Source organism: Salinispora pacifica DSM 45544 (assembly GCF_000378845.1).
In the GTDB taxonomy this organism is placed as follows: domain Bacteria; phylum Actinomycetota; class Actinomycetes; order Mycobacteriales; family Micromonosporaceae; genus Micromonospora; species Micromonospora pacifica.
This window is the reverse complement of sequence record NZ_KB905359.1, coordinates 680,829-794,557: the sequence shown is the minus strand read 5'-3', so window position 1 is coordinate 794,557 and position 113,729 is coordinate 680,829. Positions and strand designations below refer to the sequence as shown.

The 113,729-nt window shown below is 69.8% G+C and carries 103 protein-coding genes and 2 pseudogenes (1 of these 105 only partly in view); 53 read left to right on the top strand and 52 right to left on the bottom strand.

The features are described 5' to 3' along the window. Positions 1–112 precede the first annotated feature (112 nt). Complete coding sequence (locus SALPAC3_RS0103655) at positions 113–967, bottom strand: TrmH family RNA methyltransferase (RefSeq protein ID WP_018219915.1); 855 nt, start codon at positions 965–967, stop codon at positions 113–115. 32 nt (positions 968–999) lie between these two features. Between SALPAC3_RS0103655 and SALPAC3_RS0103650 the strand changes: the two genes are divergently transcribed. After that, complete coding sequence (locus SALPAC3_RS0103650; protein ID WP_018219914.1) at positions 1,000–1,278, top strand: DUF6069 family protein; 279 nt, start codon at positions 1,000–1,002, stop codon at positions 1,276–1,278. 21 nt (positions 1,279–1,299) lie between these two features. Here SALPAC3_RS0103650 and SALPAC3_RS0103645 read toward each other — a convergent pair whose 3' ends face one another. Together SALPAC3_RS0103645 and SALPAC3_RS0103640 are read right to left on the bottom strand one after the other, a co-directional pair. After that, positions 1,300–2,778, bottom strand: coding sequence for a glutamate-cysteine ligase family protein (locus SALPAC3_RS0103645; protein ID WP_026185203.1), 1,479 nt, complete (start codon positions 2,776–2,778; stop codon positions 1,300–1,302). 166 nt (positions 2,779–2,944) lie between these two features. Further along, the gene (locus SALPAC3_RS0103640) at positions 2,945–3,493 is read right to left on the bottom strand and encodes a hypothetical protein (RefSeq protein WP_026185202.1); all 549 of its coding nucleotides are present in this window, start codon (positions 3,491–3,493) and stop codon (positions 2,945–2,947) included. Positions 3,494–3,630: 137 nt separating this feature from the next. Here SALPAC3_RS0103640 and SALPAC3_RS0103635 point away from each other — a divergent pair, with 137 nt between their 5' ends. From SALPAC3_RS0103635 to SALPAC3_RS0103625, 3 genes are all read left to right on the top strand, one after another. Continuing rightward, a complete protein-coding gene (locus SALPAC3_RS0103635) occupies positions 3,631–4,755 on the top strand; it encodes a baeRF2 domain-containing protein (protein ID WP_018219911.1) in 1,125 nt (374 codons plus the stop codon). Between the two features lie 131 nt (positions 4,756–4,886). Continuing rightward, positions 4,887–6,281: a hypothetical protein gene (locus SALPAC3_RS0103630; protein WP_018219910.1), complete on the top strand. Its 1,395-nt coding sequence runs from the start codon at positions 4,887–4,889 to the stop codon at positions 6,279–6,281. A 207-nt stretch (positions 6,282–6,488) separates the two neighbouring features. Next, on the top strand, positions 6,489–7,343 hold the full coding sequence (locus tag SALPAC3_RS0103625) for a SigB/SigF/SigG family RNA polymerase sigma factor (protein WP_018219909.1): 855 nt from the start codon (positions 6,489–6,491) through the stop codon (positions 7,341–7,343). Positions 7,344–7,388: 45 nt separating this feature from the next. Here SALPAC3_RS0103625 and ctaD read toward each other — a convergent pair whose 3' ends face one another. Then, positions 7,389–9,386 (bottom strand): aa3-type cytochrome oxidase subunit I, encoded by a 1,998-nt coding sequence (ctaD, locus tag SALPAC3_RS0103620; RefSeq protein ID WP_018219908.1) that lies wholly within the window; start codon positions 9,384–9,386, stop codon positions 7,389–7,391. A 244-nt stretch (positions 9,387–9,630) separates the two neighbouring features. Here ctaD and secA2 point away from each other — a divergent pair, with 244 nt between their 5' ends. Beyond that, positions 9,631–11,922, top strand: coding sequence for an accessory Sec system translocase SecA2 (secA2, locus tag SALPAC3_RS0103615; RefSeq protein WP_018219907.1), 2,292 nt, complete (start codon positions 9,631–9,633; stop codon positions 11,920–11,922). A gap of 167 nt (positions 11,923–12,089) precedes the next feature. After that, entirely contained in the window at positions 12,090–12,830 is a 741-nt protein-coding gene (locus SALPAC3_RS0103610) for a GAF and ANTAR domain-containing protein (RefSeq protein ID WP_018219906.1), read from the top strand. A 59-nt stretch (positions 12,831–12,889) separates the two neighbouring features. On the opposite strand, the gene SALPAC3_RS0103605 is transcribed toward SALPAC3_RS0103610, so the two are convergent. Continuing rightward, positions 12,890–13,837, bottom strand: a complete 948-nt coding sequence (locus SALPAC3_RS0103605) for a DUF3500 domain-containing protein (protein ID WP_018219905.1) — start codon at positions 13,835–13,837, stop codon at positions 12,890–12,892. Positions 13,838–14,231: 394 nt separating this feature from the next. On the opposite strand from SALPAC3_RS0103605, the gene SALPAC3_RS0103600 reads away from it, so the two are divergent. The 4 genes from SALPAC3_RS0103600 (at position 14,232) to SALPAC3_RS0103585 (ending at position 17,262) form a co-directional block, all read left to right on the top strand. Continuing rightward, complete coding sequence (locus SALPAC3_RS0103600; RefSeq protein ID WP_018219904.1) at positions 14,232–14,726, top strand: winged helix-turn-helix domain-containing protein; 495 nt, start codon at positions 14,232–14,234, stop codon at positions 14,724–14,726. A gap of 182 nt (positions 14,727–14,908) precedes the next feature. Continuing rightward, positions 14,909–15,307 carry a TraR/DksA family transcriptional regulator gene (locus SALPAC3_RS0103595; protein WP_018219903.1) on the top strand — a complete coding sequence of 133 codons (399 nt, stop codon included), beginning with the start codon at positions 14,909–14,911 and terminating at the stop codon, positions 15,305–15,307. A gap of 432 nt (positions 15,308–15,739) precedes the next feature. Continuing rightward, entirely contained in the window at positions 15,740–15,919 is a 180-nt protein-coding gene (locus SALPAC3_RS0103590; RefSeq protein WP_018219902.1) for a hypothetical protein, read from the top strand. Between the two features lie 8 nt (positions 15,920–15,927). Beyond that, entirely contained in the window at positions 15,928–17,262 is a 1,335-nt protein-coding gene (locus SALPAC3_RS0103585) for a cupin domain-containing protein (RefSeq protein ID WP_018219901.1), read from the top strand. A gap of 20 nt (positions 17,263–17,282) precedes the next feature. On the opposite strand, the gene SALPAC3_RS0103580 is transcribed toward SALPAC3_RS0103585, so the two are convergent. The 5 genes from SALPAC3_RS0103580 to SALPAC3_RS0103560 form a co-directional block, all read right to left on the bottom strand. Next, positions 17,283–17,948 (bottom strand): hypothetical protein, encoded by a 666-nt coding sequence (locus SALPAC3_RS0103580; RefSeq protein ID WP_018219900.1) that lies wholly within the window; start codon positions 17,946–17,948, stop codon positions 17,283–17,285. Then, a complete protein-coding gene (locus tag SALPAC3_RS0103575) occupies positions 17,945–20,617 on the bottom strand; it encodes an FtsK/SpoIIIE domain-containing protein (RefSeq protein WP_018219899.1) in 2,673 nt (890 codons plus the stop codon). The genes SALPAC3_RS0103580 and SALPAC3_RS0103575 overlap by 4 nt, the downstream gene beginning before the upstream one ends. Next, positions 20,610–21,524 carry a magnesium transporter gene (locus SALPAC3_RS0103570; RefSeq protein ID WP_018219898.1) on the bottom strand — a complete coding sequence of 305 codons (915 nt, stop codon included), beginning with the start codon at positions 21,522–21,524 and terminating at the stop codon, positions 20,610–20,612. The genes SALPAC3_RS0103575 and SALPAC3_RS0103570 overlap by 8 nt, the downstream gene beginning before the upstream one ends. 8 nt (positions 21,525–21,532) lie before the next feature. Further along, positions 21,533–21,793, bottom strand: a complete 261-nt coding sequence (locus tag SALPAC3_RS0103565; RefSeq protein WP_018215298.1) for a hypothetical protein — start codon at positions 21,791–21,793, stop codon at positions 21,533–21,535. A gap of 148 nt (positions 21,794–21,941) precedes the next feature. Beyond that, positions 21,942–22,325 (bottom strand): hypothetical protein, encoded by a 384-nt coding sequence (locus SALPAC3_RS0103560; protein WP_018219897.1) that lies wholly within the window; start codon positions 22,323–22,325, stop codon positions 21,942–21,944. 127 nt (positions 22,326–22,452) lie between these two features. Here SALPAC3_RS0103560 and SALPAC3_RS0103555 point away from each other — a divergent pair, with 127 nt between their 5' ends. The 3 genes from SALPAC3_RS0103555 to SALPAC3_RS0103545 are packed head-to-tail and all read left to right on the top strand — an operon-like array spanning position 22,453 to position 25,530. After that, positions 22,453–24,996 (top strand): ATP-dependent Clp protease ATP-binding subunit, encoded by a 2,544-nt coding sequence (locus SALPAC3_RS0103555; protein ID WP_018219896.1) that lies wholly within the window; start codon positions 22,453–22,455, stop codon positions 24,994–24,996. Positions 24,997–25,012: 16 nt separating this feature from the next. Beyond that, positions 25,013–25,180 (top strand): hypothetical protein, encoded by a 168-nt coding sequence (locus SALPAC3_RS28235; RefSeq protein WP_018219895.1) that lies wholly within the window; start codon positions 25,013–25,015, stop codon positions 25,178–25,180. Beyond that, positions 25,180–25,530 carry a DUF3140 domain-containing protein gene (locus SALPAC3_RS0103545; RefSeq protein WP_018219894.1) on the top strand — a complete coding sequence of 117 codons (351 nt, stop codon included), beginning with the start codon at positions 25,180–25,182 and terminating at the stop codon, positions 25,528–25,530. The genes SALPAC3_RS28235 and SALPAC3_RS0103545 overlap by 1 nt, the downstream gene beginning before the upstream one ends. Before the next feature lie 55 nt (positions 25,531–25,585). On the opposite strand, the gene SALPAC3_RS0103540 is transcribed toward SALPAC3_RS0103545, so the two are convergent. Further along, positions 25,586–25,828 (bottom strand): hypothetical protein, encoded by a 243-nt coding sequence (locus SALPAC3_RS0103540; RefSeq protein ID WP_018219893.1) that lies wholly within the window; start codon positions 25,826–25,828, stop codon positions 25,586–25,588. Between the two features lie 89 nt (positions 25,829–25,917). On the opposite strand from SALPAC3_RS0103540, the gene SALPAC3_RS0103535 reads away from it, so the two are divergent. Both SALPAC3_RS0103535 and SALPAC3_RS0103530 read left to right on the top strand, forming a co-directional pair. Further along, the gene (locus SALPAC3_RS0103535; protein ID WP_018219892.1) at positions 25,918–27,246 is read left to right on the top strand and encodes a M20/M25/M40 family metallo-hydrolase; all 1,329 of its coding nucleotides are present in this window, start codon (positions 25,918–25,920) and stop codon (positions 27,244–27,246) included. 53 nt (positions 27,247–27,299) lie between these two features. Next, on the top strand, positions 27,300–27,956 hold the full coding sequence (locus tag SALPAC3_RS0103530) for a hypothetical protein (protein ID WP_018219891.1): 657 nt from the start codon (positions 27,300–27,302) through the stop codon (positions 27,954–27,956). 63 nt (positions 27,957–28,019) lie between these two features. Here the strand turns inward: SALPAC3_RS0103530 and SALPAC3_RS0103525 are convergent, their stop codons facing one another. Continuing rightward, positions 28,020–28,211, bottom strand: a complete 192-nt coding sequence (locus SALPAC3_RS0103525; RefSeq protein ID WP_018215309.1) for a DUF5703 family protein — start codon at positions 28,209–28,211, stop codon at positions 28,020–28,022. Between the two features lie 97 nt (positions 28,212–28,308). Further along, on the bottom strand, positions 28,309–29,280 hold the full coding sequence (locus SALPAC3_RS0103520; RefSeq protein ID WP_018219890.1) for an aldo/keto reductase: 972 nt from the start codon (positions 29,278–29,280) through the stop codon (positions 28,309–28,311). Positions 29,281–29,464: 184 nt separating this feature from the next. Between SALPAC3_RS0103520 and SALPAC3_RS0103515 the strand changes: the two genes are divergently transcribed. From SALPAC3_RS0103515 to mshC, 6 genes are all read left to right on the top strand, one after another. Next, positions 29,465–30,517, top strand: coding sequence for an LLM class F420-dependent oxidoreductase (locus tag SALPAC3_RS0103515; protein ID WP_018219889.1), 1,053 nt, complete (start codon positions 29,465–29,467; stop codon positions 30,515–30,517). Beyond that, positions 30,514–31,350, top strand: a complete 837-nt coding sequence (locus SALPAC3_RS0103510) for an undecaprenyl-diphosphate phosphatase (protein ID WP_018219888.1) — start codon at positions 30,514–30,516, stop codon at positions 31,348–31,350. Before SALPAC3_RS0103515 ends, SALPAC3_RS0103510 begins: the two co-directional genes overlap by 4 nt. A gap of 76 nt (positions 31,351–31,426) precedes the next feature. Further along, a complete protein-coding gene (locus tag SALPAC3_RS0103505; RefSeq protein ID WP_018219887.1) occupies positions 31,427–32,140 on the top strand; it encodes an MSMEG_4193 family putative phosphomutase in 714 nt (237 codons plus the stop codon). Between the two features lie 151 nt (positions 32,141–32,291). Continuing rightward, a complete protein-coding gene (locus SALPAC3_RS0103500; protein ID WP_018219886.1) occupies positions 32,292–32,879 on the top strand; it encodes a DUF3090 domain-containing protein in 588 nt (195 codons plus the stop codon). After that, positions 32,876–33,715, top strand: coding sequence for an SCO1664 family protein (locus SALPAC3_RS0103495; RefSeq protein ID WP_026185200.1), 840 nt, complete (start codon positions 32,876–32,878; stop codon positions 33,713–33,715). Before SALPAC3_RS0103500 ends, SALPAC3_RS0103495 begins: the two co-directional genes overlap by 4 nt. Before the next feature lie 67 nt (positions 33,716–33,782). Then, positions 33,783–35,021, top strand: coding sequence for a cysteine--1-D-myo-inosityl 2-amino-2-deoxy-alpha-D-glucopyranoside ligase (gene mshC, locus SALPAC3_RS0103490; RefSeq protein ID WP_026185199.1), 1,239 nt, complete (start codon positions 33,783–33,785; stop codon positions 35,019–35,021). 135 nt (positions 35,022–35,156) lie between these two features. On the opposite strand, the gene SALPAC3_RS0103485 is transcribed toward mshC, so the two are convergent. Both SALPAC3_RS0103485 and SALPAC3_RS0103480 read right to left on the bottom strand, forming a co-directional pair. Further along, entirely contained in the window at positions 35,157–35,948 is a 792-nt protein-coding gene (locus tag SALPAC3_RS0103485; protein ID WP_018219883.1) for a GntR family transcriptional regulator, read from the bottom strand. A gap of 136 nt (positions 35,949–36,084) precedes the next feature. Then, entirely contained in the window at positions 36,085–36,954 is an 870-nt protein-coding gene (locus SALPAC3_RS0103480; RefSeq protein WP_018219882.1) for a PAC2 family protein, read from the bottom strand. A gap of 262 nt (positions 36,955–37,216) precedes the next feature. On the opposite strand from SALPAC3_RS0103480, the gene metH reads away from it, so the two are divergent. From metH to SALPAC3_RS0103455, 5 genes are all read left to right on the top strand, one after another. Continuing rightward, a complete protein-coding gene (metH, locus tag SALPAC3_RS0103475) occupies positions 37,217–40,732 on the top strand; it encodes a methionine synthase (RefSeq protein WP_018219881.1) in 3,516 nt (1,171 codons plus the stop codon). 375 nt (positions 40,733–41,107) lie between these two features. Next, positions 41,108–42,448 carry a glutamate decarboxylase gene (locus tag SALPAC3_RS0103470; RefSeq protein ID WP_085981341.1) on the top strand — a complete coding sequence of 447 codons (1,341 nt, stop codon included), beginning with the start codon at positions 41,108–41,110 and terminating at the stop codon, positions 42,446–42,448. 17 nt (positions 42,449–42,465) lie between these two features. After that, a complete protein-coding gene (gene gadC, locus SALPAC3_RS0103465; protein WP_018219879.1) occupies positions 42,466–43,944 on the top strand; it encodes a glutamine/gamma-aminobutyrate antiporter GadC in 1,479 nt (492 codons plus the stop codon). 199 nt (positions 43,945–44,143) lie between these two features. After that, a complete protein-coding gene (locus tag SALPAC3_RS0103460) occupies positions 44,144–45,718 on the top strand; it encodes a DHA2 family efflux MFS transporter permease subunit (RefSeq protein ID WP_018219878.1) in 1,575 nt (524 codons plus the stop codon). A 200-nt stretch (positions 45,719–45,918) separates the two neighbouring features. Then, a complete protein-coding gene (locus SALPAC3_RS0103455; protein WP_018219877.1) occupies positions 45,919–46,404 on the top strand; it encodes a DUF1801 domain-containing protein in 486 nt (161 codons plus the stop codon). Between the two features lie 156 nt (positions 46,405–46,560). Here the strand turns inward: SALPAC3_RS0103455 and SALPAC3_RS0103450 are convergent, their stop codons facing one another. The 5 genes from SALPAC3_RS0103450 to SALPAC3_RS0103430 all read right to left on the bottom strand — a co-directional run bounded on the left by SALPAC3_RS0103450 (position 46,561) and on the right by SALPAC3_RS0103430 (position 50,950). Continuing rightward, positions 46,561–47,391, bottom strand: a complete 831-nt coding sequence (locus SALPAC3_RS0103450) for an ABC transporter permease (protein ID WP_018219876.1) — start codon at positions 47,389–47,391, stop codon at positions 46,561–46,563. Continuing rightward, positions 47,388–48,338: an ABC transporter ATP-binding protein gene (locus SALPAC3_RS0103445; protein ID WP_018219875.1), complete on the bottom strand. Its 951-nt coding sequence runs from the start codon at positions 48,336–48,338 to the stop codon at positions 47,388–47,390. Before SALPAC3_RS0103445 ends, SALPAC3_RS0103450 begins: the two co-directional genes overlap by 4 nt. Next, entirely contained in the window at positions 48,298–48,837 is a 540-nt protein-coding gene (locus SALPAC3_RS0103440; protein WP_018219874.1) for a VOC family protein, read from the bottom strand. The genes SALPAC3_RS0103445 and SALPAC3_RS0103440 overlap by 41 nt, the downstream gene beginning before the upstream one ends. Before the next feature lie 134 nt (positions 48,838–48,971). Further along, a complete protein-coding gene (locus SALPAC3_RS0103435) occupies positions 48,972–49,748 on the bottom strand; it encodes an alpha/beta fold hydrolase (protein ID WP_018219873.1) in 777 nt (258 codons plus the stop codon). 242 nt (positions 49,749–49,990) lie between these two features. After that, entirely contained in the window at positions 49,991–50,950 is a 960-nt protein-coding gene (locus tag SALPAC3_RS0103430; protein WP_456300016.1) for an AfsR/SARP family transcriptional regulator, read from the bottom strand. A 625-nt stretch (positions 50,951–51,575) separates the two neighbouring features. On the opposite strand from SALPAC3_RS0103430, the gene SALPAC3_RS0103425 reads away from it, so the two are divergent. Together SALPAC3_RS0103425 and SALPAC3_RS0103420 are read left to right on the top strand one after the other, a co-directional pair. Beyond that, on the top strand, positions 51,576–52,409 hold the full coding sequence (locus SALPAC3_RS0103425; protein WP_018821037.1) for a helix-turn-helix domain-containing protein: 834 nt from the start codon (positions 51,576–51,578) through the stop codon (positions 52,407–52,409). A gap of 299 nt (positions 52,410–52,708) precedes the next feature. Continuing rightward, positions 52,709–54,103, top strand: a complete 1,395-nt coding sequence (locus SALPAC3_RS0103420) for an NDP-hexose 2,3-dehydratase family protein (RefSeq protein WP_018219870.1) — start codon at positions 52,709–52,711, stop codon at positions 54,101–54,103. 89 nt (positions 54,104–54,192) lie between these two features. On the opposite strand, the gene SALPAC3_RS0103415 is transcribed toward SALPAC3_RS0103420, so the two are convergent. Genes SALPAC3_RS0103415 through SALPAC3_RS0103405 form a run of 3 tightly spaced genes read right to left on the bottom strand, consistent with a single transcriptional unit; the run spans position 54,193 to position 56,115 of the window. Further along, positions 54,193–54,858 carry a sulfotransferase family protein gene (locus SALPAC3_RS0103415; protein ID WP_018219869.1) on the bottom strand — a complete coding sequence of 222 codons (666 nt, stop codon included), beginning with the start codon at positions 54,856–54,858 and terminating at the stop codon, positions 54,193–54,195. Positions 54,859–54,899: 41 nt separating this feature from the next. After that, positions 54,900–55,313 (bottom strand): carboxymuconolactone decarboxylase family protein, encoded by a 414-nt coding sequence (locus SALPAC3_RS0103410; protein WP_018219868.1) that lies wholly within the window; start codon positions 55,311–55,313, stop codon positions 54,900–54,902. Continuing rightward, on the bottom strand, positions 55,276–56,115 hold the full coding sequence (locus SALPAC3_RS0103405; RefSeq protein WP_018219867.1) for a gamma-glutamyl-gamma-aminobutyrate hydrolase family protein: 840 nt from the start codon (positions 56,113–56,115) through the stop codon (positions 55,276–55,278). Before SALPAC3_RS0103405 ends, SALPAC3_RS0103410 begins: the two co-directional genes overlap by 38 nt. 452 nt (positions 56,116–56,567) lie before the next feature. Here SALPAC3_RS0103405 and SALPAC3_RS0103400 point away from each other — a divergent pair, with 452 nt between their 5' ends. After that, positions 56,568–58,340 carry an FAD-dependent monooxygenase gene (locus SALPAC3_RS0103400; RefSeq protein ID WP_018219866.1) on the top strand — a complete coding sequence of 591 codons (1,773 nt, stop codon included), beginning with the start codon at positions 56,568–56,570 and terminating at the stop codon, positions 58,338–58,340. A 167-nt stretch (positions 58,341–58,507) separates the two neighbouring features. Here the strand turns inward: SALPAC3_RS0103400 and hemG are convergent, their stop codons facing one another. The 4 genes from hemG to SALPAC3_RS0103380 all read right to left on the bottom strand — a co-directional run bounded on the left by hemG (position 58,508) and on the right by SALPAC3_RS0103380 (position 64,234). Beyond that, positions 58,508–59,974 carry a protoporphyrinogen oxidase gene (gene hemG / locus SALPAC3_RS0103395; RefSeq protein ID WP_018219865.1) on the bottom strand — a complete coding sequence of 489 codons (1,467 nt, stop codon included), beginning with the start codon at positions 59,972–59,974 and terminating at the stop codon, positions 58,508–58,510. Between the two features lie 121 nt (positions 59,975–60,095). After that, on the bottom strand, positions 60,096–61,202 hold the full coding sequence (locus SALPAC3_RS0103390; protein WP_018219864.1) for a ParB/RepB/Spo0J family partition protein: 1,107 nt from the start codon (positions 61,200–61,202) through the stop codon (positions 60,096–60,098). A gap of 51 nt (positions 61,203–61,253) precedes the next feature. Further along, positions 61,254–62,765, bottom strand: a complete 1,512-nt coding sequence (locus SALPAC3_RS0103385; RefSeq protein WP_018219863.1) for an FAD-dependent monooxygenase — start codon at positions 62,763–62,765, stop codon at positions 61,254–61,256. Next, the gene (locus SALPAC3_RS0103380; protein WP_018219862.1) at positions 62,762–64,234 is read right to left on the bottom strand and encodes an FAD-dependent monooxygenase; all 1,473 of its coding nucleotides are present in this window, start codon (positions 64,232–64,234) and stop codon (positions 62,762–62,764) included. Before SALPAC3_RS0103380 ends, SALPAC3_RS0103385 begins: the two co-directional genes overlap by 4 nt. Positions 64,235–64,450: 216 nt before the next feature. On the opposite strand from SALPAC3_RS0103380, the gene SALPAC3_RS0103375 reads away from it, so the two are divergent. Continuing rightward, the gene (locus tag SALPAC3_RS0103375; RefSeq protein ID WP_018219861.1) at positions 64,451–65,179 is read left to right on the top strand and encodes an SDR family oxidoreductase; all 729 of its coding nucleotides are present in this window, start codon (positions 64,451–64,453) and stop codon (positions 65,177–65,179) included. Positions 65,180–65,263: 84 nt separating this feature from the next. After that, entirely contained in the window at positions 65,264–66,136 is an 873-nt protein-coding gene (locus SALPAC3_RS0103370; RefSeq protein ID WP_018219860.1) for an NmrA/HSCARG family protein, read from the top strand. 58 nt (positions 66,137–66,194) lie between these two features. On the opposite strand, the gene SALPAC3_RS0103365 is transcribed toward SALPAC3_RS0103370, so the two are convergent. The 3 genes from SALPAC3_RS0103365 to SALPAC3_RS0103355 are packed head-to-tail and all read right to left on the bottom strand — an operon-like array spanning position 66,195 to position 67,969. Then, complete coding sequence (locus tag SALPAC3_RS0103365) at positions 66,195–66,812, bottom strand: mycothiol-dependent nitroreductase Rv2466c family protein (protein ID WP_018219859.1); 618 nt, start codon at positions 66,810–66,812, stop codon at positions 66,195–66,197. Positions 66,813–66,825: 13 nt separating this feature from the next. After that, on the bottom strand, positions 66,826–67,155 hold the full coding sequence (locus tag SALPAC3_RS0103360) for a TcmI family type II polyketide cyclase (protein WP_018219858.1): 330 nt from the start codon (positions 67,153–67,155) through the stop codon (positions 66,826–66,828). Between the two features lie 28 nt (positions 67,156–67,183). Beyond that, the gene (locus SALPAC3_RS0103355) at positions 67,184–67,969 is read right to left on the bottom strand and encodes an SDR family NAD(P)-dependent oxidoreductase (protein ID WP_018219857.1); all 786 of its coding nucleotides are present in this window, start codon (positions 67,967–67,969) and stop codon (positions 67,184–67,186) included. A 214-nt stretch (positions 67,970–68,183) separates the two neighbouring features. Between SALPAC3_RS0103355 and SALPAC3_RS0103350 the strand changes: the two genes are divergently transcribed. The 6 genes and pseudogenes from SALPAC3_RS0103350 (at position 68,184) to SALPAC3_RS0103325 (ending at position 75,461) form a co-directional block, all read left to right on the top strand. Beyond that, positions 68,184–69,197: a methyltransferase gene (locus SALPAC3_RS0103350; protein WP_018219856.1), complete on the top strand. Its 1,014-nt coding sequence runs from the start codon at positions 68,184–68,186 to the stop codon at positions 69,195–69,197. 53 nt (positions 69,198–69,250) lie between these two features. Beyond that, complete coding sequence (locus SALPAC3_RS0103345; protein WP_018219855.1) at positions 69,251–70,762, top strand: FAD-dependent monooxygenase; 1,512 nt, start codon at positions 69,251–69,253, stop codon at positions 70,760–70,762. A gap of 21 nt (positions 70,763–70,783) precedes the next feature. Continuing rightward, positions 70,784–71,746 (top strand): aromatase/cyclase, encoded by a 963-nt coding sequence (locus SALPAC3_RS0103340; RefSeq protein ID WP_018219854.1) that lies wholly within the window; start codon positions 70,784–70,786, stop codon positions 71,744–71,746. Further along, positions 71,707–73,182 (top strand): annotated as a pseudogene (locus SALPAC3_RS0103335) (FAD-dependent monooxygenase); the annotation flags it as partial. The gene SALPAC3_RS0103340 and the pseudogene SALPAC3_RS0103335, both read left to right, overlap by 40 nt. Beyond that, positions 73,169–74,647 carry an FAD-dependent monooxygenase gene (locus SALPAC3_RS0103330; protein ID WP_018219852.1) on the top strand — a complete coding sequence of 493 codons (1,479 nt, stop codon included), beginning with the start codon at positions 73,169–73,171 and terminating at the stop codon, positions 74,645–74,647. The pseudogene SALPAC3_RS0103335 and the gene SALPAC3_RS0103330, both read left to right, overlap by 14 nt. A gap of 70 nt (positions 74,648–74,717) precedes the next feature. Beyond that, entirely contained in the window at positions 74,718–75,461 is a 744-nt protein-coding gene (locus SALPAC3_RS0103325) for an antibiotic biosynthesis monooxygenase family protein (RefSeq protein ID WP_018219851.1), read from the top strand. A 64-nt stretch (positions 75,462–75,525) separates the two neighbouring features. Here the strand turns inward: SALPAC3_RS0103325 and SALPAC3_RS0103320 are convergent, their stop codons facing one another. From SALPAC3_RS0103320 to SALPAC3_RS0103300, 5 genes are all read right to left on the bottom strand, one after another. Then, a complete protein-coding gene (locus tag SALPAC3_RS0103320) occupies positions 75,526–77,409 on the bottom strand; it encodes a hypothetical protein (RefSeq protein WP_018219850.1) in 1,884 nt (627 codons plus the stop codon). Beyond that, entirely contained in the window at positions 77,384–77,740 is a 357-nt protein-coding gene (locus tag SALPAC3_RS0103315; RefSeq protein WP_018219849.1) for a 4Fe-4S dicluster-binding protein, read from the bottom strand. Before SALPAC3_RS0103315 ends, SALPAC3_RS0103320 begins: the two co-directional genes overlap by 26 nt. A gap of 68 nt (positions 77,741–77,808) precedes the next feature. Then, entirely contained in the window at positions 77,809–78,603 is a 795-nt protein-coding gene (locus tag SALPAC3_RS0103310; RefSeq protein ID WP_018219848.1) for a DUF3050 domain-containing protein, read from the bottom strand. Positions 78,604–78,652: 49 nt separating this feature from the next. After that, a complete protein-coding gene (locus SALPAC3_RS0103305; RefSeq protein ID WP_033660361.1) occupies positions 78,653–80,155 on the bottom strand; it encodes a type I glutamate--ammonia ligase in 1,503 nt (500 codons plus the stop codon). Beyond that, entirely contained in the window at positions 80,152–81,459 is a 1,308-nt protein-coding gene (locus SALPAC3_RS0103300) for an amidase (RefSeq protein WP_018219846.1), read from the bottom strand. Before SALPAC3_RS0103300 ends, SALPAC3_RS0103305 begins: the two co-directional genes overlap by 4 nt. Positions 81,460–81,810: 351 nt before the next feature. Here SALPAC3_RS0103300 and purB point away from each other — a divergent pair, with 351 nt between their 5' ends. Further along, on the top strand, positions 81,811–83,097 hold the full coding sequence (gene purB / locus SALPAC3_RS0103295) for an adenylosuccinate lyase (RefSeq protein WP_080635244.1): 1,287 nt from the start codon (positions 81,811–81,813) through the stop codon (positions 83,095–83,097). Further along, positions 83,081–83,482 carry a GNAT family N-acetyltransferase gene (locus SALPAC3_RS0103290; RefSeq protein WP_018219844.1) on the top strand — a complete coding sequence of 134 codons (402 nt, stop codon included), beginning with the start codon at positions 83,081–83,083 and terminating at the stop codon, positions 83,480–83,482. Before purB ends, SALPAC3_RS0103290 begins: the two co-directional genes overlap by 17 nt. Positions 83,483–83,612: 130 nt before the next feature. Here SALPAC3_RS0103290 and SALPAC3_RS0103285 read toward each other — a convergent pair whose 3' ends face one another. The 10 genes and pseudogenes from SALPAC3_RS0103285 to SALPAC3_RS0103245 all read right to left on the bottom strand — a co-directional run bounded on the left by SALPAC3_RS0103285 (position 83,613) and on the right by SALPAC3_RS0103245 (position 93,412). Next, complete coding sequence (locus SALPAC3_RS0103285) at positions 83,613–84,815, bottom strand: pyridoxal phosphate-dependent aminotransferase (RefSeq protein ID WP_018219843.1); 1,203 nt, start codon at positions 84,813–84,815, stop codon at positions 83,613–83,615. Next, a complete protein-coding gene (locus SALPAC3_RS0103280; protein WP_018219842.1) occupies positions 84,812–85,966 on the bottom strand; it encodes an SAM-dependent methyltransferase in 1,155 nt (384 codons plus the stop codon). The genes SALPAC3_RS0103285 and SALPAC3_RS0103280 overlap by 4 nt, the downstream gene beginning before the upstream one ends. Further along, entirely contained in the window at positions 85,963–86,988 is a 1,026-nt protein-coding gene (locus SALPAC3_RS0103275; protein ID WP_018219841.1) for an isocitrate/isopropylmalate dehydrogenase family protein, read from the bottom strand. The genes SALPAC3_RS0103280 and SALPAC3_RS0103275 overlap by 4 nt, the downstream gene beginning before the upstream one ends. Beyond that, positions 86,985–87,461, bottom strand: a complete 477-nt coding sequence (locus SALPAC3_RS0103270; RefSeq protein WP_232430452.1) for a hypothetical protein — start codon at positions 87,459–87,461, stop codon at positions 86,985–86,987. The genes SALPAC3_RS0103275 and SALPAC3_RS0103270 overlap by 4 nt, the downstream gene beginning before the upstream one ends. Continuing rightward, entirely contained in the window at positions 87,458–88,072 is a 615-nt protein-coding gene (leuD, locus tag SALPAC3_RS0103265; RefSeq protein ID WP_018219839.1) for a 3-isopropylmalate dehydratase small subunit, read from the bottom strand. Before leuD ends, SALPAC3_RS0103270 begins: the two co-directional genes overlap by 4 nt. 9 nt (positions 88,073–88,081) lie before the next feature. After that, positions 88,082–89,479, bottom strand: a complete 1,398-nt coding sequence (gene leuC, locus SALPAC3_RS0103260; protein WP_018219838.1) for a 3-isopropylmalate dehydratase large subunit — start codon at positions 89,477–89,479, stop codon at positions 88,082–88,084. Then, positions 89,476–90,657 (bottom strand): LeuA family protein, encoded by a 1,182-nt coding sequence (locus tag SALPAC3_RS0103255; protein WP_018219837.1) that lies wholly within the window; start codon positions 90,655–90,657, stop codon positions 89,476–89,478. The genes leuC and SALPAC3_RS0103255 overlap by 4 nt, the downstream gene beginning before the upstream one ends. Before the next feature lie 316 nt (positions 90,658–90,973). Further along, positions 90,974–91,212 (bottom strand): annotated as a pseudogene (locus SALPAC3_RS29480) (IS982 family transposase); the annotation flags it as partial. Between the two features lie 13 nt (positions 91,213–91,225). Beyond that, positions 91,226–92,995, bottom strand: coding sequence for an ABC transporter ATP-binding protein (locus tag SALPAC3_RS0103250; protein ID WP_018219836.1), 1,770 nt, complete (start codon positions 92,993–92,995; stop codon positions 91,226–91,228). A gap of 96 nt (positions 92,996–93,091) precedes the next feature. Continuing rightward, entirely contained in the window at positions 93,092–93,412 is a 321-nt protein-coding gene (locus tag SALPAC3_RS0103245) for a non-heme iron oxygenase ferredoxin subunit (RefSeq protein ID WP_018219835.1), read from the bottom strand. 231 nt (positions 93,413–93,643) lie between these two features. Here SALPAC3_RS0103245 and SALPAC3_RS0103240 point away from each other — a divergent pair, with 231 nt between their 5' ends. After that, positions 93,644–94,054 (top strand): VOC family protein, encoded by a 411-nt coding sequence (locus tag SALPAC3_RS0103240; protein ID WP_018219834.1) that lies wholly within the window; start codon positions 93,644–93,646, stop codon positions 94,052–94,054. A 67-nt stretch (positions 94,055–94,121) separates the two neighbouring features. After that, positions 94,122–94,919 carry a VOC family protein gene (locus SALPAC3_RS0103235; RefSeq protein WP_018219833.1) on the top strand — a complete coding sequence of 266 codons (798 nt, stop codon included), beginning with the start codon at positions 94,122–94,124 and terminating at the stop codon, positions 94,917–94,919. Positions 94,920–95,003: 84 nt separating this feature from the next. Here the strand turns inward: SALPAC3_RS0103235 and SALPAC3_RS0103230 are convergent, their stop codons facing one another. The 3 genes from SALPAC3_RS0103230 to SALPAC3_RS0103220 all read right to left on the bottom strand — a co-directional run bounded on the left by SALPAC3_RS0103230 (position 95,004) and on the right by SALPAC3_RS0103220 (position 98,779). Next, on the bottom strand, positions 95,004–96,566 hold the full coding sequence (locus SALPAC3_RS0103230; RefSeq protein ID WP_018219832.1) for an alpha/beta hydrolase: 1,563 nt from the start codon (positions 96,564–96,566) through the stop codon (positions 95,004–95,006). A gap of 87 nt (positions 96,567–96,653) precedes the next feature. Beyond that, positions 96,654–97,775 (bottom strand): glycosyltransferase, encoded by a 1,122-nt coding sequence (locus SALPAC3_RS0103225; RefSeq protein ID WP_018219831.1) that lies wholly within the window; start codon positions 97,773–97,775, stop codon positions 96,654–96,656. Beyond that, a complete protein-coding gene (locus SALPAC3_RS0103220; protein ID WP_026185197.1) occupies positions 97,772–98,779 on the bottom strand; it encodes a methyltransferase in 1,008 nt (335 codons plus the stop codon). The genes SALPAC3_RS0103225 and SALPAC3_RS0103220 overlap by 4 nt, the downstream gene beginning before the upstream one ends. Positions 98,780–99,070: 291 nt before the next feature. Between SALPAC3_RS0103220 and SALPAC3_RS0103215 the strand changes: the two genes are divergently transcribed. The 4 genes from SALPAC3_RS0103215 (at position 99,071) to SALPAC3_RS0103200 (ending at position 102,741) form a co-directional block, all read left to right on the top strand. Then, complete coding sequence (locus SALPAC3_RS0103215) at positions 99,071–99,997, top strand: putative sugar O-methyltransferase (RefSeq protein WP_018219829.1); 927 nt, start codon at positions 99,071–99,073, stop codon at positions 99,995–99,997. 65 nt (positions 99,998–100,062) lie between these two features. Beyond that, positions 100,063–101,067, top strand: coding sequence for an NAD-dependent epimerase/dehydratase family protein (locus SALPAC3_RS0103210; protein WP_050563720.1), 1,005 nt, complete (start codon positions 100,063–100,065; stop codon positions 101,065–101,067). A 9-nt stretch (positions 101,068–101,076) separates the two neighbouring features. Continuing rightward, on the top strand, positions 101,077–101,688 hold the full coding sequence (locus SALPAC3_RS0103205; RefSeq protein WP_018219827.1) for a dTDP-4-dehydrorhamnose 3,5-epimerase family protein: 612 nt from the start codon (positions 101,077–101,079) through the stop codon (positions 101,686–101,688). Positions 101,689–101,736: 48 nt separating this feature from the next. Continuing rightward, the gene (locus SALPAC3_RS0103200) at positions 101,737–102,741 is read left to right on the top strand and encodes a Gfo/Idh/MocA family protein (protein ID WP_018219826.1); all 1,005 of its coding nucleotides are present in this window, start codon (positions 101,737–101,739) and stop codon (positions 102,739–102,741) included. A 28-nt stretch (positions 102,742–102,769) separates the two neighbouring features. On the opposite strand, the gene SALPAC3_RS0103195 is transcribed toward SALPAC3_RS0103200, so the two are convergent. From SALPAC3_RS0103195 to SALPAC3_RS0103185, 3 genes are all read right to left on the bottom strand, one after another. Continuing rightward, the gene (locus SALPAC3_RS0103195; protein WP_018219825.1) at positions 102,770–103,504 is read right to left on the bottom strand and encodes a YdcF family protein; all 735 of its coding nucleotides are present in this window, start codon (positions 103,502–103,504) and stop codon (positions 102,770–102,772) included. A 115-nt stretch (positions 103,505–103,619) separates the two neighbouring features. Continuing rightward, positions 103,620–104,651, bottom strand: a complete 1,032-nt coding sequence (locus SALPAC3_RS0103190; protein ID WP_018219824.1) for a glycosyltransferase — start codon at positions 104,649–104,651, stop codon at positions 103,620–103,622. Between the two features lie 25 nt (positions 104,652–104,676). Then, entirely contained in the window at positions 104,677–105,888 is a 1,212-nt protein-coding gene (locus SALPAC3_RS0103185; RefSeq protein ID WP_018219823.1) for a DegT/DnrJ/EryC1/StrS family aminotransferase, read from the bottom strand. Positions 105,889–106,063: 175 nt separating this feature from the next. Here SALPAC3_RS0103185 and rfbB point away from each other — a divergent pair, with 175 nt between their 5' ends. The 6 genes from rfbB to SALPAC3_RS0103155 all read left to right on the top strand — a co-directional run bounded on the left by rfbB (position 106,064) and on the right by SALPAC3_RS0103155 (position 111,886). Further along, positions 106,064–107,080: a dTDP-glucose 4,6-dehydratase gene (gene rfbB, locus SALPAC3_RS0103180; RefSeq protein WP_026185195.1), complete on the top strand. Its 1,017-nt coding sequence runs from the start codon at positions 106,064–106,066 to the stop codon at positions 107,078–107,080. After that, the gene (locus SALPAC3_RS0103175; RefSeq protein ID WP_018219821.1) at positions 107,008–108,348 is read left to right on the top strand and encodes a beta-ketoacyl-[acyl-carrier-protein] synthase family protein; all 1,341 of its coding nucleotides are present in this window, start codon (positions 107,008–107,010) and stop codon (positions 108,346–108,348) included. Before rfbB ends, SALPAC3_RS0103175 begins: the two co-directional genes overlap by 73 nt. Continuing rightward, complete coding sequence (locus SALPAC3_RS0103170; protein WP_018219820.1) at positions 108,345–109,673, top strand: ketosynthase chain-length factor; 1,329 nt, start codon at positions 108,345–108,347, stop codon at positions 109,671–109,673. The genes SALPAC3_RS0103175 and SALPAC3_RS0103170 overlap by 4 nt, the downstream gene beginning before the upstream one ends. After that, positions 109,639–109,884, top strand: coding sequence for an acyl carrier protein (locus SALPAC3_RS0103165; RefSeq protein WP_018219819.1), 246 nt, complete (start codon positions 109,639–109,641; stop codon positions 109,882–109,884). Before SALPAC3_RS0103170 ends, SALPAC3_RS0103165 begins: the two co-directional genes overlap by 35 nt. After that, positions 109,866–110,849, top strand: a complete 984-nt coding sequence (locus SALPAC3_RS0103160) for an acyltransferase domain-containing protein (RefSeq protein ID WP_018219818.1) — start codon at positions 109,866–109,868, stop codon at positions 110,847–110,849. The genes SALPAC3_RS0103165 and SALPAC3_RS0103160 overlap by 19 nt, the downstream gene beginning before the upstream one ends. A 62-nt stretch (positions 110,850–110,911) precedes the next feature. Beyond that, positions 110,912–111,886 carry an LnmK family bifunctional acyltransferase/decarboxylase gene (locus SALPAC3_RS0103155; protein ID WP_018219817.1) on the top strand — a complete coding sequence of 325 codons (975 nt, stop codon included), beginning with the start codon at positions 110,912–110,914 and terminating at the stop codon, positions 111,884–111,886. A gap of 18 nt (positions 111,887–111,904) precedes the next feature. On the opposite strand, the gene SALPAC3_RS0103150 is transcribed toward SALPAC3_RS0103155, so the two are convergent. Continuing rightward, positions 111,905–112,228: an acyl carrier protein gene (locus SALPAC3_RS0103150; protein ID WP_018219816.1), complete on the bottom strand. Its 324-nt coding sequence runs from the start codon at positions 112,226–112,228 to the stop codon at positions 111,905–111,907. A 111-nt stretch (positions 112,229–112,339) separates the two neighbouring features. On the opposite strand from SALPAC3_RS0103150, the gene SALPAC3_RS0103145 reads away from it, so the two are divergent. Next, the gene (locus tag SALPAC3_RS0103145) at positions 112,340–112,801 is read left to right on the top strand and encodes a helix-turn-helix domain-containing protein (RefSeq protein WP_018219815.1); all 462 of its coding nucleotides are present in this window, start codon (positions 112,340–112,342) and stop codon (positions 112,799–112,801) included. A gap of 169 nt (positions 112,802–112,970) precedes the next feature. After that, positions 112,971–113,729 carry the 5' portion of a glucose-1-phosphate thymidylyltransferase RfbA gene (gene rfbA / locus SALPAC3_RS0103140; RefSeq protein ID WP_018219814.1) on the top strand. It continues 114 nt past the right edge of the window, so 759 of the gene's 873 nt are visible here — the first part of the coding sequence; it begins with the start codon at positions 112,971–112,973; its stop codon lies off the right edge, out of view.

The following is a 113,729-nucleotide window of genomic DNA, read 5'->3' as shown; positions in this document are numbered from 1 at the left end:
TACCACCCCGCCCCGCAGCGGTGACATCCGCTGGCGGGGCGGGGCGCGGAGCGCGCGATCGCGTCCTTGTGGCAGCACGAGTGCTGCTGGTCGCGTATCTTGTCGCCCGCCGCTACGGGCGTGGTTGAGCCATCCCGCCGGCGGCCGACGCTGATCGTTGCCGTGCGGCCTCGTACAACACGACGGTCGCCGCGGCGGCGGCGTTCAGGGAACTGGCGGCGCCGGTGATCGGGATCTGAAGCGTACGGTCGCAGGACTGCCGCCATGCCGTGCTGAGTCCGCGCGTCTCGTTCCCCACCGCGATGAGCTTTGGGCCGGTGAGGTCGTGCGCGGCGATCTCCACCGCACCGTTTTCGTCGGTGCCGACGATCTCGATGGGGATGCGGGCAGCGCGCAGCGAGTCGGCCCAGTCCAGCACCGCACGATGGCTCGGCACGCGCACCACCGGCACGGTGAACAACGACCCGGTACTCGCGCGCACGGACTTGGGATCGTAGGGGTCGGCCGCATGCCCGGTGATGACCACGCCAGCGGCTCCGAACGCATCCGCGGACCGAACCAGCGAACCAATGTTGCCGGGAGCGGTCGGTCGGTCGAAGGCCATCACCAGCATGTTGGCCGAGTGCGGTATGCGCTGCAGTCGGTCCTCGGGGAGCCCGACCACCGCGAGTAACTCTGGTGGCTCCTCGTCCTTGCCCCCGAGCTCACCCAGCAGCTCCGGCGACACCGCGACCGGGCTGGCCCCGCCGACCCGGTCCAGCAGGTCTCGACTCCATCGGGAGAGGCTCTGCCCGGCGGGATACAGCAGGGCACGGACCTGCCAACCGTGCTCGACGGCGAGGGTGATGGGCCGGACTCCCTGGACCACGAATTCCCCCGCACGCTGGCGTTTGGTGCGATTGGTCAGCAGGGCCTGCCACTGCTGAAAGGTCGCGTTTCGGGTGCTGACCCTGATTGTTCTCGCCATGTGCTCAGTGCCTCCTCGCTGCGCCCATCGTCGTGGAGGCGGTCTCACTCGGCGCCGTCGTCCTCACGTCCCTGTGCGCGTCGCTGGTGGGCTGGGCCCTCCGGGCGGTACTGGAGCGACTCACCCGAGCCGCCCGTACGGCCTGGACGGCGATCGCCCTGAGCGTACTGGTCATCTCCTACGGCGGCCCGCTGCTCGGCACCGGCATCCCCACCGGCTCCCGGATCACCCTGGCGCTGATGCACACCACTGTCGCGGCGGTCCTCATTGCCGTGTTACGCAGCACCTCTCCGAGAGTCGCTGGCCGGTGATCCGAATTCGACCGGGATGGGTCAGGGAATGGGCCACTCGTGGGCCGGTCGGTTGCTGTGCATCAGGTCCACGTAGTGGCGGAGCACCTCGCGCAGCGCCTCGGGCCGGCTCAGGCGGTCGGCGGACTCCAGCCGGTTCAGGGTGGCCACCTGCCAGCTCGCCCCGTTGCGGCTGGTGAGACAGCGCTGCTCGATGATACCGAGCAGCCGATCCCGCTCGGCTGGGTCCATTCCCCAGCGGTCCAGCCCGTGGTGGGCCAGCGGCAGTAACCGGCGGAGCACCAACTCGGTGACGGGTAGGTAGCCGAGGCCCGGCCAGAAGACCTGCGCGTCGATGCCGTGTCGGGCGCAGGTGGTGAAGTTCTCCTCGGCGGCGTTGAATGACATCTGCGACCACAGCGGCCGATCGCTCTCGGCCAGCGCGCGGACGAGGCCGAAGAAGAATGCCCCGTTGGCGATGGTGTCCACCACGGTGGGTCCGGCCGGTAGCACGCGGTTCTCCAGCCGCAGCCGCGGCCGGCCCGCCAGGACGTCATACCTCGGCCGGTTCCACCGGTAGATGGTGCCGTTGTGCAGGCGTAGCTCGCCCAGTTGCGGCACGGCGCCAGCCGCGATCGCCTCGACCGGATCCTCCGGGTCGCAGACCGGCAGCAGCGCGGGGAAGTAGCGGACGTTCTCGTCGAAGAGGTCGAAGACGGTGCTGATCCAGCGTTCCCCGAACCATACTCGGGGACGGACACCCTGTGCCTTGATCTCCTCCGCGCGAGTGTCGGTCGCCTGCTCGAACAGCGGGATCCGCGTCTCCCGCCACAGCTCCCGGCCGAAGAACAGCGGTGCGTTGGCACCCAGGGCCACCTGGACGCCGGCGATCGCCTGCGCCGCGTTCCAGTAGTCGCCGAACTGGGCGGGGCTGACCTGGAGGTGGAACTGAGCGCTGGTGCAGGCCGCCTCTGGAGTGATGGTGTCCGCGGTGGTCGTCAGTCGCTCCACGCCGTTGATGACGATTGGCAGATCTTCGCCCCGAGCGGCGAAGATCTGCTCGTTGAGTAGTTCGAAGCGGGGATTCGCGGAGAGCGCCGCAGAGGTGAGGTGTTCCGACCGTAGCGTCGGCAGGATGCCGATCATGACGAGACGGGCGCCGACGGTACGCGCCCGGGCATCGGCGGCGTTCAGGCGCTCACGCAGCGTCTTCTCGAACTCCAACGCCCCGGTACCGGCGAGCCGCAGTGGAGCTACGTTGATCTCCAGGTTGAACTGACCCAGCTCGGTCTGAAAGTCTGGGTCGGCGACCGCGGCCAGCACCGCGGTGTTGCGCATCGCGGGCCGGGACATGTCGTCGATCAGATTGAGCTCGATCTCCAAACCGGTCGTCGGCCGATCCACATCGAACCGGGAGTCTGGTAGCAGGTCGGCGAAGGCGTGGAGGCAGCGACGGAGCTTTTCGCGATATCGGGCTCGATCCGCACGGTCGAAGGTCCGCACGTCAACGTTCTCGCCCATGGTCACCGCCCTGTCACCGCTGGCCCGTCACCTGACAGTCGCACAGTGTGTCCAACGGCGAAAGACCTGTTGGTTTCTCCCACCCCACCGGTGGGCCGCGACAGGCATCCGTCGATCCAGGCGGCGCCCCTGCGGCCGCGTGGACAGAGCGGGTACCGGGGCCGGTTCAGAGCAGGCTGGCACCGGCGGCCACCGCGGCCAGCAGCAGCAGGCCCAGGCTGGCCTGGAGCAGGAGCGGCGGCCCGAGATGCGACCAGAGCGTCGCCGTACGCGGGGTGAGTGACTGTCCGGTGGTGAGGTTGACGATCCGCTCGATCTTCGGCGGAAGCTCGGAGTCGCGCTGGCGGCGTAGGGTGAGTTGCACGTGGTCGGCCGGGTGCAGGGCACTCTGCGGCAGGTGTCCGTGTAGCTCGACCTCGCACAGCCGTCCGGCGGAGTCCCGCAGCCGGACAGGGGTAACCAGGAACTCCGGCCCGTTCCGAAGCTCCTTGAAGGTGCGCCGACCGCGGCCGGAATCGGCCGCCGAGAGCTGCTGGAGCAGGGCCATCAGCATTCTGACCACGCCGGCTGCCACGAGCACCGCCACCAGCACCGGCTGGCCCACCCGTACCTCACGCGGGTAGCCCTCGAGTAACCGGACGATTCGCCCGGTGACGATGCGCGCCGTCGGATGCGTGATCCGTGGGGTATGTAGGTCGCTGTCCATCGCCACCACCCAGGGTTGATCTGTTCCCCGATGGTATCGGCCGGTGTGGGTGAATGGGGGGAATGAACGTCGATCACGTGTCGTGGGTCAGGTGACAAGTCAGCTGGCACGGGTAACCGCAGGGTCGAGCTGGAAAGGGGTCGCGCATGCAGCTGTCCTTCCTACGCCCGCTCTATGATCGACCGGGCCCGTGGTGTTCGGTTTACCTGGATGCCTCAGCCGACACCGAGGACGCCCACGCCGCGCTGGACCTGCGCTGGCGCGCGCTCCGGGACCGACTTCAGGAGCAGGGGGCCGACCCGGCGTCGATCGAGGCGATCGATCGGGTGGTGCGGGGTCATGATCCGATGCCGGGTGACTACGGCATCGCGGTCTTCGCCAGCCACGGTCGGGTGGCCCTGTCGGAGTACCTGTCCGCCCCGCCGCTGCGGGACATCGCCACATTCGCGTCGCTGCCGCACGTGATGCCGCTGCTGGCCCAGCGGGGCGAGCAGGTGGCCTGGGTGCGGGTGATCGCCGACCGGACCGGAGCGGACGCGATGGCGGTCAGCGCGGGGGGCGTGCCCCGGCACGCCCAGGTTCGGGGCCGGCAGGACTACCAACTGCGTCGCGTGCGGCCGGGCGGCTGGTCCCAGTCCCGCTATCAGCGGGCTGCGGTGGAGGCCTGGCACCGCAACGCGGGGGATATCGCCGCCGCCGCCGCGGAGCTGGCTGAGAAGGTGCGCGCCGACGTGGTGGTGGTGTCCGGAGATGTGCGGGCCACCGGTGTGATCGCCGCGCAGTTGCCGGAGCGCTGGCAGGAGGTGCTGGTCCGTACCGATGCCGGCAAGCGGGCCGACGGCGCCGACCACACCCAGTTGGATGACCTGACCGTGCAGACCATCGCCGAGGTGGCCGACCAGCGGATCAGTACTGCCCTGGACCGTTTCGGCGAGCAGGAGGAGGTCGGTTCCGGGCTGGACGCGGTGGTCTCCGCGCTGCAGCGAGACCAGGTCGAGAACCTGCTTCTCGTGGACGACCCATCGGCGACGGGAGAGTTGTGGGTCGGGTCGGATCCCACCCAGCTCGCCACCGATCCTGAGCAGCTGTCTGCCATGGCGGTGCGGGACCCGGAGCAGGTACGCGTCGATGCCGCCCTGGTGCGGGCGTTGGTGGGGACTGACGCGGAGTTGACCGTCCTCGGCCCCGAGGAGGCGCCGGAGCTGACCGGCGGGGTGGGTGCGGTACTCCGGTACGTCGATGCGGCCACGCCGGGGCGGGACGGCGAGTGAGGTCCCGCCGCCCATCCGCCGGGGTTACCGGGAAATCCCGATGAGTAGGGGATGCCCAGTTTGAACCCCATCGGGGTGGGAAGCCGGGCTGCGTGGTTAGTGAACGAGGAAGGGCCGGGCCGGCGCACGGGGTGCGCGCGGGGCGCGCCGACGGGCTGACCGGCGACCGCGTCGTGGCCGCCGGCAGTGCGGCCCGGACCCTGGTCGCGGCCATCGCCCGGGCCCTGCGCGGCACCGACTGCGCCGACCTGGGGCACCCCAGAGGGATTTCTCGTCTCAGCGGGGCACCCGAACCGATCCGGCGGGCAGCGGCTGCCCGAGCCGCCGGTCGGGTCGCGCTGACCGTGGGGCAAGCCGCCGATGTGGACGCAGATCAGGTGGCCCGTTGGTTCGCCGACCAGTATCCCCGCCGCCGCTATCCCGGGATGCTGCTCGGCTCCCCGCACGGCGCGGCGGCGCACCTCGCGGTCGCGCTCGGCATCCCGTGGCTGCCCACCGGCTTCGAACTCAGTGTGCACTGGCCGCAGGGGGCGGTGGACAGGCCGCCGGCCGCGCTCGATCACGGTGCCGCACTGGCCGCACGATTGCTGGTGGGCAACCCCGAACTCCACGTCCGGCAGGTGCACTGCCCGGCCAGCCGCGGTGCGCTGGCGGGGGCGACCGTCGCGCTGGCCGCTCGCTGGCGCTGGCTGCCCGCGGCCTACCTCCAGTTGCTGGCCGATTGCCTGGAGCCCGGAGCGCCGGTGCTGCTGCTCTGTGACGCGCGTACCTGGCCGGTGGTTGACTCCGCCCCCGGGCACAGCTTCCAGGTCGGCTCGCCGCGTAGTGGGTTTGATCCGGTGGATTTCCACCCGGACAGTCCCGCGTTGCGTCAGGTGCTCCACGCGGCCGGAAGCGACGGCGCGCCGTGGTGCCCGCCGACGGTGGCGGGGGTGCCCCGCCTAGCCGAACACGGGGTGGAACCCGGGTTCGAGCAGTCCGTTCGGGATTGGGGTTCGGTGCACCGGCATCCGTCGCATCAGGTACTCGTGCCCGAGCCGGCGGTGTTGAGCGCGCTGACCGCGGACCTGTACCGCCACTGGTTGCGCGCGGCCGGAAAGACCGGCAACCGGCTGATCGTCGAGTGCGGCCGACTGCTCGACCCGTGGCAGGTGGTTCGGGCCGGCATGGTGCCCTACTGGTGCGAGAACGCCACCCGGCGCAGTGTGGAGGGGGTGGAGTGGTGGCTCGCCGGCAGCGAGCCGTTCAGCTCCGTGGATGTGCTGCCGGAGCCGCCGGGGCTACGGTCACCGGCGGTCGCCGGGCTGCCCCAGTGGCTGGCTGTGGCCGGCTTCGGCCGTCGTCGGCGGGCTCTGGATCGGTCGGCGACCCGGGGTTACCCGGTCACCTCGGTGCCGACGCGTCGGGCCACCGAGGTGCTGCGGGCGCAGTCGTACGACCTGCCGACGCCGTCGCCGATGACCGTTGCGGCAGCCCTTGCGGCACTCCGCGACGGCGGCTTCCCGCAGGGCCTGCTCGTCTCCTGACCCGGACGTGCCGAAACATCCTCGCGAACCCTGGGTCCCGTGATTGAGTACCTACGGAGCGGGAACACCGCTGGCTGCGGCGGCCGGATCCTGCCGGCGCCCACTGGCGTCCCAGCCACGAAACCCACTTCCGACCCGGTGCGTGGGGTCACCACGCGCACGACCGGTTTGCCAAATCCGGGCGGGACCTTCCTGAGGGAGGCGCGGATGTTCGGACAGACCACCACAAGTACTCCGTCACCGACCGAGCGAGGCCTGGAGGACCTCGACGCGGCAGCACTGGCGTACGCGGCCCGGATCGAGGGGTTGCCGCCCCACCGGTGCCAGGAGGCCCGGGACGATCTGGTCCGCTTCGCTCTGCCGTTCGCCGGACGACTGGCCCGTCGGTATCGCGGGCGGGGCGAGCCGCTGGAGGACCTGGAACAGGTCGCGCGGCTCGGGCTGGTGAACGCGGTGGATCGGTACGACCCGGAGCGGGGCTCCTTTACCGCGTATGCGGCGATCACCATCGTCGGCGAGATCAAGCGCCACTTCCGGGACCGTACCTGGGGTGTGCACGTGCCCCGCCGGCTGCGTGACCTCATCCTCGAGGTTGGCCAGGCCACCGCGGCGCTGACCAGCGAGCTGTCTCGGGCGCCAACGGTGGCGGAGTTGGCGGCGCGATTGGAGACGCCGGAGGAGGAGATTCTCGCGGCGCTGGAGTCGGCTGCCGGCTACAGTCCGGCGTCGCTCAACGCCCCGGTTGGTGGCGAGAGCTCGGCCGAGTTCGGCGACCTGGTGGGCGAGTCCGACAACGCGCTGGAGTCGGTGGATGATCGGGTCACCGTGAGCGGTCTGTTGCATCGGCTGCCCTGGCGGGAACGGCGGATCCTCGCCATGCGTTTCTACGGCAACCAGACCCAGGCGGAGATCGCCGCTCGCTTTGGCATCTCCCAGATGCACGTGTCCCGGCTACTGTCCCGGGCGCTGACCTGGCTGCGACAGGCGATGCTCGCCGACGCGCCGCCGCCGTGGCAGAACGGCGTCACCGAGGCGGAGACCGGCCGTCCCCGAGCCCGGTAAGAGCGGGACGGTTGCTGGGCGGCTGTCGGCGGGCGGCGGACCGGCTCAGTTCTCGGTGCTGTCGCCGGGTCCACGGGGATGGCGCCACCGGTCGTTCGGCTCCTGGGGGGTTTCGGGGTCGGTGGTCTCCTCGGGCTCGTCGGTCTCCTCGAAACTCGGTCGACGCACATCCTCCGGCTCCGGCACCTCGACCGGCCGCGCCCCGGACCGCGGCTCGGGGTGGTAGGCCACCGCCTCACGTGCGCCGACGGCGCCCTCGGCGCTGGGTGACTCGGGCAGGTGCGGCTCTCGGTGCAGTTCGTCGCGGAGCTTCTGCGGTGGCCGGGTGGTGCGTTGCGGCAGATCACGGCCGAGGTTGGCGACGAGAGGACCGTACTTGGCGTCGAAGGCCGGGCGCTCCGACCGGATCCGGGGTATCTGGTCGAAGTTGCGTAGCGGCGGTGGACAGGTTGTCGCCCACTCCAGGGAGTTACCGAAGCCCCATGGGTCGTCCACGTTGACCACGGGTCCGTACCGCCAGGACTTCCAGGCGTTCCAGATGAAGAACAGGGTGGAGGCGCCGAGTACGAACGACGAGACGGTGGAGATCGTGTTCAGGGTGGTGAACCCGTCGCCGGGCAGATAGTCGACATACCGTCGGGGCATTCCCTCGTTGCCCAGCCAGTGCTGGACCAGGAAGGTGCCGTGGAAGCTGAGGAACATGGTCCAGAAGTGCGCCTTGCCGAGTCGTTCGTCGAGGAGCCGGCCGGTCATCTTCGGAAACCAGAAGTAGATTCCGCCGAAGAAGGCGAAGACCACCGTACCGAAGAGCACGTAGTGGAAATGCCCTACCACGAAGTAGCTGTCGGTCACGTGGAAGTCCACCGGTGGGCTGGCCAGCAGCACCCCGGTGAGACCGCCGAACAGGAAGGTGACCAGGAAGCCGATGGAGAAGAGCATCGGTGTCTCGAAGGTGAGCTGCCCCTTCCACATGGAGCCGATCCAGTTGAAGAACTTCACCCCGGTCGGTACGGCGATCAGGTAGCTCAGGATGCTGAAGAACGGCAGTAGCACCTGACCGGTGCCGAACATGTGGTGTGCCCAGACGGCCATGGACAGCACGGTGATGGCACCGGTGGCGAACACCAGTCCGGTGTAGCCGAAGACGGGTTTACGGGCGAACACCGGGATGATCTCGGTGATGATCCCGAAGAAGGGCACCGCGATGATGTAGACCTCGGGGTGGCCCCAGAACCAGAACAGGTGTTGCCAGAGCAGTGGTCCACCCGTGACCGGATCGAAGACGTGTGCCCCCAGCAGCCGGTCGGCGAGCAGGGCGAAGAGCGCGGCGGCCAGCAGGGGGAAGACCAGCAGGATCAGGAGGCTGGTGAAGAGCATGTTCCAGGTGAAGATCGGCATTCGGAACATGGTCATGCCGGGGGCGCGGAGAGTGACGATGGTGGTGATCAGGTTGACCGCGGTGAGGATCGTCCCGACACCGCCGAGGGCGAGTCCGACCAGCACCATGTCGGGACCGATGCCGGGGGAGTGTTCGGCCTGGCTCAGTGGCGTGTAGGCGAACCAGCCGAAGTCGGCGGATCCGCCCGGGGTCAGGAAGCTGCCGAAGAGCAGCAGACCGCCGAAGAGGAAGAGCCAGTAGCCGAAGGCGTTCAGGCGGGGGAACGCGACGTCCGGCGCCCCGACCTGGATCGGGACGATGTAGTTGGCCATCCCCAGCGCCGCCGGGGTGGCGAAGAGCAGCAGCATCGCGAGGCCGTGGGTGGTGAACAACTGGTTGTACTGCTCGGGGGAGAGGAACTGGAGCCCGGGTCGGGCCAGCTCGCCGCGGATCAGCATCGCCTCGAAGCCGGCCAGCACGAAGAAGACGAAGGACGTGATCAGGTAGAGCAGGCCGATCTGCTTGTGGTCGGTGGTGGACAGCCATCGGGCCAGCGTGCTGCCGGGTAGCGCCGGGCGTCGCGGGCCCGGGTAGCCGCCAAAGCGCGCCGGCGCCAGGATCGCCGGACCCCGGTCCCGTGGTTCCGTGGTGACCCGCTTGGGCATGGACCCTCACCCCGCTACGACAGATGGGACGGGCGCGGCTACCCGCCCCTCTGACCATGAAACCAGGCGAGAGGGATTATTCCGGCTAGAGCGGTATTTTCGTTCCCCGGGGTGCTGCGGTGTCTTCTCCCGCCCCGGACCGACCGGCCACCGGTGGCGGACCGCCACCGGCGGCGCTCGTGGACGCCGCCAACGGGCCGGGCGGGCCGCTCAAGATCGGTCCGGTCGCGTACCGTTGCCGCTCATGGGTGTGTCGCAACGGTTGAAGAGCAGGTTCCGCCGGTTCCTCCAGCGCCCCGGGACGACAGTCGATCTCGCACCGCTGGAGAAACTCCTGCCCGCCATCGAGACCCGGGGCGAGGAACTACAGGCTCTCGATGATGTCGAGGTGACCGAGGTCGCTGGCCGGGCTGAGGACTACGCGGAGATCTGTGCGGTTGGCCGCGAGGCCGCCCACCGCGGATTGGACCAGCGGCCCTACGCTGTGCAGCTGCTCGGCGCGATGGCGCTGCTCTCCGGCAAGGTCGCCGAGATGGCCACCGGTGAGGGCAAGACCCTGACCGCGGCGGTCGCCGCGTACGGGCATGTCCGCCTCGGCAACGGTCCGGTGCACGTACTGACCGTCAACGACTATCTGGCCCGCCGGGACGCCCAGTGGATGCAGCCGGTCTATGACCTGCTCGGCCTGACCGTCGGCTGGGTCAACGAGGCGTCCACCCCGGAGCAGCGACGCGCCGCGTACGCCTGCGACGTCACGTATGTGTCGGTCAGCGAGGCGGGCTTCGACTACCTGCGCGACCAACTGGTCACCGACATTGAGGACCGGGTCCAGCCGACGCTGCGTACCGCGATCGTGGACGAGGCCGACTCGATCCTGATCGACGAGGCCCGGGTACCGATGGTGCTCGCCGGAGCGGTTCCCGGCGAGCAGGATCCGCTGCACACCGCCGCGGCGTTGATGCGTGGGCTGCGCGAGGGCCGGCACTACACGGTGGCCGAGGACGGTCGCAGCGTCGCCTTCACCACCGACGGCCTCGGCGCCGTCGAGGCCAAGCTCGGCATCGACCTGTATGACGAGGAGCAGGTCGCCCAGCTCTCCGCGGTGAATGTGGCGCTGCACGCGCACGCCCTGCTGCACCGCGATGTGGACTACATCGTGCGGGACGGCACGGTTGAGTTGATCGACGAGATGCGCGGACGGGTGGCGCAGCGTCGCCGTTGGCCGGATGGACTACAGGCGGCGGTCGAGGCCAAGGAAGGGCTCGACGCCACCGCCGAGGGGGAGGTGCTCGGCACGATCGCCGTGCAGGCGTACATCGGGCTCTACCCGACTGTGTGCGGGATGACGGCGACCGCGGTACTGGTCGGCGAGCAGCTACGCGAGTTCTTTGATCTCGAGGTGGCGGTGGTCCCGCCGAACACGCCGTGTGTCCGCGAGGACGAGCCGGACCGGATCTACGCGACCCGGGCGGAGAAGGAGGAGGCGCTGATCGACGAGATCCGGCGCAACCACGAGCGGGGCCGGCCGGTCCTGGTCGGCACCCTCGACGTGAAGGAGTCCGAGAGTCTGGCGGCCGGTCTCGACGCTGCTGACGTCCCCTGCATCGTGCTGAACGCCAAGAACGACGACGAGGAGGCGGCGATCATCGCCGAGGCCGGCGCCTACGGCGCGGTCACGGTCTCGACCCAGATGGCCGGCCGGGGCGTCGACATCCGGCTCGGCGGCAGCGATCAGGCGGACCGGGACCGGGTGGCCGAGCTGGGTGGCCTCTACGTGATCGGCAGCGGCCGGCACGACAGCCGTCGGGTGGACGACCAGCTGCGTGGGCGGGCCGGTCGGCAGGGCGACCCGGGTGGGTCGGTCTTCTTCGTCAGTCTGCAGGACGATCTCGTGGTCCGGCACGCCGGTGACACGGTGCCGTCGTCGCCGCGGATGAACGCCGACGGCCTGGTCACCGACCCGCAGGTGGATTACGCCGTGGAGCACTCCCAGCGGGTCGCGGAGGGGGTCAACCATGAGATCCACCGCAATACCTGGCGCTACAGCGTGGTGGTGGAGCAGCAGCGCAAGGCGCTGGCGGAGCGGCGCGAGCGGCTACTGACCAGCGATGTCGCCGCCCTGATGCTGCTCGACAAGGTCGCGGACCAGGCCGGCGAGATGGACGAGGATCTGCTCGCCCGGGCCGCCCGGTCGATCGCGTTGTTCCACCTGGACCGGCTCTGGGCCGAGCACCTTGCCGAGCTCTCCGAGGTCCGCGAGGGCGTGCACCTGCGGGCGTTGGGCCGGTTGGACCCGCTTGACGAGTTCCACCGTGCCGCGGTGCCCTCCTTCAACGAGCTGGTGCCGGAGATCGAGCGGCGCACCATCGAAACCTTCACCGACACGGAGTTCGACGAGGACTGGGAGCCGGACGAGGCCAAGCTGGTCCGGCCGAGCGCGACGTGGACCTACCTCGTGCATGACAACCCGTTCGGTTCGGAGCTCGACCGGCTGATCGCCTCGGTGGGGCGGCGGCTCAGCTCCGGATCCCGCTGATTCGTCCGGAGTGTTCCGGTATCCTCCGGCTCCGGAGGCCGCCCACTTTGGGTGGTTTCGACCCCTCCCCGTGGGGTAGTAGGCCGGGGCCGCGGAGTCGGTGCGGACGAAACTTCGGCGTCCGGTGGTGGGATGGGCAGCGCATGGAGTGATGGAGGTGGGGTCTGGTGAACCTGGAGATACGGGAGTCGGTCGGGGGGACGCTCGGCGTCCTGGAGACCGCGGGACTGCTCCGGGAGCTGACCGCCGGGCTGATCGGCGCGAGCGACCTTGATGCCGCGCTGACCGTCCTCGTCCGGATCGCCCGGGACGGCGTCGCGGGGGTCAACTGGTGTGGGTTCACCTCCCTGCGCGCGGGGGAGCCGGCCGGTGCGGTGGCCTCCGATCACCGGCTCGCCGAGCTCGACGACCTGCGGCACGGGCCAGACTCGCCGGCCATGGCCGCGATCGGGCGACGGGAGCTGGTGGTCGTGGAGCGACTGAGCGTCGAGACGCGGTGGCCGGACTGGACCTGGCGTGCCCGTCGGCTCGGGGTGTCGGCCGTGATCTCCGCGCCGGTCGATATCGACGAGCAGGTGATCGGCGCGCTCAACCTCTATGCGGGGGCTGGGGAGGTGCTCACCCCCCGGCACCAGCTGACCGCGATGCTGGTGGCCGACCACGCCGGTCTTCTGCTCGCCGCGGTACGGGATCGGGCGCGGGCGGTGACCGAGGCCGGTCAGGTCGACGTGGCGCTGCTCGGCGAGAGCGTTGTCGGGCAGGCGATCGGTGTCGTCATGACCCAGCGGGGGTGCCGGGCGGAGGAGGCCGTGACGGTGCTGCGCAGCGCGGCGTCCTCGCTCGGGATCCCGCTGCGGGAGGTGGCCGAGCGGTTGGTTACCACGGTTTCGCGGCCACGCGAAAACTAGCCGCGCCAGAGCCGGCCACGCGTTGGGTGCGGGCTGTTCCGGCGGACTCGCCGCGGGTTTCAGTGGGCGGCCCAGTGGTGGGCAGCCAGCAGGTCGGTGCCGAAGTCACTGCTCGGTCGGCGAAGCACGGTGTGGGCGTGGTTGCCGTCGTCCGCGGTGTTGTCGTACTCGATCAGCAGGTCGTCGCCCTGCACGCGGTAGTAGTGGCGCTGCCCCGGCCAGCTCGGTCCAGCCCAGGCGAAGTGCATTGGGGACCCGGCGAGCCGACGGGCCTCCCGGGTTGCCAACTCTGGCGGGAGCCGTTCCAGGTAGAGGGCGACGAGTTGGTCCAACAGGGCCCGGCCGGTGGGGTTCAGCCGGTCAGCGGAGACGCCGAGGGGAGCCATCGGGGTGTCCACGTGCGGTCGGGTCGCGCTGATGATGTCGGTGGGGGCCGCCTCGGCGATGATCGCCGCCGTCCGTAGCTGCGGGCTGAGGGTGTCCAGCAACGCCCGGCCCAGGTCCTCCTCGGGGCCGAGCGGGCGGGTGACCGGCCGGCCGGCCCACCGGACGGCGGCCGGGTTCGCCCCGAAGAAGACCGGAGCGGGGGAGATCTGGTCGGCGACGATGGTCATGCTGATCGACAGGTGGTGCCCCTCGACCCGCCACCCCCACGCCTCGTCCTGGATCGGGTCACCGAAAACCGCCACCCAGTAGTCGTCGCTGTGTCGGCCGCGCCGCCACCCCTCGGCTCGGTCGAGCACCTCCTCCAGCCCGATAATCGTTACCGCCTGCGCGTACGCCGACGGGCTGAGGGCGGTCGCCAGTAGCCGATGGGTGGCTTTTCGGGCAGCGCGGGGTAGGTCGGCCAGGCAGACGCCGGGCCGGGGCCGGGGCCGGTATTCGATCCAGCGCCGCGCCCCAAGGTCGTCGAACCGGTGGGTCGCCCGGGTGCTTTCCGGCTCGTTCAGGGCGGCGAGCAGCGCCGCCGCGGCGGCGCGAAACTGCTGGGAGAGCGAGTCCTCCACCCTTCCGTTATACCCCGTCGGAATGTGGCGACACGGTGGTGGGGCAACGGACTGGTGAATGTGAATGCGGTGGGGACCCCCGGATCAGGTCCTCGCAGCGGTTCTGCTGTAATCAGTTGACCTCGTACGCAGAGCGAGCATCCCGCTTCGATGTGTAAGTCGATTGTCACATTCATGCAACGCAACTGCCCCTTGACCGCTGAACGGGTGCCGGGAAGCATCGGTAAAGCGGCGTCCCGGGCCGTTGGGGAGATACCCGGACCAGCCAAGGAGGACCATGTCGGTCAGCCCCGCTTCGTCGCGCGCCGGATGGCATTCGTCCCAACCCGCTGTTCCCGGTCGCCCGCCGGGTGGCCAGCGCCGTCCCACCAACACGGTTCCCCCGGTCCTCACGGTGACCCTGTCGATCCCGTTGGCCAGCGACGAGGCGCTGAATCCAGCGGCCCGGCGGTTACTGGACGCGGCCCGAGAACTGATGGAGGGTGGAGACAGCACGGTCACCATGACCGGCAACGGGTTCTCGGACCGCCGGGCGGAACCGGTCCCGGCTGGCCGGTCGCCAAGCCGGTCGCTCGCCCCCACCATCCCCACCCTGCACATCCTCGCCTCCTCTCGGTCCGTGCTGCGCGACGGCGAGCCGTTGTCGCTGACCCGGCTGGAGTTCGACCTGCTGTTGCACCTGGTTGCCCATCCCCGCCGGGTCTTTACGCGGCTACAACTGCTCAATGCGGTCTGGGGCTACGAGCATGCCGGGGTGCGCACGGTGGACGTGCACGTCCGCCGGCTGCGGGGCAAGGTCGGCGTGGATGTCCCCCTGGTCACCACCGTCTACGGGGTCGGCTACCGGCTCGCCGATGACGCCCGGGTGGCCATCGACCGCAGTGGTTGACGGAGGCCATCACCCGCGCTGGTGTTCTCTGCCTGCCGACGGGCCCGGGTAGCCGGTCGGGCGGCGGTTTGGTCCGTGGCGGTACGGGGTATTCGGTCGGCTCACACACGGGTCGTCAACCCGTGCAGCGACGACCAGCCCCGGTCCGGTGGACCGGAAGGCCCTCAGGAAGGCAGGCAGAAATGCTCGTCCACGACCCGGTCGACACGCCCCGACCCCAGGCGGAAGCCGATCAGATCCGGCAATCCCTGCAGGCCCGCTACGACGAGCTCGCCGCCGAGTATGAGCAGGCTGTGCTGCAGAGTCAGGTGCTGCGCCTGGTCGAGGTCGGGGACACCGCGGGCGATGACCAGGCCGACAGCGGCACGAAGACCGCGGAGCGGGACACCGCGCAGTCCCTGTTGCGCACGATCCTCGACCGCCGGGCACAGTTCGAGCACGCCCTGACCCGGCTGGAAGAGGGCACCTACGGCTTCTGCGAGGGCTGTGGCGCGGCCATTCCGGTAGAGCGGTTGGAGATCTTTCCATCTGCGACGACCTGCGTTACCTGCAAACAAACTCGGGAGCGTCGCGCGGCCTGACGCGCCGTCGTCGCCAGGGTGGCACGGCCGGAGCGGACGGAGGTGGCGGGAAGGTGACGCTGCAGACGAGAACGGAGCGCGGTCGGGGCGTCGTTGTCCACGTCGTCGGGACGCCCGGCGGTTGGCGAGGGGCACCCCGGGGGCCCGGCCGGGTCAGCCCGATACGACAACGCCGCGGCCCGGTGGGTCCCCCGCGGCGAGACGACGATGGCCGGTGGGAGCCCGACGCTCGGGGGTGGAACGACAGCTGAGCAGCCTTGCCCCACCCGTCTGCCTTCCCGGGTGGCAGGGTTCGGACCCGGGCCGTTGACCGGCGAACGCCAACGTGGCAGTCCGGCGACGGCTACCGTGTGGTGGGGAGGGCTGGAGGTGGGGTACACCCGCCGTAGGACGGACCCCGGCGTTCGGACGGGGCACAGTCGAGGAGCACCCATGGCACTCAACGACGACGACATGACGACCTCCGGCGCCGGCCGCGCGGAGGGTCCGGCTGATGGAGGGGCGACCCCGGGTCAGCATGACGGTGGTGCCGACGGTAGCGCGGAGGGTCCGGCTGACGGTGGGGCGACCCCGGGTCAGCATGACGGTGGTGCCGACGGCAGCGCGCGCTGAACGACGCGGTGCCGTACCCCGACTCGCCGGGCGGCCGCGGTCGCCCGGCACTCTCGTTCGCCCCCGAGGAGCCCGAGCGAACCGTGGCGTCGGCGCTGGCCCGGTGCGTCTCCGTCGATCCGGCGAGGTTCGCCGCCGTGCACTGGGGACAGACGCCGCTGCTGTCCCGCGCCGACGAGTTGCCCAACCAGAGCGGCTTCTGCGACCTACTCAGCCCGGCCGACGCGGACGAACTGCTCAGCCGGCGCGGCTTGCGCACCCCGTTCCTGCGGGTGGCGCAGGACGGCGTGTTGGTGCCGGCGACCCGGTACACCGGCGGCGGGGGCGCGGGCGCCGAGATCGCCGACCAGGTTCTCGACGAGAAGGTCCTCGACCTGTACGCCGGCGGCGCCACCCTGGTGTTGCAGGGCCTGCACCGCACCTGGCCGGCACTCATCGACTTCACCCGGGAACTCGGCTGGGCGCTCGGGCAGCCGTTGCAGGTCAACGCCTACCTCACTCCTGCCGGCAGCCAGGGATTCGCCACCCACTACGACACCCATGACGTCTTCGTCCTCCAGGTCGACGGTGCGAAGCACTGGCGAATCCACCCGCCGGTGCTTGCCGATCCGCTGGAGCGGCAGCCGTGGGGCGGCCGGGCCGACGAGGTCTCCGCGACCGCGACAGGGGCCCCCACCCTCGACGTGCTGCTCGCCCCCGGCGACGCGCTGTACCTGCCCCGTGGCTGGTTGCACAGTGCCAAGGCCCAGGAGCGCAGCTCACTTCACCTGACCGTCGGCGTTCGGGCACTGACCCGATACACGCTGGTCGAGGAGCTGCTCGCGCTCGCCGCCGAGGAGCCGCGGCTGCGGGCCACCCTGCCGTTCGGGATGGACATCTCCGACCCGGAGGCGGTGGAGCCCGAGTTGACGGAAACTGTGCAGGCGCTGCAGGACTGGCTGCGCCGAGTCGATCCAGCAGCGCTCGCCGCCCGGCTGCGGCAGCGCGCCTGGCCGGCTGCCCGGCCGGCTCCGCTGCAGCCCCTTGCCCAGACGGCCGCGTTGGACGCGCTCGATCCGGACAGCCGGGTCACTCCCCGCCCGGGCCTGCGGTGGCAGCTCACCCCGGTGGGAGAGCGAGTGACGCTGCGGGTCTTCGACCGCGCCATCACCCTGCCGCAGATGTGTGCCCCGGCCCTGCGCGCGTTCCTCGCCGGGGAGGTCAGCCGGGTTGGGGACCTGCCCGGCCTGGCCGACGACACCGACCGGGTCACCCTCGTGCGCCGCCTGCTCCGGGAGGCGGTCGCCGTACCTGCCCAGGGCCACGGTCCGAACCGGCCCGATGGGGGCGCGGCGGGTGACTGACGCTGCCGCGACTGACCGGCTCAGCGGGCAACGGCCAGCAGGAGCCCCGTCGTCAGCAGCCCGGCGACCACCACCACGGCCACCGGGCGCGGGCCGAGCACCGCGTGTTGCCGGTCAGCGAGAATCTTCGCCGGGATCAGGCCGGCCAGCGGGCCGAGTAAGGTCACTACCAGCGCCAGCACCGGTAGCCCGACCGCCAGGTCGCCGCCGTACCGGTCGCCGGCCGTCCGGGCCACGGTGCCCAGGGCGTACGTGACCAACGCACCGCCGAACCCGCAGATGGCCAGCAGCGGGTTGACGGATCCGGGCAGCTCACCGGGTTGACCGGTACGGGCCAGGAGGTCCCGCACCGCGGCCAGCATCGGCAGGGGATTCCCGGCGACGCCGTTGACCGGGCCGGGCGGCCCGTCCATCTGGCGGCCCGCCGATCTGAATCGCCCGCGTAGCTCCTGCCACAACAGCCGGACCTCCGCCTCGACCCGCTCCTGCAGCCGGCGTGCTGCCGTCACCTCCCGCTCCGCGTGCCGGACCTGGTCCTCGGCATTCGCGACGGCACGCCGCGCGGCCGCACACTGCTGCTCGTACCAGGTGTGTGCCTCGGCCCGCTGCGCCGACACCCGCTCGGTCAGGTCGGCCAGTCGTCGTACCTGCGCCGGGTACGACTCGCTCGGCACCGGCTGGCTCACCGCTGGTGCCCGTACGGGATGATGGTCTGCCCGGTGCGGTGCACCGCCCGGTCGAAGAAGAGGCCTCGCCAGGGGCGGGGGTACCAGTCCGGCCCGCCGGTGCCGGGGTAGAGCGAGGCGCCCAGCTCCCCGCCGTGCGTGTCGAGCGCCACCCACGCGCCGATCTGGTCCGTGCGGGCGGCCGGTCCGCCGAGGTCGGCCCGCATCCGCGCGACTCCCCGCCACCAGGCCAGCACATGCGTCCGCCGCTCCGGCCCGTCATGCAGGACGCGACGTAGCCGCTCCAGCCCGGTCTGGCCGCCAATCCGGGCGGCGAGCGCGCCGGTCGCCGCGTCAACGGCGAACAGCAGTAGGTAGTGGGGGGCACCGACGCCGGGAGCGCCCAGCCCGGCGGTGGTCTCGGCCATCAGCTCGGTTACGGTCTCCTCGTCGTACCAGGCGGCATTGTCGGCGAGGTCGGTGTAGAGGGATCGGGCGGCGGCGTCGGCGTCCGGGTCCAGGCAGGCGATGGAGAACCGCGCCGTCCCGGGACGGTGCTGCCGGGCGAGCGACCGTCCAGCCGCGGCGAGTACGGCGCACGCCTCGTCAACGCGGGTGCCCAGCACGGCTAGGTTGCGCCCCGGTGCGCGCGGCAGCCGAAGCCCCGCCGAGCGGGCCTGTACGTCGATGATCTCGCCGAGTAGCGCCGTCGGGGCTCGGGGTGTCCCGGTCTCCGGTGCACAGAGCGCCTGGTAGTCCGGGGCGTCGGTCAACCGGGGGATCGCGTCACCATCGAAGAGCCGCGCCGGGGCGGCATCTGGCCGGCGCATCCGCCAGAGTCGGTGCTGCAGCTCGCTCCACGTCTCCCAGTCGCTCGCCGACGGTATCCGGGCAACCGCGTTCCCCTCGGCCAGTCCCGACTCGGCGTTGACCACGGCGTGGTGGCGGGGTAGTGACTGCGCGGCGTCGTTGCGCTCGGCGAGGATCCGTAGCGCCTTGGGCAGGGCGATGCGGAGGGTGAACTGGGCGACCAGGGCTGGCCGCCCCCACAGCGCCTCGATTCCCCGAACGTCCTGCGAGGCGAGGACCAGGTGGATGCCCTGCGAACGACCGCGCCGGGCCAGGTCCTCCAGGAGATCGGCGGCCTCCCGGGCCACCGCGTCGCGGCCAGCGAGCAGCATCTGAAACTCGTCAACCACGGCGACGATCCGCGGCCAGCGCCCGGCTGGGTCCACCGCGCGCAGTTCGGCGAGCTTCGTTACCTCGTGCTCCTTTGCCGCGTCAGCGCGCCGGCGCAGCTCTTCGGCGAGGAAGCGAAGCAGGGCCAGACCGAACTCCCGGTCCGTGTTGACGTTGATCCCGACCAGCCGAACGTGCGGCAGCCAACTCGGGTCGCGGCGACCCTGGGCAAACCGGGCGAAAGAGACACCCTCCTTGAAGTCGAGCAGGTAGAGCTCCAACTCGGCCGGGGAGTAGCGGGCGGCGAGCGCACCGATCCAGGCGAAGATCAGGTTTGTCTTGCCGGTGCCCGACGGGCCACCGATCAGTGCGTGCGGCGGATAGTCACCGAGAGTGACCAGTACCGGTTGGCTGTCCGTGCCCTCGCCGATCGGCGCGATCAGGCCGGCCGCCGAGTCCTCCCGCCACATCTGCTCCGGGGGTGGTAGCAGGTCGCTGAAGGGCGTCGGTTCCGGGCCGGCGTTGACCCGGGCCGCGACGCCCCGGCAGGTCTCGGTAACCAGGGTCGCCGGGGGCGCCGGGTCGAGCGTGACCGGCGGTGCGCCGGCGAGCTCGGCCCGGCCCGGCTCGACGCGGATCCGGGCTACGGGGGCGTCCTCCGGCAGCGTCAGGCCGCGTACCACCAGGTGCACGCCGCACGCCGCGCCGGTGCGGACCACCCGATCGAGTTGGCCGCGTACGTGCCGGGACGGCTCCTCCCCACCGAGTAGTACCGCCACCCGCCACGGCTCGGGCCGACGACCGGTGGCGGTGGCCAACTCGCGCAGGGACCGGTGCTCGCCCGCCAGAACGGTGGAGTTGATCCGGTGGATCTCCTCGACGAGGTCGTCGAGGAGTCGGCCCAGCCCGCCCGGTCCGACAAAGGTCAGCAGCCCGGCGGTGCCCAGCGGCGCGAAACCGGCCAAGCCGCCCCCAAGGTGCTCCGGGTCGTACCCGGTCAACCGAACGGCGCCCGGGTCGGCCCGGCCTACCGCCCGCAGCAGTAGCGCGGCCACCACCGCCTCGCCCGCCACCCGGTCGCTGCCGGTCAGCTCGACGTGCCCGGCGTCGAGTAGCGGCACCAGCGCGGGCACCGACTCCCCGCCCATGACGGCGAGCGTGCCGACCCGTAGTGGGCCGGGCGGTTCCTTTCGGCGAGCGGGGGTTGGGTGCCACTGTGGCCAGTCGGTGGTGGCCGCGCCCGGGGCCTCCTGGCGGGCCGCGTCCGCCGCCCGCCGGGACAGCTCGGCGATCCGGGCCGAGTGTTGGGCGTCGATCTCGGCGAGGCGCCGGTCTCGCTCCGCGCCGACCCGTGCGGGCACTGCGGCGGCGGCCTGGCGGACCCGGTCGAGTCGGCCTCGTTCGGCGGCCAGTTCGGTCTGCGCCGCGGCCAACCGGGTCCGCGTCGCGCCGAGGGCCTCGCCGAGGGTTTGCCGGACCCGGGCCGCGAGCTGCGCCCGCCGGTCAGCCATCGGCGTCTCGGCGAGACGAGGGGTGCCCCGGGGTGAACGTCCCGCTCCGGCTCTCGGCCGGGAGCGGGCCACTGCGTAGCTCGCGGCCGAGCCGGTCGAGCAGGACGCCGGTCAGCACCCCGGCGGTGACCGCCGGGTCGGCAGCATGTGGCTGTTCGGCGTCGTCCCGGCGGGGCGGCGGCATCCGGCAGACCCGGGCCAGCAGCGTCTCCACCACCGGCGCGGGCAGGCCCGGCAGCAGGTCGCGGGTCCGGCTGGCCAGGGCTTTGCGGAGCCGCGGCAGGTCCTCGGCCCGGGGCGGGTGCCCAAGGAACTCCCCGGCCAGTTCCCGCAGCAGGGGAGGGGTCAGCGCGGCCAACCCCAACCCCACGTCGGCGTGGGCGCGGCCCAGCTCGACGCGGAGTCGTTCCCGGTCGCCGGCGCGGACCTGGTGGACGACTCGGCGCAGCAGCTCGCTGGAGTCGGCGATCGCCTCATCCGGTGGCTCCGACCCGCTCCTGCCACCGGTCAACTCGGCGACCCGGACCGCCCACCAGCGGGGTGCGGGGGCCGGGCCCGGCGGGACAGTGGCCGTCGCCGGGGGCGTGGCACCACGGGGAGCGTCGTGTGCCGGTTGCTGTTTGGGGATGGTACGCGGGGCGGGTGCATCGCCAGCCGCCAGCCCGATCCTGGCCAGGTACGCCGTCAGCTGCTCCTGGGCGACGCGCAGCGCGTAGCCGGCGGACTCGGCGTGTTCGACGGCGCTGGACAGCTCCGGCACCCCCATCGGGTTAGCGGACTCCTGGCGTACCCAGCGCAGCCGCTCGGTGGCCAGCCCGAACCGTTCAAGCGCCTCGGCGAGTTGGCCGAGGGGCAGGTCATCGCTGGCGGCGCGCACCTGCGCGCCGAGATCTTCGACGATGGACACGGCGGCGCTCAGAGGGTCGCGACGTAAAGCTGGGCCTGCTCGACCGCGACGAGTGTGGCCGCCAAGCACTCCTCCAATTCCTGCCCAGCCTGGGTCAGCGAGGCCTGGGCGGCGTCCACCGTCTCGTGTCCGCTGCCCTCCAACGCGCCGGCCAGCGTCTGTTGCGCCTCGGCCAGCTGCTCACCGGCAGCGTGCACAGCCTTCTGGCCGTCACCGATCTGTTGGAGCGCAACATCGATGGCTGCCTTGAGCTCGGCGACGCTCGCCACGACGGAACCTCCTGGGGCAAGGGGAGGCCTCCATTAGAGCCTATCGGCACCAGGAGAGAACATCCTCCCTGCCAGTATTCAGCCCTCCTGAGTGGTTGTCACCCAGAAGCGCGGGGAGGCCGGCCACCCCGGATGCGTGGGGATGTGCTCAGCGGCCGGTCAACCAGCGCGGCCCACGTACCTCGGCGCCCCGCCGGAGCACGCGTTCTCGCAGCTCACGGTCGGCGGTGATGACGACCCGGCGGCGCTGCGGGTCGGCGGCGGTGACCAGGTCCACCACCGCGTCGTCGCCGGACTGCTGGGCCGCCACCACCCGTACCCCCGGCGCCGACGGCACCCCGCGCGCCGCACCCTCAACCACCAGCACCACCTCGACCGGCGGCGGTAGCTCCGGTGGCACCCCGGAGTCGGGCAGGCCGGTGAGGCTGTCCCGCAGTCGGGTGGCTGCCCCGACCCGGTCCCGCCACCAGCCGTCCGGCCGGGATCCGACCACATTGGCGGCGTCCACGATCAGCAGCGGTGTCCCGTTCATGCCGCCAGCCTGCCACCCGATCCGCCCGCACCCGGGCAACCCTGGTGGCCAGCCGGCGGAGTTTGTCCCGACGACTGCCGGGTAGCCCCTGGCGACCGTGCCGCGCCGAGCAGCGGAGGAGACAGATATGGGACCCGGCGACTTCGGCTCCGACCCATGGGACGAGTTCCTGGCCCGGTACTTCGGCCGGAGCGAGGGTGGGCGCCGGCCCGCGCACCGGGTCGATATCACCCGGCTGATGACCGCCGATGCCCGGGAGATGCTCGCCGACGCAGCACGTCGGGCGGCTGAGCGGCACAGCACGGATCTGGACACCGACCACCTGCTCTGGGCGGCGCTGCAACGACAGTCCCTGCGTGAGCTGGTCAAACGAGCCGGCGCCGAACCCGACACCCTGCTCAACGCGCTTGGTGGGCGGGGCGAGGGGGCGCCCGGGGGCGAGGTCCCGCCGAATCTGTCCCTCACCCCCGCCGCCAAGCGGGCACTGCTCGATGCCCACCAGCTGTCCCGCGCCATGAGCGCCAACTACATCGGGCCGGAGCACATCCTGATGGCATTGCCGCTGAATCCGGAGTCACCCGCCGGCCGGATGCTCGCCGCCGGCCGGATCCAGCCGGAGTCGTTGCAGGCGGCGAGCGCGGACCGAGGCCCGACCGGTGGGTCGCGGCCGGATCGGGGTACCCCCACTCTCGACCAGTACGGGCAGGATCTCACCGAGCTCGCCCAGAACGATCAGATCGACCCGGTCATCGGCCGGGCCGACGAGATCGAGCAGGCAGTCGAGATCCTGTCCCGGCGGACCAAGAACAACCCGGTGCTGATCGGTGAGGCCGGTGTCGGCAAGACCGCCATCGTGGAGGGGCTCGCGGAGCGGGTCTGCGACGGCGACGTGCCGCAGACCCTGCTCGGTAAGCGGGTCATCCAACTGGACCTGGCCAGCCTGGTCGCCGGTACCCGCTACCGGGGTGACTTCGAGGAGCGGCTGAAGAAGGTCATTGAGGAGATCCGGGCCCATCGCGAAAAGCTGATCGTCTTCCTCGACGAGATTCACACCCTGGTCGGGGCGGGTGGGGCCGGCAGCGAGGGCGGAATGGACGCGTCCAGCATGCTCAAGCCGGCGCTGGCCCGCGGTGAGCTGCGCGTGATCGGCGCAACCACGCTGGACGAATATCGCCGGACCATCGAGAAGGACGCCGCGCTGGCCCGCCGGTTCCAGCCGGTCTTCGTGCCCGAGCCGGGGGTCGACGACACGGTGGCCATCCTGCGTGGCCTACGCGACCGCTACGAGGCGCACCACCAGGTGCGCTTCACGGACGAGGCGCTGGTCGTCGCCGCGGAGCTCTCCGATCGCTACGTCACCGACCGTTACCTGCCGGACAAGGCGATCGACCTGATCGACCAGGCCGGCGCACGGGTCCGTTTGCGCACCCGCACCCCGGACTCGGACGTACGCGAGCTGGAGACCCAGCTTGACGAGGTACGCCGCGACAAGGAGCAGGCCGTCGCCGACGAGCAGTACGAGAAGGCCTCCACGTTACGCGACCAGATCGCCGACCTGGAGGCCCAGATCCGCCGGGCACGCGGCGACGAGGGTAGCGCCAACCACGTGCCGCAGGTGGGGCCGCAGGAGATCGCCGAGGTGGTCTCCCGGGCCACCGGTATCCCCGTTGCGCAGCTCACCGAGGAGGAGCGGGATCGGCTACTGCGGCTGGAGGGGCACCTGCACGAGAAGGTCGTCGGTCAGGACGACGCGGTCAACGCGGTCGCCGAGGCGGTGCGCCGTTCGCGGACCGGGTTGGCGGATCCGGACCGGCCGATGGGTAGCTTCCTCTTCCTCGGCCCCACCGGCGTCGGCAAGACCGAGTTGGCCCGGGCGCTTGCCGAGGCGCTGTTCGGCGAGGCCGACCGGATGGTACGGGTCGACATGAGCGAGTTCCAGGAGCGGCACACGGTCAGCCGGTTGGTCGGCGCGCCGCCCGGCTACGTCGGGTACGAGGAGGCCGGGCAGCTCACCGAGGCGGTGCGACGCCGCCCGTACGCGGTGGTGCTGCTGGACGAGATCGAGAAGGCGCACCCGGACGTGTTCAACATCCTGCTCCAGGTGCTCGACGACGGCCGGCTCACCGACAGCCAGGGCCGGACGGTGAATTTCAAGAACACCGTTTTGATCATGACGAGTAACCTCGGCTCGGAGCTGATCACCGGCACCCAGCGGGCGGTCGGCTTCGGCACCGGGGCGGCGGGTGGGGAGAACGACGAGCTCCGCGATCGCTTGTTGCGCCGACTCCAGGAGAACTTCCGTCCAGAGTTCCTGAACCGCATTGATGAGATCATCATCTTCCGACGCCTGGAGGCGGAGCAGTTGCGGCAGATCACCGAGCTGTTGTTGGCGGAGACCCGCCGTCGGTTGCACGCGCAGGACGTTGATGTCGAGATCACCACCGCCGGCATCGACTGGCTCGCCGAGCACGGCTACCAGCCCGAGTTCGGGGCCCGCCCGCTGCGCCGGGTCATTCAGCGCGAGTTGGACAACCAGTTGTCCCGGATGCTGCTGGAGTCCGCGGTGTCGCCGGGCCAACGGGTGGTCGTGGACGCCCGTGACGGCCAGCTCACCATCGATGTCGCCGAGGACGGCGGCTACACCGCGGCTACCACCACGCATCCCCGTTGAACGCCGGGAGGCGGAGATGACCGTACCCGAGGAGAACCAGGACAACACTGAACGGACCGAGCCGATCGTCGCCGCACCGACCGCGAACCCCGCCCGGGTGCAGGTGCCACCAGAGGGCCCGGGGCAGGTCGGGACCGGCGAGCCGGAGCCGGCGGCGACCGACGGACGGCGTGAGGAGGGCTGATGGTACGCGAGCAGCGGCTCGATCCGCAGGTGGAGGAGCTCTGGGAGAGCTTCCACGAACGGGTCAACGTGCCGTCCGAGAAGCTGCGGCAGTGGCTGCTTACCCGGGGCTCCGGCGAGGAGACGTTCGGCCCGAACCCCGACCTCGGCCTGCCCGAGCCGGGCCGGCACATCCTGCGGGTGCTCACCAAACGCAAGGTGGACCTGACCCGGGACGACATCGAGACGATGCGGGACACAATCGACGAGATCGAGAATCTGCTGGCGGCGAAGCCCTCACGCGGCAACGCCGATGACCGGTGGCGGCATGCCCTGCTGGATCTGGGCCACGACGTCCTGGTGGAACGCTGACCGCTTCCGATCGGGTCGCGGCGGCTTCGGGTTCACCGAATTCCACCCCGACGGATCATCCCGCACCGGGTTCCAGGCTGGTGATCGTCAGGCCCGCCGCCTCGGCGGCGGCCTCCCGGTCGGCGCGGGTCTGCCGTTCCCGGGTGAGCAGGTTGGCGTATTCGGTGACGTCCGCCGGAGCGGGAACCGCCGGTAGGCGGCGCAGGAAGAGCTCCACGTCCCGGGTGGCGGCGGTGTGTGCGGTGGCCGCCTGCCGCAGTGTCTCGCGGTCGTCGGCGGCGGGGTAGAGGTCGGTCATGTCCGTCTGTTACCCGACGGCACGGCGTTCGCACCCCGTGGACCAGATCCGGCGTCACCCCCTGGCCACTCTCCTGGTATCAAGGAGCGATGAGGAGCGACGCCGCCTGCGCCCACCCCGCGCCCACCGACGAGGTCATCGGCCTCTGTCAGGATCTGCTGCGCATCGACACCACCAACACCGGTGACAACGACACCAGCGTCGGGGAGCGCCGAGCGGCCGAGTACGTGGCCGAGCAGCTCGCCGAGGTCGGCATCGACTCGGTGCTCTACGAGTCCGCGCCCCGCCGGGCCAACCTGGTCGCCCGGATCCCCGGAACTGACCGGAATCGACCCGGCCTGCTCGTCCACGGCCACCTGGACGTGGTGCCGGCCGACGCTGACGAGTGGTCGGTGCATCCGTTCTCGGGTGAGCTGCGGGACGGCTACCTCTGGGGTCGCGGTGCGATCGATATGAAGGACTTCGACGCGATGACGCTTGCGGTGGTGCGGCACTGGCAGCGCAGCGGGATCCGGCCGCCCCGCGACGTGGTGCTCGCCTTCACCGCCGACGAGGAGGCTGGCAGTGAGTACGGCGCGCACTTCCTGGTGGAGCAGCACCCCGACCTCTTCGCGGGCTGCACCGAAGGCATCGGCGAGGTCGGGGGCTTCTCGTACACGGTGAACGAGAATCAGCGGCTGTATCTGATCGAGACCGCTCAGAAGGGCATTGACTGGCTGCGGCTGCACGCCCGGGGGCGGCCGGGGCACGGCTCGATGGTGCACGACGACAACGCCGTCACCGCCCTCGCCGCGGCGGTCGCCCGGGTCGGCCAGCACCGCTTCCCGGTCGTCGTTACCGACACCGTACGCGCGTTCCTCCTTGAGGTGTCCGAGGCGCTCGGCATTGAGCTGGACCCGGACGACCCGGAGACGGCCATCGGCAAGCTCGGCCCGATCGCCAATCTCATCGGGGCGACCATCCGCAACACGGCCAATCCCACCCGACTCGCCGCGGGCTACAAGGACAACGTCATCCCCGGACGGGCCAGCGCCACCATCGACTGCCGGAGTTTGCCCGGCCAGTCGGAGCTGTTGGAGCGGCAACTGCGCGGGTTGGTCGGCCCGGACATCGAGATCGAGTACCTCCAGCGCCAGCCCGCGCTGGAGACCACCTTCGATGGCGCCCTGGTCGAGGCGATCTCCGCCGCGCTGCGCGCCGAGGACCCGGGGGCCCGGCCGGTGCCGTACATGCTCTCCGGTGGCACCGACGCGAAGGCCTTCACGCAGTTGGGTATCCGTTGCTTCGGCTTCGCGCCGCTGCGCCTCCCCGCCGATCTGAACTTCTCCGCGCTGTTCCACGGCATCGACGAGCGGGTTCCGGTGGACGGACTACAGTTCGGCGTGCGGGTTCTCGACCGGTTCCTCCGCAACTGCTGAGCCGCTTCCGTACTTCGGCGCGGCGCCTTCCGAACACCGAAGGGACGCCTTTCATGATCGACCAGCATGGTGAGCTGGACTCTGCCCTCGAACGCGTCATCGAGGCGGCCCGCCACCACCTGGCCGCCGTGCGCGCCGCGCAGGGCCGCATCGACGACGATGCCGTCTGGCAGGCGTATGTCGCGTTGAACAACGCCTCGTACGCCTACGACGAGCAGCTGATGGAGGCCTTCGGCGAGGTCACTCCCTGGGATGTGCAGGCGATCGACCCGGAGGAGGCCGACGAGCGCTTCACCAGCCCCGACGGCTCGCCGGCCACCGACAGCCACCCACAGGTCATCTCGGTCCGGCAGCGTCGGGACTACCGGGTGCCGAGCGTCTCGGCGCTGATCCGGGCCGCCACGTCGGCCCGGCGGGCGGACACCCCCGATGAGGACGAGCCGGCGCCCGTCGAGGGGGTCGGTGAGGCGGTCCTGGAGCTGTTGCAGAGCGGGGACGGATCGCTCGCCGCGCTGGATGTGCCGGAGCTGGAACCAATGGATGGCGTCGTCATGGTCAGCGAGGTTGACGCCGCGGTCGATCTCGAGGCCTTCGACGATGACGACCCGGTGGGTCCGTTCCAGCCCGCCGCCGAGGACCGGTTGGTCGGTCGGCTCGACGAGCACCCCTTCCTCGAACTGGACGACGAGGAGTACGACCACGCCCGCTAGCCGTCCCCGTGGCGACCTCGCCTCGCGGGCCGGGCGAGTGCAGCCGACTTCGGGCCGCGGCGGCTAGTAGGAGAGGCCGGGCGGTGGCGGGCTGATCCGGCGACGGCGCAGCACGACCTGTCGGGTCCCATCCCGGAACAGCCGGACCCGGGCCAGCTCCCAGCCGGAGAACTCCGCCTGGATGGCGAGCTGCGCCGCCGCGGTCAGCCGGTCAACGTTCGGGGGCAACCGTAGCGGCGCGTATTCGTAGTCCATGGCCCCATGCTGCCCATTCGCCCAGCCCAGCGCCACCCCGGAGGCGCCCCGCCCGGCCCGGTCACCCCAGGCCAGACGGGGCGCCTCCGGGCCGTGCTCAGCCGTCGCGCTCCGGGTAGCCGACCGGGACGGCGGAGACGTCGTCGAGGGCTGTTCTGATCTCCTCCGGCAGGGTCATCTGCTCGACCTGGAGGGCGCCGAGCAGCTGCCCCACCGTGCGCGCGCCGAGGATCGGAGCGACGACCCCGGGCCGGTCGCGGATCCAAGCCAGCGCGACCTCCAGCGGGGAGACGCCGAGACCGCCGGCGGCGGTGGCGACCGCCTCCACGATGCTGGAGCAGCGCGGTTCCAGGTAGGTCGCGACGAACCGCTCGAAGTGCGGTGAGGCCGCCCGAGAGTCCGCTGGTCGGCCGTTTCGGTACTTGCCGGTCAGGACTCCCCGCCCCAGCGGTGACCAGGGCAACACCCCCAGTCCGAGCGCCGCACAGGCCGGTAGCACCTCCCGCTCGATGCCGCGTTCCAGTAGCGAGTACTCCACCTGGGCGGCGACCACCGGCGAGCGGCCGGGCCAGGCCGCCTGCCAGGCGGCGGCACGGGCGGTTTGCCAGCCAGAGAAGTTGGCGACGCCGACGTACCGGACCCGCCCGCTGGCGACCGCGTGGTCCAGCGCCGCGAGGGTCTCCTCCAGCGGCGTGTCCGGGTCATACCCGTGCACCTGGAACAGGTCGACGTGGTCGGTGCCGAGCCGCCGCAGGGACGCGTCCAGGGTGCGTAGTAGGTGCCCACGGGAGCCGTCGCGGCGCCGGCCGTTGCCCGGGCGTAGCCCCGCCTTGGTCGCGATCAGCAGCTCCTCGCGGGGGACCAGGGTGCCGAGCAGCGAGCCGATGACCGACTCGGCGTCACCGTCACCGTAGACATCGGCGGTGTCGACCAGGTTGCCGCCGGCGTCGAGATAACCTTTCAGCTGGGCCGCCGCATCGTCGGCGTCGGTGTCCCGGCCCCAGGTCATGGTGCCGAGCGCGAGCCGCGAAACCGCCAGCCCGCTTCGGCCGAGCGGTCGCTGTTGCATGGTGGAATCTTATTTCCATCACGGGTCGCACCGATATCCTCGCTGCCGTCCAGTCTGCCGCCTGTTCGTCGCAGCGCTCCTACGGGTACCTCCTGGCCGGCGCTGTTTGCGTGAGCCGGTGATCGAGGGCGGCGATGGTATTGCGTAACCTGATGCGACCTGTGGCGTGAATGGGGGAGGACTAGTGCGACTCGGGCTCAGCCTCGGTTACCAGACGGCGTGGAGTACACCTGCCGACCATCTGGCTCTGGCCCAGGAGGCGGACCGGCTCGGCTACACGGTGGTGTGGGCGGCGGAGGCGTACGGCTCCGACTCGCCGAGCATGCTCGCCTGGATGGCCGGCCAGACCAAGCGGATCGAGCTCGGTAGCGCGGTGATGCAGATTCCCGGTCGCACCCCGGCGATGACCGCGATGACCGCCGCGACCATCGACGCTCTCTCCGGTGGCCGGTTCCGGCTTGGCCTGGGGGTGTCCGGTCCGCAGGTCTCCGAGGGCTGGCACGGCGTGCCGTTCGGCCGCCCGCTCGCCCGGACCCGGGAGTTCGTCGACATCGTTCGGCTGGCGGTGGCCCGCAAGGAGGTCACCTACACCGGCGACTTCTACACCCTGCCGCTGCCCGACGGCCCGGGCAAGGCGCTGCGCCTGGGCTTCCACCCGCCCCGGGAGTACATCCCGACCTACCTGGCCGCCGTCGGTCCGAAGAACCTGGAACTCGCTGGCGAGATCGCCGACGGCTGGCTCGCCGTCTTCTACGCGCCGGAGTTCGCCGCGGAGCAGCTCGCTGCGATCCGCGCCGGACGGGCCCGCGCCGGGAAGGAGCTGTCCGGCTTCGATGTGGTTCCCTCGGTGCCGGTGGTGATCGGTGACGATGTCGCCAACTGCGCCGAACTGGTCCGCTGGTACGCCGCGCTCTACATCGGTGGTATGGGCAGCCGGCAGCAGAACTTCTACAACCAGCTCGCCACCCGGATGGGGTACGGCGAGGCTGCGCGCGAGGTGCAGGAGCTGTACCTGGCCAGGCGGCACCGCGACGCGGCCGCTGCGGTGCCGCTGGAGTTGATCGACCGTACCTCGCTGCTGGGTCCGAAGGAGCGCATCGCCGAGCGGATGCGGGAGTTCGCCGCTGCCGGCGTCACCACGCTGTCGGTGACCCTCTTCGTGGCCGACCGGGACAGCGGCGTGCAGACCCTACGGACCGTCGCCGAGGCGCTGGATCTCGCGGGAGTCGGCGAGTGACTTGGGTCGAGGCCATTGTCCTGGGCATCGTGCAGGGCCTGACCGAATTCCTGCCGATCAGCTCGTCCGGCCATCTGCGGATCACCTCAGCGATCTTCTTCGAGCAGGATGCCGGGGCGTCGTTCACCGCCGTCACCCAGCTCGGCACCGAGGCGGCGGTGCTGCTCTACTTCGCCAAGGACATCTGGCGAATCACCCGTACCTGGGTCGTCGGAATCTGGGATCGGTCTGTGCGCAGCAGCCTCGACTACCGGATGGGCTGGTACGTCATCGTCGGCTCGATTCCCATCGGCGTCTTCGGCCTCCTGTTCAAGGACCAGATCCGGGAGACCGCGCGGAACCTGTGGCTGGTCGCCAGCACCCTGATCCTGTTCGCCTTCGTGCTGGCGTTCGCCGAGTACTGGGGCCGGCAGACGCGGACGCTGCAGAACTTCCGGATGCGCGACGGTGTGGTGATGGGTTTCGCGCAGGCGATGGCGCTGATACCCGGCGTGTCCCGATCGGGGGGGACGCTCACCGCCGGCCTGCTGCTCAACCTGACCCGGGAGACCGCGGCCCGATACTCGTTCCTGCTGGCCATTCCCGCGGTGGTGATGTCGGGCGTGCTCAGCCTCGAGGACGTCTTCGCTCCGGCAGCGCCGGGCACCTCGGTGCCGAGCGGGGCGCAGATGATCGTGGCCACGGTGGTCGCCTTCGCCGTGGGTTACGCGGCCATCGCCTGGCTGCTGCGCTACGTGGCGCGCCACACCCTGTACATCTTTGTGCTGTATCGGGTGGCGCTGGGAACGCTGGTGCTCGCCCTGCTGCTGACCGGCACAATCAGCGCCACCTGACCCGCTCGCGCCGACGCGCCCGGCACGAAAGCCGGCCCGGGCGCATCGGTGGGCCCGAGGTGGAGCAGGCTCTAGGGTGGTGACCGTGGCGACGCTACTGCTCTTACGACACGGCCGGACGACCGCGAACGCGGCCGGCGGGCTGGCCGGTCGGCAGCCGGTCGAGCTGGACGAGACCGGCCGTACCCAGGCCACCGCGGTCGGCGAGCGGCTCCGGCTGCTTTCCTGCCCAACCGTGGTGACCAGCCCGTTGGTCCGTTGTCGGCAGACCCTGGACCGGGCGTTGCCCGAGGCCGTGCCGGTGGTGGAGGAGGGGCTGACCGAGTGCGGGTACGGCAGCTGGGAGGGGCAGCCGCTGAAACAGCTCGCGAAGGACGCGCTCTGGCCGGTCGTGCAGCAGCATCCCAGCGCGGCGGTCTTCCCGGGTGGGGAGGCGATGGCGAGCATGGCGGCCCGGGCGGTGGCCGCGGTGCGCACCTGGGATGCTCGGGTGAGCGCGGAGCACGGGCCGGACGCGGTCTGGCTGGCCTGCACCCACGGCGACGTGATCAAAGCGATCGTGGCGGACGCGCTCGGCCTGCACCTGGACCTCTTCCAGCGGCTCATCGTGGATCCGGCCTCGGTCACGGCGATCCGCTACACCCCGCTGCGTCCGTTCCTGGTGCGGCTCAACGACACCGGCGGCGATCTGACCGCGTTGGTCCCGCCCCCGCCGAAGCGGGGTAGGCGGAAGCGCCGTACCGCGGATTCGGACGCCACGATCGGGGGCGGCGCGGGGGCAGGGGCCTGACCCGTTCCGACGATCGCGTCGGCGCTGGCGAGGGGCAACGCGGCCCGGGCGGTCCCGGCGGGACCGAGGGTCGTCGCGGCGCGGCGGCGCCGCACGGCGATTCCGGTCGGTGGGGTGCGCGCCGTGCGGGTGCGCCGGATAGGGTCGAGGTATGACCCACCAGGTGCACGCCTTCGAGCCGCCGGAGCGGTTCGTCGCCGGAACCGTCGGGCCGCCGGGGGATCGTACGTTCTTTCTCCAGGCCCGCGGCGGTGGCCGGCTGGTCAGCGTCGCGCTGGAGAAGGTCCAGGTCTCACTGCTGGCGGAGAAACTTGAGGAGTTGCTCTCCGAGGCGCAACGGCGGTTTGGGGTGAAGCTGCCGGAGACCGGCCCGGTCGGTGGGGACAACGACCCGCTGGACACCCCCGTCGACGAGGAGTTCCGGGTCGGCACCCTGGGGCTGGCCTTTGACGTGGACACCGAGACGGTCGTGATCGAGGCGATCGCGGTCGGCGAGGCCGAGGTCGAGGTTGGGGCCGCCGAGGCTGCCGCTGAGGTCGAGTTGGACGAGTCGGACGACGAGGAGCCAGACGACGACCTGGACCGGCTGCGGGTGCGGTTGACCCCGGAGGCGACCCGCGAGTTCATCGGACGGGCCCGGCGGGTGGTGAACGCGGGCCGGCCGCCGTGTCCGCTCTGCGGCCAGCCCCTCGACCCGGTCGGCCACCTCTGCCCGCGCCACAACGGCTACCACCGGTGACCTCATCTGAGCTGTACCGGAGCCGGGATTGGCACCAGCCGCGCCAGGACAGTGATCAGGTGCTTCGGCTGCTTCGGGAGGGTGCGCTCGAGCTGGAGGGGCGGCTGGTGGACGCCTCGAACACGACGCTACGCGCGGTCCTGACGTTGGACGGGATGACCGCGCGTTGTGTCTACAAGCCGGTGCGGGGTGAGCGGCCCCTGTGGGACTTTCCGGATGGCAATCTCGCCGGACGCGAGGTCGCCGCGTACCTGGTGTCGGCGGCCACCGGATGGGACCTGGTGCCGCCGACGGTGCTGCGCGACGGGCCGCTCGGCCCCGGCTCCTGTCAGCTGTGGATCGACGAGCCGGTGGAGCCGGAGCCACTGGTCGGGTTTGTTCCGACCGACAAACTGCCGCCCCAGTGGTTGGCGGTGGCCGCGGCCCGGGACGAGGAGGGCATCCCGTACGCCCTGGCACACGCCGACGACCCGCGGCTCGCCCGGCTGGCCGTGCTGGACGCGGTTATCAACAACGCCGACCGCAAGGGTGGACATGTCCTGGTCGGCCCGGACGGCCGACTCTACGGCGTGGATCACGGGGTCAGCTTCCACGTGGAGGAGAAGCTGCGCACGGTCTTGTGGGGTTGGGCGGGCCGCGAGCTGCCGGCGGACTCGGCGGAGGTGCTTGCGGCACTCGCCGGCGCGGTCGCCGGGGAGCTGGGCGGTGCTCTCGCCGAGCACCTCACTGTCAGCGAAGTCGTCGAGTTGGCTTCCCGGATCGGGCGGCTGCGGGCCGCCGGACGATTCCCGTTGCCGTCGCGGCAGTGGCCGGCGATGCCGTGGCCACCCATGTGAGCGGCTGTCACCTTAGTCACCTCTCGTGTTCCCCGGAGCCCGCTGGCGGCTGGTTAGGCTGGCGGTCATGGACTCTTGGGCGGGACACGAGGTGCCGCGGCTGCCGGGCCAGGGCGGGCCGTTGATGTTGTTTGACTCGGCCCGGCGGGGCATGGCCGCCAGCGCGCCGACCGGCACCGGCACCATGTACGTCTGCGGCATCACCCCGTATGACGCCACCCACCTCGGGCACGCCGCCACCATGATCACCTTCGACCTGATTCAGCGGGTGTGGCGGGACGCGGGGCGGGACGTGACGTATGTGCAGAACGTGACTGATATCGATGATCCGCTGCTGGAGCGGGCCGCCCGGGACGGCGAGGACTGGAAGGTCCTGGCGATGCGGGAGACCGCGCTGTTCCGGGAGGACATGGCGGCGCTGCGGATCATCCCGCCGGAGCACTACGTCGGTGCGGTGGAGTCGATCCCGGACATCGCCGAGCGGGTTCTGACCCTGGTGAAGGAGGGCGCCGGCTACCGGCTCGAGGACGGCACCGGCGATGTCTACTTCGACATCGCGGCCGCGCCTCGGTTCGGGTACGAGTCCCACCTGAGCCGGGAGCAGATGCTGGAGATCTTCCCCGAGCGCGGTGGTGACCCGGACCGAGCGGGAAAGCGCGACCCGCTCGATCCGCTGTTGTGGCGTGGTGCCCGCGCCGACGAGCCATCGTGGCCCGGCGGGGAGCTGGGCCCCGGCCGCCCTGGCTGGCATATCGAGTGCGCCGTGATCGCGCTGGATCTGCTCGGTACGCAGATCGATGTGCAGGGCGGCGGCAATGATCTGATCTTCCCGCACCATGAGTGCTCGGCCGCCCACGCCGAGCTGCTGACCGGGCAGGCCCCGTTCGCCGGGCACTACGTGCACGCCGGCATGATCGGGCTGGACGGGGAGAAGATGTCCAAGTCCCGCGGCAACCTGGTCTTCGTCTCCCGGTTGCGAGCCGACCAGGTGGATCCGATGGCGGTCCGGCTGGCCCTGATGAGCGGGCACTACCGTAGCGACCGCTCCTGGAGCGACGAGCTGTTGGCGACCGCGCAGGAGCGGCTGGGCCGATGGCGGCGGGCTGCCGCGTTGCCCGGCGGGCCGTCCGCGGAGGCGTTTCTGGCCACGCTTCGGGCGCGCCTCGCCGACGACCTCGACACCCCGGGGGCGCTCGCGCTGGCGGACTCCTGGGCGGAGGCGGCGCTCGTCGGTGCCGGCGACGATCCAGCGGCACCCGCGCTCTTCACCCGGGCCCTGGACGCCCTGCTCGGCGTCCGTCTGTGACCTACCGGGCAGTCCGACGGCCGGCAGGCGGCCCACTCGGCGCGGGTGGCCTCGGGCGCCGTCGCCCTCCGCTCGGGGGCGCTTGGTTGGGCTGCCGTGTCGGCAGCCCGCCACGGAGCTGGGCTGTGCGGGCCATCAGCCCAGGACGAGCCCCGGGCCCGGATCCGGGCCGGTCGCCGGGGCCGGGATCCGGTACGCCTCGGTCAGGGTGGTGACCGGGCCGGGCCAGGTGGCCTGGGCGACCTCGATCGGTTTACGGCGTTCGTCGTAGGCGACGTGCAGCAGGTGTAGCACCGGGGTGTCGGGGCGGATCTGGAGGGTCTCCGCCTCGTCTCGACTGGGCTGCCGGGCACTGATCGTGTCGGTCGCGGTGACGTACCGCCGGCCGGTGGCTTCCTCGGCCTCCTGGTAGAGGGGGCGGCCGAACGCCTCGGCCCGCTCCAGTGCGGTGCCGGCGGTGTCGGTCGGTAGGAACCAGGCGGCTCCGACCTCCACCGGGGAGTCCTCGGCGCGGACCAGGTGCCGACGACAGAGCAGCTCGGTGCCGTCGGACACGCCGAACGCGTCGGCGACCTCGGGCGGTGCGGGGGCGGGCCCGACGGAGACGAGCTGTTGCCGGTACCGGGCGGCGAGGTCGGTGTGGTAGCCACGGAAGCCGCCGTACCGGCCCCGGGAGAGCCGGTTGAGGCGGCGTCGGGTGCCGCGGACGTACGTACCGGAGCCAGGCTTCGTGATCAGGACGCCCTCGACCCGGAGTTGGTCCACGGCGCGTTGCACGGTCTGTTTGGCGACGCCGAACATTTCGGCGACGGCCGGGATGGAGGGTAGCCGCTCCCCGGGACCCCAGTCACCGCGGCGCACCTGTGCCTTGATCTGCGCGGCGATCTGTCGGTGCGGGAACTCGGCCGCGCCCGGGTTGATCTGCATGCCCGCCTCCTCATCATCAACTAGGTTCCTAGGATGCCGTAGCGAGTGGGTTCCCGTCCACAACCGACTCGGGACACAAGAACAGTGGCCCGCCACCGGGTGCGGGTGGCGGGCCACGAGGCTCGGTGCGCTCCGGCTACCAGGAGCCGGCGGTAGGACCGGCGGAGCCGCCGCGCCGGCGCAGGTACTTCTCAAACTCCTGGGCGATCTCGTCCCCGGTCAGCGGGGTGATGCCGGCGTCGCCGACCCGTTCCTCCAACTCGCGGACGTACTCACCGAGCTCGGCGTCCTGCTCGGCGGCGCCCCGGACCCGCTGTTCCCACTCGGCGGCCTCCTCGGCGAGGTCCGCCATCGGCACCGGCAGATCCAGCACCTCCTCGACCCGGTGCAGCAGGGCCAGGGTCGCCTTGGGACAGGGTGGGTTGTTGGCGTAGTGCGGCACATGCACCCAGAACGACACCGCGTTCACCTCGGCCCGTGAGCAGGCGTCGTGCAGGACCCCGACAATGCCGGTGGGCCCGTCGTAACGGGTGGGGGTGAGCTGGAAACGCTGTGCCGCGCCCTTGTCGGAGGCGCTTCCGCTGATCGGTAGCGGTCGGGTGTACGGCACGTCAGCCAAGAGCGCGCCGAGCAGCACCACCCGTTCGACCTCCAGGCTGTGGCAGATTTCCAGCACCTGCTCGCAGAAGGTGCGCCAGCGCATGCTCGGCTCGATGCCGCGGATCAGCACGACATCCCGCTCCGTACCGGCCGGGCTGGCGGTCATGAACCGGGTGGTGGGCCACTCCACCCGTCGGGTCTCGCCCGCCGACATCGCGATCGTGGGGCGGCTGACCTGGAAGTCGTAGAAGTCTTCCGGATCCAGCTCGGTGACCGGCCGGGCCTGCCACACCTGTTCCAGGTGTTCGACGGCGGCCGTCGAGGCATCGGCGGCGTCGTTCCAGCCTTCGAAGGCGGCGATGGCCACGGGGGATCGCAGGACCGGCAGTCCGTCGAACTCGGTCACGCGGTCACCTCGTCCCGCCCGTCGGGGCGGTGCCGGGCAGGTGCCCGATCGGCCGGCCACCATGCGTCGTGGCGTCGCTGTAGTCCCTCACGTCCGTCAGCCTACGTGCCAGGGGTGGGAACCGGACCGTCGGCCGCGCCGATCTATCAATCGACGAAACAATCACCCGGGCGACAAAGGGGCAGCGTGTGCTGGTTACCCCAGGTGGGACCCGGCAGCCGGGGCTAGACCACATTCCGTGTGGTCGCAGTAACCTGAAGCTGTGGTGATCTCTGTGCTCGACGCGCTGACCGACCGGGTCCTCGTCGCCGACGGGGCGATGGGGACCATGTTGCATGCGGCAGATCTGACACTCGATGACTTCGATGGGCTGGAAGGCTGCAACGAGATCCTCAACGTGACCCGGCCGGACGCGGTCCGTGGCGTGCACGAGGCGTACCTGGCCGTGGGCGCAGACTGCGTGGAAACTAACACGTTCGGCGCGAACCTCGCGAACCTGGCCGAGTACGGCATTGAGGGGCGCATCCGTGAGCTTTCCGAGGCTGGCGCCCGGCTGGCCCGCACCGCCGTCGACGCGTACGCGACACCGGAGCAGCCGCGCTTCGTCCTGGGCTCGATCGGGCCGGGCACGAAGCTGCCCACCCTTGGGCACGCCACGTACGCCGCGCTGCGGGACGCGTACCAGGAGAACGCCGTCGGCCTGATCGCCGGCGGATCGGATGCGTTGATCATCGAGACCTGTCAGGACCTGCTTCAGGTGAAGGCGGCGGTGATCGGCTCGAGGCGGGCGATGGCCGAGCTGGGCCGGTCGGTCCCGATCATCTGCCACGTGGCGGTGGAGACCACCGGCACGATGCTGCTGGGTAGCGAGATCGGCGCCGCACTCACCGCGATCGAGCCACTCGGCATCGACCTGATCGGGCTGAACTGCTCCACCGGCCCGGCGGAGATGGGTGAGCACCTGCGCTACCTGTCGCAGCATTCCCAGATCCCGGTGTCGGTGATGCCGAACGCCGGCCTGCCGGTCCTCACCTCCGACGGTGCGTACTTCCCACTGGCGCCGGACGAACTGGGCGATGCCCTGGCGCAGTTCGTCACCGACTACGGTGTGGCGCTGGTCGGCGGCTGCTGCGGGACCACGCCGGAGCACATCCGGGTGCTGGCCGAACGGATGCGTGGCCGACCGCCGGTGGTGCGCGAGCCACGGCCCGAGCCCGGCGCCTCGTCGATCTATCACCATGTCCCCTTCGCGCAGGACGCGAGCGTGCTGATGGTGGGGGAGCGGACCAACGCAAACGGATCCAGGGCGTTCCGTGAGGCCATGCTCGCCGAGGACTGGCAGGCCTGCGTGGAGATCGCCCGTGGCCAGGCGCGGGACGGCTCGCACCTGCTGGACCTCTGCGTGGACTACGTGGGCCGCGACGGCACCCAGGACATGCGCGAGTTGGCCAGCCGGTTCGCCACCGCCTCCACGCTGCCGATCATGCTGGACTCAACCGAGCCGGGCGTGATCGAGGCGGGGCTGGAGACGCTCGGTGGGCGATGCGTGGTCAACTCGGTCAACTTCGAGGACGGCGACGGCCCCGACTCCCGATATGCCCGCCTGATGCCCGTGGTCAAGGAACACGGCGCGGCGGTGGTGGCGCTCCTCATCGACGAGGAGGGGCAGGCGCGTACCAAGGACTGGAAGGTACGCGTGGCCGCCCGGCTGATCGACGATCTGACCGGCCGATGGGGGATGGCCCGGTCGGACATCCTGATTGACGCCCTGACCTTCCCGATCGCCACCGGGCAGGAGGAGACCCGACGGGACGGGATCGAGACCATCGAGGCGATCCGAGAGATCGCCGGCCGCTACCCGGGGGTCAACTTCACCCTGGGTATCTCCAACGTCTCGTTCGGGCTCAATCCGGCGGCCCGGCAGGTGCTCAACTCGGTGTTTCTGCACGAGTGCGTCCAAGCCGGGCTGACCTCGGCGATCGTGCACGCCAGCAAGATCCTGCCGATGTCGAAGATCCCCGATGAGCAGCGGGAGATCGCACTCGATCTGGTCTACGACCGACGACGCGAAGGGTACGACCCGGTCCAGCGCTTCATCGAAGCCTTCGAGGGGGTGGACGCCGCCTCGGCGCGGGCCAGCCGAGCGGAGGAGCTGGCCGCGCTGCCGCTGGAGGAGCGGCTCAAGCGGCGGATCATCGACGGCGAGCGCAACGGCCTTGAGGCCGATCTGGACGCGACCCTCGCCACCGGGTTGGCGGCGATGGTCGTTATCAACGAGATTCTGCTGGACGGGATGAAGGTGGTCGGCGAGTTGTTCGGGGCCGGCCAGATGCAGTTGCCGTTCGTACTCCAGTCCGCCGAGGTGATGAAGTCCGCGGTGGCGTACCTGGAGCCGCACCTGGAGAAGACCGATGACGGCGGCAAGGGACGGATCGTGCTCGCCACCGTGAAGGGCGACGTCCACGACATCGGCAAGAACCTCGTCGACATCATCCTGTCGAACAACGGCTATGAGGTGGTGAACATCGGGATCAAGCAGCCGATCAACGCCATCCTCGACGCCGCCGAGCAAAACCGCGCGGACGCGATCGGCATGTCGGGGCTGTTGGTGAAGAGCACCGTCATCATGAAGGAGAACCTGGCCGAGATGGCCACGCGGGGCGTTGCGGAGCGCTGGCCGGTCCTGCTCGGGGGTGCGGCGCTGACCCGCGCGTATGTCGAGGACGACCTGCGATCGATGTTCCCCGGCCAGGTGCACTACGCCCGGGATGCCTTCGAAGGGCTCTCCCTGATGGATCGGGTGATGGCCGCCAAGCGCGGCGGCGCACAGGTGGTGGACCCGGAGCGGGAGGCGGCGTTGGCCGCACGGCGGGACCGGCGGGCGCGGCAGCGGGCGATCGTCAGCGAGTCGTTGCCGGAGTTGAACGATGCCTCGGTCCGCTCCGACGTGGCCACCGACGTGGAGGTGCCCACCCCACCGTTCTTCGGCACCCGGGTGGTCAAGGGGCTGCCCCTCGCCGACTACGCGGCCCTGCTCGACGAACGGGCGACGTTCCTCGGGCAGTGGGGACTGCGCGGTACCCGCGGCGGTAGCGGACCCACCTACGAGGAACTGGTGGAGACCGAGGGTCGGCCGCGGCTACGCTACTGGCTGGACCGGCTCATCGCCGACCAGGTACTTGAGGCAGCTGTGGTGTACGGCTACTTCCCGGCCTACTCCGACGGCAACGACCTGGTCGTGCTCGACGAGAACGGGCACGCTGAGCGGGCCCGGTTCACCTTCCCCCGGCAGCGCCAGGAGCGGCGGCTCTGCTTGGCCGACTTCTTCCGTCCTCGTGGCGGCGAGTTTGACGTGGTGGCGCTGCAACTGGTCACGGTTGGCCAACCGATCAGCGAATATACGGCGAAGTTGTTCGCCCGTAACGAGTACCGCGACTATCTGGAGGTTCACGGGCTGTCGGTGCAGCTCACCGAGGCCCTTGCCGAGTACTGGCACCAGCGGGTCCGCGCCGAGCTGAGCCTGCCCGACGACCGTACGGTGGCCACCACCGACCCGGCTGACCTGGCCGGGTTGCTGCGTAACGACTACCGGGGCTGCCGGTATGCCTTCGGCTACCCGGCCTGTCCGGACCTGGAGGACCGGGCGAAGCTCGTGGACCTGCTGGGTGCGGAACGGATCGGCGTGCAGCTGTCGGAGGAGTTCCAGCTCGTTCCGGAACAGGCCACCGACGCGATTGTCGTGCACCACCCGGAGGCGGGTTACTTCAACGCCAAGTGACACCAGGTCCGCACGACCAGGTCCCGGTGGGGTGATCCACCTGTTGGTAGCGGGGGAGGGCGGGTGAGACCCACGCCAGCTGCCCGCCGTTCCGCATCGCCTTCGCCCAGGGTCGCGACAACCGATCTGGAGCTGCCGCTGCGGTGACAGCCGGATGGTGAGACAGTGCCGGTGTTGCCGGTCGGGTGAAGCTGTTGCGATTGCCGGAGCGGGGATGTGTAGCGGGCGTAGGGTGGTGCCCGACGAGCCTTTGCCGCCGGGAACGCTGTTTGCCAAACCGTAGCCCCTGGTCGCTGGCAAGCCCTGGGAGGGTAAATGCCGGACATGGAACAAGATTTTGACATGATTTCTTCGGATTCACTTCTGTTGAACCCGATGTTCGCGCGTCCAGGCCAGTCGACGGAGCTTACCCGGTTTTCGATTCCGGACGCCGCCACGCTGCCCGAGACCGCATACCAGATCGTGCACGACGAGGTGGCCCTCGACGGGAACGCCCGACTGAATCTGGCGACATTTGTTGGCACCTGGATGGACGATCATGCCGAGAAACTGTTCGCGGAAACCTTCGACAGGAATCTTATCGACAAGGATGAGTATCAGGCGACCAGCGCAATAGAGAAGCGATGTGTGGTCATGCTGGCAGATCTCTGGCACGCACGGGAGCCGCGGAACACTATCGGCACGTCCACGACCGGTTCCTCGGAAGCCTGCATGCTGGGGGGGTTGGCGCTCAAGCGTCGTTGGCGGGATGCGCGCCGCCGTGCCGGCAAGCCGACCAGTCATCCCAATCTGGTGATGTCGAGCGCGGTGCAGGTGTGTTGGAAGAAGTTTTGCAACTACTGGGATGTGGAGCCCCGTTTGGTTCCAATCTCCCAAGAGCACAAGACCCTGGACGGTCATGAACTCGCCTCATACGTGGACGAGAACACGATCGGGGTCGTCGCGATCCTTGGTGTGACATATACCGGAATCTACGAGCCGGTCCAGCGCATCGCGGCTGCGCTGGACGAAATTCAGGACTCGACCGGACTTGATATAGACATTCATGTAGACGGAGCTACCGGTGCGTTCGTGGCGCCCTTTGTTCAGCCAGACATGGTCTGGGACTTCCGGCTCCGGAGAGTAGCGTCGATCAACGTCTCCGGTCACAAATATGGACTGGTATACCCCGGGCTGGGATGGGTGGTCTGGCGAGACAAGGCAGCGCTGCCCGAGGACATGATCTTCTGGGTAAACTACCTGGGTGGCGAAACGCCGACGCTCGGGCTGAATTTCACCAGACCAGGAGCCCAGGTGCTCTTGCAGTACTATCTCTTCCTGCGTCTGGGTCGAGAGGGCTTTCGGCGGGTGCAGCTCGCCATGCATGATGTTACGCGGTACCTGTCCCAGGAGGTCGCGAAGATACCAAATCTCGAGCTGTGGAGCGATGGTAGCGATATTCCGGTGCTGGCCTGGTGCCTGCGGAGTGGGTACACCAAAAATTGGAACCTGTATCACCTGTCCGATCGCATGCGAATGAGGGGATGGCAGATCCCCACCTACGCGATGCCCGAAGGTCTTACGGACCTTATGGTGCAGCGAATCGTGATTCGCAACGGGCTCAGCCGTGACCTCGCCGAGGTGTTTATCACTGAACTGCGAGGCGAGATAGCGCACCTTGACTCCCTCGACTCTCCCATACCTGCGGTCGGTCAGCGACCTGGGTTCCATCATTAATACTTTGTGAGAGCGCCATGGCTCCGTCAGATAGCCGGCCGGCGGGCAAGAACTCGGCGAAGATCAGTGTCCTTGGGCTGGCGATGCTCAACATCGTCGCGGTGGTCAGCCTGAGTGGCCTACCGGCTGAGGCCGAGTACGGGTTGAGCGCCGCATTCTACTACATCTTCGCTGCGTTCTTCTTCCTCGTGCCGGTCTCGCTGGTCGCGGCTGAACTGGCCACCGGATGGCCGGAGAAGGGGGGCGTGTTCCGTTGGGTTGGCGAGGCGTTCGGAGCCCGTTGGGGATTCGTGGTCATTTTTCTGCTCCTGGCTCAGGTGACGATCTGGTTTCCGGCCCTGCTCACCTTCGGGTCGATCTCGCTCGCTTACACCGGACCGGAGGCGACGCTGGATGAGAAGTTGTCCGGAAACCGGATATACATTCTGCTGACCGTGCTAGCGGTCTTCTGGGTCGCCACCGCGCTCGGCGCCCACGGGATTGCTGCGTTTACCCGTATCGCGAAATGGGGCGGCGTCGTTGGCACTATTCTCCCCGCCTTGCTCCTCGTGATCCTCGGTATCGTCTACCTGAGCTCGGGCGGGCAGTCACAGACTCCGCTGGGTTGGGACGAGGTGGTCCCGGACTTCACGCGGTTCAGTAACCTGGCGCTGGCCGCGAGTATCTTCCTCTTCTACGCCGGCATGGAGATGAATGCGATCCATGTGCGGGACGTGGAGAATCCGTCCCGGCACTATCCGCTGGCGGTGCTGATCGCGGCGGTGGGAGCGATGAGCATTCTGGTGCTGGGCACACTGACGATTTCCTTCGTGGTGCCGCGGTCCGAGATAGACCTGACGCAGTCACTACTGATAACCTTCCTTGATGTTTTTCGCTGGCTCGGCCTCGCCTGGGCGGCGCCGATAGTCGCCGTCGCCTTGGTAATCGGCGTTCTGGCTGGCATCGTAACCTGGGTCGTTGGCCCGTCAACCGCGATGCTGGCGGTGGCAAAGGCCGGCTATCTGCCGCGTTTCTTTCAATCGACGAACAAATACGGGATGCCTACCAAAATTTTGTTGTGGCAGGCGATTTCGGTTAGTGTCCTGGCGGTCCTGTTCATTGTTATGCCATCAGTGGAGGCCGCCTTCCAGGTGCTCAGTCAGCTTGCTGGTCTCCTCTATCTCCTCATCTATCTGGGAATGTTCGCCGCAGCGATCCAGCTACGGTACAGCCAACCTGATCGACGACGGCCGTACCGAGTGCCGGGTGGGCTTCCGGGAATGTGGGTCATCGGTGGCGTCGGCTTCGTCGCCTCGGCGCTCGCACTCGCCTCCAGCCTCACCCCTCCAGATCAGATCGGTGTCGGAAGCCCCGCTCTCTACATCGGACTGCTCGTCGGGCTGGCGGCTGTGATCATCGCGGTGCCGCTGAGCGTGTACGCACTGCGTAAGCCGGACTGGTGTGACCCTGATCGTGATGTCGCACCGTTTAGCTGGGAGACGCCGGGCGATCGCTGACCCGGCCGGTGCGCCAGGGCGACAGTTGACCGGCAGCCGGGTGTCACCGGAACCCGGCGGAAGTATCTCGCCGGTCAGGATGGGGCGCTGTCGCTGTCCCGTCGAGCCCATGGGCCGGGTTCCCGAAACAGAGGGTGCGCTTCAGCGCGAAACCACCCAATAACCCACGGTTCGCCGATGGCCCGCCTACCGTGACCTCGTGAACGCCGGAACGGAAGCTGAGACGGGCGAGGGCCGCTCGTGGACACGGGCCCAGAAGTGGACGATAGTCGCGGCTGGCCTCGGCGTCTTCATCACCCTGCACGACGTGCTGGTGGCGAATGTGGCGCTGCCCCGAATTCAGGCCTTCTATGATTTGGGGGAATCCGGGCTGCAGTGGATCGTCGCCACCTACACGATGGGAATGGCTATTGCCATCATGCCCGCGGCCACCGTGGCTGATCGATTCGGGCGGCGGCGCCTGTACCTGACCGCAGTGGTGGTCTTCATCGTGGCCTCGGTGACGGCCGGACTTACCTCCACCTTCACCGTCATGCTGTTGGCGCGGGGGACGCAGGGAGTGGCTGCGGCCGTCATCACCGTCTCCGCACTGGCTCTGGTCTCGGCGACCTTCCCGCACAAGCGGCAACGCTTCTTCGCCCTCGGGCTCTTTGCCGCGGTCGCGGACATCGGGCTGGCACTCGGCCCGCCGCTGGGTGGGATCCTGACCGAGGCTGCGAGCTGGCGGGTCGTCTTCTTCCTCAATGTTCCGGTCGCCGTGCTGGTGGTCGGGCTCACCCTTCGGTACGTCGCCGAGTCACGTGAGTCCACCCGCCGTGTTGTCGATCTACCCGGGCAGCTGCTGTTTGTGATAACAGTTGGAGCGTTTACTTTTGCCGTTATCGATGGCCACGATCTGGGTTGGGGATCGCCGCTAATTCTGGTAGTGTTCGTCGCCTTCGCCGTTGGCCTCGTTGCCTTCATTGTCCGTGAGCTCCGTACCCGGTCACCGATGATGGATCTGCGGCTGTTCACCAGCCGCGCCTACCGGCTGGGTAACATGGCAATATTTTTCGGTTTTTTCACCGTGTATGGCGCCTTGTTGATCGTCACCCAGTACTTTCAGAACGTCCGGCTCTATTCCCCGGTCGAGGCGGGCCTACTCATCCTGCCGTCCTCCCTCGCGTCGGTGGCGGTTTCCCCGGTCGCTGGCTTCATCGCTGCCCGCCGGGGCGCCCGCCTGCCGGCCCTCGCCGGCCAGGCTCTGCTCGTTGTCGGGCTGGCCATCATGGTGGTCGGGGTGGCGCGGAGTGTCGTCGCCGTCGTGCTGGGCTTCCTGCTCCTGGGCGCCGGTCTCTCTCTGATCATCCCGCCGGTGCAGGGGCTGGCGTTGAATTCGGTACCGGTCGAGCGGGCCGGGATGGCGTCGGGCATCATAGCCACCCAGCGAGGTCTTGGATCAACCGCCGGCTACGCGGTGCTGGGAACGATCGTTTCGGTATGGGTCGCTTCTTTCTTGGACGGCGACCTGTCCAGCACCATTCCCGACCGTGCCGAACGGGCTGCTGTTGTCGAGCAGATCGTTGACGACACCAACCCGAACGCTTTTGAGGCGATAGTCGGGCCGGGTCGGCCAGTTGACCATCCTGAGTCTGACCAGGTGACGGCGATTCGTACGGTCGCCGACCATACCTTTGTCCGGGGTATGCAGCTCGGCCTTGGGCTCGCCGCCCTGGTCGCCCTGATCGTCCTGGTGATCCTCATCCGGAGTTTCCGCGACCCCCAAGATCGATAGGGTGTGGTCTACCTTACGAACCTGCACCTGTGTTCAGAATGATTTACGACGTGAAATGTCTCTGCTTCCGAGCGAGGAGGTTGGGTCGGGGCGCCACGCTGATGATGGATTGGTACGGAATCGAGAAGGTGTTGCCCCCCACAGGTGGTTAGCTGGAGAAACACGTTGACCACCGGACGGACAAGAGGAGCAGTGCGTACGTGAGCGTTACGTCGAAACCGGGTAAGGACAGCAACCAGGCAAAGTCGTCCCAGGAGGAAGGGTTCTCCGAGGTCGAGCGGGCCGCCATCAAGGACCGGGCGGCGGAGTTGAAGTCGGAGGCTCGCCGTAGCAAGAGCGCGAACAAGGCGGCAGCCGAGGAGAGAGACGTCCTCGCGAAGATCAGCAACATGGCGCAGCCGGACCGCGCGTTGGCTGAACGCCTGCACGCCGTCATCACCGAGACCGCCCCTGAGCTGGCACCGAAGCTGTGGTATGGCCAGCCCGCCTGGGCCAGGAGCGGAAAGGTGGTCTGCTTCTTCCGCAGCGGGCAGGGAGACAAGCAGCGTTACTCGACGTTCGGGTTCTCGCCGGAGGCGAAGCTCGACGACGAGCAGGGTCTGTGGGCGACATCGTTCGCCCTGGCCGAGTTGACCGAGAAGGCCGAGGCAACGATCAAGAGGCTACTGCGGACCGCCCTGGGCTGAGGGGCGAGGTCGCGGCCCCGCCCGGGTGTGAATGTGTCGGCTGAGGCGGTTGGTGTTGCGCTCGGACGCCACCGGCCATCGTTTCACCGCTGACCAATCCTTCCGACCCTCGGGCGCTCCCCGGCGATGGGGAGCGCCCGAGGTGACGGGAGTGGATCAGGCGTCGCGGCGGTTCAGGAGGAAGGCCGCGAGCGCCAGCAAAGCAGCGGTCCACAGGCCGAACACCCCGAAGCCCTGCCAGGGCGTGAGGAGACTTCCCTCCTGCTGGGTCGCCTGGCCGATCAGGATTCCGGCCTCGGTCGGCAGGTAGGCATGGGCGTACTCGCCGAACTTGCCGGGCAGTAGCTGCACCAGGGGAGCGAGCACGAGCACGAACATGATCACGCCGGTGATCCCCGCCGCGGTGCGCCGCACAATGGCACCGATAGCGAGGGAGAACAGGCTGAGCATGGCCAGGTAGAGGCCGGTACCCACCACTGCCCGCAGCGCACCGGGGTCGCCGAGGGATGCCTCAACCCTCTCGCTGAGCATCGCCGCGCCGATGAAGAACGAGACGAACGCCGCCACCAGGCTCACTGCCAGGACTACCAGACTCAGCACCAGGCCCTTGGCGGCGAGCATGGACAGCCGGCGGGGCTTCGCCAGCAGGCTGGCCCGGATCATGCCGGTGGAGTACTCCGACGCGATAACCATGACGCCCAGGACACAGATGGCGGGTTGGCTGATCAGAAAGCCGCTGCCGAGGATGACGGTCGTCGGATCACCGACGATCAGCTCGCGGTCGCTCGCAGCAGTGTCGTCCCACGCGGCGATGGTCAAGCCGATAAGCAGTGCGGTGAAGGATGGGTACAGCAACGCGAGTAGTCCGAGCGACCAGCCGGTCGACCGGACCGATCGGAGCTTCGTCCACTCGGAGCGCAGCAGTCCGGCAAAGCTGGCGCGGCTGGCCACCGTGCTGGCGGTGGGGCGGGCGGCGGTCGCGGTCATCGGGCTTCCCCTCCGGACTTGGGGGCGTCGGCATCTTGGGTTGCGCCAGTGCCGGCGTACTCCACGCTCTCCCGGGTCAGCGCCATGAACGCCTCCTCCAGGGTGCCGCGCTGCGGGACCACCTCGTGGAGAACGTGTCCACCGGCCGACGCGATCTCACCGATCCTGGTCGCGTCCATCTCCTCAACGCTCAGCTCGTTGTCGTCGTTGCGGGTCACCGTGCCGCCGGCTCGGGTGATGGCCTCGGCCAACTCCTCGGCATTCGGGCTACGGACGAGCACCGTCTGCTTCTTGCCCCGCTCGATGAACTCCTGGGTTGGGCAGTCGGCGATCAGGCTGCCGCGGCCGATGATGATGAGATGCTCGGCGGTCACTGCCATCTCGTTCATCAGGTGGCTGGAGACGAAGACGGTTCGGCCCTCGGCCGCCAGCTGCCGCATGAAGGTGCGGACCCAGAGGATGCCCTCCGGGTCGAGCCCGTTGACCGGTTCGTCCAGCACCAGCACGGCGGGATCACCGAGCAGGGCGGCGGCGAGCCCAAGCCGTTGCCCCATGCCGAGGGAGAAGCCTCCGGTCCGCTTGTGCGCCACCTCGCGCAGCCCGACCAGGTCGAGTACCTCCGAGACCCGCTTCTTGCCAATGCCCTGCGACTGGGCCAGGCAGAGCAGATGGTTGTAGGCGGTCCGGCCCGGGTGCACCGCCTTGGCCTCCAAGAGCGCGCCGACCGTGGCGAGCGGGGTGGTCAGCTCCCGGTAGCGCTTGCCGTCGATGGTGGCGGTGCCACGATCCGGATGGTCGAGACCGAGCAGCAGGCGCATGGTCGTCGATTTGCCGGCGCCGTTGGGGCCGAGGAACCCGGTTACTCTGCCGGGCCCGACCGTGAAGGAAAGATCCCTCACGGCGACCTTATCGCCGTAGCGCTTGGTCAGGTTCTTGGCTTCGATCATCCGTTCCGTCCTGAAGAGGCCGATGGTTGGGAAAATGGGGATCCCCGGAGCCGCCACCGTCGCCGGTGTCTTTTCTCCGGCGGCGGATCTGGGAGAACCGCAGCATGTTGCCGGCCGGATCGCGGAATGCGCAGTCCCGGACGCCCCAGGGCTGGTCGGTCGGCTCCTGCACCACCGTTGCGCCCCCGGCGCGAAGGTGCTCGAAGGTCGCGTCACAGTCCTCGGTGCGGAACACCAGACCGGGCAGCAGGCCCTTCACCAGCAGCTCCGCCAGGGCATGCTGGTCAGCGGGCGAGGTTTCCGGGTAGACGACCAGGGACTGTAGAACGATGTCGGCATCGGGCTGCCCAGATGTACCGAGGGCAATCCAACGCAATCCCTCGAATGTGTGGTCCTGGCGAACCTCAAGGCCGAGAACATCCCGGTAGAAGGTGAGCGCGCGTTCATGGTCGTCTACGGCGACGAAGCGCTGCGCAACCTTGACTCCCATGTGCTTCATGCTACGAACGGTAGGGTTCCGGGCGCTTCTTGATTCCTGATGGACCTGGGGCGAATTGCGGTTGACCGGTCCGTCAGCCGCCCCCGGTACGCGCGTGCTCATCCGACAGCTCCTTTCGCGGGCCGTGAGAGGTATCAGGTCGTGGCGAACTCGACCAGGACCCGGCCAAGCGCCTCCATCTCGATCCGGTGCCAGGAGCCGGGCAGCTCCCTTCCCCGGGCGTTCGGCAGGGCCGCCGCCGTCGCCTGGGCCGCGGCACGCAGCCAGTCGCTGGTGCCGTCGCTGTTGACGACCAGCGTGGGAGTCCGCAGGGCGGCCAGCCGGTCGGCAGGGAGGGTGTAATCGCCACAAAGAGTGGCGTCATAGGCGAGCGTGTGGGCATTCGCCTCGTTCGTCGCCCAGAGTGGCCCTTGCCGCCACTGGGCGATCGCCGTTGGGGGTAGGTCCATCAGCACGTTCAGGAAGTACTCCGCAGCGGCGCCGCGTTGGCCATCGGCGACCAGCGTGCGTAGCTGGTCGGCGGCGTCGAGGGGCGGCCGCGGGTGGTCACCGACCCGGAAGTACGGTTCGTGCAGGGCCAGCTTGGTGATCGGGGTACCCGCCAGGGCCGCCTCCAGCGCGAGATTCGCGCCGCACGACCCGGCGAACACCACCGCGTGGCCACCCGCCTCCTCGATGACGACGGCGAGGTCCTCAATCTCTCGTTCGATGGCATATCGGGGGGAATCTGCGCTCTGCCCCCGTCCCCGGCGATCGTAGACGTAGGTGGTGCAGTGCGCTGTCAGCTCTGGGACAAGTGCGTCAAAAATTGTGTGATCGCGGAATGCGCCGTTCAGGAGTACGATCGCCGGCCCGGCGCCGGCCCGCTGATAGGCGATCGTGGTGCCGTCCCGCGAAAAAACTTTTCGCATCTAGTTCTCCTCGGTTGCCGCGGCTGTGTTTTGTCAATTTCTTGCCAGTTGGTTGACCTCCCCTCGAGGCTTGGTCGGGCCGCCGAAACTCCTGCGCCCGTGGGCCAGCTTTCGCTGTTTGCGTTTCGGTGCCCATGCGACTGCGGGGGCAGGCGGGTCTGCCCCGGGCTGACCGGCCTGGGATAGATTGTCAGAGGTGAAGCCGCGCGGGTGACAGGGCTGGTCCAGCCGGCAGAACAGGGTTAGGGATGGCGTACTGTGAACCTACTGGGGGGCGATAGCGGTGACGTCTCCTCCAGCCCCGGATCGCCGGCAAGGATGGCGGCTAGGAGTCGCTGTACTCGTGGTCCTGGTTCGACGCCGAGCTCTTCGTTGAGGATGGAACGGAGGCGGTGGTAGGCCTGGAGTGAGCGGCCAACGTGGCCGGCGCGATACATTGCCATCATTCGTAGCGCGCACAGGTTTTCGTTCATCGGGTTCCGTGCCGTGACGAGCGTTAGTTCCGCCAGCAGGTCGGAGTGTCGGCCCAGGGCCAGGTCCGTTTCGATCCGGCGTTCCAGCGCGCAGAGTCGACTTTCCTCCAGTGATGCCGCCTCGATCTCCAAAATCGGGCCCATTCGGACATCTACCAGGGCTGAACCACGCCAGACCTGAAGTGCGTGACCGAACTCCTGCGAGGCTCGGTGCTGGTCGCCCGCCTCGGCGGCGGCGCGACCGGCGAAAAGGTGGCGGTTGTACACCTCGACATCTGTTTCGCACGCGAAACCCTCGAGTAGATAGCCATTGTGGCGGGTGCCGATTATCTGTCGGGCTTCCGGGCTGCCGTACCCGGCCGTGGCGAGTGCGTTTCGCAGCTGCAGAATGTATGTCTGCAGGGTTGTGGCGTGGCTTCGTGGTGGACGGTCTCCCCACAGTTCCTCGATGAGCGTCGGCACGGTGACGACGCGTCCGACGTTCAGGGCGAGCAGGGCGAGCACCTGACGTTGTTTGGGTGCGCTGGTCTCCACCGGCGTGCAACCGTAGTGGAGCGAGAGTGGGCCGAGTAGCCCGAAGTTCAGAAGTGTCTGGTCCCTTTCCACCCGATCTCCTCCGTGTAACGGATTATCAACTTCAAGCCTTTCGTGCTGGCCTGGCGGCAGGCTTGGGTTGACATAGAAGTGGAGCCGAATTGGTTGATGAAGCGAGTTCGGTAGCGCATGCATGCCGGGCTGGAAAAACGATTTTAGGGGTGCCGACAGGTATGCGCGGCCACGCGTTCCATGTTTCTCCCCCCCATCGATCCAGTCCCTGGGTGGCGCGGGTAATTGCGTAATATTGTGCCATGATCCAGCGATCCAGGGAACTGGCGATTAACTCGGTGGTCGCAAGGTAGAAATGTCTGTTCCAGGTGGGAAAAGTATTTGTAGGGTTCGGTGGAGGTTTGCAGCGGTTTCGTCATGGGTTCCTGGGGTAGTTGACCTATCTACTGCCGGCAGGGTTGGTTGTCGTTCTCATGCAGACCAAGGCGGGGAGGCGGTCGCCGGTTTCGGGTCGGCTGGCGTTCTGGGCGCCGGTGTATCGCCGATATAAGTATGTATTTAGCGCCTTGAATCATGCTTTCCCGCTACTTGGGTGTCACGCCTGTCCGGCGCGGCTGATCGCATTGGCGCTGGCCTGTTGGGGCCGTAGGTGTTCTGGTGAAACGGGCCAGCCTGCTGTCGATGACAAATTGTTGCGACCCTTTCGCTGTCGGTGATCGCCGGTTCGGATCCGGTCCCCATTGCTGCTCGAGCTGATCCCGACGGAGGGTGGTCACCATGGTGGTCGCGACGATGCAGCGAGGTGCGCATGGACAGTGCAGTCGAACGGGCGATCGAATATCTCTGGGAGCGTTACGACCGGCCGCTGACGCTGGCCGAGATCGCGGAGAGCGCTGGGTTAAGCCGGTTCTATTTTGCCCGACTTTTTCGCAATATTACCGGAATTACTCCCGGTCGGTTCCTGGCCGCTATTCGGATTCATCAGGCCAAGCGTCTTCTTCTTGAGACCCCGCTGCGGATAACGGATGTCTCCGTGCTGGTGGGATACAGCAGCCTCGGCTCTTTCAGTAATTGTTTCACTTCCAGCGTCGGGGTCTCGCCCGGCCGGTTCCGCCGTCTTCCGCCCACTGGTGCGACTGAGCTACCTGGCCGGTCTTCGGCCACCCGCCTCGGCGCCGGGGCGATCGCTGGGACGATCAGCCTGCCGGAGGGGCACGGCAACGCCCAGGTCTATCTGGGTGCGTTCTCGACCCGGATCGTGCAGCACCGTGCGGTCTCGGCAATGGTCGTTGACGTGCCGGGTGGCCGGCCGTCCTGTTACCACCTGCCGCACGTACCCAACGGCACCTGGTTCGTGCACGCGGTGGCGGTGGCCGATGGTGTCGGCCCCGAAGCCCGCCGTCGCACCGCCCTGATCGGCATGCACCCCCTGGTGACGGTCGTTGCGGACGGTGTGACCAGTGCTGCGGTCCGCCTCCGCCGCCAGCGGATGATCGACCCACCTGTGCTGCTCGCGTTACCGGAACTCACCCCCCGGTCCGTCCCGGCAGCCGGCGGATGCCCGGCCACCACGGCCCGGCAGGCACCCCTCGCGCGCTCCGCGCAGCCACGCCGGACGGCGCTGGCCCGAACACTGCCCTGACCCACGGGCTCGCCGCCGGGCAGCCTGTTCGACTGACGTCACCAAGGCGGTTGAACGATCCCCCTGCCAGCCGGTGGCCCCGAAGCGGCGCCACCCCCGCGTGCCCGCCGCCGGATGAACTGAACAGGTTCGGCGGTGTGACCGTGGCCGGGGCAACGTCGAGGATGCCCGGATGGGCGCTCCCTGAGCACCATGGCGGGACCGGTGCCCGGGGGGCGTTTCGGTGACGCCCACCGAGCGGCGAGTGCCGCCACCGGCGACCCCGCAACGGCTCGCGCGCCAGGAAGTGGTGATCGCCCGTGACCCCAGCCGTACTGCTCCAACCGCGTCGCGGCACCGAACTCACTGAACGGCTCGCCCGCTCGGCAGCGGCCACCGAGGGCGCCGGGATCGCCACCTCCGATGTGTCGGGCTGGCTCGCCGCCGAGCGGGTGGCGTGCGGCACCCGAGTACGGCGGGTCCCATTCGCGGAATTGGACGGCTGGTCGTTCCAGGCGGAAACCGGGAATCTGCGCCACCGTAGTGGACGGTTCTTCACGGTGGAGGGCCTGCGTGTCGTCCGACCGGATGTGGGCGCCGAGTGGCAACAGCCGATCATCGTGCAACGGGAGATCGGCATCCTCGGGATCCTGGCGAAGGAGTTCGACGGCACGCTGCACTTCCTCATGCAGGCGAAGGCGGAGCCGGGCAATCCCAACCTGGTGCAGCTGTCGCCCACCGTGCAGGCCACCCGGAGTAACTACACGAAGGCGCACGGCGGGACGGCGGTGACGTACCTGGAACACTTCCTTGATCCACCTCCGGGCCGAGTGCTCACCGATGTCCTGCAGTCCGAGCACGGCGCCTGGTTCTACCGCAAACGCAATCGCAACATGATCGTCGAGGTGACGGGTGAGGTGCCCGCGGACGAGCGCTTTCGTTGGCTCACGCTGGGTCAGCTGGGTCAGCTCCTCCGACAGGACAATGTGGTCAACATGGACTCGCGGACGGTGCTGGCGAGCGCACCGCTGGCGTACCCCGAGCACGGTGCCATCTGCTCGGACGCCGAGGTGGCTTCCTGGTTCACCGGTCAACGGGCCAGCCACGAGGTGCGGGCCCACCGGATTCCGCTGGCGCGGGTGGCCGGCTGGTGCCGCGACGAGCACCGCATCTACCGTCCGGATCAGCGGCATTTCCGGGTGCTGGCGGTCGCTGTTGAGGGCGCGAACCGAGAGGTTTCCAGTTGGAGTCAGCCGTTGATCGAGCCGGTGGCCCCGGGCGTTGTGGGTTTTGCGTACCGGACCTTCGCCGGGGTGCCGCATGTTCTCGTGCACGCCCGGGTGGAGGGGGGCTTCCTCGACACCGTGGAACTGGCGCCGACCGTGCAGTGTGTCCCGGCGAGTTACTCCCAGCTGCCGGCGGCGCAGCGCCCTCCGTTTCTTGATCTGATGCTGGACCCGCCCCCGGAACGGGTCCGGTATACGACAACGCATTCCGAGGAGGGCGGTCGGTTCCGCAATGCCGAGAGCCGCTACCTGGTGGTCGCCACCGACGAGGCGGCGACGCCGACCGAGGCGCCACCCGGCTACCACTGGATCACCCCGGGCCAGCTCAGCTGGCTGGCCGGGCACAGCCGCTACGTCAACGTCCAGGCCCGGACCCTGCTGGCAATCCTGCAGACCCGGGCCGCCGAGGTCGGCCAGGACTCGTGGTGAACCAGGGTGCGGGCCGCTACCCCGCGGCCCGCACCCTGGTTGGATGGCCCTCGGCCTGGTCCGGCTGCCCGCCGCACTCGGCGACCGGCTCAGTTGGTCGCCACACCAGCGGCCCCGCCGCCCACCTCTCGGATGACCCGACGCATCGCCCCGCCGTCGTTGGCGTGGGGAAAGTCCTCCGTCGGCACCTGGACCCCGAGGAACGCGCACAGTGGCTCCCATCCCTGCTGCACGTCATAGGTGAGCAGGTTGTCGGGGGCGACAGAATCCGCGACCGCCTCGTTGTGCCGGCGAAAGACCCGGATGGCGTGACCCTTGTCGGCGAAGCGTCCGCCGAAGAGACCATCCCAGACCATGGTGTTGACGAATCGGTATATCCGGGCCGGCATGGAGCCAGGTTCCGGTGGATTGTCGCGGTTCCGGACGGCGAACTGGTACAACGTGTCGTGCGTGCTTCGGTACCACTCCTCGCTGTCCCGTACGGTCAGGATCACCTTCGCCTTCGGGAACGCCCCGATGATTTCCTTGTGGTAGACGGCGCTGGGCCCGTCCGCCGCGGAGACGAAGCCGTGGAACAGCGCTTCCCAGTCGGGCCGCTGCCCGTCGCAGACGACCTTTTCCCACTGCTGGAGTCGATCTGAATCGTTGACGATATCGAACATGTGAGAGCAGGGTCCGTAGCCGAGGCGCTCCAGCGCCAGCTTCAGTGACGTGGTGCCAGTCCGGCCCAAGCCGGTGTTGATGAGCCGTAACATGTGAACCCCTTCTGCCGGTGCTGGTCGTCGCGGGACCGGAATCAGCGCCAGTCCCCTGGATCTTGTCGAGTGGATAGGTTTATGCAATTCCATAGGTTGACCAGCCCGACATGCATGATCAATGCGCTGAGTTCCGGCTCGGTATAGTGCCGGACCGCCTCGTCCCAGACCTCGTCCGGCACCGGATCCGCCCGGTCACCGAGGCGGGTGGTGGCCTCGGCGAGCGCCAGCGCCGCCCGCTCGGCATCGGTGAAACAGTCGGCCTCGCGCCAGGAAGCCACGATGGGCAGGCGGTTGTCGATCCGCGCCGCCGCCGCCGGACCGGTCGGCAGGATCCAGACTCGCCCATTGAGCTGGCTGACCCGCATCCGGACCAGATCGAGCGTCCGGACCGGCACGCCGACCTGGTTGATCACCTTACCGAGTTCGAGCAGGGGCGGCAGCGCGTCGGGCACGACCAGAGACGGGTTGTTCATCCGCGATGCCATCAGATTCTCCCGGGGTTGGGGGTCGTTGTCTCGCACGTTCGGCGGCGTCGGCGAGCGCGCGGTGCAGTCGGGCGTCGGAGTCCTGCCCGGCCTCCCACTGCACTCCGAGCACGAACGGGTGCCCGGTCGCCTCGATCGCCTCGACGACCCCGTCCCACGCCCGGGCGGTCACGGTGAGACCCGCACCGACCCGGTCGACACCCTGGTGGTGGTGGCAGGCGACGGTGGGGACCTCGGCGCCGTAGACAGCGGCGGCGAGGCTGCCGGGCTGCAGGTGCAGGTGGTTCCGGCCGAGGGTGAAGGTCGCGGTCTGGGGGCAGTGGCCGTCGTGCTGCACGGCCTCTGGCAGGTGCTGGTGCAGGGTCCCGCCCGACAACACGTTGAGCGCCTGCATCCCGCGGCAGATGGCCAGGACGGGCCGGTCGGCTTCGAGCGCTGCTCGGAGCAGGGCCAGTTCGACGCGGTCCGCGGCGGGGTTGCCGCATCGGGTCCTGGTGTGCTGAGGCTGCCCGTACAGCTCTGGGTCCAGGTCCGGCCCCCCGGGTAGCAGTAGGCCGTCGAGGTGCGGCACCAGGTCCTCGGCACCCGGCAGCAGCGGAACCAACAGGGGGGCGCACCCCGCGGTGGCGAGCATGTCCACGTGGGCCTGCAGCGCCAGGCTGACGGTCGTGTCGAGGCCCTGCACCGTCACCGGAGTCGTTCGTGCGCAGACCCCGATCACCGGCCGTGCCACGTAGTCGTTCCGCACCGAGCTCATGGGCACCACCATTTCGAAGGCTCACCGTCTGGAGCAGCACGCCCCACAGATCGGTGGCAGGACAGTTGAAATGCGGCAAGGGTGGTGTGGTCGATTCGTACGCGCCGGACTATTCGACGACCACGGGGTGAACCTATAACGGTGCTCTGACCAATGGCAACGGTCGGATGCGCAGCAATCGGCTGCTCCCCGGAAAGCGGTCGGCCATATGGCGGATTCGTCGTTCAACCGCCGGTGCAACGCAGTCGAAAACCGGTGACCGTGGCTCGCTGTTTCGGGCCGGCAATAGGGTTGTCGGATCAATCCGTCCTTGACCGGGACTGCAGCGGCTCTCGGCAGACTGCGAGCGGTCCGGCCCGATCGTCGATTCCCGCCACACGGCGGTCGACAGCCGTGGGTCGGCGAGGCCGCGAGCGGGGCCACGTACCCGCCCAGCCGGGCGGTCACCACTCGGAAGGACGACAATGGCAACGATAGAGGTTCCGGTTCTGATCGTGGGCGGCGGTGGATGTGGCCTGGCTGCCTCCGTCTTTCTGTCCGACCACGGTGTACGCCACCTGCTGGTGGAGCGGCACCCGGGTACGTCGAGAATGCCCAAGGCGCACTATCTCAACCAGCGGACGATGGGCATCTTCCGTCAGCACGAGCTCGATGCGGAGGTGGCCCAGCAGGGGGCGTCCCTGGCGGAGTTCGGCAAGCTGCGTTGGCTGACCTCGCTCGGTGGGGAAGGGCCCCTCGACGGTCTGGTCATTCAGGAGATGGACGCGTTCGGCGGCGGCGCGTTGCGGGAGACCTACGAGGCAGCCGGGCCAGTACTTCCGATCAAGCTGCCCCAGGTCCGGTTGGAGCCGATCCTGCGGCAACATGCCGAGCGGCGCGGCCCGGGAGAGATCCGGTTCGGCCATGAACTGGTTACCTTCGCCGAGCAGGGTGACCGGGTGGTAGCCCAGGTCCGAGCGGTCGGCACGGGCGAGGTCACCACGGTGGTGGCCCGCTACCTCATCGCGGCTGACGGCGGCCGTACCGTTGGCGCGGCGCTCGGCGTGCAGATGCTGGGCCTGCCGGGGTTTCTCGAGGTCACCACCGCCTACTTCACCGCGGACCTGTCGCCGTGGTGGCGCGAGGGCACCCTACTCACCCACTTCCTCAATCCGCACGACCCCGATCTGTCCAGTAATCTCATCGAGATGGGCCCCACCTGGGGCAGACACTGTGAGGAGTGGGTCCTGCACTTTCCACCGGGTGACCCGCAGCGCTACCCCGCGGAGAGCATCGTCCCCAAGATCCGTGAGGTCCTCGGGCTGCCCGACCTGGAGCTCACGCTGCGCCAGGTCACGAACTGGTCGGTGGAATCCCTCGTCGCCGAACAGTACCGGGTCGGTCGAGTGCTCCTTGCCGGTGACGCCGCCCACCGGCAGCCCCCCACCGTCGGGCTGGGGCTGAACACCGGTATTCAGGACGCACACAACCTCGCGTGGAAGCTCGCCGCGGTACTCACCGGCCGCGCCCCCGACAGCCTGCTCGACACCTACCAGGCTGAGCGGCATCCGATCGGCCGGCACAACGTCGACTGGGCGGTCTCCGCGGCCCTGCACCACCACGCGATCCTCGAGGCCGTCGGGGTCGGTCAGCACACCGCGCCGCAGCGTCGGGAGCGAGCGTTCGCGGCGTTCGTCGACCCAACCCCGATCGCCGCGGCGGCGCGGGCGCGGGCCGCCGAGCTGTTCGCCACCCACCGGGGTGGATGTCAGGCACACGACGTCGAGCTGGGTTTCGCGTACGAACAGGGTGCGGTCATCCCCGACGGGAGCCCGCCGCCACCGCGGGAGCCGCTGCGGGACGTCTACCACCCCACCACCCGGCCCGGGCATCTGCTGCCGCATGCCTGGATCAACCGCGCCGGCCGGATTCTGTCCACCCACGACCTGACCGGTTCCGCCGGCAGCTTCGTGCTGATCATCGGCCCGAAGGCGGAGCAATGGCGGGTGGCGGCCACGGCGGTGGCGGAGAAACTCTCGGTATCGATCAACACCGTCGCCATCGGGATCGGCGCTGAGTACACGGCGGTCGACGACCGGTGGTCACGCGTCCGGGAAATCGCCGACGAGGGCGCCATTCTGGTCCGCCCGGACAACCACGTGGCGTGGCGCAGCAGGGGCGCCGCCGCGAACCCGACCGGTGAGCTGGCCGGAGCCCTCGAACGCATCCTGGAGAACGCGGGGCCGGTCCGAGCCTGACCCCGGCAACAGCAGAATCACCCGTGTCCGCCCGGCCGGTCAGCCCGGGCGGGCACGGGTATCTGACCGGCGTACCCCCTGGCAGGTGGGCGAGGATGCCGCCGCGGCCGCGGCCGGGCCGCTCGGACGTCGCCGGCGCCACCGACGGCCGGGGCGGGGAGGGCAGCTCAGCCCAAGGTGGCGGGGGTGGTTCTGGGTAGCCCCGTGAGCACCTGGCCGACGGCTTTGTGCGCATCGGCGATGCACGTGCCGACCCCCACTCCCTCGTACGCGGCGCCGCAGACGGCGAGCCCCGGCGAGCCCCCTACCGCCGTCCGGATCCGGTTCACCCGATCCACGTGGCCGACGGTGTACTGGGGCAGCGCGCTCGGCCACCGGGTGACCCGGGTCGCCACCGGGGCACCGACCGCCCCGGTTGCCGCGCCAACCTCGGCGGTCACCAGCCGGACGAGGTCGGCGTCGTCGCGGTGCAGCGCTGCCTCGTCGCCGACCTTCCCGACCGAACAGCGCAGAATCTCCACCTCGCCCGCCAGGTGCGGCCACTTCACCGTGGAGAAGGTCACTTCGTTGACGGCCCGTCCATCCACCGCCGGAACCCGGTAGCCGCAGAACCCGCGGGTGGCGAGCCCACCGGCGAATGCCGTACGGGGGTAGGCCAGCGTGATGATACCGACACCGGCGTACGGGATCTGCGCGAGCTCAGCGGCGGCCGGCGCCACTCCGGGTACGCCGGCCAGTAGTCGGCCGGCAGGCCCGGCGGGGACGGCGACGATGACCGCGTCCGCGGTGAGATGTTCGGTCCCGGCGTCCGCGTTCACGGTCAGCCGCCACCCCTGCCGCTCCGGAGCCAGGCCGGTGACCTCGGCCCCGGTTCGTACCCGCGCGTCGGGCGAGTCGGCGAGAACTGCGTCGACCAACACCTGGGGTAGGTTGCCGAGCCCGCCGGTCAGGGTACCGAGCCCGGTCGGCGGTTCCTGCCCGTCCGGTGGTGGCGGGGGGAGCAGTGAGCCCGCGGCCTGGATCAGCGACGGGTATCGGCGGGCGGCGTTCGCCAGCGGGGCCAGCATGGCCTCGAAGGACAGCTGGTCGGAGCGGCCGGCGCAGACATCGCTGAGGAACGGGTCAACGAGGCGGTCCAACACCTCCTGGCCGAGTCGCTGCGAGACGTAGGCCGCGACGGAGACGTCGCCGTCCCGTTCGGTCGGCGGCAGCCCAAGGTCGCGGCCGGCCGCGACCACCCCGCCCGGCGAGAGGATTCCGGACTCGGCGAGGGCGTCCAGGTCCGCGGGGATGCCCATGAACTGGCTGGCAGGCAGGGGCCGGAGCGCGCCCCTGCTCCAGATCGCGGTCGTGGTGGCGCCGGCCAGGGCGAGCTGATCGCCGAGACCGGCCGCGGTGAGTAACCGGGTGGTCTTGGGCCGCCGGGCATAGAGCCCTTCCGCCCCCTCGTCAACGAGGACGCCCGCCACCTCCGATGCGGACAGCTTCCCACCGAGCCGCGGCGCGGCCTCGAGGAGGGTGATTCGTACTGGCTCGTTCCGGAGGTAGAACGCCGCGGTCACCCCCGTGATGCCGCCCCCGACGATGACCACGTGGGGCGCCGTACCTGCCCGATCCTGTTCGTTGTCCACCATGTCGCCTGCTCTTTCGTGGGCTGCGATGTCGTAGCAGTCTCGCCGCGCTTCCGCGAATTCCGGTCGAGTAAGAGTTGACCCGGGCAGGTGGCGGCGGTCGGCCGGGGCGCGACGGGTGGCGTTACGGTCCGTCCTCCTGCTTGCGCTTGAGTTGTGCGGCGAAGAGGCTCCACTCCTCACTGATGCTGTCCGCGAGTGGGGCGATCACGCTCAGCCAGTGCGGCGGGATCGAGCCGGCGACCTCCCGCCAGCGATGTGGCGCGCCGGCGTGCCAGGCCATCCACCGAATGAACGCCCGGCCGCCTTCGGTGTACCGGATGGACGGATCGGTAGCCAGCTTGTTCGCCACCCCGGCCCAGGTCAGTGGAGCGGCCACGCGCCCCCGGCGCCGTACCGCACCAACGCGGGGGGCCGGCAACGTGGGGGTGGGCGCCGCGGCTCGCCGGGCTGGACCCGCCGGCGGCTCGACCGGGGAAAGGCGGTGCCCGGTGCGCTCCGGACTGATGCCCCGGCGCAGCCGAGCGCTCACATCATGGACGGTGCCCAGTGATACGTCGGCCTCGCGGGCGACCTGCCGCAGCGGGGCGTCCGGGTGGGCGTTGAGGTAGGCGGCGGCGCGGCGTCGGCCCTCCACGGCGGTAACCGGACGACGCCTTCCGTCCCGGCCGATCCGCTTGCCGCCGACCTCTGCCGTCCCCGGCGACCGGGTACGCAACGATGCGATCGTCTTCGCACTCAATCCGGTGATGGCGGCGAGGGCCCGGTCAGACCAGTCCGGATACTCCGACAGCACCCGGTTGGCGCCGGAGAGCCGGTCGGCCCGGGACAGCGGTAGCCCATGGGCGATGTTCGCCTGCATCGCCAGGATGAGCGCCTCGGCGTCGGTGCAGTCCAGGAAGCGTGCGGGGATGACGTGATCGCCGCGGATCCGGGCGGCCTCGAGCCGGTGCAGCCCGTCGATAACCCGCCAGCCCTCCTCCTGGACGAGGAGCGGCGGTAGCTGCGTGGTGCCGCCCGCCTCCACGAGTAACTGGACGTGGGCTCCGCTCGTGCCACCCTGCCGCAGCCGCAGGCTGGGCGACAGGGCGTCCAGGGGAACGTCTCGTGCCGGCAGTCGCTCGAAGTTCTTCAGATCGAATTTGTCGCTGCCCGTCGCTTCGTCGCTGCCCGCTCTGGCGAGCCTGAAGCCTTCCGTGGCCAGCGCAGCTTGCCCGTGGTGACGAGACATCCGGTACGCCCTCCTCGGTCGCCGTTTGGGCTGAGGGTGGCAGGGGTGTCTTTAGCCGTAGTCGAGACGGGGTGGACCGGCGGCCGGTGCCGGTCCGCTCGGTCCGGTTCCGTTCTGGGGGGCGCCGAACCAGCGGGTGAGGGCGTGGGTGAGGTCGTTGGCGCTGCCGGGTGCGGTCCAGGCGAGGTAGCCGTCGGGGCGGATGAGGGCGGTGTGGAGGGTGGGGTGGGGTTGGTGGGTCCAGGTGCCGGTGATGATGTCGATGCGGTCGGTCCAGGGGTGGGCGGTGGGGTGCGCGGTGGTGGTGGTGATGAGGAGGGGGCGGGCGGGGTGGAGTAGGTCGGTGATGCGGGGGGTGTCGCCGTTGGGGAGGGTGAGTTGGTGGTGTGGGGGCATGCGTCGGCCGAGGAGGGGGTGCTCGCCCGGGCCGAGGTCGTAGCGGATGCCGAGCCCGCTGAGCATCCCGGCGAGGTGCTCGGCCGCGTCGGTGTGGGTGATCAGCTCGGCGAGGATGCCGCGGAGCGGGTCCAGCTCGGCGCCGGTGAGTCGCAGCTCGATGGCGGCCCGCGCGTTGCGGGCCAACTGTCGCCCGATCGGGTGGCGTTCGGTGTGGTAGGTGTCGAGCAGGTCGGGTGGTGCCCAGCCGTGCACCGCCGCTGCCAGCTTCCAGCCCAGGTTGACCGCGTCCTGGACGCCCACGCTTAATCCCTGTGCCATCGCCGGCGGTTGTACGTGGGTGGCGTCACCGGCCAGGAAGACCCGACCGCGCCGGTACTCGGAGCTGACCCGGGAGGCGTCGGTGAAGCAGCTGATCCAGCGGCAGCGTCCGTGATGGATGGACTCACCGGTGAGTCGCTGCCAGGAGTCGGCCAGCTCCTGATAGCTCAGCGAGCTCCGGTCTCTCGGCGGCATGCCTCGCTCGTGCACGACGACCCGGGTGACACCGTCCTCCAGATCCATCGCCATGACCATGCTGCCGTCGGGCAGATTCTCGCCGATCCGCCGCCGTCGGGTGTCGATGCCGGTGACGTCGGCGGTGTAGAACCCCCGGGTGGGTTCGGCACCGGTGAAGTCGATCCCGGCCAGCGCGCGGACGGTGCTGCGCCCGCCGTCACAGCCGACCAGAAACCGGGCGGCCGCCCGGCCGGAGCCGGCGGGGCCGTCGACGGTGACGACGACGCGGTCGGGGCCCTCCTCGAAGCCGGTGACCTCGTGGCCGCGGAATACCGGCACCCCCAACTCGGTCACCCAGCCTTCCAACATCCGTTCGGTCCGGTACTGGGAGATGCCCCGGGCACCGGCATGGTCCTCCGGAAGTTGGGCGAGGTTGATCGGCACCCCGCCGAAGTGACTCTCCGCGGGCTCGGTCGGGCCCAGCCGGTCCAACAGCCCGCGCTGCGCGAAGCACTCCGCGGTACGGCGGGTGAAGCTGGCGCCCCGGGACTCGGTCGGTCGGGCCGCCAGTCGTTCGTAGATCGCCACATCGACGCCGCCGAGCCGCAGTTCCCCGGCGAGCATGAGGCCCACCGGGCCGGCGCCGACCACGATCACGTCCCGGGTCATCGTCCGGTTCCGTTCTGGGGGGCGCCGAACCAGCGGGTGAGGGCGTGGGTGAGGTCGTTGGTGCTGCCGGGTGCGGTCCAGGCGAGGTAGCCGTCGGGGCGGATGAGGGCGGTGTGGAGGGTGGGGTGGGGTTGGTGGGTCCAGGTGCCGGTGATGATGTCGATGCGGTCGGTCCAGGGGTGGGCGGTGGGGTGCGCGGTGGTGGTGGTGATGAGGAGGGGGCGGGCGGGGTGGAGTAGGTCGGTGATGCGGGGGGTGTCGCCGTTGGGGAGGGTGAGTTGGTGGTGTGGGGGCATGCGTCGGCCGAGGAGGGGGTGCTCGCCCGGGCCGAGGTCGTAGCGGATGCCGAGCCCGCTACCGCGCCCGGCGAGGTGCTCGGCCGCGTCGGTGTGGGTGACCAGCTCCGCCAGCACGCTGCGGATCGGTTCCATCGTCTCGTCCCCGAGGTACAGCGACGAGGCGGCCTGCGCGTCGGCGATCAGCTGCCGTCCGATCGGGTGGCGTTCGGTGTGGTAGGTGTCGAGCAGGTCGGGTGGTGCCCAGCCGTGCACCGCCGCCGCCAGCTTCCAGCCCAGGTTAACCGCGTCCTGCAGGCCGGCGCTGAGGCCCCACGCCGCCAGCGGCGGCATCTCGTGTGCGGCGTCGCCGGCCAGGAAGATCCGGCCGCGCCGGTACTGCTCGGCCACCGCGGCCGCGTTGCCGCAGGCCCACAGCCACTGTGCCGACCCGTGGTGCAGGGACTCGCCGGTGAGGCGTTGCCACGCGTCGGCGACCTCGGCGAACGTCAGTGCGTCCGGATCCGGGTTCGGCGGTAGTCCCCGGTCGTGCAGCACGATGCGGTAGCGACCGTCTCCCACCGGTGTGCACACCACCATGCTGCCGCCGGGCCGCCGTTCGCCGATCGGACGAGGGCGTAACTCGACTCCGGTGATCTCCGCGGTGTACATGCCCCGGGTGGCTGCGGGGCCGGAGGCCTTGATCCCGGCCAGCGCCCGGACGGTGCTCCGGGCGCCATCACAGCCGACCAGGTAGTGGGCCCGCACCTCGGTGCCTCCGCCGGGCTCGGCGAAGGCGGCGACGACACCGTTGCCCGCTTCCCGCACGCCGGTGAGCTCGTGTCGCCGGATCACCGGAACGCCCTGGGCGGCCAGCCAGTCCGTGAGCATCTGCTCGGTGCGGGCCTGCGGCAGGCCCAGGATGCCACTGTGGTCGTCGTCGAGCCGGCTGAGGTCGATGCGTACGCCGCCGAAGTGTCCCATCGGGCCCCAGCGGATGCCCGCCAACCGTGCGAGCAGGCCGCGCTGGTCCAGCGATTCGGCGGCACGCCGGTTGAAGCCGAGCGCACGGGACTCGCCGGTGGCTGCGGCGAGGCGGTCGTAGACCCGTACCCGCGCGCCGCCGAGGTGCAGTTCAACGGCGAGCATCAGGCCGACCGGTCCCGCACCCACCACGATCACATCGGTATCCATTTCCCGGACCTTTCCGCCTCGCGGCCGGATAATCGCGAGGCCAAAGTATCCGCGGACGCTCATCGGTTCAATATCGGTTGATGCTTGGGGGTAATTGTTCGACTGCGGATTTCGGCTCGGTTGAACCCGCACTATTGCGTGGCAATTTCAGAGGTGCCGGATTCCGGTCGGCCGTTCAGCATGGACGCGACAGGGCGACGGAAAGGAATTGCGGACGTGCCGGTCGAGAAGATCGCGCTGATCACAGGTGCGAACAAGGGAATCGGGTACGAGATCGCGCGCCAGTTGGGGGAGCGAGGGCACATCGTCCTCGTCGGGTCCCGGGACGAGAACCGGGGCAAGCAGGCGGTGGACTCCCTGGCGGCCCAGGGCATCAGGGCGGTCCCGGTGCGCCTGGACGTGACGGATCCGGCCTCGATCTCGGCGGCTGCGGCGGAGGTCGAGCAGCGCTTCGGCCGCCTGGACATCCTGGTCAACAACGCCGGCATCGCTGGTGCCGCCACCGGTGCGCCCAGCACGGTGCGCGCCGATGACCTTCGCCAGGTATACGAGACCAACGTCCTCGGGGTGGTGTCGGTGACCAACGCCGTGCTTCCGCTGCTGCTTCGGGCGGCGACCGGGCGGGTGGTCAACGTCTCCAGCCACCTGGGCTCCCTGACACTGAACTCGCAGCCGGACTCGCCGCTGGCCGGGATTAACCTGCTGGCGTACCAGTCCTCCAAGACCGCCCTGAACGCGATCACCGTCGGGTACGCCAAGGAACTGCGTGACACGCCGATCAAGGTGAACGCGGTGAGCCCCGGAATGGTGGCCACGGACCTCAACGGCCACCGGGGAAACCGGACTCCCGCGGAAGGCGCGGCGATAGCGGTCCGGCTGGCGTTGCTGGACGAGGCGGGGCCCTCCGGCTACTGCCTCTCCGCGGACGGCGTCGTGCCCTGGTGACCGGACTTCCTCGCGGACACCGCCCCTGGTGACCGCGCTTCCTCGCGGACACCGCGGGTGTGCGCGCTGCACGAAGGAGCAAACGTGCCGACAGATGCGGCGATTCTGGTGCTGGGCGGTACCGGCCGACAGGGTGGGGCGACGGCCCGCGAACTACTACGTCGAGGGTGGACGGTGCACGTCCTGGTCCGGGATCCGGACAAGCCCGCGGCCCGGGCACTGGCGGCCGCCGGCGCCGTGCTGGTCCCCGGAGATCTCGACGACGAGGCGTCGTTGGCGGCGGCGATGACCGGTCTGCACGGGGTGTTCAGCGTCCAGACGTTCCGGACCCCGGGTGGTGTGGTCACCGAGGAACGGCAGGGTAAGGCGGTCGCCGACGCCGCGGCCCGCACCGGCGTGGACCACCTGGTCTACAGCTCCGTCGGGGGCGCGGAGCGGGCCAACGGCGTTGACCATTTCGCGAGCAAGTGGCAGGTCGAGCAGCACATCCAGCAGTTGGGCATCCCGGCGACGGTACTGCGGCCCACCATGTTTCACGAGGTTCTTCACGACACCGGTCCGCGGCTGGCCGATGGGGGGCTGGTCCTCGGTCTGTGGCTGCACCCCGAGGTGCCGTTACAGCTGATCGCGACCAGCGACATCGGCGCCTTCGCGGCGGACGCCTTCGACGATCCGGACAACTGGCTGGGGCGGCAGGTGGAGCTCGCCGGGGACGAACTCACCGGACCCGAGATGGCGGCGGCGTTCGGGCGGGTCGCTGGCCTACCGGCGCGCTACGAGCAGTTGCCGATCGGTCAGCTCCGCGCCGCCCGTCCGGATCTGGCGGCCATGTTCGACTTCTTCAACGACGGGGGATACCGCGCTGACCTGCCGGCGTTGCGCCGGATTCGGCCGGACCTGGTCAGCTTGGAGGCGTTCCTCCGGTCCACCTGGACGGCGCCGCAGCCGGGCCGGTGACCGACGGCAGGCGGGCCGCCGGCACCCGTCCCGGTGCCGGCGCCCGCCGTGGTCGCGGTCAGTTGACGACCGGCCCCTGGGTACGACTGCGCTTGAGCTCGAAGAACCCCTCGGTCGTGGCCAGCGCCAGCAGGCCGTCCCAGAGCCGGAGTGCGGCGGCGCCCCGTGGCGCCGGCGACACCACCGGACCGAAGAACGCCACGTCCCGCACCGCGATCACCGGCGTGCCGACATCGGCGCCGACGCGACCGACACCGTCGTCGTGAGTGGCGCGGAGCGCCTCGTCGTACTCGGTGGAATTCGCTGCCACGACCAGCCCGGGATCCAGGTTCGCGGCGACCAGCGCCGCCGCATAGGTGGAGCGCTGCCGGGGGGCGTTCTCGAGGTGGAACCGGGTGCCCAGCTCGGTGTACAGCCGGCCCAACGCAGGGGCACCGTACTTCTGCTCGGCGGCGACGCAGACCCGCACCGCCTCCAAGGCGCCCTGCATCCCGCTCCGGTAGCGCGCTGGCAGGTCGTCGCGTCCTTCGTTGAGCAGCGTCAGGCTCATGACGTGCCAGCATGGCGTGATCGGCCGCTGCCGGGCGACCTCGAGCAGCCACCGGGAGGTGATCCAGGCCCAGGGACAGGTCGGGTCGAACCAGAAATCTACGGGGGTGCGGACCTCGTCCGACATCGCCGGCCTCCTTTCAACCGTTCGCGGCCCAGTGATAGAACCGGGTGGCCAGGGCGTCCGTGGGGGAACGCCAGGTCGCGGGGTCGTAGGGCTGGATAAGGGGCTTCAGATCGTCGCTGATCTGCAGAAAACGGGGGTCGGTGCGGGCCTGCGCGATCCGCTCGCCGCCGTCTTCGCCGTCGAAATCCTGCAGGTGAAAGTAGAGCCCTCGGTAATGGAACAGCTCGCGGCGTCGGGTGCCCATGCGGTGCGGCATCTCGGTTCCGTCGAATACGCCGAAGAGCTCGGCGACCTCCGCCGACCACTGCGGACGCATTCGACCTACGATCAGGGTGCTGTACATTGTCGCGTCACCGCCCTCAGCTGCGAGATCAGTAGTTTCCGAGGCCACCACAGACGTTGATCGCCTGTGCGGTGACCGGAGCGGCCGCATCGCTGACCAGGTAACCGACGAGGCCGGCGACCTCCGCGGGGGTGGAGTAGCGGCCCAACGGGATCTTCGCCTGGAATCGCTCCAGGATTTCCGCCTCGGTCGTCGCGAAATGCGCGGCGTACCCCTGCCGGACCCGCTGCGCCATCGGCGTCTCGACGTAGCCGGGGCAGACGGCGTTGACCGTGACCCCGGTCTTGGCGAGTTCCAGCCCCAGCGCCTTGGTGAAGCCGATCACCCCGTGCTTGGACGCGGAGTAGGGCGCACCGAGCACCACCCCCTGCTTACCCCCGGTGGACGCGATGCTGATGATCCGGCCCCAGCCGCGCTCCAGCGGCTGTCCTGACCGGAGTACCTCGCGGGTGACCCGGAAGACGCTGTTCAGGTTGGTCTCGATGACGTCCGTCCAGAGCTCGTCCTCGATGGTGGCGGTCACCCCGCCGCCGCTGCGCCCGGCGTTGTTCACCAGGACATCAACGTGTCCGTACTGCGCGACGGCAGCGCCCACGAGGCGCTCGACGTCGGCCTGGCGCCGGACATCCGCGCCGACGCCGGCGGCCTGGTGACCGTCGGCCCGCAGCTTGCCGACGGTCTCCTCGACGGCCGCCGGAGTTCGCGCACAGAGGAAGACCCTGAGGCCGCGGCGGGCGAGCGTCTCCGCGACCGCCAAGCCGATTCCACTGGTTCCACCGGTGATCAGCGCTACTCGCTGTTCGTGCTCTGCCATGGGGCCGCCCTTCCCGAATACGGTGTCGCGGCAGTGTGTCAACGAGTTGCGAAATATCGCTCGAGTCTCGGTGGAAAACGCTGTTCCAACCGCGTCGACTCGTCAGTTGAACAACCTGGTTGGGCTTGCCACCAGAAAACAGCCCGGCCTATCGTCTGGCATCTCACTATTGCCTCGGAGGAAAAGGATTATGTCCGCATTTCCTGCCGCTCCCGTGGTGCGGGACAATTCCGCTGCCTACCAGTTACTCGACCTGATTCAGGGCTCGGTGATCACGCAGGCGATCTCGGCCGCGGCCACGCTTGGCATCGCCGACGTTCTGGCCGCCGGCCCGTTGCCGGCGGAGGAGATCGCCAAACGCGTGGGCTCCGATCCGGAGGCGACCTATCGGCTGCTGCGTACGCTCTCCGGCTGCTCGGTGTTCACGTTGCGACCGGATGGCAGCTTCGCGCTCACCCCGATGGGCGAGGCGCTGCGCGACGACGCGCCGGATTCCATGCGCGGCATAGCGATGCTCATGGGGCATCCGCTGCTCTGGGAGGAGTGGGGGCACCTGATCGAGTCGGTGCGTACCGGTGCGGCCAACCTACCGAAACTGCGAGGCATGGGCGCCTTTGAATTCCTGATGGCGAACCCGGCGTACGCGGCCGAGTTCTTCCAGGGTATGGGAAGCCTCTCCGGCGCGGAGACCGCCCCGGTGCTCGCCGCGTACGACTTCTCGCGGTTCCGTACCGTGGTGGATGTCGTTGGCGGGCGCGGCACGCTGCTGGCCGGAATCCTCGCCCAGACCGGGGGTGCCAACGGCATCCTGTTCGACAACGAGGTCGCCACCGCGGACGCACCGGCGGTCTTCGCCTCGGCCGGTGTCGGTGACCGGGTGACAATCGAGCATGGCGGCCAGTTCGACACCCTGCCGGCCGGTGCCGACGCCTATGTGCTCAAGCACGTCCTGCACGACTTCCCGGAGCCCGCCTGCCGGCAGCTACTGCACAACGTGCGGGAGGCGATCGCCCCGGACGGGACCATGCTCGTGATCGAGTATGTGCTCGAGGAGCAGAACGAACCCCACATTGGCAAGATCATTGATCTGTGGCTCCTGCTGCTGCTCGGCGCCAAGGAGCGCACCCGGCCGCAGTACACCGAGCTGTTCGCCGAGGCCGGCCTGAAGGTTACCCGGGTCATCCCGACCGCCTCACCGGTCTCGATCATCGAGGCGGTTCCGGTATGAGACTCGCCGTACCGCCGCTCCCACCGCCGCCACTGAGGAGCTGAGGTCAGCAGATGGATACGGACGTGATCGTCATCGGCGCCGGACCCACCGGACTGATGCTCGCGGCCGAGCTCCGGCTCGGCGGCGCGAGCGTCACCGTTGTCGAACGGCGTAGCGAGCGGAGCTGGGAGTCCCGCGGCATCGGATTCACGGCGCGCGCGGCGGAGGTCTTCGCGCAGCGAGGCCTGCTGGAGCGGCTGGAGAACGCCGAGATCACCCGGCAGGGGCACTTCGGTGGCATTCCGCTCGACTTCGGGGTGCTCGAGGACTCGCACTTCGGAGTCCGCGGCGCGCCGCAGTTCACCGTCGAGGAGATGCTGGAGAACCGAGCGTTGGAGCTCGGGGTGGTCCTGTGCCGGGGGCAGGAGCTGATCGAGCTGAGTGATACCGGCGACCACGTCACGGCGACCGTGCAGGGACCGGACGGCCGGATCGAGTACTCGGCGCACTACCTGGTGGGTTGCGACGGCGGCCGAAGCACCGTACGCAAGCTCTCCGGTTTTGACTTCCCCGGCCGGGACGCGACCTGCGAGATGTACCTGGCGGACGTGACCGGCTGTGATATCCGGCCGCGGATGATCGGCGAGCTGCTGCCGAACGGCATGGTCATGGCGGGGGCGCTCGGCGAGGGCTACTCCCGCATCATCGTCTGTGAGACCGGCACCCCACCGGATCGGGACCGACAGGTCACCTTCGCCGACGTGGCGGACGCCTGGCAGCGGCTGACCGGCGAGTCCATCCAGCACGGCACGGCGCGCTGGGTGAGCCGGTTCACCGACGCCACCCGCCAGGTAACCGAGTACCGGCGGGGGCGGGTGCTGCTGGCCGGGGACGCCGCCCACATTCACCTGCCCGCCGGTGGGCAGGGAATGAGCATTGGCGTGCAGGACGCGGTGAACCTCGGTTGGAAGCTGGCGGCCACGGTCCGGGGCACAGCGGACGCCGGGCTACTCGACACCTATCACCGCGAGCGCCATCCGGTGGGGGCTCGGGTCCTGCGCAATACCCGTGCCCAGGGAATTCTCAACCTCAGCGGGAACTCGGTCGAGCCGCTGCGTGCCGTGGTGGCCGAGCTCATCGCGCTACCGGTGGTGGCGCGGCACCTCTCCGGCATGGTGAGCGGACTCGATATTCGACACGACCCGGACCCGGAGGCCGCACCGCTGGTCGGCGCGCGGATTCCGGACCGCGAACTGGAGCTGGTCGGGGGCGGCCGGGACCGGATCGCCCGGCTGCTGCAGTCGGCGCGGGGTGTCCTGATCACCGCTGCGGACTCCGCGGCGACGGAGCGGTCGGCCGCCGCCTGGTCCGACCGGGTCGACCTGGTACGGGTGCGAAGTATGCCCGCCAACCTGGGCGTAGCCGGCCCGCCCCCGGAATCGGTGCTGGTCCGCCCGGACGGCTACCTCGCCTGGGTCGCGCCGGGCGGGGGCGAGCTGGTTGACGCCCTGCGGCGTTGGTTCGGTGCGGCCCGATCGACCGGTGAGTCCACCGACCCGGACCGCCTCGCGCGCGCCCACTAGACAGCCGTACCCAGGGGAGGGGTGAACGTGACCACCGATACGGTGCACGAGACGGAGCATCAGGTCGTCGTCGACGCGCCCGCCGAGCGGGTGTACGCGTTGATCGAGGAGGTCGGCCGCTGGCCGGAGGTGTTCCCACCGACGGTCCACGCCGAGTGTCTCGAACGTGACGGCGAGGCCGAGCTGATCCGGATCTGGGCGACCGCCAACGGCGCCGCCAAGACGTGGACCTCGCGGCGGCGGCACGACCGGGAGCGGTGGACCGTCTCTTTCCGGCAGGAGCGCTCGCAGCATCCGGTCGGCGGCATGGGCGGAGCGTGGGTGATCGAGCCGATCTCCGCCGGCGCCTGCCGGGTGCGGCTGCTGCACGACTTCTTCGCGGCCAGCGAGGACCCCGCCGATCTGGCCTGGATCCGGCGAGCGGTGAACCGCAACAGCACTTCGGAGCTGGCGGCGCTCAAGACGGCTGCCGAGCTCGTCGCCGACCAGCGCTTCTCCTTCGATGACACCGTGCCGGTCGCCGGTAGTGCCGCGGAGGTCTACGACTTTCTCAACGACGCCCGGCGCTGGCCACTGCGGCTCCCGCACGTCGCTCGGGTGGTGCTGGGGGAGGAGACACCGGGGCTTCAGGTGCTGGAGATGGATACCCGCACCAAGGACGGGCCGGTGCACACGACGCGCTCGGTCCGGGTCTGCGAGCCGCACCGCGGCATCGTCTACAAGCAGATCGTCCCGCCCGCCCTGCTGACGCTGCACCTCGGTCGCTGGTTGATCGAGGAGCAGGGCCCGGGGCGGGTGCTGGTCACCTCCCGGCATACGGTGCGGATCAATACCGCGCGGATCGCCGAGGTCCTCGGGCCGGGGGCCGACCTGCCGGCCGCGCGGGAGTTCGTCCGAAACGCCCTCAGTGCGAACAGTCTGACGACCCTGCGGGCCGCGAAGGCGTATGCCGAGGGCGCCGGCGGGGGACGGGTAGTGCCGTGACGGTCACCCCGGTCGTCATCGTCGGCGCCGGCCCGGTCGGGCTCCTGCTCGCCGGCGAGCTGGGTCGGGCCGGGGTGCCGGTCGTCGTCGTGGAGCGGCTGGCCGAGGCGATGACCGAGTCACGGGCGAGTCAGCTCTCCACGCTCACCGCCGAGCTGCTGCACGAGCGGGGCATCGATGCACTGCTCGCCGAGGCCGGGCACGAGTCGCGGGCCCACTTCGCCGGCCTGGGATTTGAGCTGTCCGAGCTGGACAGTGCGTACCCGGGTAACTGGAAGGTGCCGCAGTACCGGACCGAGGCTGTGCTCGCTGAGTACGCCCGGCGTTGGGGCGCGACGGTGCTGCGGGGGCACGAACTGACCGGGCTCACCGCCGGGTCGGGCCATGTGGTCTGCCAGCTCCGGGGGCCCGCGGGACGGCAGCGCCTCGATGCGGGTTTCGTGGTCGGCTGTGACGGGTCGGACAGCGCCGTGCGCCGGCTGTGGGATTTCCCGGTGTCGGCGGCGGCGGCGACGAGGGAGCTGTTGCGGGCGGACGTTACCGGGCTTCGGATCCGGGACCGTAGGTTCGAGCGGTGGCCCGGCGGGCTTGCGGTGGCGGCGACCCGAGCCGGTGTCACCCGGGTGATGGTGCATGTGGCCGGCCAGCCGGTGCCCGCCCGGGTGGGGCGGCCGGAGTTCGGTGCGGTCGTCCGGGCCTGGGCGGCGGTGACCGGCGAGGACCTCTCCGGTGGGACTCCGGTCTGGCTGGATGCCTTCGACAATTCCCGGGGGCAGGTCGGTGCGTATCGACGGGGTCGGGTGTTGCTGGCCGGGGACGCCGCCCACTGGCACCTTCCGATCGGTGGCCAGGCGCTCAACGTCGGACTCCAGGACGCGGTGAACCTGGGCTGGAAGCTGGCGGCGACGGTGCGCGGCTGGGCCGCACCCGGGCTCCTGGACAGCTACCACGACGAGCGGCACCCGGTCGCGGCGCGGGTGCTGGAGCACGTCACCGCGCAGGAGACGCTGCTGCTGGGCGGAGCGGAGGTCGAGCCGCTCCGGGCGATCCTGGCGGAGCTCGTCGGCCTGCGGCCGGTCCGCGATCATTTGGCCGAGACCGCCGCCAACCTGAGGGACCGGTCTGGCCCACCTGGCCCGTCGCCGATCGGGCGGCGGGCTACGAAGCTACGGTTGCGAACCGACTCGGGGCCGCTTCCGTTGGCTGACTCCGAGCCCGTCATTGTCCGGCTCAAACCCGGTACGGACGGTCCGCACCGTGCTGCGGTCCGGACCGTGCGCGCCCGTTGTGACGGTGGTCCTCCCCTGGACGCCACCGCCCTCCTTTTGCGCCCAGACGGCTACATCGCCTGGGCCGGCGACGACGAGGAGGGCCTGGAACAGGCAATCGAGAAGCTGCTGTGGGTGGAAGGTAGGAAGGAAAATGCCAGACTTTGACGCAGACGTCATCATTGTTGGGGCCGGCCCCACCGGGCTCATGCTCGCCGGCGAACTGCGCCTCGCCGGGGTCGAGGCTCTCGTCCTGGACCGGCTCACCGAGCCGACGAAGCAGTCTCGCGCGCTCGGCTTCTCGGCCCGGACGATCGAGGAGTTCGACCAGCGTGGACTACTGCCCCGCTTCGGCGAGCTACAGACCATCCCCTTCGGCCACTTCGGTGGGCTGCCGCTGAACTTTCAGGTGGTACCCGGCGGCTCGTACGGGGCCCGGGGTAAGCCGCAGTCACTCACCGAGGGGATCCTGACCGGCTGGGCCACCGAACAGGGCGCCGAACTCCGCCGGGGCCACGAGGTGACCGGGCTGCGGGAGATCGACGGGGGCGTCGAGCTGGATGTCGACACCCCGACGGGCTCCACGCGTCTGCGGGCCCGGTACGTGGCCGGCTGCGACGGTGGCCGCAGCACCGTACGGAAGTCGGTCGGAGTGGACTTCCCCGGCACCGATGCCACAATCGAGATGTGGTTTGCCGACGTGGCGGGCTGTGCGCTGCGGCCCCGATTCTCCGGCGAGCGGGTACCCGGTGGAATGGTCATGGTGCTTCCGCTGGGCCCCGAGGTCAACCGGGTGGTGGTTTACGAACGCGGCATGACCCGGCGTGGCGAGGGGGCGCCGAGCTTCGAGATGATCGCCGCCGCCTGGAATCGGTTGACCGGTGAGGACATCAGCGGCGGGAACCCGCTGTGGACCAGTTGGACCACCGACGCCAGCCGGCAGGCGGCGGAGTACCGGCGTGGCCGGGTGTTCCTGCTCGGCGACGCGGCGCACATCCACCTGCCGGTCGGCGCGCAGGGGATGAGCGCGGGCATCGGCGACGCCGTCAACCTCGGCTGGAAGCTCGGCGCGGCGATCAAGGGTCATGTTCCGGACGGTTTGCTGGACACCTACCACACCGAACGGCACCCGGTCGCCGCCCGGATCCTGACCAACACCCTCGCACAGCGCATTCTGTATCTGGGCGGCGACGAACTGGACCCGATGCGGGCGGTGATGACCGAGCTGCTCGCCTACGAGGAGGCCCAGCAGCTGCTGGTCGGCATGGTCACCGGGCTGGACATCCGCTACGAGGTCGGAGCGGACGACCAAACGCTGCTCGGCCGGCGGCTGCCCGACACCGAGCTCACCGGTGACTTCGGGCCGGTCGGCACCGCCCGGGCCTTCAGCTTCCTGCACAGCGGCCGAAGCGTCCTCCTCGACCTGGCCGGCGATGCCGAGCTGCGCGCGGTGGCGGCGCCGTGGAAGGACCGGGTTGACGTGGTCACTGCGACCGCGCCGCCCGCCGGTGCGTTGGCGGAGGTCAACGCTGTGCTGGTGCGGCCGGACGGCTACGTCGCGTGGCTCGGCTCGAAAGCTGCGGACAGCACCGGCCTGTCGGAGGCCCTCATCCGGTGGTGTGGCCGGCCCTGACCGGCCCACCCAGCCCGAAAGTCCCGCGCGGCGTAGGCCCGCCGCGGGTCCCAGCGGAGCGAGGAGACGCATGCCCTACATCGACCCCGAAAACGGCTACCTGACGGTCATCAACCTGTTCAAGACCGACACCCCCGAGCGAGTGGATCGACTCGTCGGCGAGATGCGGGCGATCGTCGACACCGCGAACTACCCCGGTTGGATCTCCAGTACCGTGCATCGGGGCCGGACCGAGCCGGGGACCGCCAACTTCATCCAGTGGCGCGGCAAACAGGATCTGGAGTCGCGGTACGCCGGCGACGAGTTCAAGCACCGTACGGTTCCGGTGTTCCACGAGATCACCACCTTCATCCGGTTGCTGCAGACCGAGGTGGAGGTGAGCCAGCGCCACCCCACGCTCGGTGCGGTCACGGAGATCTCACCGGCCCGCGACGACTACACGGTGATTGAGATCCTCGGCGTGGCCCCCGCCGATCAGGACCAGCTGATCGGCACCCTGGGCGCGGCCCATCAGTGGCTGGTGGACGTACCGGGCTATCGCTCGCAGAGCCTGCTCCGCGGCATTCGGGCCCGGGGCGTCCAGGGCGGTGGCAGTGGTCTGACCGCCGTCGGCGAGGAGCGGGACTTCGTGGTGGTCTACTCCCAGTGGGACAGCCCGGAGACCTTCGACGCGTTCCGCACCCGACCCGCCGCCGACCAGCCCGCGGCCAGCCGCAGGTCGCTGGAGAAGCGGAACTCCCTCACAACCACCACCAGCTGGAACACCTATCGGGTCGTCCACACCCGGTCCAGCGCCCAACCCGCGTCGGCCTGACCTTCCCCGGCATTCGGTCGCGGCCCGTGGCGGAGCACGGGCCGCGACCGAATGCCGCACAGCGCTACTGGCCGGTGATGTTCGCCCAGTGCCACTGGCTGTCGAAGGCGGCCACCTCGAGGTCGGTACCGGTGGCGGCCAGCGTGGCCGCCTGGGTCGTGGCGATGGCGATGAAATCCGAGGCCCGATGCGCGGCGAGCAGGTCCTGCTCGTCGAAGGGCCGCCCCGCACAGCGCAGCAGCCGCAGGTCGACGAAGCCGGCGAAGGCGCGGCCCAGCACCACCACCGGCTGCGGGCTGCGGATGCTGAACCGCACCCGGGCGGCGATGTGACCGTGGTGGTGTTGGTCGGAGTGGTACGCGAGATCCGGGATGGTGGGCGGGGCGAAATAGTCGCGGTCCACCACCTCCGGTACAGGCGGCAGGTTGCCGGCGAGAAAGTGCCAGGAGTTGTACTGCATACGCGCGGCCATCGACCAGGCGGCGTCGGCCAGGTGCGCGGCGGAGTTTCCGAAGTGCCGCCGGGCCGCTGGCGCCGGCACCACGCAGCAGAAAAAGTGCGGGATGTCCCAGGAGACGATCGTGGCCCACCGCTCGTCCCGCAGCGCCCCGACCAGCCTGGTCAACGACCGCATTCCCCGGCTCATCGCGAAGTCGGCGTCGAAGACCGTGGTCGCCGCGGCGACGGTTTCGTACACCAGGGACTCCAGCCCGGTCCCGAAGCTGCCCCGCGGTTCGGCCAGCCAGCCCGGCGACGCCGCCACGGCAGCACCCAGCTCGCGCAGGGTCTCACCGGAGATGGGGAGCCGGTCGCGCAGGTGGGCGCTGAGCCTCGCCTCCGTGCGCCGGGCCCGCCCCGGGTCCGGCCCGGCGACCCGCTCGATCTTGTGCATCAGGGGCCCGTGGATGTCGCGGTAGAGCTGCACCCTGGTGCTGATCTCCCGACGGCGGCGAGCGACCGCCACCGCCAGCGCGTCGAGTGCCGTCACCGTGGCCGAGCCGGCCGGCGGCACCGGATCACCGCCGGGGATCTCGTTGTAGGCCACCCGGGTTCGTTCCAGGAGGTGGGCCACGTGGTCAAGGGTCAGCTGGGTACCGTTCGCCTCCTCGATCCGGGCGTACCCCGTCGACCGGACCAGCAGCGTGAGCGACACCACCAGCAGCACGTCGTCGTCGGCCCACAGGTCAAGTGGGACGGTGACCAGCGCGCTCAGTGCGCAGTCCGGATGCCCCGGCCACAGCGTCTTGCCGGTCAGGGTGTTTCGGTCGCGGAAGTTAGTGTACTGCCGGTCACCGCAGTAGAACACCACCGGAGCTGTGCGGCGTACCGCTTCGGTCAGCTCCGCGAGCAGCTTCGCCCGGCCGTCCGACCGGGCCTCGGCGAGCCAGTGGCGGCAGTCGGCGACCGAGTCGTGTAGCCGGGTGGTGGCAGCGGTGAGCTCGGCCTGGTGGGCGGCCAGGTCCCGGGTCGACCACGGCACCCTAAGCACCCCGCCGACCAGGTCGTCCGTGCTGGTCAGCGGCCCCTGGGACGGAACCCGTACGGCAATCCGGCCGCTTCTGGTCAGCCCCACCTCGCCGAGGAAGGCCGTACCGGCGCGGTCCGCCGGTCGGGCGGGCGGATCGTCCCCGCGCCACGACCGTCCGAAGAGCACCCGGATCGCGCACTCCGCTGCGGTGGGCAGCGCCCGTAGTTGGATCTCGGCCGGAACGTGCCCGCCGAGGGTCAGCAGCGTCTCCACCGCCACCGCCGGGTTCGGCGCGGCTGTCGCCTGCTGCCAGACCCGGTTTAACAGGCCGGGGAAGCCGGCATCGCTGCCGACCGGATAGTCGGGTGTGGTGGTGGCGCCGGCCTTCCGGCCGAGTCGGCTCGGCCGTCGGCTCTGCCGCGCCTTCGCCAGGGCAGCTCGGCGGGACAGTCCGCTATCCGGCTCTACTGGCAGTGTCATGCCCATCCTCCGTGGTCAGGCCGATGTGATCCCAGAGCTGGTCGTCGGTTGGTGTCCACTGCGGATCGGGGTAGATGCAGTCGACCGGACAGACCAGTACGCACACCGGGCAGCCGGAGCACAGCTCGGGGACGATCACGACGTCGAGTCCCCGATCGAAGATCGCCCCGAACTCGGGCGGGCAGTTGCGTAGGCAGGTGTCGCACGTGATGCACTCGGATTTCTCGATCCGGCGCGGTGGCTTCTTCCACGCCTCGTTGCGGGTGCGCTGCGTGATCCGCGCGTCCCGCGCGGCGCCTGCCCGGGCAGCGGCCTCTCGTGTCCACGGCATCCTGCTCACCTCCTGCTGGGGCGCTCCGGGCCGACTCAGCGGCGGCCCGGAGCGACGTTCCCCCTCGGTCAATTGGCGGACCGCCGGAGCTGCGCGGAGATGCCGTCCCACAGCTGGGTCCGCGCGGCCAAGGCGGTATTAACGGTCTCCTTGCACTGCTCCCACCGGTCTTTGTCGTCCCCGCACAGATCGGCGAGCATCTGCATCGCCATCGGCGTGTGCTCCTCGCTGTCCACCTGAATGTGCCGCCGGAGGTAGTCGACGAAGGTGGAGAGCACGCCGACCCCGGCGTTGAGCGCGGCGACCTGGTCGAACATCGCCGGGATCAGGTCCTCCCGGCCGAACGCGAACGCCGCGGCCTGGCAGTGCACCGGGGCGTGCTCGATGAACCGCCAGGTGGTGCCGATGAACTCGGCCGCGGGGCCGGGGACGCCGGCCCTGGTGATCGCCGCGGGGACCGGCACCCCGGCGCGCAGCAGGCTGATGAAGGAGTCGATGCCGCGGGTGTCGGCGCCGGCCTGGCGCATGCCGTCCACATACAGCTCGAAGTGGCTGATGAAACCGTCGCCCAGCTCGTCGCTCTCCTCGACCAGGGTGATGTCGTTGATCAGCCGGCTGCTGCTGCGTTGCCCGGATGGCACCCAGGGCACCTCGACGCAGGTGAGCTGCCGCTGCAGCGACTTGAGTATGGACATGAAGTCCCAGACCGCGTAGACGTGGTGCTCCATGAAGATGACCACCGCGTCGACACTGTCCAGTTGCCCGTACACCGGGTGGCCAAGCACCTTCTGCCGGGCTGGCTCGATGGTGTCCTTGAGCATGTCGATGGCCGGAGTCGATTCGCCCCAGTCGTACCGTGACATCGCCTTTCCTCTCGTCTCGCCCTACGGTCCGGCCCACCGGGCCGGGTGGTCAGAAGACCCCGAAGTACTCGCGGTGCTCCCACTCGGTGACGGAGTCGGTCGCCGGATGCTCTGTTGCGCACCAGGCGCGGAACCGGGACGCCTCACTCTCCTTGAGCTTGCGCAGGCAGTTCTTCAGTGGCGCGCCGAGTAGCTCCTCCGCCCGGGTGCTCTCGCCAAACGCGGCAAGTGCCGCGTCAAAGGAATCCGGTAGCGCCGGGGCCGGCGTACCAGCCGGGGCGGCGTCCCCCGAGTCCAGCCCGGCCAGGCCCGCGTGCAACTGCGCCGCGATGACCAGGTACGGGTTCGCGCACGGTTCCCCGATCCGGTTCTCGACGTGGGTGGCGCTGCCGGCGTTGAACACCCGGACCATGGCGCTGCGGTCCTCCTCGCGCCAGTCGGCGGAGGTGGGGGAGAGCGGGAACCGCGGCGACAGCCGGTGGTAGCCGTTGATGGTCGGGACGGACAGGAGGCAGAACTCGCGGGCGTGGGCCAGCAGCCCCCGCACGTAGGCCGCACCCGCGGCGGAGAGCGGGCCCGAGGTGCCCTCGTCCGGCGCGAACAGGTTGCGGTTCGTCGTGGTGTCGACGACCGACTGATGCAGGTGCCAGCCGCTCGGGTCGAACCCTTCCAGCCCGGGGAGGGTCATGAACGACGCGTGGTAGCCGCGGCGCCGGCACTCCTGCTTGACCTGGGTCCGGAACAGCAGCATGGCGTCCGCCGCCGCCAGCGCCAGCATCGGGTCGAAGGTGGTCTCCAACTGCCCCGGCCCGGACTCGTGTTCGATGGTGCGCAACGGCAGGCCGAGTGCCATGAGCATGGCCGCCAGGGGGTCGGCGAGGTCGGCTACGGCGTCGTAGTAGCTGTCCAGGTTGAACTGGTATCCGGCGTTCATCGCCGCCACCGCCGGGGCGGCCCCCTGCCGGCCGAACCCGTTGCCCGCGTTACCCACCGGCCCGGCGACCAGGCGAGTCAGGTACCACTCGACCTCAAGTCCAATGACGGGGGCCAGGTCGCGTTCGGCGTAGCGGGCACAGACCCGGCGCAGGAGGTGACGGGTCGCCAGCGGGTGCGGCGAGCCGTCCCGGAGGTACTCGTCGCCGACCACCCACGCGGTCCGTCGTTGCCCGCGGGGCAGCACCTGGAACGTGCGTGGATCCGGGACCAGGACGAAGTCGCCGGCGCCGAGCAGTTCCGCCACCCCGACGCCGGGGTCGGTGCGGAAGTCCACGGCGACGGCGTGCCCGGTGTCGAAGAGGAACGGCCCGGGGCTGAAGTCCAGGCCGTTGCGCAGCACGGTACGGAAGACGTGCGCCGGCACGGTTTTGGAGCGGGCCAACCCGTGCGGATCACTGAAGACGACCCGGACCAGGTCGACCTCGTCGAGCGCCGCCTCGACCTTCTCGGCAGCGGCGACCTGTTCGTCGTTCCAGCGGCCGAACTCGGCCACGAACGAGGGCCGCCCGACGCCGCTGTTGATGTCGGGCACAGACCAGGTCCTGGACATCGTCATCGCTCTCCTTGGAAGTCGCCGCCCGGCCGTGACGTCGGGCGGGCCAGCTCCGCTTCCAGCCGGGTGGCTGCCCGGAGCACCAACTCGTCGTCGCCGACCCGACCCACGAGCTGAACTCCCACCGGGAGCCCGTGGGGCGTCACCCCGGCGGGCAGGGACAGGGCCGGCTGGCCGGTGAGGTTGAACGGGTAGGTGGCGGGTGACCACGCGAGCCACCGCAGACCGTCCGGGGCGGTGGTGGTGGGCGGGGCGACGGCGTCAGCGGCGAAGGGCGTGATCGGGACGGTCGCCATCGCCAGCAGGTCGTAGCGCTGCATCACGTGGTGCAGCCGGGCCCGCAGGGCCAGCCGGGTCTCTTCGGCGCGGAGGACGGCGGCGCCGGTGAGCGTGCGCCCGTACCGGATGAGCGCGAGCCGGCCCGGGTCGCAGAGCCGCTCCTCCTCCGGAGTCGCGGCAGCGGCCTCGGCGGCGGCGAGAAGGTCCACGAGCGCGCCGTAGGGATCGGCGAACGGCACCGCGATGCGCTCGACCCGGTGTCCCAGTCGGGCCAGTACCGGTTCCACCATGCCCGTGACCGCACGGACCTCATCGGTTGTCCCAGGGAACTCGAGCCAGCCGATCCGTAGCGCGGCCGGAGCGGTCGGTGGCGCGATCGCTCGCGCCACCGAGTCCGGGTCCTGGTGGTCCGGACCGACCAGCACCGCCATCAGGGCGGTGATGTCGGCGACCTCGCGTGCCAGCGGCCCCAGGTGAGACAGGCGCTCGGCGCCGGGTGGCACGTAGGGGACCCGGCCGAAGGAGGGCTTGAACCCGACCACGCCGCAGAACGCCGCGGGGATGCGGATCGATCCAGCCCCGTCGGTCCCGATCGCCGCGGTGCTCAGCCCGGCTGCCACCGCGGCGGCCGAGCCGCCGCTCGACCCGCCGGCGGTCCGCTCCGGTGCCCACGGGTTGCGGGTCGGGCTGGCGACCCGGCTTACCGTGCTGGCGCTCCACCCGTGTTCCGAGGTCGCGGTCTTGCCCACCAGGATGGCGCCCGCCGCCCGTAGGCGGGCCACCGCCGGTGTGTCCACCGCCGGGCGGCGGTTCGGCACCAGTGACCCGCGTCGGGTGGGCAGGTCCCGGGTCTGGATGAGGTCCTTGATCGCGATCGGGACTCCGAGTAGCGGCCGGTCTCGGAAGGCGGCCGCACCGAGAGTGGCGAGAAGCTGGTCGGCCGAGTCCGCCTCGTCGCGGGCGCGGTCGTCGGCGACCGCGACGAACGCCCCGAGCGTCGGGTCGGTCTCCCGGATCGCTGTGAGCACGTTCCCGAGATGCTCGGCAACTGTCGAACCACCGGTGAGAAACAGTTGTCTCGTCTCCCGGACAGACCGACAAACCGGGGTTCGAATAGCGGGAAGCGTTAATGCGGACACCACCCCAATAAAGGCCTTCGTCGCTCGTTAGGCAAGTGTTTGGGAGGGGTGCGGTGGTCCGGATGGCAACTCCGAAGAAAGACCTCCGGTGCTCCTCGGATCCGCCTTGTTCAACTGAGGAGAAACTACGAAAACCGGGAAGGCACGTGCGGATAAGTTTTGGATCAGTGCTGTACTCTGCGCCGGAAGAATCGCTACTCTGCGGCTCGTGGGTTCGGTTCTAGTTAGGGGTTCATGGTCATGATTTCTCGTTATTCTCTGCCGGAGATGGCCGACCTCTGGTCGGACGAGGCACGCTATGCCACCTGGTCGAGGGTGGAGGTCCTCGCGACCCAGGCGCAGGCGCTGCTGGGCCGGGTCCCCGAGCCGGCCCTGGCCGACATCCAACAAGCCCGGGTGCCGTCGGTGGCGCGGGTGGCCGAGTACGAGCGCCAGCGGGACCACGAGATTCTCGCCTTCCTCGCGGCCTTCTGCGAGGACATCCCTGCCGACTCGGCCCGCTGGGTCCACCTCGGCATGACCAGTTACGACCTGGTGGACACCGCGCTGGGGGCCACCCTTGCCCACGCCTGTGACGTGTTGCTCGCGGCGGTGGTGCGGCTGCGCGGGGTGCTGGTGGATCAGGCGCTCGCGCACTGGGAGACGGTCTGTATCGGCCGTACCCACGGCATGCACGCCGAGCCCACCACGCTCGGGCACAAGCTCGCGGGCTTCGCCTTCGCGCTGGACCGGTCCGTGCGGCGGCTACGAGCGGCGCGTGCCGAGGTCGCGGTTGGCACGATCTCCGGATCGGTCGGGACCTACGCGCTCATTGATCCCTTCGTCGAGGAGCACGTCTGCGCCGAGCTTGGCCTTGCGGTGGAGCCCGCGCCGTCCCAGGTCGTGGCCCGGGATCGACACGCGCAGCTGCTGCACGCCATCGCCACGCTCGGCGCCTGCGTGGAGCAGGTCGCCACCGAGGTCCGACTGCTCTCGCGCAGCGAGGTTCGCGAGGTGGAGGAGCGCCGTACGGTCGGTTACCAGGGCTCCAGTGCCATGCCGCACAAGCGGAATCCGACCACCAGTGAACGTCTGGTGGGGCTGGCCCGGCTGCTCCGCGGATACGCGGGTACGACGGTGGAGAACGTGGCGCTCTGGCACGAGCGGGATCTGTCCCACTCCGCCGTGGAGCGGGTGGTCCTGCCCGACGCGATGATCGTCGCGCACTTCCAGGCGAGTCGCGCCGCGGACCTGGTGGCGGGGATGGAGGTCTTCCCGGACCGGATGCGGGCCACGGTCGACGGGAACGGCGGCGTGGTCTACAGCTCCGCAGTCCTGGCCGACCTGCTGGCGGGCGGCACCGAGCGGGAACGCGCCTACCGGTCGGTGCAGGCCGCCGCGAACGGCGCCGCCGCCGGCGACGGAGATTTCGCTACTCTGCTGCGAGCCGATGGCATCGATGTCGCACCGCTGCGCCCGGAGCGTTTCCTGGTCCACCACAACGTCATTCGCAAGCGATTGGAAAACCTCCGTGACCTGGCACATTGAACGCGAGAACGGCGTCGACCTCGACCTCGGTGCGGTCCGGGCGCTATACCGGTCGTCGGGGCTCGGTGCGCGGCGGCCGATCGCGGAGGCCGGCCGACTGGCCGCGATGGTGCGAAACGCGAACCTGGTGCTGACCTGTCGGGTCGGGGGTGAGCTGGTGGGAATCGCGCGGAGCATTTCCGACTTCTCCTATGTGACGTACCTCTCCGACATCGCCGTGGACCGGGCGTACCAGCGATCCGGTATCGGCAAGGCCCTCATCGCGGCGACCCAGCAGGAGGCGCCGCTGGCGAAGATCGTGTTGCTGTCGGCGCCGGCCGCCGCCGACTACTACCCACACATCGGCTTCACCCAGCACAACTCGGCCTGGGTGCGTAACCCGTAGCGGGCATCGGTAACCGGCGACGAGCGGCGGTGGACCGCCCACGTGGTGCCCGGTGTGCGCGGCGCCTGGATGAGCATGTTCCGATGCCGGGGGTCGATGTCTGGGTATACGAGGCCCGCCTCGTAGGGGATCAGGCTGTCACCGAGCCGGAACGGTGACCGGCGGAGCGGAGGAACCCACCGATCCGATCCAACGCAACGGCCGTCGTCTCCTCGTCACGGACCAGGCAGACGCGCAGCCACCGCTCCCCGTCGGTCGGGTCGTCGAAGAATGCGGTGCCCGGTGCGGTGAGCACGCCGGCCTCGCGCACCAGCCGCTCGGCCAGCCGCGACGAGGACCATCTCAGCGGTGCCGTGTCGGCGAGGAGGAACCAGCCACCCTCCGGCACGGTCACTCCGAAGCCCAGCCGCGCGAGTCCGGAGGCGAGCTGATCCCGCCGCCGGACGAGCCGGTTGTGCAGCGCGGCCGCGTCGACCCCGCGCAGCTGCGCCAGGCCGGCGGCCGCGCCGTGCTGAAGCGGGGTCGCGGCGCCCAGGGTGAGGTGCTCGTGCGCCCTGCGGAGCCCGTGCGTGAGTTCCTCCTCGGCCACGCAGTAGCCGAGCCGCCACCCCGAGATCCGCAGCGACTTGGAGAGGCTGCCCACAAGCACCGTGCGCGGTCGGCCGTCCGGCAGGTCCCACGGGCTGAGCGGCCCGTCACCGTCGAAGACGAAGCTGTCGTACGTCTCGTCGGTGATGCACACCAGTCCGTACTCCGCGCACACCGCCCGCACCGCCTCGACCTCCGCACGCCCGAAGACCCGGCCGGTCGGGTTGTGTGGCGTGTTGAGAAGGACCGCTCGCGTCCGGGTCGTGACCGCCCTCCGCAGCACCGCCGGGTCGAGCCGCCAACTGCCAGGCGTCAGCGGGACGTACCGTGGCACCGCGCCGCAGAGCGCGACCGCACCGGGATAGATCTCGAAGAAGGGCTCGACCATCAGCACCTCGTCGCCCGGATCGGTCACGGCGAGCAGGGCGGCAAGTACGCCCTCGGCCGAGCCACTCGTCACGGTCACGTGTCGCTGCGGATCCACGCTGGCCCCGCGGGTCCGGGCCAGTTCCGCCGCGATCTGCGCCCGCAACTCGTCGAGCCCGGCAGCCGGGGTGTACTGGTTGCGGCCGCCGCGCAGGGCGAGGACCGCTCCGTCCACGGCCGGTGCCGGTGGGGCGTCCGGCGGCACGCCGAGCGCCAGGTCGACGGCGCCGGACGCGGCGGCCAGCGGCAGCAGTCCGGCCAGCGCCAGGGGGCGGATGCCGGCCACCCTGCGCGCGACCCGCACCGGGAATGTGCTCATCGAGCCGGCCCGGCGGTGACCTCGTAGAACGCGAAGCGGAACGCCACCCGCGGCTGGGTGTAGATCCGTCGGCAGGTCAGTCCGGCCCGGGCGAGGACGTCGAGCCACGGCTCGCGCGGTTGTGGAAAGCCCTGCTTGGTCAGCGCGTGCAGCAGGAAGTAGTCGCCGTCCTCGGCGTCGATCCGCAGCTCCGGCTCGGCCAGCAGGAAGACCCGGCCGAGCTTGGCCGACAGCCAGCCCCGGTAGCGGGCCAGCAACGCGACGACCGCGTCCTCGCCGTCGCGGAACTGCTCGTGCAGCGCACCAACGGCGAGCATGAAGTCGCACGACGCCGCGTTCTCGGGCCATGTGTCCGGCGCGAACGCGTCGCCCACGACAAACTCGAGCCGGTCGCCGAGCCCGCGCTCCGCGACCCGGCGGCGGGCCAGCTCGACGGCCTCGGGCGCGATGTCGAGACCGACCGCCCGCAGCGAGGCGTCCCGCGCGGCCATGTGTAGCAGCAGCCCGCCCGTGCCGCAGCCGAGTTCCAGCACGGAGGTGGCTCCGCGTTCGGCCATCAGCCGGCTCAGCAGTCCGGCGCAGAAACTGACGGTCATCGGCTCGCAGCGGCGGCCCAGCGCCTCGGCGTCGCGGGTCACGTCCGTGCCGTAGTCGAGCTGGCCGGTCAGTAACCCGTCGAGGCGTCCCAGGACGGGCGCGTACGCCTCGGTGTAGAACCCCAGCAGCCCCATCGACACCTCGTCGAAGAGGTCCGCGCCACGGGCCGTGAGCCGCCAGGAGCCACCGGCCGGCGTGCGGGACGACACCTCGGCACCCGCCCATTCGACGTCGCGTGCTTCGACGATGCCTCGTACCGCGAGGTGGCGCAGCGTGTTGCGAACCAGCTCGACGGATCCGCCGTCGGGCATGAGCCGGACGAGCTCGGTCCACTCGGTCGCCGAGAGGCGCGACGCAATGCCGGCCTTCGCGACTCCCAGCAGGACAGTGGCTAACACGTAGCTCTCGGCCAGTTCGCCGGCGCCGCCGCGCTCGACCCCCGCCCACACGTCCTGGACCACCGGGTCCTCGACCACGACCTGCTCCGCCTGGCTCAGGGCCGGCTCGATCACCTCTTGGTCCGCCATGCCGACATCTCCCTTCAGGTACTTCATCGCAGCTCCGCGCGGATGGCCGCGCCCGCCTCCGCCGTGCTCAGCCGCCCACCCAGGTCCGGCGTGCACCGTTCCCGGGCGACGGCCGCGCGGATCGCGTCCTCCACGGCACGCGCGTGCTCCGGGTGTCCGAGCTGCCGCAGCATCAAGGCGGCCGACGCGATCGCGCCGACCGGGTTGGCCACACCCCGTCCGGCGATGTCCGGAGCCGATCCGTGCACGGGCTCGTACAGGCCGCGACCGGTGCCGGGATTGAGGTTGGCCGAAGCGGCGGTGCTCACCCCGCCGGCCAGCTCGGCGACGAGATCGCTGAGGATGTCGCCGTACGAGTTGTTGGTGACGATGACGTCGAAGGCGGTGGGATCGCGTACCAACGCCATCGCCGCCGCGTCCACATAGAGGTGCGAGGTGGCCAGGTCGGGGCGGCGGGCGCGGGCCTCGGCCCAGCACCGCTGCCACAGGCCGCCGCCGCGCGGCACCGCGTTCGACTTGTCGACCATGCAGACCGAGCGGGTGGCGACCGAGAGCGCGAAGTCGATGATTCGAGCCACCCCGAGACGGGTGTTCACCTCGGTGTCGATCGCGACCTCGTCGTTGGTCTCGGCTCGCAGGACGCCACCGATCCCGGCGTAGAGGCCCTCGGTGTTCTCCCGGACGATCGCGCAGTCCACGGCGCGACGACCTGGGTCGCGCAGCGGGCTGAGCCGGTCGTGCAGCAGAGCCACGGGCCGATGGTTGACGTACAGGTCCAGCTCGAAGCGCAGCCGCAGCAGCACGTCGCGGGCGTACCACGGGTCGCGCACCCGCGGGTCCCCGATGGCCCCGAGAAGCACACCCGCGCTACCCGTGCACACGGCGAAGTCCTCCTCGGACATCGGCACGCCCGTCGCCAGGTACGCCGCGGCGTTGATCTTGTCGAGGACTTCGAACCGCAGGCCGAGCCCCAGCTCCTCCAGCGTGGCGACGGCTTCCGGCACCACCTCGGGTCCGATCCCGTCGCCCGGAATCACCGCGATGGTCATGCCGTCATCCGCAACTGACGGACGGTGGCCCCGCGGCCGTGCTGGCCCCGGCTCCCCAGCAGACCGGAGGCCAGCTTGCGCTCGGCGCGTTCAAGCGTCTCCCGCCGCCGATTGAACGCCACCCGGACGAACTGCCGTCCCCGGGCCGCATCGGCGGTGCAGACCGCCCCCGGCGCGAGCAGCACTCCCGCCTCGTAGCCCGTCCGCCGCACGGAGGCGTTGGATCCCTCGTCGTCGACCGGCCGCACGTCGGCCACCAGCAGCGCCCGTGTCCGCGGGCCGAATGCAGCGGTCAGCTCCCGCGGGTCGTAGCGCCAGTCCGGCGGCTCCGGGTAGCCGGGAACGCCCAGCGCGGGGTCGATCGCGTTGCGTTCGCGCGCCACCCGCATCAGATGCGCGAGCCGGCTGCTGGTCAACGCGGATGCCCGGGCCGAGACCAGCCCGCGGACCGGCGCCGGTTCGGTTCCGCTCACGGCACCGGCACCGCACGGGTCGGGGCCGCGGTCCGCGGCAGCCACGGTGGCCGGGCAGCCTCGTGCGCGCGGATGGCCGCGTCTCGGCCCAAGGTCACCGCGATCTCGTCGAGGCCGTTGAGCATCAGCCACCGTGCGCGGTCTTCGATGGCGAAGTCCCAGACGCCCACCTCGCTGCGTACCTGGCGGTCGAGCAGGTCGACGGTGATCTCGGCGTCCGGCCGCTCGGTCGCGTGGTCGAGCAGCGCGCCCACCGCGTCGGCCCCGAGCGCAACCGCGAGCAGCGCGTTCTTGCCCGCGTTGCGTTGGAAGATGTCGCCGAAGCTCTCCGCGATCACCGCGGCGAACCCCCAGTCCCGCAGGGCCCACACCGCGGTTTCCCGGGAGCTGCCGGACCCGAAGTTGCGCTGGGCGACCAGCACGGTCGCGGACGCGTACGGCTTACGGTTGAGCACGAAGTCCGGGTCCGCCCGCCAACCCGCGAACAGCCCATCCTCGAATCCCGTCTTGGTCAGCCGCCGGCAGAAATCGCTGGGGATGATTTGGTCGGTGTCCACGTCGTTGCGGCGCAGCGGGGCCATCCGCCCGGTGTGCGCCTCGATCGCCTGCATGGGCTCTCCTCAGTTGAGATCGCCGGGGGCGGCCAGCGTGCCGGCGACCGCGGTCGCCGCCGCCACCGCGGGAGAAACGAGATGGGTACGCGCGCGCGGCCCCTGCCGCCCCTCGTAGTTGCGGTTCGAGGTGGAGGCGCAGCGGGAGGCACCTTTGATCCGGTCGGCATTCATGCCCAGGCACATCGAGCAGCCGGAGAACCGCCACGAGGCGCCCGCCTCGAGGAAGACCTGGTTCAGTCCCTCGCGCTCGGCCTGGGCCCGGATCTCCATCGAGCCCGGCACGACGAGCATCTCCACCCCATCGGCCACCCGGCGGCCGCGCAGCACGTCAGCGGCGACGCGCAGGTCCTCGATGCGGCTGTTGGTGCACGAGCCGATGAACACGACGTCGATCGCCACGTCCCGCATCAACGTACCCGGCTGGAGACCCATGTAGTGCAGGGCCCGTTGTGCGGCCGCTCGCTGACCGGGGTCGGCGAACTCGGACGGGTCGGGCACCGCACCGTCCAGCGAGACGGCCTGGCCCGGATTGGTGCCCCAGGTGACGTACCGGGACGCCGCACCGACGTCGAGCGTGAGCACCCTGTCGAAACGTGCGTCGTCGTCGCTGCGCAACGTCCGCCAGTAGGCGAGCGCATCGTCCCAGTGCGAGCCCGTGGGCCGGCGCGGGGTGGCTTCCAGGTAGGCGAATGTCGTGTCGTCCGGTGCGACCATCCCGGCCCGTGCGCCGGCCTCGATGCTGAGGTTGCACATCGTCATCCGGCCCTCCATGGACAGCCGGCGCACCGCCTCACCGCGGTACTCGATGACGTACCCGTGCGCGCCGTTCGCGCCCACCTCGGCCAGCATGCGCAGCATGAGGTCCTTGGCCGTCACCTCCGCGCCCGGCACGCCGGTGAAGTCCACGGCCATCGTCCGTGGGCGGGGCAGCGCCAGCGTCTGTGTGGCCAGGACGTGCTCCACGTCCGTGGTGCCGACGCCGAGGGCGAGCGCACCGAAAGCGCCATGGGTGGAGGTGTGGCTGTCGCCGCAGGTGATCGTCATGCCCGGCTGCACCAGGCCCAGCTCCGGGGCGACGACGTGCACGATCCCCTGCCGGGCGTCGCCGTGACGCAGCAGCTCGATGCCCTCGCGCGCACAGCTGGCCCGCAGCGCGCCGAGTTGCTCCCGGCTGATGGGATCGGTGACCGCGAGCGTGTCGGTCGGCACGTTGTGATCCTCGACAGCGAGCGTGAGGTCCGACCGTCGCACCTGCCGCCCGGCCAGCCGCAGCCCGTCGAATGCCTGCGACGAGCTGGCCTCGTGGATCAGATGCAGGTCGATGTAGAGCAGGTCCTGCCCGTCACCGTCGTCGACGACGTGCTGCTGCCAGATCTTCTCGACCAGGGTGCCGGAGTCGCTCACGGGCTCACCGCCAGCCGCAGCGCCACCTCGTCGCGCAGGTGGTCCAGTTCGTCGCAGTCGCTGCCGGGGCGCGAGGCGACGAGTTCCTCGTACATCCGGTCCACCAGCGCGTCGTCCTCGGGGGCGCCGAGCTCGGCGAGCACGTAACGCACCACCGCCCGCCCCGAGTGCCGCCCGACGAGGATCGAACGGTGCCGTCCCCAACGGGCCGGGTCCATGAACTCGTACGTGGCCGGGTTCTTGAGGATGCCGTCCTGATGGATCCCGGCCTGGGTGGCGAAGGCGTTCAGCCCGACGATGGCCTTGTTGCGCGGCACCGCCATGCCGGTCGTGTCGACGAGATCCACGTACGCCGCGTAGAGCTGGTCGATGCGGAGGTCCGTGTACGCCCCGACCTGCGCGCTCTTGAAGACCAGCACGGCGGCCAGTTCCTCAAGCGGGGTGTTGCCGCACCGTTCACCGATGCCGCCCAGCGTGGCCTGCACCTCGCCGGCGCCTGCCTGCACCCCGGCCAGCGCGTTGGCCAGCGACAGCCCCAGGTCGTCGTGGCAGTGCGTCGAGATGGTGACGTCCGGCGGCACCATCTCGTGCGCCTCGGCGATCAGGTCGCCGTATTCGGACGGGGTGGCGCAGCCGGTGGTGTCGGCCAGGCCGATGGTGGTGGCGCCCTGGGCGAGCGCCTCGCCCACGAGGTCCATGACGAAGCCGCGGTCGCCCCGGCTGGCGTCCTCGATGCAGAACGCGATGTCGGTGGCCCCCAACGCTGCCGCCAGACGTACCGCATGGCGTCCCTCGGCAATCGCCTCCCGGCGCGTGATCTGGCGCTTGTGTTCCAGGTGCAGGTCGCTGCCGGTGCCGCAGATGGCGATCTGGTGGTTGGGCCGAATGCCGCCCGCCTCCGCCGACAACCGGATGTCCCGCTCGGAGCATCGGTTGAAGGTGGAGAACCGCGCGGTGGTCAGTGCGCCGGCGATGAGCTTCGTCGCCGCGAAGTCGGCTGGTGACGAAGCTGGGAAACCCGCCTCGATCACATCGGCACCGAAGGCCTCGGCCGCCAGTGCGTACCGGAGCTTGTCCTCGGGGCTCATCGTGTTCCCCGGTGCCTGCTCGCCGTCGCGCAGCGTCGCATCGAAGATGTCGATGCGCCGCCCCCCTTTTCCGGCCAGGTCAATTGTCATCCGTCGCCGTCCCCTTTCGGCCCCAGAAGTTTCCGCCTCCGCCGGCGGTACGCCCAGTCTCATCGGGACGGATGTTCCTGAGCCGCGCCCTTAAGCGCAGGGTGAATGTCCATCGCGTTACGCCGGCACGTCGGTGGCCGTCAACGCAAGCGGCGAAGAAGTTTGATTGATGTCGCCCAGCAGCGCCACCCAGCGAGTTGATATCGGTAAGGGGGGATCGCGCTAAACAACTTCGAATTTCTGTAAGCTGACGTACATTAGTTCGATACAAGCGTCAGGATGGAACACGCTGACGAGCGTGTCAACACCTGACGTTCAACCCGAGCGACGCGGATAACGGGCCAGGATAGACAGCACGCCCCCGCCATGCAGGGATCGTCATGGTACGGAACATGCCGGCCAGGTGGGTGCGGGCGTGGCGGATCCGGTGTGCCTCCGATCGGGCGCCGAGTAGGACCCGCGCCACGGCCAGGCAGACCGGTTCGGAGTCGGTCAACAGCGGCGGCCGCCCCCGCCACCGGGCGTGCGGATGATGTCGTCGATCTTCACGTACAGTGAAACTGCTCGTCTAGCGGGCGTCTGCCGGCACCTCGGCCTCGCGGTTGACGAGCATCGCGTAGTGCCCCCCCAACTCCACCAGCTCGGCGTGGGTGCCGCGTTCGACGATGGTGCCGGCATCCAGCACGATGATCTCGTCCGCGTCGCGGATCGTCGACAGCCGGTGCGCGATCGTGATCGTGGTGCGACCGGCGCTGGCTGCATCGATGGCCCGGGTGACGGCCTCTTCGGTCTGGTTGTCCAGGGAACTGGTCGCCTCGTCGAGCACCAGGATAGGCGGATCGCGCAGGACCGCCCGGGCGATCGCCAGGCGCTGCCGTTCCCCGCCGGAAAACCGGAATCCCCGTTCGCCTACCACGGTGTGGTACCCGTGCGGCAGCGACAGCAGGTGGTCGTGGATATGGGCGATCCTGGCGGCCGCCACCAACTCGTCGTCGGTCGCGTCGGGCCGGGCGAACCGCAGGTTCTCGGCGACCGAGGTGTGGAACAGGTAGGTTTCCTGGAACACCATGCCGACCGTGGCCGCCAGCGTCTCCGCGGGCAGGTCCCGCACATCGATACCGTCGATTGTCACCCGTCCCGACGTCGGGTCGTACAGCCGCGGGATCAGATAGCTGAGGGTGGTCTTGCCGGACCCGGTCTCACCGACGATCGCCAGGCTCCGGCCGGCGGGGACCGTCACGTCAATGGCGCGCAGCGTGGGCCGGTCCGCGCCCGGATAGGTGAAGCCGACCTGTTGGAGCCGGAGTTCCCCCCGCGGCTTCGTGCCGGGGGCGGGACCCGCCGACTCGTCGAGGTCGACGGGCAGGTCGAGGTACTCGAAGATCCGGCCGAACAGGACGAGTGAGGTCTGCACCTCCACGGCGACCTCCACCAGGGAGACCGCCGGTCGCAGCAGCGTCTGCTGCAGGGTGGTGAAGGCGACCAGGGTGCCGATGGAGATCGCCGCCTGACCACCGCGGCCGTTCATTCCCGCCACCCAGTACGTCGCCGCCGGCATCGACGCCAACACGATCCAGGTTGTCGCCTGGGTCCAGCGGCCGGCCAGGTGTGAGCGGATCTCCAGGTCGGACAGGATCCGCGATTCGGCGGTGAAGATGTCGGTCAGCGAGCGGGAGCGGCCCATCGTCCGGGCCAGCAGCACACCGCTGACAGAGAGCGATTCCTGCACGATCACGGCGATCGCGGCGGCCTGGCGTTGCCGCTCGCGGGTGATGCGGCGGCGCTGGTTGCCGACCCGTCGCCCGACCCAGACGAAGAACGGCACCAGCACCAGCGACACGATGGTGAGACGCCAATCCAACACCAACATCCCGACGACCGTGGCCACGACCACGGTCACGTCGGAGACCAGCGTCGTCGCGGTGGTGGTCACGGTGGCCTGCATGTCGCCGATGTCGTTGGTGATCCGCGACTGCACCTCGCCGGAGCGGGTCCGGCTGAAGAAGGCCAGCGGCATCCGCTGCAGGCGTCCGTAGACGGCGGCGCGCAGATCGTGCATCACCTGCTCGCCGACCTTCGTGGAGAGGTAGGTCTGCCAGACGACGACCGAGCTGTTCGCGACGGACGCGAGGAGCATGCAACCGGCGAGGACGGTGAGTAGGCCCGTCCGGCCCTCCGGTAGGGCCACGTCCAGGATCTCTCGGATCAGGAACGGGTTGACCAGGAAGAACAGGGACGAGAGGCCGACCAGGCCGGCGACGATTACCAGGCTCCATCCATATGGGCGGAACAACCGGAGGATGCGCCGTACCGGCACATCAGGGGCGGTGGTGGTCACCCAGCCTCCTCAGTCGGCCCGGGCGGTACGGCGTGTCGTCCCGGCCGGTGGCCTTGGGCCTCGGCAGGTCACCGGGGCGCCGGGGCGCCACGCCGGTCAGGGCTGGGCTCCGCCGGGGGCGACGTAGACGTCCCCGTCCTCGACCCGTACCTGGTAGGTGCCGACCGGTCGGGTGGCTGGGGGATTGGTCGGCTCGCCGGTGCGCAGGTCGAAGCAGGAGCCGTGTAGCCAGCACTCGATCGTGCCGTCGTACACCTCTCCCTCGGCGAGTGAAACCTCCGCGTGGGAACACCGGTCGTCGATCGCGTATACCCGTCCCCCACTCCGGACCACGGCCACCGCTCGGCCCTCGACCTTTACCTCGATCGCGCCCTCGGTTGGGAGCGCCGTCACCGGGCACACCTTGACGAAGTCCATCGACCACTCCTCTCGACCACGTTTCGCTTCGCCCGGATGCCGGATGCCGGATGCCGGGGTGCCGGGGCTGGTCCGCCGGACGGGAGCCTTCCGCCACCTTGCGCGGCGGGCCTCAGGCCGGGGCTGAGCGGGAGTCGAATCCTGCTGGAGCCTCCGGCTCCCGCCGGTGACCAGGAAGAATGGATCAGGAATCAAGAAGCGTCGGGGTCGGGCGGCCGTTAGCGTAGCGCTATGAACATCACCATCCACTCGAGCTTTCTGCCGCACGAGAATGCGGACGCGTCGATCACCTTCTACCGGGAAGTCCTGGGCTTCGAGATTCGAAACGATGTCGGTTACGAGGGGATGCGGTGGGTCACGGTTGGCCCGGTCGGCCAGCCGCAGACCTCAATCGTGCTCCAACCACCGGCGGCCGACCCCGGGATCACCGACGGTGAGCGGCGCACGATCGAGGAGATGATGGCGAAGGGCACCTACGCTGGTGTTCTCCTCGCCGCCCCCAACCTCGACGAGGTGTTCGAGCGGGTACAGGCCAGCGGAGCCGAGGTGGTGCAGGAGCCGATTGATCAGGACTACGGGGTCCGGGACTGTGCCTTCCGGGACCCGGCCGGCAACCTGATCCGGATCCAGCAGGCGGGTTGACCTCAGCACGGCATCGCCATTCCCTCGTTGGTCGCAAGTCCATTGATGCAAGGAGGCCATCACCATCATGCTGCTGCCTGACATGATCACGCTCGGGGCAACCGACGCGCAGGCCGCACCCGCCTTTTACCAGTCTGTGTTTGCGCCTACTGCCGTACGCCATCAGGACGAGCGGGTGGAGTTGGATCTGCACGGCGTGGCCCGGCTCGCCGTGTGCCCGATTGCGGAGCTGGCGGCGCAGGCGCAGGCGCAGCCCGTAGCACCGAGCTATCGCGGCTACGTCCTCAGCTATGTCGTCAACCAGCCCGACGAGGTGCGAAGCATCCTGGATGCGGCCGCCCGGCACGGCGCGAGCGTTCTCAAACCGGCGAAGAAGGCCATGTTCGCCGGTTTCTCCGGCGCCTTCCAGGCTCCGGACGGTGCGGTGTGGAAGCTGACCTCGGCGAAGGCGAAGGCGACCGGGCCCGCGCAGGAGACGCCGGTGCCGAATGAGGTCGGTATTCTCCTCGGCGTCGCGGCGACGAAGTCCGCCAAATCCTTCTATGCGGCCCTGGGCATGGTGGTCGACCGGGACTACGGCAGCAAGTACATCGACTTCCAGCCAACTCCGACTGGCTGCCGGCTGGGCCTCATGGACGGAAAGGTACTGGCCAAGGACGTCGCCACCAAGGAGGACCGCGCCGACTTCCGGGCAGCGGCCCTCGAACGGATGCTGCCCTCGCCGGACGAGGTCGACTCCCTCCTGTCGACGGTGACCGCTGCCGGCGGCCGGGTCGTCGCCCCGGCTGCGAAATCCGGGTCGGGAGTCTACGCCGGCTACTTCACCGATCCGGACGGCTTTCTGTGGAAGGTGACCTCCGGGTAGTGGTCGGACTCGACCGTGCCAGCCCTCGCGGAACCGAGTCCGCCGGCCCGAGGTGTCGGCCGGCGGACTCGTTGAGTGTGCCGGTCAGCCAGCTTCCGGAGCTGGTAGCGGATTCGCGTCGCAGCTGGCGTCAACGCCGGTGGTGGCGCTCGGACGGGTGCCGTCTCGTAGGTAGGCGGTGACGTGGATGTTGAGGCACTCGTTGGCGTTGGCGGTCAGGGACGCGCCGTGGAAGACGCCGCCGCGCTCCAGGACCAGCCGGGAGTTCGGGAATCGCCGGTGCACCTCGTGGGCCCCGGCCACCGGGGTGAGTGCGTCGTGTTCCGCCTGGATCAGCAGTATGTTCGCGTTCCGGTCGCCGACCTGCGTCGGCCGGCGGCCTGGCACCGGCCAGAACGCGCACGGAGCGTTGTACCACGCGCTGTTCCAGGTCATGAAGCGGTCTCCGCGGTCGTACTGGCGGCTCAGGTCGGTGTGCCAGCGGTTCCAGCGCCGGGGCCAGTAGCCGTCGACGCACTGCACGGTGCGGTACGTGGCGTGGGTGTTCTGCGCCGGGAAGCCCGGCTCGCCGCCGAAGTTCGCCCGCAGCCCGGCCGGGTCACCCCGCAGCACCCAGTCAGCCAGCACCTGCGCGTGGTAGGTCCAGACGTAGCTGCGGTACACGTTCACCGCGAAGATGTCGCTGTACTCCGCCGGGCCGATCTGGCCGTCGATCGGCGCCTCCCGGAGTGCGGCCATGCCCTGGTAGTAGTTCGCCTCGACCGCCGCGGCCGTGTCGCCAAGGTGATAGTGCGAGTCGTGTTCGGCGATCCAGCTGAAGTAGATCTGTGCGCGCTGCTCGAAGGCCGCATTCGTGCGGGACAGCGAGGCATACCCGACTGTGCTTGGCTGCACCACACTGTCCAGTACCATCCGGCGCACCCGGTCCGGGAACAGGGAGGCGTAGACCGAGCCGAGGTAGGTGCCGTAGGAGTAGCCCAGATAGTTGATCTTCTCTTGACCGAGCGCGGCCCGGATGAGATCCATGTCCCGCGCGGTGTCGGTGGTTCGGAAGTGCCGGAGGGTGTCACCGTACTTCTCGCCGCAGCTCTGCGCGTACGCGCGGGCCCGCTTCGTCCACGCCCTCTCCTCGGCGCGGCTGCCCGGAACGTAGTCGGGCCGTGCTTCGCCCGGATAAAGGTAGGTGGGGTCGCAGGTGATCGACGGCTCACTCGCTCCGACGCCGCGGGGGTCGAACCCGATCCAGTCGTAGGTCGAACCCACCTCGGTCGGCAGCCCGCTCCAGCCTTTGGCGAAGCGGGTGGGCAGGTCCCGTCCGATGGTGCCGGGCCACTGGCCCCGGTTCAGCAGGACAACGCCCTGGTACTCGGATTCCGGCGCGGTGTGCTCGGCTCGGGTGAGAGCCAGGGTGATCTTCTGGCCGGTCGGTCGGGAGTGGTCAAGCGGCACTGCGAGCGAGCCGCAATCCAGCCCGACCAGGTAATCCTCCATCACCGGGTCGTCGGCGGGGCAGGGGGACCAGGAGATTGGGCTGGCCGGCCGGGCGGTGCTGCCCGTCGTTGGTGCCGCCCCGACCGGGGCGACGGCGATGACCTGTGCCGTGAGGCCCAGTACGACTGCGGTCGCACCAGCGAAGAGTCTTTTCACTATTACCCCAAACTGTTCGTGGGCGTTGTGCCCAACACCTGTTGAGTGCCTTTACTCGTCAGCCGGATCTTTCGGACAGTCGGGCTTTCATCGGGTGGCGGTCAGCGTTTCCATCCTCCGGACGACGTCGGCCGGGGTGGGCAGTGCGGCCAGCTCGGCGGCGAGGGCCTGCGCCTGCCGGGCGTACCGGTGGTCGGCGAGTAGCTCTCGGCTGTGGGCGGCCAGTACGTCCGCCAGCTCGTGGTCGGCCTGGTGGGGAGCGCGGGCCGTCACGGCGGCGCCGAAGTTGGACAGAGCGTCGGCGATCGCCCTGGTGTGCGTGTTCGGGGGAGTGATCACCTGCGGCACTCCCGCGGCGATGACGGCCATCGTGGTGGTGGCGCCGCCGTGGTGGACCGCCAGGTCACAGGTGGGTGCCACGGTGTCCAACGGGATCCAACCGATGCGGACGTCCTCCGCCGTCGCACCGAACTCCTCGGCGACCCGAGTGGGCGCCGCGATCACCACCTCGGCGCCCACGGCGGTGAGCTGCGCTGCCAGCCGCCGTAACGAACGGCCGGCGAGCATGCGATGGTGCGTTCCGGAGGTGATCAACACCCGGGAGCGGCCCGGCGGACGGGTGTAGGCCCACCGTTGGAGGCGACGCTGGGGGTTCGTGGCCACGTAGCGCATGGGGTGTACGTCGGCGGCGGGCGACGACCGCAGCGACGGCGGGCTGACATCAACCACCAGGTCGGGTTTGGGTAGCCCGCCCAGACCCCGGCGGCTCAGCTCCGGCGCAAGCTCCTCCGCCGCCACCGGGTCGATCTCCGCCATCGGAATGCGCAGATACTCGATGTGTCGTACGAAGGGGACGTCCCGTGCGGCGGCGAGCAACCCTGCCGCGTAGCTCATCGAGCTACCGACGATGACGTCCGGCCTCCAGTCCTGTGCCAGCTCGCTCAGGCCCGCCAGCGTGGCGGCGGCCATCCTCCCCAGTCCGCGGCCGGTCACCACCATCTCGTGCGGCGAGTCGACGGTGGCGAGGAAGCGCCGGATCGACGCCGACGTGATCGACACCCCGGGTAGGCCGACCGTCTCCACCGCGTCGATGAGCGGCTCGTTCGTGGCCACCAGTACCTCGTGCCCCGCGTTGCGTACCGCATGGGCCAGGGCGGTCATCGCATAGACAGTGACGTGGCTGCCGGTGGTGAGGAAGAGAAACCTCATCGGCGGGCGTTGGTCTTCCGTGCGGTGCTGCCCGCCGCGAGGCGGCATTCGGTGACGAACTGACCCGACGGACTGTGCCCGGATGCCGTCACGGCGAGGCCGGCGCGCGCGGCGAGGTCCCGGAACTCGTCCAGGGTCCGGGGCTTGCCGCCGGTCTGCACCATCATCAGTAGCCCGGCCGAGGCGGCCGACCGCCCCGGGGAGACCCCGCCGACCACGACCACGCGGCCGTCCGGTGCCGCGGCCTCGGCGCAGCGGGTGAGCAGCGCGACGGCCTGCTCGTCCGGCCAGTCCAGGAGCAGGCGTTTGAGCAGGTAGACGTCGGCTCCGGCGGGCAGCGGGTCGAAGAAGCTCTGCCCCTGTACGGCGACCCGGTCGGCAACCCCCGCGGCCGCGAAGACCTCGGTGGACCGGGCGACCGTTCGGGGTAGGTCAATCAGGGTGCCGCGGACCGTCGGTCGGGCCCGCAGGATTTCGGCGAGCGTCTCGCCGGTCCCACCGCCCACGTCAACGACGTGACCGACCTGAGTCCAGGCGTCGTCGAGGAGGACCGCCGGATCGGATGCCTCGCCGGCGCGCCGACCCATGTTCGCGTCGTAGCTGGCCGCGAGGTCGGCGTCGGCGTCGAGGTCGGCCCAGTAGGAGCGTCCGAAGACGGTCTGGTACCCGGGTTGTCCGGTCCGCACCGTCGCCAGCAGTCCGCTCCAGGCGGCGGCGCTGCGTCCACCGTGGCCGTCCAGGGCCAGGCCGTGCAGCCGGCCGGACCTCAGCAGGGAACGGGCCGCCTCGTTCAGGGCGAACTCGCCCTCGACCGGCTCTTCGAAGACGCCCTTGCCGACCAGGTGGCGCAGGACCCGGGCCAGGCAGTCCCGGTCACACTCGGTGTGGCGGGCAAGCTCTCCGATCTCGGTGACGCCAGCCGCCAGCTGCTCGGCCACGCCCAGGGTTACCACCACGCGTAGGCTCCACGGCGTCGCCAGGTCGCTGAGTGAGTCGACATCCACCTTTTCTGGCACTGCGTCGTCCCTCCACTGTTGGGTGGCCTGCGGCGGCCCGCTTCGTGGCCATTATCGGCGTGCTGTTGCTCGTTCGAGAATGTGTTCAATCCCTGTTTGTGGGGCCCGCCCGCGGAGTTGTTCAGCTGGGGACCGTGGCCAGTTGAACGTCGTCACACCGCAACTGTGGCGTTGCGGCGTGCCGGACCAGATGTCAGACTCCGTCGAGATCGAGTACGTCCACACCGTCGAGCGGGTAAAAGCGTTTTCGATACCTTCCCTGGGTGAAAGACGGTCGAGATGACAGGCGTATACCGAGCGAGCCGACAGTGGGAACGCATCACTCGGCACTGGTTCACCGAGGACGCGGCAGTAGATCTCTCGCACTTCAAGTCGGAGCGGCCGAACCACAAGATGTCGTTGTGGGATCCTGAGGTGAACGGCGTGCGGTATCTCAAAACGCTGGTACACAATCTGGCGACCACACTTGATCCGGACGACTGGGCGCGGTTGCGTCGGACGGCCCGGCGTGAGGTGGGTGATCCGGTCGTGGTGCGGTGGCACGGAATGCCGATCTGCCTGGACTACCTGCAGGCCACGCTCGAGGTCGGGTTCATCGAGCGGAGCATCGACCTACGGGGCGCCCGGGTGCTCGAGATTGGAGCCGGCTACGGGCGGACCTGTCACACCCTGCTGTCAAACTATGATGTCGCTGCCTACTACATTGTGGATCTGCACAGTACCATGCGGTTCAGCCGTCGCTATCTGCGGGTGGTCCTGGACGATGCCCAGTTCGCGAAGCTCCGCTTCGTCCCGGTGGAGGACGGGGACGTGGGACTGGCCCTCAGCGGAAGCGATTTCGACCTCGGCATCAACATCAACTCGTTCGCCGAAATGACCCCGGAGACCGTACGCTGCTACCTCGATCTGATCGACCGGCGGTGCGCGGCCCTGTATGTGAAGAACCCCGTCGGCAAGTACCAGGATCGGAGCCTGGACGGACACGTCGAGGGCGACGAGGCCCGATGGCGGGCGATGGAGACCGGTCCACTCCGCCAGGTTCTGGATATCCACGACAACCAGGCGGTGCGGGCCGCCGTGCCGGGGTTCCTCGCGGCCTATCGGCCCGGCCCCGACTGGCGCGATGTCAATGATGCGTGGGCCGTGCCGTGGAGCTTCTACTGGCAGGCCGTCTACCGCCGGAAACGACCGGGCGGTGGCGGCTGACCAGCCGGACCGGCGACGAAGCCGGAGGGTACGACAACTCGCGAACACCGGAGATCGGAGGAGCGGTGGACCGGGAGCCGGCGACGGGCGGTGACCCACCCCTGGTGAGCGTACTGGGAGCGGCTGGCTACCTGGGGTCGGTCGTCACCGCCCGGTTGGCGCAGCTTCCGATCCGGTTGCGGGCCGCCTCGCGTCGCCGTAGCCCGCTACCGGAGCAGGTGGTGGCCGAGGTGGAGGTCTGCACCGGGGACCTCACCGAGACAGAGCGCCTGGCCGATGTCGTCGCGGGCGCCGACGTCATCTTGCACCTGGGTAAACACAGCGGTGGGTGGCGTGACGCCGACACTCCGGAGGGAGAACGGGTGAACGTGGGCATCGTGCGTGACCTCATCGAGATTCTCGGCCGGCGCCGGCCGACGCGGACCACTCCGTTGGTGGTGCTCGCCGCGACCACCCTGCAGGTGGGACAGCCCCCGAAGCGGCCGATGACCGGCAGCGAACCGGACCGTCCGGAGACCGCCTACGGCCGGCAGAAACTGACCGCCGAACGGTTGCTGAAGGCCGCGAGCGCGGCGTCGGTACTGCGTGGGGTCAGCCTGCGGCTGCCGACCGTGTTCGGGCAGAGCCCACTGTCCCCGGTGGCTGATCAGGGCGTGGTGGTCACGATGGCCCGGCGGGCCCTCGCCGGTCAGCCGCTGACGATGTGGCATGACGGCACCGTTCGGCGGGACCTGGTGTATGTCGAGGATGCCGCGGACGCCTTCCTGGCCGCCATGCGCTGCCCGGATGCGCTGACCGGTCGACACTGGCTGGTGGGCTCCGGCCGCCCGGACACGCTGGGCGCGGTCTTCCGCACGGTGGCGAGGTCGGTCGCGGCGCAGACCGGCGAGTCGGCCGTACCGGTGATCTCGGTACCGGCGCCGGCCGACGCCCCCGTGATCGACTTTCAGAGTATGCAGATCGACCCGACGCCCTTCCAGCGTGTCTCGGGGTGGTGTGCGCGCACGGAGCTCGCGGAGGCGGTGCACCGCACCGTGGCGGCCCTGCTCGACGGGCGTGACCGGTTCTAGGGAGGCCAGGTGAAGGTCGAGAAGCTCACGGTCCAGGGCGCGTTCGTGTTTACCCCCGAGGTCTTTCCCGACCGCCGTGGACTGTTCGTGTCACCGTTCCAGCGAGCACCGTTCGCTGCGGCGAGCGGGAGCCCGCTCCTGCCCGTCGCGCAGACCAACCACAGCGTGTCCCACCGGGGTGTGGTCCGCGGAGTCCACTACACCAGCGCGCCGCCGGGTGCGGCGAAGTACGTCTACTGTGCTGCCGGTACGGCGATCGACATCGTCGTGGACGTCCGCGTCGGTTCACCGACGTTCGGCCGCTGGGACGCGGTGCGGATGAGCTCGCGGGAGATCCGGGCGATGTACTTTCCGGTCGGGGTCGGGCACGCCTTCGTGTCGCTCGCCGACGACACCGTCATGTCCTACATGCTCACCGGGTCGTATGTCCCGGAGCATGAGCGGGTGGTCTCCGCCCTCGACCCAGCTCTGGGGCTGCCGATCCCCACGGACCTGGAAACGATCATCTCTGACCGGGACCGGGGGAGTCCGAGTCTGGCCGAGACCGCCGAGGCCGGCCTGCTCCCCGACTACCAGCTGTGCCAGGTGCTGGAGCAGCAGCTATATCAGGTGGCCCACTGATCGCCGCCGGGCCGGCTGTCGGCCGGCTCCAGTGAAGGGAGGTGCCGGATGCCCGCTCTCATCCGGCTGGGAGTCCTGGGGTGTGCCAGCATCGCGCTCCGCCGGTTTCTGCCGGCCTTGACCGAAGCGACCGGGATCGAACTGAGAGCGGTCGCGAGCCGCGACCCCGCCCGGGCCGGTACGGTCGCCGAGCAGTTCGGCTGCCGGGCTGTCGACGGGTACGACGAGTTGCTGGACCGGGCCGACATTGACGCGGTATACATTCCACTGCCCACCGGGCTGCACGCGTACTGGGTGAGCCGGGCCCTGGCGGCCGGCAAGCACGTGCTCTCCGAAAAGCCGCTCACCAGTGACCAGGTCACCGCCCGCAAGCTGGTGAACCAGGCGGAGCAGGCGGGACTCTGGCTACTGGAGAACTACATGTTTCTCCACCACCGTCAGCACGAGATGGTCCGCGATCTTGTCGCCGCGGGCCGGATCGGCACGACCCGGCTCTTCACTGCACGATTCGGCATCCCGCCACTCGCCCCGACGAACTGGCGCTACCGCGGCGAGTTCGGCGGGGGCGCGCTGCTCGACGTCGGCGTCTATCCGCTGCGCGCCGCCACCTACTTCCTCGGCCCGGAGCTCGACGTCGTCGGCTCGGTGCTGCGGACGAGTCCGGGCCGCGGCGTTGACCTGGCCGGCCACGTCCTGCTGGCGACCCCGTCGGGGGTGACGGCAGAACTCTCCTTCGGGTTCGAGCACGCGTACCGATCCTGTTATTCGCTCTGGGGGGAACGGGCGCGACTCACCCTGGACCGGGCTTTCACTCCGCCGGTCACCCGACAGCCGGTAATCCGGATCGAGGCTGACGGCCATCCCGAGGAGGTGCGGCTCCCCGCAGATCATCAGTTCCGGAACATCGCGGAGTTCTTCGCCCGGTCCGTGCTCGATGATGCGGACTACCGTCCGCAGGCGAGGGCGATCAACCAGCAGGCGGAACTGATCGACAAGGTGCGGTCGTCCGCCGTGCGCCTCCCCTCGTCGCACGGGGACGCACGGAGCGGGTGAAGCGGCTGACGGGCCGGGCACCCGGGTGCTATCGCGGTGGTTGGGCAGTGCTGCCGCGGGCGGACATGAACTCCGCGACCATCGCCACGAACGCCTTCTTGTCGGTATCCGGAAGGAAGAAGTACGGCGCGATGACCTCGGAGAGCCCGGGCCGTACGAACGTCATCGGCTGGTCGCGCCGGTGGAGCGGCTCGATGACGCAGACATCCTCGGGGTGGGTGCCCCAGTAGGCCATGTCGGTGGCGACCGTGTACCACTGCTGTTCCGTCGCGATCAGACCGTACGCCCGAGCGACGGTCTGCTCCTTGAGGCAGCGGGGAGCATGGCTGGCGGCAGTTACCTGCAGCACCCGGTGCACGCCGTGCGCGGCGAAGATGCCCGCCGCGGTCTCCAACTCGGCGACCGTGTTGCCGGCCTGCGGCATGATGATGATGTCCCGTAGCGCCTGCCGGAAGGCGGCCCGTTGCGGGCCGGCGAGCCGGGCCAGGAGCGGGCGCAGCCGGGGGAACTCCTCGAGCCGGGCGAGGTTCGCCAGGAAGAACCGCTTCGTGAACTCGCCCTCGTTGATGCCGTCGCGCTGGGAGAAGCCGCTGCCCATGACGATGCAGCCGAGCTCGTGATCAGGGCTCAGGGTCAGGATCTCCCGCGCCAGTGTGGCCGCGTCGCCCAACCTGTCGTCCCGGGGGCGACCAAGGACCAGGTCCTCCCACGCCTCCGTCTCGAGGTGACGACTGTGCAGAAGGACGCCCACCTTCGTGGTCAATACGGAACTCCTCCGGTGTGGGCCTGCTGGTGCGGTTCAGGATAGCCAGCATCGATCCCTGGCCGGGGCGGCGGCCGGCCCCGGCCAAGGCTCCCCGGCCCAGGTTGGGCCCCGGCTATCGGCTGGCGACCAGTTCCTCTACCGTGTGCACGACCTCGGCGGGCGGGGGAAGTCCGGCGATCTCGGCGGCCAGGAGCCGTGCGCGTTCGGTGTACCGGGGGTCGGCGAGGATTCGCCGGCAACCGGCGGCGATCGCCTCGACCGCCGCCCGGTCGCCGTCCGGGGGCACCGGGGCGGCGGTCAGGCCCGCGCCGACGTCGGTGAGGGCCCTCGCGACGGACCGGGAGTAGTCGTTGTCGGGGACCACCAGCTGCGGTGCGCCGGCGTTCAGCACCGTCATCGTGGTAGCCGCGCCGCCGTGGTGTACCGCCAGATCACAGGTGGGGGCGACGACATCCAACGGTACCCAGCCGACGCGGACATCGCGGAACTGCGCGCCGAACTCCGCGGCGGCGCGTTCCGGTGCCGCGATCACCACCTCGGCGCCAGCCGCGATGAGCTGGTCCACCAGATGTCGGATGACGCTGCTGCGCGAGTGCAGGAAGAGGTTGCGCGTGCCCGCGGTAACCAGCACCCGCGGGCGGTCGGCGGGCCGGGTGTACATCCATGGCTGCAGGCGACCCTGCCGGTTTTTCGGAATCCAGCGCATCGGCCGTGCGCCGGGGGTGGGCGACGGCCGGAGGCCCGGCGGGCACACGTCGATGAACAGGTCGGCCGCCGGTGGCCCGCTCAGGCCAAGTCGCTCCAGGTCGGGTGTGATTCCCGGCTCTGGGCGCAGCGGCACGATGTCCCAGTAGTGGCGCACGTACAGCGCCTGGGTCTCCACGGCGACGAGGCCGGGGACGTAGGACAGGCCACCGACCACCACATCGGGTGGCCACTGCCCCGCCAACTCCAGCAGGGCCCGCAACCGGGCCGCGGGCTTTCCCGGATGGGGCGTGGGGACCGCCGGCAACCCGATCGCCGCCGCGGTCTCCAGCAGCGGTTCGTCGGCGGTCAGCAGGATTTCGTGACCGGCGTTACGGGCCGCGGTCGCCAGGGGGGCGATACAGAACACGGTGGACTGACTACCCCCGACGGTGAACATGAACTTCATCGATTTGAGGTACTTTCTAGGAGGTGGCGAAGGGGCGGGTGGGGCTCGGGCCAAGCCGGTTGGCGAGCTCCGGTCCGTGGGAGATCGCGCAGCGCACGATGCTGCAGATTCGGTCAATATCCGCCGCGCAGACCGCCGGGCCGGTCGGCAGGGCGAGGACCTGCTCCGCCAGGCGCTCGGTGTGCGGCAGAGAGACCGGCCGCTGGGACCGGTAGGGCTCCAGCTGGTGACAGCCCGGGGAGAAATAGCGCTGCGCGCCGGCATTCTCCGCTCGGAGTATCCGCATCACCAGGTCGCGATGGATGCCCGTCACCGCTTCGTCAATCTTGAGGATGACGTACTGCCGGTTGGGCTCCTGGGCCTCGTCGAAGTCGACGACAGTCAGGCCGCCCAGTCCGCGCAGCGCGGCACAGTAGCGTGCGTGGTTGGCCCGATTGTGGCGCACCGTGGTAGCCAGTGCGTCCAGCGAGGTCAGTCCCATCGCCGCGGAGGCCTCGGTCATCTTGGCGTTGGTGCCGACCCCCACGCTACGGCCGTCGGTGGTGATCCCAAAGGTACGCAGCGCGCGAAGCTCCCCGGCGAGAGCGTCGTCGTTGGTCGCCACCGCACCGCCCTCGAAACAGTTGACCACCTTGGTGGCGTGGAAACTGAACATCTCCGCGCTACCGAAACCACCGATCCGGCGGCCCTGATGGCTACACCCCAGTGCGTGCGCCGCGTCGAAGACGAGCGTGAGGCCGTGCGCGGCAGCTACCTTCTCCAGCTCACCCGCCGGGCTGGGCCGGCCCCAGAGGTGAACTCCGACGATGCCCGAGGTACGCGGGGTCAGCACCGTCTCCACCTGCTGCGGGTCGAGACATCCGGTCTCCGGATCGACGTCGGCGAAGACCGGCGTCAGCCCCAGCATCGAGGCGGCATGTGCGGTGGCCACGTAGGTCATCGCGGGCATGATGATCTCGCCGGTGAGTTCGGTGGCCTGGTAGAGCAGCTGCAGCGCCATGGTGCCGCTGCAGGTCGCCACGCAGTGCCGTACGCCTGCCAGCGTCGCGATGCGTTCCTCGAACTCCCGGACCAGGGCGCCATTGGTGAGCCACTTGTTGTCCAGCGCGGTGTGCAGTCGCTCGAACAACCGCGACCGCTCTCCCACGCTGGGCGTTCCCACCTGCAGCATCTGCGGGAACGTCGGAGTCCCGCCGAGAATGGCGAGATCGGCGACCGTGTCTTTCACGCGCGGGCCTCCAAAGCCGTACGAGCTGTCGGACGAGCACCGTCGCGTACCGCGCTCGTCCCCCGGTGGAGCCCGGCTGGTGGCGCGCGGCGCCGGGTGGTGCGGTGGACCCGCTCCACCGCCGTTCCAGTGGAGCTCCACCCGGGGCCGGTCGTCTCCGGCAAGGCTCGCAGCCATGAGAATCCTCGTGACCGGGGGAGCCGGCTTCGTCGGCTCGCAGTACGTACGTAACCTCCTCGACGGCGTCTACCAGGGGTACGAGAACGCGGAGATCACCGTCCTGGACCTCCTCACGTACGCGGGGCGCCGGGCGAACCTGCCGGTGGCGGACCGTCGGCTGACCTTCGTCCGGGGCGACATCGGTGACCGGGGCCTCCTTCTCGACCTGCTGCCGGGGCAGGACGCGGTCGTCCACTTCGCGGCCGAAAGCCACGTGGACCGGTCACTACAGGACGCGTCGCCGTTCCTGGCGACCAACGTGCTGGGTACCCAGAACCTGCTGGAGTGCTGCCTGCGTCTCGGTATCGAACGGATCGTGCAGGTCTCGACGGATGAGGTCTACGGCACCATCGCGGAAGGCGCCTGGACGGAGGAGCATCCGCTCCGGCCGAACTCCCCGTACGCCGCCTCGAAGGCTGCGGCCGATCTGCTCGCCCGCGCCTATCACCGCTCCTACGGGCTGCCGGTGGTGATCACTCGCTGCACGAACAACTATGGGCCGTACCAGCATGTCGAGAAGGTGATCCCGCGGTTCGTCACCAACCTGCTGACCGGCCAGCCGGTGCCGCTCTACGGAGATGGCCAGAATGTCCGGGAGTGGCTGCACGTCGCGGACCACTGCCGCGGGGTGCAGCTGGCGCTGGAGCAGGGGCGCGCGGGTGAGATCTACCATCTCAGTGGTGGAGTTGAGCTGACCAACCGAGAGCTCACCGCACTCCTCGTGGAGCTCTGCGGAGCCAGCTGGGACGCGGTCCGGTTCGTCGCCGACCGGTTGGGACACGACCGGCGCTACAGCCTCGACGACGGCAAGGCCCGCCACGAACTCGGCTACGCCCCGCAGGTGTCGTTCGAATCGGGCCTGGCCGCGGTCGTGAACTGGTACCGCGACAACCGCGACTGGTGGGCGGAGCGTACGCGCGACCCGCGACCAGCCCGGGAGAGCGCCGGCTCGAGCATGGCGGTGCCCCGGTGAGCGCACCAAGGGTCGTGATCACGGGCCTCGGCGTCGTGGCGCCCGGCGGTGTGGGTACGAAGGCGTTCTGGCACCTGATCACCGCCGGCCGGACCGCGACCCGGCCGATCACCGCTTTCGACGCTGCCGCGTTCCGGTCGCGGATCGCCGCCGAGGTGGACTTCGAGGCGGCGCAGGCGGAGCTGTCCCACCGAGAGCGTCGTCGACTGGACCGAGCCGCCCAGTTCGCCCTGGTCGCGACGAGGGAGGCGATCGCCGACGGTGGCCTGGAGCCGGACCGGTTCGATCCCACCCGGGTTGGGGTGAGTCTCGGCACTGCCGTCGGTGCCACCTGCAACCTGGAATCCGAGTATCTCGCCCTCAGCGACACCGGGCGGGAGTGGGTCCTGGATCACCGGTATGCCAGCCCACACCTCTACGACTACTTCATGCCCGGCTCGATGGCGGCGGAAATCGCCGCGGAGTGCAACGCCCAGGGGCCGGTCACTGTGGTCTCGGCGGGATGCACCTCCGGCCTGGACGCGGTCGGCCACGCGGCCGATCTGATCCGGGAGGGCGCCGCCGACGTGATGGTCACCGGCGGTACCGACGCGCCCATCTCGCCGATCACGGTCGCCTGTTTCGACGCCATTCGGGCGACCTCACCGAGTAACGACGATGCCGCACACGCGTTGCGGCCCTTTGATCGCACCCGGAACGGCTTCGTTCTCGGCGAGGGCGCCGCCACGCTGTTGCTGGAGACCGAGGAGCACGCGCGGGCCCGCGGCGCCCGGATCTATGCCGAGATCGCCGGCTTCGCCTCGCGGAGTAACGCCTACCATATGACGGGCCTGCGGCCCGACGGCGCCGAGATGGCCGCCGCCATCACCGCCGCCCTGGCCGAGAGCCGGCGCTCGCCCCAGTCCATTGACTACGTCAACGCCCACGGCACGGCGACCAAACAGAACGATCGCCATGAGACCGCCGCGCTCAAACGGGCACTCGGTCCGCACGCGTACCGGACGCCGGTCAGCTCGATCAAATCGATGATCGGTCATTCGCTCGGGGCCATCGGCTCGATCGAGATCGCCGCCTGCACCCTCGCCCTCGACCAGGGTGTTGTCCCACCCACCGCGAACCTGCGCGAGCCGGATCCGGAGCTCGACCTGGACTACGTCCCGCTACACGCCCGGGAGCAGCGGCTCGACACGGTGTTGAGCGTCGGCAGCGGCTTCGGCGGCTTCCAGAGCGCGATCGTGCTCACCCGGTTGGGCACGGGACCGGCATGACCACAGCGGTGATCACCGGCATCGGCGTCGCGGCGCCGAACGGCGCCGGGACCGAGAACTTCTGGGCCGCGACGCTCCGCGGCGAATCCGGCATCGGCCCGATCCGCCGCTTCGACACACGGGGCTATCCGGCTCGACTGGGTGGCGAGATCGACGACTTCGACCCGGCGGAGCACCTGCCCCGCCGGCTGCTACCACAGACCGACCGGATGACCCAGCTCGCCCTCACGGCGTCGGCGTGGGCGTTGGCCGACTCCGGGGTGGCGCCGGGCACCTACGACCCGGGCGAGACCGGGGTGGCGATGGCCGGGGCGTTCGGCGGCTTCGAGTACGGCCAGCGGGAGCTGGAGAACCTCTGGTGTTCCGGCCCGGAGCGCGTCAGTGTCTACATGTCGTTTGCCTGGTTCTACGCCGTCAACACCGGGCAGCTGTCCATCCGGCACGCCCTGCGGGGCCCGGCCGGCGTCGTCGTCGGTGACCAGGCCGGCGGGCTCGACGCGGTGGCGCAGGCCCGGCGTAACATCCGCAAGGGGGCGCGGCTGATGCTCTCCGGCGGCTTCGACAGCTCCTTCTGTCCGTACGGGTGGGTCGCCCGGATCAGCGACGGGACGCTGAGCACCGACGAGGATCCGCGTACCGCCTATCTTCCCTTCGACCTCCGCGCCCGGGGTCAGGTCCCCGGCGAGGGGGGTGCGGTCCTGGTGGTCGAGGAGGCCGCCGCGGCCCGCCGTCGCGGCACCCGGATCTACGGGGAGATCGCCGGGTACGCCGCGACGTTCGACGCCGCGGCCCGGTACGGCGGTGAGCGGGGTCTGGGCCGCGCGGTGGAGGCCGCTCTCGCCGATGCGGGGGTGACCGCCCGGGAGGTCGGGGTGGTCTTCGCAGACGGTTCCGGTCGGCCGGCCGACGACCGCGCCGAGGCCGAGACCATCGCGGCTGTCTTCGGTCCGCAGGGGGTGCCGGTCACGGTCCCGAAGACCATGACCGGACGGATGAGCTCCGGTGGCGCCCCGGTCGACCTCGCCGGTGCGCTGCTGGCGATGCGAGACGGGCTCATCCCGCCGACGGTCAATGTGCGAACGGTGGCCCCGGGCGCGCGGCTGGATCTCGTCACCGGTGTTCCCCGGCCGTGGCAGCCGGGACCTGCGTTGGTGCTGGCGCGGGGCCGGGGTGGTTTCAACTCCGCCATGGTGCTCCGGCCTGGCACCGCGGCTCCCAACCGCACCGGAGCAGCCAGCGTCACCGGCCGCGAAGCACCCACCCGATCAGGAGGGAAACGTCATGAAGCAGATGACACTGTCGGCCCTGGAGGAGATCATGCATAGGTGCGCGGGGGACGACGAGTCCACGGATTCGTTCCAACAAGCCCCCGAACGGGCCTTCGCCGACCTCGGCTACGACTCTCTCGCGCTCCTGGAGACCCAGAGCGTGATTCGGCGCGAGTACGGCGTTGACCTCTCCGAGCAGGCGTTGGGAGCGGCGGAGACGCCGCAGCAGTTGGTTGACCTCGTGAACCGATGGCTGTCGGCCGTCTGACCGGCCCGCTGGCCCTGCTGATGCCGGGCCAGAGCGCCCAGTACCAGGGGATGGGCAGCGGGCTGTACCGCGATGTACCGGAGTTCGCGCAGCTCATGGACGAGCTGTTCCTGCTGATGGGGGCGGTTGGAGACGAGCTCCGTTCGGACTGGCTCGCCGCTTCGCCCCGGGTACCGATCGACCATGCCGACCGCTCCCAGCCGTTACTCTTCGCCATCGACTATGCGCTCGGCCGGCTCCTGATGGATTGGGGACTGCGCCCGACAGTTCTACTCGGGCACAGCATCGGCGAGCTGGCCGCGGCGACGCTGGCCGGGATCTTCGATCCAGCCAGCGCGGTCCGGATCGTGCGGCACCGGGTCGGTCAGTTCGCGACGGTGCCGGCGGGCGGGATGGCCGCCGTCGCCGCGTCCCGAGCGCAGGTGCAGCCCCACCTCCGGCCGGGGGTCGACATCGGCGCGATCAACGCGCCCCGGCAGACCGTGATCGCGGGGGCGGCCGAACCACTGCGGACCACCCTGGCCACGCTCCGGCGGGCAGGCTTCACCTCGGCGCCGGTGCCGTCAACGGTGCCGTTCCACAGCGAGCTACTCCGTCCGGTGGCCGTCGCAGCTGGTCCGTTGCTGGCCAGCCTGCCGGTCCGGTCGCCACAGATACCCCTGGTTTCCGGGTACACCGCCGGCTACCTGACCGACGCCGAGGCGCGGGATCCCGGGTACTGGGCGCGTCAACCGGTGGACCCGGTGCTGTTCTGGCCGGCCTTGACGACCCTGGCGGACGCCGGGCCGCAGCTGCTGGTCGAGTGTGGCCCGGGGAACGGCCTGACGACACTCGCGCGGCGGCTGCCGCAGGTTCGCTCCGGGCACAGCGAGGTGCTGGCGCTGCTCGGCCCGCCGACGGGTCCGTCCCGGGAGGCCGAGCAGCTCGCCGCCGCCGCTGCCCGCCTCGGGATCTCCCCGCCCTGATCCGGCTCTCTCCGAACACCAGCCACGGAGGGGACACGCTCCTCCAGAATTGTGGAGGCGAGATGGCGACCTACCAACCGGCCCCGTTCACCCAGGTCGGTCGCCCGGCGCTGGTTCGTGGCCCGGGCGACTGGTGGGAACGCGTCGAGTTGATTACCCCGGCGATGTGCGGCCCCAACTCGCTCTTCGTCGGGCAACTCGGGGACTGGACGTGGGACGCGGTGGGCGCCGCCTGCCACCTTGACCCCTACTCCGCGGTGGATCCGGCCGGTAACCCGGTCTATCTCTCCTTCGCGTACTTCCGGGTTCAGGCCTGCCGGGAGTTGTCCGTAGAGCAGTTGACCTTCGGTGATCGGCTGCGGGTGCGCTCCAAGGTCTTCTCCTGCGGCGGCGATTCGGTGCTGACCGTGCATCAGGTCAGCCGCCACGACGGGGTATCCGGCACGGCCCTGAGCGGGGACACCGCCGGCACGGACGACTTCTTCAGTTACGACACGCCCGGCTGCCTGCATGTCGAGACGTTCAACCGGTGGATTCAGCGCTCCGGTGCGGGAACAAACCATGGGTTGCGGCGGGCCACGCCGGTCGGCTTCCGAATAGATCACCTGGAGCAGATCGCCGACGAGTACACCCCGCGGCGAATCATATCGAATGTCCGTCGGGCGGCCGGATTCCGGTCGGTGGGGGAGCCACCGCCGCAGGTTCGCGTGACGCTGACCTATCAGGTGAGCGCCAGCCGTGATCTGAACGGCGTCGGCCTACTGTACTTCGCGTCGTACTTTTCAATTGTGGATTGGGCCGTCCTGCAGCTGTGGCGCTCGCTCGGCCGGTCGGTGGCGGGCTTCCTTCGCCGGCGGGTCCTGGATCGGCAGGTCTGTCTGGTGGCCAACGCCGACGCCGACGATGTGCTCGATGTCGAAGTCACGATGTACCGAGATGCTTCGGGGGAGGAGGTGGTCGATGTGAGCCTCCGCCGGGGCCAGGACGACAGCCTGCTCGCTGTGGCGCGTCAGCGGATCACCCCGCCAGCGAACTGACGGCGGGCTGCTCCGCCGTTACGAACCGAGGTGGTCATTGATGAAATCGACCAGCGCCCGGGGTGTGTGGACGCGCTCCAGGTCGTCCTCGGAGATCAGGACGCCGTAGTCGCGTTTGATCCGGCTGTGCGTCTCCAGCAGCGCCAGCGAGTCGTACCCCAGCTCATCAAAGGGCTGGTCTGGGGCGTGCTCGAACGACTGCCAGTCCCCGTCCCAGACGTACTGGCGCATGAGGAGCTCGAGCTCCCGCAACGTGATCGGCGGCACGAACGACTCCTTCGCCCTGCGGTCGATGTGGCTGCCGGCGCCCGGTGCCCCATCCGAACCGTTTTCGGATCGCATTGTGCCGATCCTGCGGCCCCGACCTCCGGGTGCGCTCGAGGGCGAATCGAACCTCGTACCGGCGAGTCGGCGGCGAACGGCTGGACGGGGGCCGGGGAGTCTTTGCAGAATATGTGCGTGCGTGCTCAGCAGCCGAACCCGGACGAGGTTCGATCCCGCCTGCGCCATCTCGCGCGACTGCGGCAGGTCCGGGACCGTATCGACCGGGAGTACGCGCAGCCGCTGGACGTGCAGGCGTTAGCCCGCGGAGTGAACATGTCCGCCGGGCATCTAAGCCGTGAGTTCCGCCTTGCCTACGGTGAGTCGCCGTACGCGTACCTGCTGACCCGGCGGGTGGAGCGGGCGATGACACTACTGCGACGCGGCGACATGACCGTAACGGAGGTCTGCTTCGCGGTCGGCTCCTCCTCGCTGGGGACGTTCAGCACGCGCTTCACCGAACTGGTGGGCGTGCCCCCCAGCACGTACCGGCGGATGGCGTCGGAGGCGACGGCGGGGATGCCGTCGTGTGTGTCGAAGCAGGTGACTCGGCCGGTGCGGAGCCGATCGGCGGGGGAGCGGCAACCGGTCTGAGCACGGGACGACCCGAGCCCAGCTTGAGCGCTGCCCGAGCACCGCCGGCCAGACTTCGGCCGGGTAGCCATCGTCGGCGGAAGTCCTGGTGCGCCCGGCCTCAGGCCGAGGGGCGGCGGCGCCGCCCGGCGGGACGGCACGGAGACACCCCGCGGTGAGGAGGACTCAGGTGAAGGGCATCGTCCTGGCCGGCGGCTCGGGGACGCGGCTGCACCCGGTGACCCTGGCGCTGTCGAAACAGCTTCTGCCGGTCTACAACAAACCGATGATCTACTATCCCCTTTCGGTGCTCATGCTCACCGGGATCCGGGACATCCTGATCATTTCCACGCCACGGGACCTGCCGTTGTTCGAGCGGCTTCTCGGCGACGGTTCCCGGTTCGGCCTGTCGATCTCGTACGCCGCCCAGCCGGTTCCGCGGGGCCTGGCTGACGCCTTCGTCATCGGTGCGGAGCACGTCGGACCCGACCCGGTCGCCCTCATTCTGGGCGACAACATCTTCCACGGCTATCGGTTCTCGGAGCGGCTGCAGGCGGAGAGCCGGGATATCGACGGGTGCGTGTTGTTCGGCTACCCGGTCACCGATCCGCAGCGGTACGGGGTGGGGGAGACCGACGCGACGGGTCGGCTCATCTCCATCGAGGAGAAGCCACGTAGGCCCCGATCCAATCGGGCGATCACCGGGTTGTACTTCTACGACAACGACGTGGTGGACATCGCCAAGAATGTTCGCCCGTCGGCGCGGAACGAGGTCGAGATCACCCGAGTCAACCAGGTCTACCTGGAGCGGGGTAAGGCGAGACTGGTCGATCTGGGTCGTGGGCTGGCCTGGCTGGACGCCGGCACCTACGACTCGTTGCTCCAGGCCAGTCACTACCTGCAGACCCTGGAGCAGCGGCAGGGCATTCATATCGCCTGTCTGGAGGAG

Bases quoted from the DNA above. Each gene is read 5' to 3' on its own strand.
- SALPAC3_RS0103655 (WP_018219915.1), bottom strand. From the start codon at position 967: ATGGCGAGAACAATCAGGGTCAGCACCCGAAACGCGACCTTTCAGCAG.
- SALPAC3_RS0103645 (WP_026185203.1), bottom strand. From the start codon at position 2,778: ATGGGCGAGAACGTTGACGTGCGGACCTTCGACCGTGCGGATCGAGCC.
- SALPAC3_RS0103635 (WP_018219911.1), top strand. From the start codon at position 3,631: ATGCAGCTGTCCTTCCTACGCCCGCTCTATGATCGACCGGGCCCGTGG.
- SALPAC3_RS0103625 (WP_018219909.1), top strand. From the start codon at position 6,489: ATGTTCGGACAGACCACCACAAGTACTCCGTCACCGACCGAGCGAGGC.
- ctaD (WP_018219908.1), bottom strand. From the start codon at position 9,386: ATGCCCAAGCGGGTCACCACGGAACCACGGGACCGGGGTCCGGCGATC.
- secA2 (WP_018219907.1), top strand. From the start codon at position 9,631: ATGGGTGTGTCGCAACGGTTGAAGAGCAGGTTCCGCCGGTTCCTCCAG.
- SALPAC3_RS0103595 (WP_018219903.1), top strand. From the start codon at position 14,909: ATGCTCGTCCACGACCCGGTCGACACGCCCCGACCCCAGGCGGAAGCC.
- SALPAC3_RS0103590 (WP_018219902.1), top strand. From the start codon at position 15,740: ATGGCACTCAACGACGACGACATGACGACCTCCGGCGCCGGCCGCGCG.
- SALPAC3_RS0103575 (WP_018219899.1), bottom strand. From the start codon at position 20,617: ATGGCTGACCGGCGGGCGCAGCTCGCGGCCCGGGTCCGGCAAACCCTC.
- SALPAC3_RS0103560 (WP_018219897.1), bottom strand. From the start codon at position 22,325: ATGAACGGGACACCGCTGCTGATCGTGGACGCCGCCAATGTGGTCGGA.
- SALPAC3_RS0103555 (WP_018219896.1), top strand. From the start codon at position 22,453: ATGGGACCCGGCGACTTCGGCTCCGACCCATGGGACGAGTTCCTGGCC.
- SALPAC3_RS28235 (WP_018219895.1), top strand. From the start codon at position 25,013: ATGACCGTACCCGAGGAGAACCAGGACAACACTGAACGGACCGAGCCG.
- SALPAC3_RS0103545 (WP_018219894.1), top strand. From the start codon at position 25,180: ATGGTACGCGAGCAGCGGCTCGATCCGCAGGTGGAGGAGCTCTGGGAG.
- SALPAC3_RS0103540 (WP_018219893.1), bottom strand. From the start codon at position 25,828: ATGACCGACCTCTACCCCGCCGCCGACGACCGCGAGACACTGCGGCAG.
- SALPAC3_RS0103535 (WP_018219892.1), top strand. From the start codon at position 25,918: ATGAGGAGCGACGCCGCCTGCGCCCACCCCGCGCCCACCGACGAGGTC.
- SALPAC3_RS0103530 (WP_018219891.1), top strand. From the start codon at position 27,300: ATGATCGACCAGCATGGTGAGCTGGACTCTGCCCTCGAACGCGTCATC.
- SALPAC3_RS0103525 (WP_018215309.1), bottom strand. From the start codon at position 28,211: ATGGACTACGAATACGCGCCGCTACGGTTGCCCCCGAACGTTGACCGG.
- SALPAC3_RS0103520 (WP_018219890.1), bottom strand. From the start codon at position 29,280: ATGCAACAGCGACCGCTCGGCCGAAGCGGGCTGGCGGTTTCGCGGCTC.
- SALPAC3_RS0103500 (WP_018219886.1), top strand. From the start codon at position 32,292: ATGACCCACCAGGTGCACGCCTTCGAGCCGCCGGAGCGGTTCGTCGCC.
- mshC (WP_026185199.1), top strand. From the start codon at position 33,783: ATGGACTCTTGGGCGGGACACGAGGTGCCGCGGCTGCCGGGCCAGGGC.
- SALPAC3_RS0103485 (WP_018219883.1), bottom strand. From the start codon at position 35,948: ATGCAGATCAACCCGGGCGCGGCCGAGTTCCCGCACCGACAGATCGCC.
- SALPAC3_RS0103470 (WP_085981341.1), top strand. From the start codon at position 41,108: ATGTTCGCGCGTCCAGGCCAGTCGACGGAGCTTACCCGGTTTTCGATT.
- gadC (WP_018219879.1), top strand. From the start codon at position 42,466: ATGGCTCCGTCAGATAGCCGGCCGGCGGGCAAGAACTCGGCGAAGATC.
- SALPAC3_RS0103450 (WP_018219876.1), bottom strand. From the start codon at position 47,391: ATGACCGCGACCGCCGCCCGCCCCACCGCCAGCACGGTGGCCAGCCGC.
- SALPAC3_RS0103445 (WP_018219875.1), bottom strand. From the start codon at position 48,338: ATGATCGAAGCCAAGAACCTGACCAAGCGCTACGGCGATAAGGTCGCC.
- SALPAC3_RS0103440 (WP_018219874.1), bottom strand. From the start codon at position 48,837: ATGAAGCACATGGGAGTCAAGGTTGCGCAGCGCTTCGTCGCCGTAGAC.
- SALPAC3_RS0103435 (WP_018219873.1), bottom strand. From the start codon at position 49,748: ATGCGAAAAGTTTTTTCGCGGGACGGCACCACGATCGCCTATCAGCGG.
- SALPAC3_RS0103430 (WP_456300016.1), bottom strand. From the start codon at position 50,950: ATGCATGCGCTACCGAACTCGCTTCATCAACCAATTCGGCTCCACTTC.
- SALPAC3_RS0103425 (WP_018821037.1), top strand. From the start codon at position 51,576: ATGGACAGTGCAGTCGAACGGGCGATCGAATATCTCTGGGAGCGTTAC.
- SALPAC3_RS0103415 (WP_018219869.1), bottom strand. From the start codon at position 54,858: ATGTTACGGCTCATCAACACCGGCTTGGGCCGGACTGGCACCACGTCA.
- SALPAC3_RS0103405 (WP_018219867.1), bottom strand. From the start codon at position 56,115: ATGGTGGTGCCCATGAGCTCGGTGCGGAACGACTACGTGGCACGGCCG.
- SALPAC3_RS0103400 (WP_018219866.1), top strand. From the start codon at position 56,568: ATGGCAACGATAGAGGTTCCGGTTCTGATCGTGGGCGGCGGTGGATGT.
- hemG (WP_018219865.1), bottom strand. From the start codon at position 59,974: ATGGTGGACAACGAACAGGATCGGGCAGGTACGGCGCCCCACGTGGTC.
- SALPAC3_RS0103390 (WP_018219864.1), bottom strand. From the start codon at position 61,202: ATGTCTCGTCACCACGGGCAAGCTGCGCTGGCCACGGAAGGCTTCAGG.
- SALPAC3_RS0103385 (WP_018219863.1), bottom strand. From the start codon at position 62,765: ATGACCCGGGACGTGATCGTGGTCGGCGCCGGCCCGGTGGGCCTCATG.
- SALPAC3_RS0103380 (WP_018219862.1), bottom strand. From the start codon at position 64,234: ATGGATACCGATGTGATCGTGGTGGGTGCGGGACCGGTCGGCCTGATG.
- SALPAC3_RS0103365 (WP_018219859.1), bottom strand. From the start codon at position 66,812: ATGTCGGACGAGGTCCGCACCCCCGTAGATTTCTGGTTCGACCCGACC.
- SALPAC3_RS0103360 (WP_018219858.1), bottom strand. From the start codon at position 67,155: ATGTACAGCACCCTGATCGTAGGTCGAATGCGTCCGCAGTGGTCGGCG.
- SALPAC3_RS0103355 (WP_018219857.1), bottom strand. From the start codon at position 67,969: ATGGCAGAGCACGAACAGCGAGTAGCGCTGATCACCGGTGGAACCAGT.
- SALPAC3_RS0103345 (WP_018219855.1), top strand. From the start codon at position 69,251: ATGGATACGGACGTGATCGTCATCGGCGCCGGACCCACCGGACTGATG.
- SALPAC3_RS0103330 (WP_018219852.1), top strand. From the start codon at position 73,169: ATGCCAGACTTTGACGCAGACGTCATCATTGTTGGGGCCGGCCCCACC.
- SALPAC3_RS0103325 (WP_018219851.1), top strand. From the start codon at position 74,718: ATGCCCTACATCGACCCCGAAAACGGCTACCTGACGGTCATCAACCTG.
- SALPAC3_RS0103320 (WP_018219850.1), bottom strand. From the start codon at position 77,409: ATGACACTGCCAGTAGAGCCGGATAGCGGACTGTCCCGCCGAGCTGCC.
- SALPAC3_RS0103315 (WP_018219849.1), bottom strand. From the start codon at position 77,740: ATGCCGTGGACACGAGAGGCCGCTGCCCGGGCAGGCGCCGCGCGGGAC.
- SALPAC3_RS0103310 (WP_018219848.1), bottom strand. From the start codon at position 78,603: ATGTCACGGTACGACTGGGGCGAATCGACTCCGGCCATCGACATGCTC.
- SALPAC3_RS0103305 (WP_033660361.1), bottom strand. From the start codon at position 80,155: ATGACGATGTCCAGGACCTGGTCTGTGCCCGACATCAACAGCGGCGTC.
- purB (WP_080635244.1), top strand. From the start codon at position 81,811: ATGATTTCTCGTTATTCTCTGCCGGAGATGGCCGACCTCTGGTCGGAC.
- SALPAC3_RS0103285 (WP_018219843.1), bottom strand. From the start codon at position 84,815: ATGAGCACATTCCCGGTGCGGGTCGCGCGCAGGGTGGCCGGCATCCGC.
- SALPAC3_RS0103280 (WP_018219842.1), bottom strand. From the start codon at position 85,966: ATGAAGTACCTGAAGGGAGATGTCGGCATGGCGGACCAAGAGGTGATC.
- SALPAC3_RS0103275 (WP_018219841.1), bottom strand. From the start codon at position 86,988: ATGACCATCGCGGTGATTCCGGGCGACGGGATCGGACCCGAGGTGGTG.
- leuD (WP_018219839.1), bottom strand. From the start codon at position 88,072: ATGCAGGCGATCGAGGCGCACACCGGGCGGATGGCCCCGCTGCGCCGC.
- SALPAC3_RS0103255 (WP_018219837.1), bottom strand. From the start codon at position 90,657: ATGACAATTGACCTGGCCGGAAAAGGGGGGCGGCGCATCGACATCTTC.
- SALPAC3_RS0103245 (WP_018219835.1), bottom strand. From the start codon at position 93,412: ATGGACTTCGTCAAGGTGTGCCCGGTGACGGCGCTCCCAACCGAGGGC.
- SALPAC3_RS0103240 (WP_018219834.1), top strand. From the start codon at position 93,644: ATGAACATCACCATCCACTCGAGCTTTCTGCCGCACGAGAATGCGGAC.
- SALPAC3_RS0103235 (WP_018219833.1), top strand. From the start codon at position 94,122: ATGCTGCTGCCTGACATGATCACGCTCGGGGCAACCGACGCGCAGGCC.
- SALPAC3_RS0103225 (WP_018219831.1), bottom strand. From the start codon at position 97,775: ATGAGGTTTCTCTTCCTCACCACCGGCAGCCACGTCACTGTCTATGCG.
- SALPAC3_RS0103215 (WP_018219829.1), top strand. From the start codon at position 99,071: ATGACAGGCGTATACCGAGCGAGCCGACAGTGGGAACGCATCACTCGG.
- SALPAC3_RS0103200 (WP_018219826.1), top strand. From the start codon at position 101,737: ATGCCCGCTCTCATCCGGCTGGGAGTCCTGGGGTGTGCCAGCATCGCG.
- SALPAC3_RS0103190 (WP_018219824.1), bottom strand. From the start codon at position 104,651: ATGTTCACCGTCGGGGGTAGTCAGTCCACCGTGTTCTGTATCGCCCCC.
- rfbB (WP_026185195.1), top strand. From the start codon at position 106,064: ATGAGAATCCTCGTGACCGGGGGAGCCGGCTTCGTCGGCTCGCAGTAC.
- SALPAC3_RS0103170 (WP_018219820.1), top strand. From the start codon at position 108,345: ATGACCACAGCGGTGATCACCGGCATCGGCGTCGCGGCGCCGAACGGC.
- SALPAC3_RS0103165 (WP_018219819.1), top strand. From the start codon at position 109,639: ATGACACTGTCGGCCCTGGAGGAGATCATGCATAGGTGCGCGGGGGAC.
- SALPAC3_RS0103160 (WP_018219818.1), top strand. From the start codon at position 109,866: ATGGCTGTCGGCCGTCTGACCGGCCCGCTGGCCCTGCTGATGCCGGGC.
- SALPAC3_RS0103155 (WP_018219817.1), top strand. From the start codon at position 110,912: ATGGCGACCTACCAACCGGCCCCGTTCACCCAGGTCGGTCGCCCGGCG.
- SALPAC3_RS0103150 (WP_018219816.1), bottom strand. From the start codon at position 112,228: ATGCGATCCGAAAACGGTTCGGATGGGGCACCGGGCGCCGGCAGCCAC.
- SALPAC3_RS0103145 (WP_018219815.1), top strand. From the start codon at position 112,340: ATGTGCGTGCGTGCTCAGCAGCCGAACCCGGACGAGGTTCGATCCCGC.